Below are 115,343 nucleotides of genomic sequence, written 5' to 3'. Positions count from 1 at the left end.
CCTGGCCGCGTCGAAGGGTGATGTCGGCCATGCAACAGCCGACATCAGCGACGGGGCCGCGATCCATGCTGCCGTCCAGCAGGCAATCGCCGAGATCGGGCCGATCAACGCGCTGATCAACAATGCCGGGATGAACGTGTTCTCGACGCCGCTCAAGGCGACCGAGGAGGAGTGGAACCGCAATTTCGACGTCAACGTCAAGGGTGCGTGGAACTGCAGCAAGGCGGTGTTGCCGGGCATGATCGCCAGCAGCGGCGGTGCCATCCTCAACATCGCCTCGACGCACAGCTTCACCATCATCCCGCACACCTTTCCCTATCCGGTTGCCAAGCACGCGCTGCTCGGCCTGACCAAATCGCTGGCGCTCGAATATGCGGCGCAAGGCGTGCGGGTGAACGCGCTGGCGCCCGGCTATGTCGAGACGCAGAAGGCGATCGACTACTGGGACAGTTTTCCTGATCCGGCGGCGGCGCGCGCCAACACTATGGCGCTGCATCCAGGCGGCCGCATCGCCTCAGTGCGCGAGATCGCGCTTGCCGCTGTCTTCATGATTTCCGACGAGTGCCCGTTCATGAACGCGGCCACTCTCGTCGTCGATGGCGGCCTCAGCCAGCTGCAGCATCCCGCCTGAACGCCGGAAAAAACCATGACCAAGAGACGATCGCAGCACTGGTTCGGCGGGCTGGGCAAGGATGCCTTCATCCACCGCAGCTGGATGAAGAACAACGGCCTGCCCGACGATGCCTTCGATGGCCGACCGGTGATCGGCATCTGCAACACCTTCTCCGAATTCACGCCGTGCCATGTCCATTTCCGCGGCCTGATCGAGCACATCAAGGCCGGCGTGCTGGAGGCCGGCGGCCTGCCACTGGAATTCCCGGTGTTCTCCTGCGGTGAATCCAATCTTCGGCCGACAGCGATGCTGTTCCGCAACCTGGCCTCCATGGATGTCGAAGAGGCGATCCGCGGCAACCCTATGGACGGTGTCGTGCTGATGGCCGGCTGCGACAAGACCACGCCGTCGCTGGTCATGGGCGCGGCCTCCTGCGACCTGCCGTCGATCGTCATCTCCGGCGGGCCGATGCTCAACGGCCGTTTCCAGGGTCGCGAGATCGGCTCCGGCACCGATGTCTGGAAATTCTCGGAGGATGTGCGCGCAGGCGTGATGAGCGAGCAGGATTTTGCCAATGCCGAAAGCGCCATGTCGCGCTCGCCGGGCCACTGCATGACGATGGGGACGGCCTCGACCATGGCCTCGATGGTCGAGGCGCTCGGCCTGGCACTGCCTGGCAATGCGGCCTATCCGGCGGTCGACGCACGCCGCAGCCGAATCGCCCGCATGACGGGGCGGCGCATCGTCGAGATGGTCAATGAGAATCTCTGCCCATCGGCTATCCTCACGAGACAGGCCTTTGCCAACGCCATCCGCGTCAATGGCGCGATTGGAGGCTCGACCAATGCGGTCGTGCATCTGCTGGCAATCGCCGGCCGTGTCGGCACAGAGCTGACACTGGATGACTGGGATCAGTTTGGCCGCGACGTGCCGACCATCCTCGACCTGATGCCGTCGGGTCGCTTCCTGATGGAGGACTTTTGCTATGCCGGCGGCATCCCGGCTGTGATGAAAGAGGTCGCCGACATGCTCGATCTCGACGCGCTGACGGTGACCGGCAAGAGCGTGCGCGACAACATCGCCGAAGCCCAAAACTACAATCCGGAAGTGATCCGCCCGCGCGACAAGGCGCTGACACCGCATGGCGGCATCGCCGTGCTGCGCGGCAATCTGGCGCCTGATGGCGCCATCATCAAGCCGTCGGCCGCTTCGCCAAGCTTGATGAAACATCGTGGCCGTGCCGTCGTCTTCGAGGACATCGATGACTACAAGGCACGCGTCGACGATCCCGCGCTCGACATCGACGAGCGCTCGATCATGGTGCTGAAAAATTGCGGGCCGAAGGGTTATCCGGGGATGGCCGAGGTCGGCAACATGGCGCTGCCGCAGAAGCTGCTGAAGCAGGGCGTCCGCGACATGATCCGCATTTCCGACGCCCGCATGTCCGGCACCGCCTTCGGCACGGTCGTGCTGCATGCCGCGCCCGAAGCAGCTGTCGGTGGTCCGCTGGCGCTGGTCAAAAGCGGCGACATCATCGAACTCGACGTCGAGGCGCGGAGGCTGCATCTCGACGTATCTGAGCAGGAGCTCGCGGAACGGCGGACGTCCTGGGTTGCGCCGGAGCCGGCGATGCACGGTGGCTATCAAGGTCTCTACACCGACCATGTCCTGCAGGCAGACCGTGGCGCTGACCTTGATTTCCTCGTCGGCAGCCGCGGCCACGCCATTCCGCGCGAAAGCCATTGAGGGCGAACGGGATGCCAAAGTTCCGGCCCGATGATTTCCACGGCATCCACGCCATCCTCTACGCCCTGTTCGACGGCGAGGAAAAACTCGACCGCGCGGCAATGCGCAGGCAGGTCGAGATATGCCTTGCGAACGGCGTGCATGGCATGGCGGCACTCGGCCTCGCGACGGAAGTTGCCAAACTGACCGAGGCCGAGCGCCGAACAATCATGGACTGGACGGCTGAAGACACCGCCGGGAGAGTGCCGCTCGCCTTCACCATCTTCGGCGCGTCCGTCGCCGAGCAGGTCGCACAGGTGCGCCACGCCGAAAGCGTCGGCGCCGATTGGGTGATCCTGCAGCCGCCGCCTGGGGGATCTTACGGGGCGCCGGAATACATCCGCTTCTTCGGCCGTGTGGCGGAGGCGACCGACCTGCCGGTAGCGATCCAGAATGCGCCGGCCTTTTTCGGCCGTGGGCTGACATCGGATGAAATCCGCGACCTCGTTACGCTTCACCCCAACATCAGGCTGATCAAGGGTGAAGGTCCGGTCACCGACATTGCCGGCCTGATCGAGCGCACCGAGGGCCGAATCCCGGTCCTCAACGGGCGTGGCGGTCTCGAACTGATCGACAATTTCCGCATCGGCTGCCGTGGCATGATCCTGGCGCCCGATTGCATCGACCTCGCCGTGCGCGCCTATGAGGCGTTCCGCGCCGGCGATGAAGCCGCAGCCGAGGCCGCGTATGCCAGAATGCTGCCGGCAGCGGTCTTCGTCATGCAAGGCATCGAGAACCTGATCTGCTACGGCAAGCGGCTGTTCGGCGCCCGCGCCGGCATTGCCATACAGGATCGGGCGCCGGCGATGCGGCCCAATGAGATTGGGCTCGCAATGGCCCGGCGCTTCGCCGACAATCTCGGGCGATTGCAGGGATAGAGCCAGGCTCGACGTAGGCGTCACCGCCTCACTGCCGCGCCGACCTCATCGAACAGGTTCTTGCCCATTCCGGTGAACTGTGATCCCTGTCCCGGAAACATGAAGACGCGCATCGCACTCCTCCGCTCCTGGATCGTCATCGGGCCGCGATCGGCGCGGCGGATTTGCCTGGAACAATCGTGATGTCGTCACCCGTGCCAGGCCGGCTCCGGCCATGAAAGAAGGCGATCCACGACGCGGCCAGGTCGATCTGTGGTACGTGCCCCTCGACGACTTCGGCGCCGACGATCAAGCCGCTTGCCTGCGGCTTCTGAACGCGCCCGAACGCGATCGGCATGACGCCTTCAAGTCCGAACCGGCCCGTCTTCAGCATCTCGCGGTTCGCGGCCTGGTCAGGACGACGCTGTCGCGTTACCGCGACATTGCCCCGGAACACTGGCGCTTTGACACCAACCGGTATGGCCGCCCGTTCATCGACGATAGCCTGGGCGTCAGCGGCCTCCATTTCAGCCTGTCTCACACCCATGGCCTGGTGGCCTGCGCGGTTGCCGCTTTCGCGGAAATCGGCATTGACGTCGAGCCGTGCGACCGCGACGTCGGTCTCGACGAACTGGCGCCGGCGGTCTTTTCGCCCCGGGAACGCGCACGCTTCGAGGCGATGAGCGGGCAGGCGAGACAGGATTTCTTTTTCACTCTGTGGACGCTCAAGGAAGCCTATGTGAAAGCGCGCGGCATTGGCCTCTCCTTGCCGGTGAAGAAGGTTGAGCTGGACCTGCAGGTCTCTCCGCCCATTGCCCATTTCGGCGACGAGATCGATGACGATGCCTCGCGTTGGGCATTCCGCAGCCTGCATCTGACGGGCCGGCACATTGTCGGCGTCGCAGCCGTCGTGCCCGATGGCGAACTCGAGATCGTGCCGAGGCGGACACGCGCCATCAATCCGCCTTTGCATGTATGATCAATCCAGTGCGGCCGGCTTCAGCCGAGAAGTTCGGCGGCGACTTCGAGCGTGTTGCGGAACGACGTTTCGAGATGGTGCTCCATCGCCTGCGCAGCGCCCTCGGCATCATTGCGCCTCAGCGCATCGAGGATGGCCCCGTGCTGCTCGATCGTCTGTTCACCATAGCCGGGCTTCGGGATGACGAGGGTGCGGCCCCGATCCATCTGCGCCTTGGAGATGTCGACGGCGCGCCAGATTCCCGGCAGGCCGCAGATCTCGGCGATGGTGCGGTGGAAGACATCGTCGAGCTGGATCGCGGTGGCATATCGGCCGCGCGCTATGGCGAGCCGGTGCGCCGCCATATTGTCCTCCAGAAGTTCGCCGGCTGATGGCGTGAATTTGACTGCCGCGCGCCTGGTGCTCTCCATCTCCAAGGCGCGGCGGATGACATAGGCTTCTTCCAGGTCGACGCGGTTGATCGGAGCGACATAGGTGCCGGTCTGCGCCAGGATCGTGACGAGGCCCTCGTCACTGATGCGCTTGACCGCTTCGCGCACCGGTGTGCGTGAGACGCCGAGCGCTTCGGCGATGGCCACCTCGTTGATGACTTCCCCCGGCTTCATCTGTCCGGTGACAATCAGATTGCGGATCTGGTGATAGATCTGATCTCGCAGCGGCAGCGCCCGATTGAGCGTTGAAGGATCCAGGTCCATGGCAAATCCACGTCGTCGTTCAGCAGAAGTGGTCAGATTATATTGGAATGCCGCGTGTTCGATAGGCAGGCGCGAAGGCGGCCGAACTGCGCTTGATCTGGCCGCATTGGGGCCGCTGACAGCGATTGCCGGGGAAACGTTCAGGAGAAATCGAGCTGGACCTTCAACGTCCGCTGCGGCTCCCTTTCGATCAGGTCGAAGGCCGCCTTGGCGTCCACTGCGGCAAAGACCTGGGTGATCATCGCCTCCGGCTCGAGGCGCTTGTTCGCCAGCCATTCCACAACCTTGGGCAGCAATTGTCGGTTAAGACGCGAGCCGACAACAGTCAGTTCCTTGCGTACCACCTCTTGCTGGCTGAGGCTGGACGGTGTCGCCGAGAACCCAAGCAGACCGATGCGGCCGGCCGGGCTGGCGATGCGGCATGCCTCGTCGAGAAGCGCCGGCACGCCGGCGCCGTCGATGATCACCGTCGGACCAAGGCCGTCATTTTCGTCCCGCACGGCGTCAGCGACCGGCTGGCGCAGCGAATGGATCACCGCATCCGCGCCAAAGCCCGATGCGCGCTCAAGCCGGGCCTCGTCGATGTCGGCAACGATGCAGCGCGCGCCAAGCAGCTTGGCCACCTGCAGCACGGTGACGCCGACGGTGCCGGCGCCGTAGACCAGCACCGTGTCCTGCGGCCCGCAGCCGGTTCTGTCCAGCACATTGGCCGCGATCGAGAACGGCTCGGCAAGCGCCGCCAGACCGAACGGCATATCGGCGGGAACGGCAACGACATTGCGGGCCGGCACGGCGACGAGATCGCGGAAGCCGCCGTCACGATGAACGCCCATGACCTCGAGATTGGCGCAGACATTCGGCCGCCCGACACGGCAGGGATAGCAATGACCGCATGAGACCACCGGATCGACCACGACATGGTCGCCCGCGCGCACCGAGACAACACCCGCGCCGAGCGCGGTGACGACACCGGCAAACTCATGGCCGATGATGCGCGGATAGACGGCAAACGGGTTCGATCCGTGCAGGATATGCATGTCTGACCCGCAGATGCCGGCGCGCTGCACACGCACGACGACTTCTCCGGCATCAGGCTGTGGCTCGGTGCCAGCCTGAACGGCGAGTGCCCCCGGTTTGCGGACGACGATATCAACCACGGCAGCACACCTTTCAGGACTTCGAGACGAGGGCGACGGCGCGCAGGGGCGATCCTGATCCGCCTTCGATCGCCAACGGCAAGCTGACCAGGGTGCAGACGGGCGGCAGCAGGCCGAGATTGGCGAAATTCTCGCCGACCAGGATATCGGCGCCGAGCAGAATGTTGTGGGCGGGGAAATCGCTCGAGCCGAAGCGGTCGATCGACAGGCAATCGGTGCCGACGATCCGGACACCACGTTCGACCAGCAGCAGGCTGGTCTCGCGCGACAGCCCCGGCCAGTCCTCCAGCACCCGGTGGCTTTGCTGCGGATCGCTCCAGAACTGGTCCCAGCCGAAGTGGAAAAACACGGCGTCACCGGGCGCGATCGCGCCGTGCCGGTCTTCGAAATCCCGGATTTTCTCTGGCCCGACCATCGTTGCCGGCGCCATGTCGCGGGCGTCGATCGTCACCATGCGGCCGAAGAAGCGATCGACCGGGACGTCGGCGATCGAGCGTGCGCCGGGGACGAAATGCAGCGGCGCGTCGAAATGCGTGCCGGTATGCTCGCTCATGCAAAGCGCATGATTGCAGGCGACGTCGCCGCGATCGAACGATTCCACCACTTCCTGGCAATAGTGCGGATGTGTTGGCCAGACCGGCATGCCGGCGCGCATGCGGTGGGTGAGGTCTACATAATCGAGGTCATCGTCAAACAGCATTGTGGATCCATCCATCCTCAGGCGGCGCTTCGCCGCGGCACGATCGCCACGATGAGGATGATCAGCACGCCCGTCAAAAGAAAGCGCACGCCGGCCTCGATGCGAAACGTGTTCAGCATCGTGGCCATCAGGTTGAAGAACAGTGCCGCGCCCCAGATGCCGATCGCATTGGCCTGCCCGCCGGCGACGCTGGTGCCGCCGAGCACCACGACGGCGATCGATTCCATCAGATAGGCGTCGCCCATGTTGAGCGCAGCGCCGCCGGTGAAGCCCGACAAGAGGAACCCGGCCAGCGCCGCTGCCGTGCCGCACAGCACATAGGCCGCCAGCCGCACCCTCCCGACCTCGATGCCCGCCAGCTTCGCGGCCGGCTCGCTCTGTCCACTAGCCAGGAGATGGCGGCCCCAGACGCTGCGCTGCAGGACCAGCGCGGTCAGCAGCGTCAGCGCCATCACGGCAATCGGCATGAACTGGATGCCGGCGATCCGCCACGAGGTGAACCAGGACAGCATCGCCGGTGGCTTCAGGGTCGCCTCGCCGCCGAGATTGAAGGCGAGCGACTGGAAGACGAAGCTCCAGGCCAGCGTGGCGATGATCGGCGGCAGCCGCAACGCTTTGATGGCTAGGAAATTGAGCCCGCCGGCGGTCGCGCCGACGGCGAGCGCCACCAGCAATCCGGGCAGGATCATCGTATCATTGCCGTTCATCACCGCCATCGACACATAGGCCGCGAGCGTCAGCACCGACGGCACGGAGAGATCAATGTTGCCTGGCCCCGAAGCGACCACCAGCATCTGTCCGGTGCCCACGACGACGCTGAAGGCGCCAAAGGCTAGTGCTGCGGAAATCGTCGCGCCGGCACTGCCCCAGCCGGAATAGGCAGTGGTTGCCAGCCACATCGCCAGCGCGACAATGAAGCCGTAAGTCCAGGGCGCGAGGAACAGCCGGCGGCGGATCATGAAACCCGCTCCGCCAAGAGGACGCGTCCGGCCAGCACCAGGAACAGGATCACGCCTTGCGCACCGATCTGCCAGGTCGGCGGTACCGCGAGAAAGGAGAGCAGCGATCCCGCCAGCGATAGCGTAAGCGCGCCGATGACCGTTCCCACCGGTGACACGATACCGCCGGTGAAGGTACCGCCGCCGAGGATGACCGCGCCGACCCCCAGCAGCGTGTAGGCAGGCGCGACATTGGGATCGCCGGAGGTGGTAAGGCCGGTCAGCGTAATTCCGGCCACGCAAGCGAGAAGCCCGGCGCCGGCATAGGTGGCGATGCGAAGGCCGACGATCGACCATCCGGCGCGCTCGACCGCGCGCGGATTGGCGCCGGCGCCACGCAGCACCGCGCCATAGGACGAGCGCGTGATGACAAGATGTCCGATGGCCGCGGCGAAGGCGGCCAGCCACACCGGCAACGGCAGCAGAGGCGGCTGCCAGCTCATGAAGCCAATGAGCCAGTCCGGCGCTGTGCCGCCGGGTGCCGGAAGCAGCAGGATCGCGGTGCCAAGCCAGATGAAGGACATACCGAGTGTCACAATGATCGAAGGCAGTTGCCTGACATGGATCAGCAGGCCGAAGCCGGCATAGGCGGCGATCGTCACCAGGTAGATCAGCACCGCGAGCACCGGAAAATCCGCGAGATAGAGCGCGGTGACGCAGGTGATCAGGCCGACAAAGGCGCCGTTGGACAGGTCGATGTCGCCCAGCATGATGACCATCATCTGCGCCAGGGCGGCGAACACCAGCGGCACGGCGAGCTTGAACAGCAGCGTGAAGCCGAAGTAGCTCATCGCCGCAGGGCGGATCCAGAAGATGACGGCCAGCATCACCAGCAGCGCTATCGCCGGCAGGCCGATCTGCACGGCGCCGACAAGCCATGCCGGCCGGGCAGAGCGGCGGGAGGAGAGGACCGCGTTAGCCATGCGCGCCCCCGAAGGAGGCCTGCAGGATGCGAGCCGGTTCGATGTCGTTACCGTCGAGCTGCACCTCCGCCCGGCCTTCGCGGAAGACGTAGAGCCGGTCGCAATTGCTCAGCTCCTCTAGTTCGGTCGTGTACCAGACAAAGCAGCGTCCGTTCTCGGCCTCGCTTCGGATCAGCTGGTAGACCTCATGCTTGGTGCCGACATCGACGCCGCGCATCGGATCGTCGAGGAAGATCACACGCGCATCGGACGCCAGCGCGCGGGCGAACAGCACTTTCTGCTGGTTGCCGCCGCTCAGGCTGAGGATCGGCGTGTCGATGGAAGGGGCCTTGACCTTCAGGCGCGTCGACCATGTCTGCGCCAGGTCGCGGGCAGCCCTGGTCGAGATCAGCCCGTTGCGCCGCAGCGCCTTCAAGCTCCGGATGGTCAGGTTTTCCGCGATCGACCACAGCGTGAAGACGCCCTCGCCCTGCCGGTCGCCGGCCACATAGGCGACGGGCGTGGTCGGACCGCTTCGGCGGTTCTGCTTGCGGGCCGCGGAAAACAGCGCGCGCAGCCGCTCGCGCTGGCCGTGGCCGTCAAGGCCGGCAAAGCCGATGATCTCTCCCGCCGCTGCCTGGATCGACAGGTCGTCGCCTCCGTTCCCGGGATGGTCGACCACCAGCGGCTTTCCCAACGCGGCAATCTTGCGGTTGGAGCGGTCGCGCGGCGCCTCGATGCTGCCCATCAGTTCGACCAGCGCCGAGCGCGTCAGCCCTGCCGTCGGCCGTGCGGCCACCACTTTGCCGTCGACCATGACCACGGCCCGGTCGCAGACCGCGAGAATCTCGTTGAGGCGATGGGTGATCAGGATGCAGGCGATGCCGCGCGCCGCCGCGCGGCGGATATGGTCGAGCAACTGCTGGGTGGCTTCATGTCCGAGCGCCGATGTCGGTTCGTCGAGGATGACGCAGCGCACCGGCGTGTCGGTTTCACTGAAAGCGCGCGCGATCTCCACCATTTGCCTTGGACCGATCGCCAGGTCGGCCACCCGGGTTTCGGGGTCGATGCCGTGGCCCGGGAAAATCTCGCCCAATGTTTTCCCGATGACAGCGCGGGCGCGCTTGCGCCAGCCGAGGCCGCGCAGGGTGCGATGAACGATGCGCGTGTTCTCGGCCAGCGATAGATTGGCGCACAGCGACAATTCCTGGAAGACGCAGCGCAGTCCACCGGTCTGCGCTGCGAACGCGCTCCATTTGCCGACCGGCACGCCGTCGAGATCGAAGGCGCCGCTGCTTCGCTCGACGGTGCCGGCAAGCACGTTCATCAGCGTCGATTTGCCGGCTCCATTATGGCCGACGAGGCCGACGACCTCGCCGGGCAGGATGCTGAAGTCGACACCGCCCAGCGCATGAACCGCGCCGTAGCTCTTGCGGACGTCGCGCACCGCCAGATAGGGGCGCGCGGCGTCCGCCGAGGCGACAGGCTGGTCGGACGTCGCGGCGCTGTTCAAGGCTCAGGCTCTCATTTGGGGGCGGGAACGCCCGGCAGCGGCTTCTTGTTCACATTGGCGTCGATGATATCCGCCACCAGGGCCTGCGGATACTCGGCATTCACCACGCCGCCTTTCGGCACGGTAGCGAGCCACGCGCCGAGGTCGGGCTGGTTGATCTGCAGAAGCGGCACCTCGACGAATTTCGGCACCTCCTTGCCAGCCAGGATCTGCTGCGCCACCCAGAAGGCCACTTGCGATACGCTGGGCGTGGCGCCGAGCGAGAAGGTTTCGTAGCCATTGGCGTCGTGCTCCTGCTTCCAGAGCCCGAGTTCGTCCTCGCGATTGCCCATGATGATGATCGGCAGCTTGCGGCCGGCATCCTTGAAGGCCATGGCGGCGCCATAGCCGTCGCCACCCTGGGTCAGCACCGCGTCGATCTGCGGCAGCGACGGCAGCACGCCCGACACTTCCTTCTGCGCAACCGTGGCCGTCCACTGGCCATAGACCTCGCCGACGGCCTTGTAGCTCGGATGCGCCTTCATCGCCTTTTCGACGCCTTCATGAAGCCGCTTGTCGAAGCCGTCGCCGGCCATGCCGCGGATCTCGAAGATGTTTGCCGGCTTGTCGCCCAGCTTGCTCTGGATGTAGTCGAGTTCCGCCTTGGCGTAGGAATCGAGATCATAGTCGACCCGGTAGGCGCAAGGCTCGGTGACGCCGCTGGCGAAGGCGACCACGACGATGCCGGCGTTGCAGGCATCCTTGACCGCGCCGTTGAGCGCCGTGTCGGAGCCGGCCAGCACGATGATGGCGTTGTAGCCCTGCAGGATCAGGTTCTGGATCTGGGCCGCCTGTTCGGTGACCGAATTGTTGGAGCTGACAGCCGTGACCCCGCTGACCAGTCCGTCCTTGACCGCTTGCGCGCCCATGGTCTCGAAGCTCTTGATCATCACCTGGCGGAAGGAATTTCCTGCGTAGGAATTGCTGAACGCGATCTTCTTGCCGCTTGTGTCCCCCTTGGCGATGCCGTCCTGCGCAAAGGCGCCGGTGCAAGCCAGCATCGCCGATGTGGCGAGCATGGCGCCCAGCATTGTTTTTCCAGCTTGATTCTTCAGTCTCATTTCCGTCTCCTCCGGTTGACTGTCCCGCGGTGGTTCCACCGCACGGTTCATGCACGCATAAGGCTCATTTCCCGCCGGTCTCCGGCACGATGCTGACGGAGTGGTCGGCGAAATCCGAATTGGGCAGCAGCGGATACCAGCCCGGCCGGCCAGGATCCCGGTCATAGGGGTAGCCGCCGAGCGAGCGGTAGAGTTCGGCATAGGTCTGCAGCTTGTCGCGGTCGAGCGTAACTCCGAGCCCCGGACCGTCGGGCACGGCAATGCAGCCCTTGGCGTAGCGCATCTTGCCGCCGACGATGACGTCGTCGGCAAGATGGTGATAGTGCGCGTCTGCGGTGAAGGTCAGGTTGGGCAGCACCGCGCCCAGATGCAGCATGGTGGCGAGCTGGATGCCGAGCTCGCCGGAAGAGTGCACCGCGACGCCCAGCCCGAACGTGTCGCAGATCTGCGCCGCCTTCACGCAGGCCCGGATGCCGCCCCAGAATGTGGTGTCGAGCAGGATGACGTCGACGGCCGGGTCGCGCACATTTGTCGCCAACTGCTCGAAGTCGACGACGATGGTGTTGGTGGCGAGCGGAATGGCGAGCTTTTCCCGCAGCCGGCGCATCCCAGCAAACCCCCAGGTCGGGTCCTCGAAATAATCGTTGCGCAGGTCCGAGATGGCCTGTCCGAAGCGCAGCGCCTGTTCGACCGACAGCGCAGCATTGGGGTCGTAGCGCAGCGTGTCGTCGGGAAAGGCGGCAGCCAGCGCGCGATAGCATTCGAGCTCGTAGTCGGGGTGGAACACGCCGGCTTTCAGCTTGTGGGCGGTGAAGCCGTGCTCGGCTTTCAGCGCCCTGGCATGCGCGACCAGCTGGTCGATGGTGCGGACTTCACCTTCGCGCGTCCAGGCATCGGCATAGCGGAAGAACAGATAGCTGGCGAAGCCGACTTCGTTGCGGACCCGGCCGCCGAGCAGTTGATAGACCGGCACATTGAGTTTCTTGCCGATAATGTCGAGGCAGGCGAATTCCAGCGCGGCATGCAGCTGTGTGCGGTTGTTGTAGAGCGACGCCGTCGGGTTGCAGATCGCATACCGCATGCGGTTGAGATCGAAGGGATCGTGGCCGACCAGATAGGCTTTCAGCCCGGCGAAGGCGAGCTCGGCACTTTCGCCGCCGCCACCCATCTCGCCAAGGCCGACGATCCCCTCGTCGGTTTCCACTTCGACGACCGTCCTGACGAACCGGCCCCAATGAGCGCCGTTGCTGTGCCTGAGCGGCGCCTGCAGCGGAACCGTCACCGTGGTCGCACGGATATCCGTTATTTTCACCGCGCAGCCTCCCGAAGCACGAAACCGGCGCAAGATCAGCGGCGCCGACAGTCGATTTACAACTGGTATGGTACCATGTCAATTGCATTTGCGTGTGTGCATGCTAGGCGTTACAACGAAACGAATCCGTTGGAGAGGCCGAGGCTCTTGAACACCGAAGCGAAGTCCCGCGGTGCTGAGCTGCGCGAACCGGCGAAGCTTCTCGGCTCCGTCAACAACCGGCTGCCGATCTCGCCGCAGATCTACGAACTGCTGCGGCGCGCCATCACCACGCTTGCGATACTGCCGTCGGAGGGCCTGAGCGAAAAGGACCTCGCCCAACAGCTTGGCGTCAGTCGCACGCCGGTTCGGGAAGCGCTGATCCGTCTGGCCGACGAGGGCTTGATCGATATCCTGCCGCAGCGCGGAAGCTTCGTCGCCCCGATCCGGCTCGAGGATGTAGAAGAAGCGCAGTTCATCCGTGAAGCCCTCGAGGTCTCGGTCGTATCGCGCCTGGCGAAAAAGCCTTCCCCCGGTTTCCTTGAGGCCGGACGGGCAAACCTGGCTCGCCAGAAGCTGGCGGTGGCCGGCAAGGACAGGGAGCTGTTCCTGGAGCTTGACGAGGCGTTTCATCGCAATTTCTGCGAGGCGGCCGGGTTGCCGAAGAGCTGGCGCGTCATCCAGGTGGTCAAGCTGCAGATGGATCGCGTGCGCTATCTCAGCCTGCCGGAGCAGGGCCACCTTGAAACACTTCTCACACAGCACACCGCCATTCTCGATGCCATCGAACAGGGTCTGTCCGACGAGGCCGGCGCGCATATGGCCACCCATCTGCAGGAAGTGCTGCGCACCGTCCGGCGGCTGAGCGTCGAGAGGCCCGATCTTTTCAGGAATTGACCGCAACCCGCATCGGTTCGAGCTGGCGGAGAGAATTTCCAATTTCAGCGATGGATTTGGAATAAACTAACTCTACAGAGTTTATAGAATAAGCAAAGTGCGCTGGCGATCTGGTTTTCCCGGACAGGACCACGCTATGCCCGCCTCTCTGCGCCCGCTTCCAACCCCATCAGGCACAGGCCGCCGCCGAATTGCGGGAGGCCAGCCATGACCAAGGATGTTCCCGAGCGCATCAAGGTTCTCTGGTTCCTGCCGACGCATGGCGACAGCCGCTATCTCGGCACCACCGAAGGCGGCAGGGCCGTCGACCTGCCCTATCTGACACAGGTGGCCAAGGCCGCCGACACGCTGGGCTATTATGGCGTGCTGCTGCCGACCGGCCGGGCCTGCGAAGATTCCTGGGTGATCGCCTCGGCGCTGGCGCCGCTGACCGAGCGGCTGCGCTTCCTCGTCGCCGTGCGGCCCGGCCTGCAGTCGCCGACGCTCGCCGCGCGCATGACAGCGACGCTCGACCGCATCTCCAATGGCCGCCTGCTGATCAATGTCGTCACCGGCGGCGATCCCTTGGAGAACAAGGGCGACGGCATCTTCCTCTCGCATGCCGAGCGCTACGAGGTGACGCAGGAATTCCTGCAGATCTACAAGCGCGTGCTGAGCGGCGAGACGGTCGAGCACCAGGGCAAGCATTTCCACATCGAGGACGGCAGGCTGCTGTTCCCGCCGGTGCAGACGCCCTATCCGCCGCTCTATTTCGGCGGCTCGTCGGATGTCGGATCGGTGGTGGCGGCGCAGGAGATCGACAAATACCTGACCTGGGGCGAACCGCCCGCCGATGTCGAGCGCAAGCTGGATACCGTGCGTGAACTGGCCGAGAAGGCCGGCCGCAAACTCTCCTTCGGCATCCGCCTGCATGTCATCGCGCGCGAAACCACCGAACAGGCCTGGGCCGCGGCGGAGAGCCTGATCAGCCGGCTCGACGACGCGACGGTCGCTTCGGCGCAAAAAGTCTTTGCCCGCATGGACTCGGTCGGCCAGGCTCGGATGAGCGCGCTGCATGGCGGTAGCCGTGACAAGCTCGAGATCGCGCCCAATCTCTGGGCCGGTGTCGGCCTGGTGCGCGGCGGTGCTGGCACGGCCCTCGTCGGCGATCCCGACACCGTCGCCGAGCGGATCGACGAGTACCGCCGCCTCGGCATCGATACCTTCATCCTGTCCGGCTACCCGCATCTGGAAGAAGCCTATCGCTTTGGCGAACTGGTGTTGCCGAAACTGCCGACCGATCATCCGGTCAAGGCGGCCGGCACGTCGGTCAACACCGGGCCGTTCGGCGAAACCATCGCCGGCGACCATCGGCCGAAGTCGCTCGCCAGCGCCTCGTGAACGCGCTGCCTCCGGCCCGCCGATTGCGCGTCGCCATCATCGGCGGCGGCTTTTCTGGCGCTGCCCTAGCCTGGCATCTGGCGCAAGCGCATCGGCCGGAGCGCCTGTCGGTCTGCGTGATCGAGCCGCGCCCGGCGCTCGGCGGCGGCCTGGCCTATTCCAGCGAGGAACCATCGCATCGGGTCAATGTCCCGGCTGTCAGAATGAGCATGGCTCCCGACGATCCGCAACATTTTGCCCGCTGGTTGGCCGGGAGCGGTGAACTCGAACACGACCCGGATGCGCTCTGGAAGAATGGCGACGCCTATCCGCGCAGGCGTGTGTTCGGCCGCTATGTCGCCGAGCACCTTGCGCCTCATCTCGAGACCGGCGCTATCCGCCACGTCGAAGGTGAGGCCACGCGGGTGATACGAGAAGCCAACGGCGCCGGCTGGACTGTGCAGACATCCGCCGGGCCCGTCGCCGCCGACATCGTCATCCTGGCGGCGACGCATCCTCAGCCTGGAATTCCCAATGCGCTGGAATCACTTGCCGAAGCGCCGGGCTTCATCGCCGATCCCTACGCCGCGTCGGCACTTGCCGGGATCGGTCCGGACGCCTCGATATTGATCGTCGGCTCCGGGCTGACCTCGTCCGACATGGTGGCCGAGCTTGATCGCCGCGGCCATAGCGGCCGGATCCTGGCGCTGTCGCGCAGAGGACTGCGCTCGCGCGGTCATCCAGATGTCAGAGGTGAGCCCTTCGGCGATTTTGCATCGGCGCCGGCCACATCGGCGCTTGGCCTGCTGAAGACCATCCGCGCCACGCTCGCCGCAGCGCGCGCGACCAACGTCAACTGGCAGTCGGTCTTCGACCAACTGCGCCTGCAGGGGCCGGTGCTGTGGGCCGCCCTTGCTCCGTCCGAACGGGCAAGGCTGGTCCGCAAGCTGCGCGTGTTCTGGGATGTCCATCGCTTCAGGATCGCACCGCAGGTCGCTGCCGTGCTCGACCGCCGCCAGAGCGCCGGAACGTTCGAGACCATTGCCGCCAGGCTTGTCGCGTCGAACGATGAGGGCGACAGCCTCGCGGTCAGCTTTCAACGGCGCGGTGAGACACGGATCGAGACGGCACGCTTCGATGCCGTCATCAACACGACCGGGCCGGCTCATGGGCAGGCCCTCCAGCTCAATCCGGCACTGCGCTCCCTGGCCGACGCTGGGCTGATCAAGGTCGACGCCTACGGGCTCGGCATCGCGACCAGTCTGGATAGCCGTGCCATAGGCCGGGATGACAGAGCGGTCGCCGGGCTTTTCGTCGCCGGTCCGCTGGCGCGCGGCACCTTTGGCGAACTCATGGGCCTGCCGGAGGTTGCTCGTCATGCCCAAACTGTCGCGGTCGAAATTGCAAGGCTGGTCGACAGGCTCCCGTCCGCCGAGGCGGTTGGCGCCAATGCCGGGGACGTTGCGGTCGCGCGCTGACAAGCCAAAGCCGGCCTGGCTGGGAAAAATTGGTATTTCCGTCCCAAGAAGGCGCCAAAAACGGAAAATCCTACTTTGTATATATAATCAGTAGACATAATAAATGTTGGCGAAAACCGGCCAAGCCGGACCGATCAACGACACGGCCTGAATGGGAGACATTTCATGGCACACGCAGAGACCGACGCGGTCAAGTTCGCCTACTGGGTGCCGAATGTTTCGGGCGGCCTGGTGATTTCCAACATCGAGCAGCGCACCAGCCATTCGGCCGAGTATAATCGCAAGCTGGCACAGATCGCCGAGAACGCCGGCTTCGACTATGCGCTGAGCCAGATTCGTTTCACCGCCGGCTACGGCGCCGACGAGCAGCATGAATCGGTGGCGTTCAGCCATGACCTGCTGGCGGCGACCACGACGCTCAAGGTGATCGCGGCGATCCTGCCCGGCCCGTGGAATCCGGCGCTGGCGGCCAAGCAGCTCGCCACCATCAGCTACCTGACCAACGGCCGCGTCGCCATCAACCTCGTCTCCGGCTGGTTCCGTGGCGAGTTCCACGCCATCGGCGAACATTGGCTCGACCATGACGAGCGCTACCGCCGCTCGGAGGAATTCATCCGTGCGCTGCGCGGAATCTGGACGGAAGACAGCTTCACCTTCCGTGGCGATTTCTACCGCTTCAACGAATACTCTTTGAAGCCGAAGCCGCCACAACTGCCCGAAATCTTCCAGGGCGGTTCCTCGCGCGCCGCACGTGACATGGCATCGCGCGTTTCAGACTGGTACTTCACCAACGGCAACACGCCGGCCGAGATCGCCAAGCAGGTCGACGACCTCAAGTCCAAGGCCAAGGCCAATCACCATTCCGTCAAGGTCGGCGTCAACGCCTTCGCCATCGTCCGCGAGACCGAGGAAGAGGCCAAGGCGGTGCTTGCCGAGATCATCGGCAAGGCCAATCCCGATGCCGTCAACGCTTTCGGCCACGAGGTCAAGAATGCCGGCAAGGCTTCGCCGGAAGGTGAGGGCAATTGGGCGAAATCCTCCTTCGAGGATCTGGTTCAGTACAATGACGGCTTCCGCTCCAACCTGATCGGCACGCCAAGGCAGGTCGCCGAGCGCATCGTCGACCTGAAGCGCGCCGGCGCCGACCTCATCCTGCTCGGCTTCCTGCATTTCCAGGAAGAGGTCGAGTATTTCGGCAAGCACGTCATCCCGCTCGTTCGCGAGCTGGAGGGCGCCGAGCAGGCAGCGTCACTGGCAGCGGAATAGCCATTTTCAAAAAAGGCAGGCCGGGCAGTCCGGCCTGCGACAGATGAAGGTTCCCGGGCGCTCGATCCATCGAGCGTCAACGAGGTTTTGTGCGCCTGCTGAAGCAAGCGAGGACGATTGGAATGCCGTTGGCCAGTTATGCCCTTGGAATGATGGAGGCCTCGGTCTATGCGCCGGAAGTCTTCGCGCGTGGCTTGCCGTCGGCAGCCCGTCCCGCGCAGTCATCGGAAGGCCAGGCAGAGCCCACGGAGGCGGTCACGGCCGCCGCCGCTCCGATGCTCTCGCTGCACGGCATCGGCCTGTCGTTCGGCGGCGTCGTCGCACTGGCCGATATCGACCTGTCGGTTCTATCAGGCGAAATCCGCGCCATTATCGGCCCGAACGGCGCCGGCAAGAGTTCGCTGATCAACGTCATCAGCGGCGTCTACCGGCCGGATCGCGGCCATGTCCAGCTCGATGGCGTCAGTTATGCCCAGGTCCCGACGCAGCGGCTGGCGCATCTCGGCGTCGCCAGGACCTTTCAGAACCTTGCTCTGTTCAAGGGCCTCAGCGTCCTCGACAATGTAGCGTCAGGCCTCGCCTACAAGGTTCGTTCCAATTTCGCTGGCCAGGTGCTCGGCATCGGCCGCTCGCGTGGCGAGCAGCGCGACTTTCTCAGCCGCGCCGACCAGATCCTCGAATTCCTCGACCTTACCGCTGTTCGTGATCGCCTCGTCGGCACGCTGCCTTACGGGCTGCAGAAGCGTGTGGAGCTGGCCCGTGCATTGGTCGCAGAGCCGCGCCTGCTTTTGCTCGACGAACCGATGGCCGGCATGACGGCAAGCGAGAAGAACGAGATGGCAAGTTTCGTGCGCGCCGCGCGCGACCGTTTCGCCACCACCGTCGTTTTGATCGAGCATGATGTCGGCGTCGTCATGGGCCTGTCCGACCGCATCGCCGTTCTCGACTATGGCCGCAAGATTGCCGACGCCACGCCCGACGAAGTTCGCAACGATCAGCGCGTCATCGACGCCTATCTCGGCGTTGCCCCCGACAATGAGGACGGGGCAGGCATATGATCGCCGATTTCGACTACCAGTTCTTCATCGAAGTGCTCGTCGGCGGCCTGCTCTCCGGCGTCATGTATTCGCTGGTCGCGATCGGCTTCGTGCTGATCTACAAGACCTCGGGCGTGCTCAATTTCGCGCAGGGCGCGATGCTGCTGTTCGCCGCCCTCACCTTCGTCAGCCTTGTCGAGCGCGGCATCCCGTTCGCGCTGGCGCTGGTGATCACCTTCGCCATCATGGTGGCGATGGGGCTTGCGATCGAGCGCACGGTGCTCAGGCCCCTGACCAACAAGCCGCCGATCACTTTGTTCATGGCGACACTCGGCCTGTCCTACATCATCGAGGGCGCCGCCCAGCTGATCTGGGGCACGCAGGTCCACGGCCTCGACCTCGGCATCGAGGACGTGCCGCTGGAAGTCGGCGGCGTGCTGATCAGCCAGTTCGACATTTTCGCCGCGGTGGTTGCCGCCGGCATGGTTCTGCTGCTGTCGCTGTTCTTCCGCTACACCCGCATCGGCCTCTCCTTCCGCGCTGTCGCCGACGACCAGTTCGCCGCACTCGCTGTCGGGCTGCGGCTGCCGTTGATCTGGGGCACCGTCTGGGCCGCGGCCGGTCTCGTCGCCCTGGTCGCCGGGCTGCTCTGGGGCGCTCGCCTTGGCGTGCAGTTCTCGCTGTCGCTAGTGGTGCTCAAGGCGCTGCCGGTGCTGGTGCTTGGCGGCTTCGATTCCATCCTTGGCGCCATTGTCGGCGGGCTCTTGATCGGCGCCAGTGAGAAGCTCGCCGAGGTCTATATCGGCGACTATTTCGGCGGCGGCATCGAGAGCTGGTTCGCCTACGTCGTCGCGCTCGTCTTCCTGCTGATCCGTCCCTCCGGCCTGTTCGGCCAGAAGCTCGTGGAAAGGGTCTGAGCCATGGCCGCGATCACAAGCGATTTCTCCTCCGCGCCGGCCCTGCCGAAATGGATCGCGCCCGTTCTGCTGCTCGCCATCGCCTATGGCGTTATCCCGCTCATCGGCTCAAGCTATCTGTTCGAGGCCATCCTGCTGCCGTTCCTGGCGCTCAGCCTTGCCGGCGTGGGCTTGAACATCCTCACCGGCTATGCCGGCCAGGTTTCGCTTGGCAGTGCTGCCTTCATGGCGGCGGGTGCCTTTGCCGCCTACAATTTCAACCTGCGCGTCGAAGGCCTGCCGCTGGTCGGCAGCATCTTTCTGGCCGGCATTGTCGCCGCCGCGATCGGCATCGTCTTCGGCCTGCCCAGCCTGCGGTTGAAGGGTTTTTATCTCGCGGTGTCCACGCTCGCCGCGCAGTTCTTCGTGCAATGGGCACTGACCAAGTTCAGCTGGTTCTCCAACGACTCGGCGTCCGGCGTCATCGACGCGCCGAAGCTGTCGATTTCAGGCTTCGCTTTCGACGGCGCCGTCGGCCGCTATCTCTTTGCGCTGACCATCGTCAGCATCCTCACCTTCCTCGCCTATCGGCTGATGTCGTCGCAGACCGGGCGCAACTTCATCGCCATCCGCGACAATGAAACCGCAGCCCGCATCATCGGCATACCGGTGCTGAAGACCAAGCTTCTGGCCTTCGCCATCTCGTCCTTCATTATCGGCGTCGCCGGCGTCATCTGGGCCTTCGCCTATCTGAGAACCGTCGAGCCGGACGGCTTCGATCTCGACCGTTCGTTCCAGATCCTGTTCATCATCATCATCGGCGGCCTGGCCTCGATCCGTGGCGCCTTCTTCGGCGCGGCCTTGATCGTTGTGTTTCCGCTTGGCTTGTCTCGCCTCGGCGGTTTCCTGCTCGGCGATGTCTTCGACTCGGGCGTGCTCGACATGAGCCAGCGTATCGTGCTTGGCGCCCTCATCATCCTGTTTCTGATCCTTGAACCCGACGGGCTGGTGGCCCTGTGGGACAGGGTCCGAAGACGGCTCCTGTTCGCCTGGCAGTCGACCTGAGCCCCGCATTCGCATTTGGAAATGAACCAGAGGCCGAACCAAGACGGCCCATACCGGGAGTACCCTAGCAATGACTTTCCTCAGCACCATCAAGGCGGCGGCGCTGTCCGCGGCGATGATCGTGTCGGTGGCCTTGCCCGCCGCCCACGCCGACGAACAATATTTTCCGCTGCAAAGCTATCGCGTCGGACCCTATGCGGCCGGCGGCACCGGCTTCTTCGGCGGCTTCATCGACTATCTCAACCTCATCAACATCCGCGACGGCGGCGTCAACGGCGTCAAGCTGACCTGGGATGAATGCGAGACCCAGTACGAGGTCGAACGCGGCGTCGAATGCTACGAGCGCCAGAAGAGCCATGCCGCCGCTGCCGCCTGGAACCCGCTCTCGGTCGGCATTGCCTATGCCATGATCGACCGCATCACCGCCGACAAGGTGCCGCTGATCACGGTCAACCACGGCCGCACCGATTCCACCGACGGACGCGTTTTCCCTTACGTCTTCCCGCTGCTGCTCAACCCCTACAGCGAGACCTCGGGCATCGTGAACTACATCGCCGCCAAGGAAGGCGGCATCGACAAGCTCAAGGGCAAGAAGATCGTCGTGCTCTATCACGGCTCGCCCTACGGCAAGGAGACCATCCCGATCTATGAATTGCTGGCGCAGAAATACGGCTTCACCGTGCAGCAGATCGAGGTGCCGCATCCCGGCAACGAGCAGCAGTCGCAGTGGCTGACCATCCGCCGCGCCAAGCCGGACTTCGTCGTCCTGCGCGGCTGGGGCGTGATGAACCCGGTGGCGCTGAAGACGGCGGTCAAGGTCGGCTATCCCGTCGACCATATCGTCGGCAATGTCTGGTCGAATTCGGAAGAGGATGTCATCCCCGCCGGCGACGCAGCCAAGGGCTACACCGCCATCACCACCCAGGCCTCGGGCAACTCCTATCCGGTGGTGCAGGAGATCGTGAAGACGGTCTACGGCGCCGGCAAGGGTAACCTTGAAGACAAGTCGCGCATCGGCTCGGTCTACCACAATCTCGGCATCGTCAACGGCATCCTCAATGTCGAGGCGATCCGTGTCGCGCAGGAGAAGTTCGGCCATCGCACGCTGACCGGCGACGAGGTCCGCTGGGGCTTCGAACACCTCAAGCTCGATCCGGCCAAGGTCGAGGCGCTCGGCGCCAAGGACCTGTTCCACTCGATCAATGTCAGCTGGGACAACCACGAGGGCGAAGGCTACGTGACCTTCCAGCAGTGGGACGGCAAGAAGTGGAACGTCGTCTCCGACTGGATCGCCCCGGACTGGGCGCTGTTGCGGCCGATCATCGAGAAGTCCGCCGAGGCCTATGCCAAGGAGAAGGGCATCAAGCTGCGCACCGCCGACGATGCCAACGCCGTGACCACCAACTGATCAGCCAGCGCCGGGCGTCGCGGACCAGTTTCCGCAGCGCCCGGCCTTTCGGTTCCTCGAACCACGGAAGGATAGCCCATGCCGGACGATGACGTCATTCTTGCCGTGGACGCGGTCCATGCCACCTACAACCACGCCATCACGGCGCTGCACGGCGTCAGCTTCAAGCTTCGGCGCGGCGAGATCCTGGCGCTGCTTGGCGCCAACGGCGCCGGCAAGACCACGACGCTGAAGGCTGTCTCCAACCTGCTGCCGGCCGAGCGCGGCCAGGTCAACGCCGGCACCATCCGCTATGATGGCGCGGATGTCTCGCGCCGCAAGCCGGGCGACCTCGTGCGCGCCGGCCTGGTGCCGGTGCTCGAGGGTCGCCACTGCTTCAAGAGCCTCACCGTCGAGGAGAACCTGGTCGCCGGCGGCATCGGCCGCAGCGGCCGCCGTGCCGAGATCAATGACGATCTCGAACGGATCTATGGCTATTTCCCACGTCTCCAGGAAAAGCGTCGGACGTTGTCCGGCCTGACCTCCGGCGGCGAACAGCAGATGACGGCGATTGGCCGGGCGCTGATGTCGCGACCGCGCCTGCTGGTCCTCGACGAACCGTCGATGGGGCTAGCCCCGCTCATCGTTCAGGACATTTTCCAGACGCTGAGGAAACTGAACCGCGAGACCGGCCTGTCGATCCTGGTCGCCGAACAGAATTCGGCGGTCGCGCTTCGTTATGCCGACCACGCCACGGTGCTCGAAAACGGCGTCTCCGTTCTCTCCGGCGCGGCTGCCGATCTTCGCCAGCGCGAGGACGTGCGCGCCTTCTATCTTGGTCAATCGACCACCGGGCAACAGCCATCGCCGGCGGCCAAGCCAAATTATCTCCATGCCGTCGCCTGAAACCAGATATCAAGGAGCAGTGAAATGACCGTCTCGACCGTCAAGACAGACCACGCCTCCGCCGCCGTGCCGCCGGTCGCAAGGCCGTCGGCACCTGCCCACATCATCAAGGACGATGCCGAAGCGATTGCAGTCGCTCATGCGCTCGCCGCCGAATTCGTCAAGGAGTCCTCAAAGCGCGACCGCGAACGCATCTGGCCGGTTGCCGAGCTCGACGCCTTTTCGCAAAGCGGCCTGTGGTCGATCAATGTGCCCAAGGCCTTCGGTGGGCCGGAAGTGTCCTACGTCACGCTGGCCAAGGTGATCGAGATCATCTCGGCGGCGGATTCCTCGATCGGCCAGATCGCGCAGAACCATCTCGGTGTCGTCGCGGCCATCCGCACCGTGTCGGATGCGGATCAGCAGAAATTGCTGTTTGCCGAAGCGCTGAAGGGCACGCGGTTCGGCAACGCCTTTTCCGAGTTCGGTTCCAAGCGCGCCGCCGATTTCGAGACCCGCTTCACCGATGCCGGCGACCATGTCGTCGTCAACGGCCGCAAATTCTATTCCTCCGGCGCGCTGCTTGCCCATCTGGTGCCGATTGTGGCGCTCGATGACGAGGGCCGTGCCTGGTATGCGATCGCCGACCGTGGCGCGCCCGGCCTGACCGTCATCGACGACTGGTCGAGCTTCGGCCAGCGCACGACTTTGTCGGGCACCGTCATCATCGACAACGTCAAGGTGCCGAAGACGCATCTGGTGCCCGGCTACAAGGGCTATGACAAACCGACCGCCGACGGCGCCATCTTCCAGATCATCCAGGTCGCGGTCGACACCGGCATCGCCCAGGCGGCGATCGACGAGACGGTTCACTTCGTCAGGACCAGGAGCCGCGCCTGGATCGACAGCGGCGTCGACAATGCCTGGGACGATCCCTACACCATCCAGGCGGTCGGCGACCTGACGCTGCGCCTGCACGCCGCGCAGGCGCTGCTGGAAAAGGCCGGCCAGGCAATCGACCGGGCGGTAGCCGAGCCGACCGCCGAGACAGTGGCGCATGCGCAGATCGTCACCGCCGAGGCGAAGATCCTGTCGACGGAGGTTGCCATCGCCGCGACCAACAAACTGTTCGAACTGGCCGGCACGCGCTCGACACTGGCCGAGCACAATCTCGACAGGCATTGGCGCAATGCCCGCACCCACACGCTGCACGATCCGGTACGCTGGAAGTACTCGATCCTCGGAAAATATTTCCTCAACGGCGAAAACCCGCCGCTGCACGCCTGGAGCTGATTCCCCACCGGCGGGCGGGCGGCCCGCCCTTCAAGATTTCGACCATCATGACCAAAGAGAGCCCAGTCACCATGTCAAATCCAACAGTCGTCGGCTTTTCCGGCAACATCACCCGACCGTCAAAGACGCGCGCCTTCGTCGATCTCGTCACCAGGGACATCGCCGCGCGCCATGGCCTGTCGGCAAGCACCTACGATATCGAGGATGTCGGCCCGTCGCTGGGTACGGCAAGATGGGCGCGCGACCTCGACAGCCAGGCGCAACCGATCCTGGCCCAGATCCTCGCGGCTGACGTGCTGGTGGTCGGCTCGCCGACCTACAAGGGCAGCTATACCGGCCTGTTCAAGCACTTCTTCGACCTGATCGATCCGGCAGCACTGCGGGGCAAGCCCATCCTGTTGACCGCGACCGGCGGCGGTGAGCGCCACGCCCTGATCGTCGAGCATCAACTGCGGCCGCTGTTCGGCTTCTTCGAGGCCTTCACGCTGCCGACCGCCGTCTACGCCACCGACAAGGATTTCACCGACGGCGTGCTGCGCTCCGATGCGATCCTGAAGCGCGCGGCGCAGGCTGTGGACGAAGTCGGCTTCGTGCTGGCCAATCGCTCGTCGGGCAGGGTCGCCGCCGAGTAGCAGCCGACCGAAATCCGCACGGGCGGCACCTTCGCTTACGTGCAATTTACGACCGCCCGATACAAAGTTCCTGTCTGATTCGTCCGGGACAGGAACACCATGAGCAAAGCCCTCACGACCTTCGCACTCGTCGCGGTGCTGACCGCCTTGCTTATGGCGCTGAGCCTTGCTGTGGCCCGGCACGGCTATCCCTATGGCGCGATCGGCGCCAGGCGGCTCGACGGCATCGCCGATGCCGGAACCTTCATTCCGCTTGCGGCGGTCTTTTTCTTCAGCGCGCTGTTGATGATGATCCTGCCGATCCGCGCGGCCAGCATCGTCCTGACCCATGCCGCCGACGCGATCTTCTGGGCGGTGATCGTGCTGTTTGCCACCATTGTCGGTGGTCTTCTTGCCCGGTGGGCTTTTGGCCAAGGCAGCGCTATGGGGGCATTGCTGAACTGGCGCTTCCTGTTTGCCGTGGCGGTCGTCGGCTGTCACTTCGTCATGAACGAACTGCGCCGCAACGTGCTCTTGCGCAGCCTGTTCTTCGTGATCTTCGCCGCTGCGACGCTGGCTTGCCTGTTCTGGTCGTTCACGCTCTGAGCGTGCTGGCCAGACTCTTTGTTTAACGCAATTCCGGACGGAAAACCGTTCACACTTTTCCTGGAATTGCTCTAGTTTCCGGCCGCGATGTGGCCGGCAGCCTGCTCCATCCACGTCCAGAGATGGGCTGCAAGGCCGCGATCGACATGGATGCGCAGCTTGCTTTCATGGCGATAGGCAATGGCGCTGATGCCGGCGAAGGCAAGTGCGGCGCTGGGGCTTGGTTGTCTGGGATCAAGCGTTGTTCCACGTGCGATAAAGGCATCGAGCGCGGGGCCTTCGACCTCGAACACCTGCAGCCCCGCGCTGATCTCCGTCACCGCAAAACCCTCCGCGTGCCAACCCGTCGCGATGACGAGGGGAGTGTTCGACACGATGAGCAGCCGGTCACGCGCTAGCCGCGCCGCATAGCGGTCGCCCTGCGCCGCGCCAAAAGCGCCTACGCCGTCGCCGTGCATGCCCGATGTCTTCGCCCACGCGTCGAGGCTGCCACTGACCAACATCTGGCTGAGGCCAGGAATCGCGCGCACCGAAAGGCCTGACGTGGTGATGACCGCCGACTGCCAGTCCGGTGCGACGGACCATTTTTCCGCGAGATCACGCATGCAGCCGGTCTCCTGCCGGGTCGAAGGCGCAAGGCGGGGCGATCGTCGCCTTGCTGGCCTTGCCGAGGTGCTGGATGTCGATCGTCTCGCCATGGCGCGCCGCGCCCCGCTCGATCAGGCCAAGTGCAACCGGTCGGCCAAGCGTCGGGCTCTGGTAGCTCGAGGTGACAAAGCCCTGGCTGTGTAGTTTGCCGTCGCTCCGCTTGATGCCATGCGCGCCCGTTGGCAGCGGCGCTTCGCCTTGCGGCACCGTGAGGCCGACAAGCTGCAGGCGGTTGTTTCGCGCAGCCTCCTCGGTGAACAGCGAACGGCGGCCGACATATTCGGTTTGGCGCTTGGCGCGCGGCCCTTCGCTGCCGAGGTCGTGCGGCAGCGTGGTGCCGTCCGTGTCCTTGCCGATGACGATAAAGCCCTTTTCGGCACGCAGGATCATCAGCGCTTCGAGGCCGATGACGACGGCATCGAACGCCTGGCCCGCTTGACGCAGGTGCGCCCACAAGGGTTCGGCGCGATCGGCGCGGATCGAGATTTCGTAACTCCTGTCGCCGGTGAAGCTGACACGGGCGATGCGAACCTCGTCACCGCTATAGCTGCCATGGCCGATCGCCATATGCGGCAGGTCGGCATCGTCGAGCGAGAGGCCCAGACCAAGAGTTTCGAGTAGCTTCCGGGCATTCGGCCCCGAAACGGTCAGCGTCGCCATGTCCGCTGTGGCGTTGTGGATATAGACCGCGTCGCGGCCAAAGCGGTCCTGGCGCCATTCCTCCAGCCGCGCATGCACCGCTGCGACATGCGAGGATGAACACGAGACGACGAAGCGATGCTCGTCCAGCCGCACCAGCACGCCGTCGTCGAAGACCACGCCGTTCTCCGACAGCATGAAGCCATAGCGGCAGCGGCCCGGCTTCAGCGTCGACATGGTGTTGTAGTAGAGGAAATCGACGAACGCGGCCGCCTTCGGGCCGATCACCTCGATCTTGCCGAGCGTCGAACCGTCTAACAGCGCCACCGACTGGCGGGCGCGCCGCGCCTCGTCCTGGATCGCGCGGTCCGCATCGGCGTCGCGGCCGCCATAGTGAGCCGGGCGCAGCCAGCCGCCATATTCCTGGAAGACGGCGCCGCTGGCGCGGTGGATAGTCTCCAGCGGCAGGCGGCGCACCGGCGCCATCAATTCGCCGACGCGCGCGCCGGCAAAGCTTGCCAGCGGCACCGGCGTGAACGGTGGACGGTAGGTTGTGGTGCCGACCTCCGGCACAGTGCGGCCGGTAATGCCGGCCATCAGCGCCAGGCCGGGCAGGTTGGAGGTCTTGCCCTGGTCGGTCGCCATGCCGAGCGTGGTGTAGCGCTTCAGGTGTTCGACCGAGACGAAGTTTTCGCGTGCCGCCAGTTCGACGTCCTTCACCGTCACGTCGTTCTGGTAGTCGATCCAGATGCGCCCCTTCGAACCGGGCACCGGCCACGCCGCTGTTATGCCGCTCGTTGCCTCCGGTCCGGTGCTGCGCGGCGCTGCTGCCTTTGTCTCGCCGAGCGACGCGACCGCTTGCTGCGCGTCGGAAAACACCTCCGGCAAGGAGACCGCGCCTGCTGCCGCACCGGCAACAGCAATGCCATCCACCGGATCGCCCGGCAGGAAGGCTGCACGTGCCTCGCTCCAGGCAAGCTTGCCCCTGGCCTGGCCGAAAAGGTGAATGGTCGGCGTCCAGCCGCCGGAGACCAGCACGCAATCGGCATCGAGCCTGGTGCCGTCATCGAGCGTCACGCCTTTGACGCGAAGCTTGCCGCTCGCGGAGGCGATGGCGCGTCCTTTGATGGCCCGCACCTTGGCCGGCGTTGCGGGCATGCCGTCACGCCTGATATCGACAAGCGTGACATCAGCCCCAGCTTCGGCCAATGCTGCGGCAACCTCGTAGGCGCTGTCATTGTTGGTGGCGACGATGATGCGATGGCCGACCAGCACCGCATGGCGCCTGAGATAGGTGAGCGCCGCATCCGCCGACAGGATGCCCGGCAGGTCATTGTTGGCGAAGGGCAAGGGCCGCTCGATGGCGCCGGTCGCCAGCACGATCTGGCGCGGCCGGACCCGCCACAGCGTGTCGCGCCGGCCATCGAAATGACGCTGGTTCAGCCCCACCAGATTGTGGTCGTAGATGCCGAAGGCGGTGGTCGAAGGCAGGATCAGGTGACCGCCGGCGGCCAACTCGGCAACCGTCTCCTCGACCCAGACGACCGCCGGTTTGCCGTCGATCTCGCCGACGCGGTGGCCAAGCGAACCACCGGGCTTCTGCTGGTCGTCGACCAGCGTGACGGACAGACCCGCGCCGGCCGCCAGCCTTGCCGCCGCCAACCCGGCCGGGCCAGCGCCCACCACCAGCACGTCGCAGTGGTGATTGATCTGGTCCGCAGTGCCCGGCGAGGTCCAGTCTGCATCGACCTTGCCCAGCCCGGCCATGGCGCGGATACGCGGCTCGAACATGTGCCAGTCCGGCCACATGAAGGTCTTGTAGTAGAACGCCGCAGGAATGAAGCGCGAGAAGCGGTCGAGGAAAGCGTTGCGGTCGGCCAGTGCACTGGGTATCGCGTTGACGCTTTTCGCCACCAGCCCGTCGCGTGCCGGCTCGGTCGTGGCGCGCGTGTTCGGCGTCGCCTGCGGGCCGCCGACATCGACCAGCGCGTTCGGCTCCTCGACGCCGGCGCCCCAAATGCCACGCGGCCGGTGGTATTTGAAGCTGCGGCCGACGACCGCGACGTCATTGGCCAGCAACGCCGAAGCGATGGTGTCGCCGGCAAAGCCGTCGACGGTCGTGCCGTCGAAGCTGAAGCGGATCGGCCTCGATCGGTCGATGGCGTTGCCGCCTGTGGCAAGACGCGAGGCGGTCACGCCGCGTGCTCCCCGCCAAGCGCGGTCGAGGACAGCACCTTATGCGAGACCGTGTCGCGTTCCATGACGAAGAATTCGCCGCAGTTCATGTGCACCCAGATCTCGCGCGCCGTACCCTTCGGATTGCCGCGCATGTAGAGATATCCGGCCCAGCGCTCGATCGGCACATCGGCGCCATCCGGTCGGACATTGCCGGCATCGCCGCCATAGTGGAACTCGGTCTCGTCGCGCGGGCCGCAGAACGGGCAAGGGAAAAGCTGCATAAGTACCTCTAATGCGCGATGCCGGAGCCGGCCGCTTCGTCGATCAACCGGCCGCTGGCAAAGCGGTCGAGATCGAAGGGACGGCTAATGTCATTGTGCTTGCCCGTCGCCAGCAAGTTCGCCAGCAGTGTGCCGCCGGCGGGAATGGCCTTGAAGCCGCCTGTGCCCCAGCCGCAGTTGAGGAACAGATTGGGCAATGGCGAGGGACCGATGATTGGTGAGGAGTCCGGCACGACATCGACAATACCGGCCCATTGCCGCATCAGCTTCAGCTGGCCGAAGACCGGGAACATTTCCAACAGGCCGGCGATCACCGCCTCCAGCGTCGGCAGATTGCCGCGCTGCGCGTATGAAGGAATCCGGTCGAGCCCGCCACCGATGACGATCTCGCCCTTGTCGGATTGGCTGACATAGACACCGCAACCGGGCGACAGCACCACTGTGTCGAGGATCGGCTTTACCGGTTCGGAAACGCAGGCCTGCAGCGCATAGGAGTTGATCGGCAGCCGGAAGCCGGCCTTGGCCGCCAGCACCGAGGAATGCCCGGCCACCGCCATGCCGATGCGTTCGGAGCGGATGGCGCCACGGCTCGTCTGGACGCCGCGGCAGCGGCCGCCCTCGATGATGAAATCAGTGATCTCGCAGTTCTGGATGATGTCGACGCCGAGCCGGCTCGCCGCCCGCGCATAGCCCCAGGCAACCGCGTCGTGGCGGGCGGTGCCGGCGCGGCCTTGCCAGATGCCGCCGAAGACGGGGAAACGCGCGTCAGGCGAAAAATTGTAGATCGGCGCCACGCGGCGCACATCCTCGGGCGAAAACAGCTCGGCATCGATGCCGTTGATCTGCATGGCATTGACGGTGCGCGCGCCGATTTCCATTTCGGCGGTCGAGTGGCAGAGATTGACCATGCCGCGCTGCGACAGCATGACGTTGTAGTTCAAATCCTTCGACAAGCCTTCATAGAGCCTGTGCGCCAGCCCGTAGAGCTCGACGCTCTCCGGATAATAATAGTTGGAGCGCACCACGGTGGTGTTGCGGCCAGTGTTGCCGCCGCCGATCCAGCCTTTTTCCAATACTGCGACCCGGGTGATGCCGTGGTTCTTGGCCAGATAATACGCCGTCGCCAGCCCGTGGCCGCCGCCGCCGATGACGATCGCGTCGTAAGACGGCTTCGGCTCGGGCGAGCGCCATGCCTGCTTCCAGCCGGTCTGGCCAGCCAGGCCCTCCTTGAACAGCGACAGAGCGGAATAGCGTCTGGTCATGGTGTGCCGGACAGGCCTGTTTTCGAGGAAAGGGCGTTGATCATGGCATGGTCTTCCGCAGGGATGGCAGCGGTACGATCGGTCATGCTCGCATCGCCTTGCCCAGCGGATCGTAGGGCGACGAAGCGATGACGCGCGCACCTCTTTCGACGCCGACGATGTGGGTTGTCAACTCGGTATCGATACCGACCGCATCTCGATCGACAAGCGCCATGGCGAGGCTCTTGCCGACCGTATGGCCATAGCCGCCCGAGGTGACGAAGCCGGCAAGCTTGCCCTTGCTCCAGACCGGTTCGTAGCCGCTGGCGTCGGCATCCACCGCGTCGATTTCGAGCGTCACCAGTGTTCGCCTGGCACCGGCCTTCTGCTCTTTCAGCACCGCCTCGCGGCCGATGAAGTCGCCCTTGTCGAAAGCAATCCAGCGGTCCATGCCGGTCTCGGCAGGCGTATAATTCTGCGTGAATTCGCGCGACCAGATGCCGAAACTCTTTTCGAGCCGCAGCGAATTGACGGCGCCGAAGCCATATTCGGTGACGCCGAGGTCGCTGCCTGCCGCCAGCAGCGCGCGGCGCAGCCCGGCATGCTCATTGGCCTGGCAATGGATCTCGTAGCCGAGCTCGCCGATGACCGACAGCCGCCCGACTTTGGCCCGCACCAGGCCGACATCCAGCGTCTTGCAGGCGAGGAAGCCAAAGCCCTCATGCGAAACATCCTGGTGCGTCAGCCGCTCAAGCAGGCGGCGCGCTTTGGGGCCGGCCAGCGAAAAGCCAACCACCGCGTCCGAAATGTCGCGCACGCTAACGCCGTCGGCGAGGTGCTGTTCGAACCAGCGCATGTGCCATTGCCGAAGATAGTAGGACCCCATGATCCACCAGCAGCCGTCGCCCCAGTTGAAGACGGTGAGGTCGCCCTTGAGCTTGCCGTTCTCGCCCAGCATCGGCGCGAGTTTCGCCCGGCCGGGCTTGGGCAAGGCGCAGGCAAGCAGCCGGTCGAGCCAGGCTTCCGCTTGCGGCCCGCTGACCTCGTAGCGCGAGAAGGCGGTGATATCGAGCAGGCCGACGCCCTCGCGCACCTCACGACATTCCCGTGCGACGATGTCGAAGGCGTTGGAGCGCTTCAGCGTCGGTGTCTCGACGAAGCCTTGCGGGGCGAAATACAGCGGCACTTCCATGCCCCACGAATTGCCCCAGCGCGCGCCGGCTGCATCCATGGCGTCATGCGCGCCGGCCGTCTTCAAGGGTCGTCCTGCCGGCAATTGCTCGTTGGGATAGCTCATGACGAAGCGGCGCGAATAGAACTGCCCGGTCGTCTGCTTGATGTATTCGCGGTTGGAGGCGAAATCGCCGTAGCGGGCGATGTCCATGCCGTAGACGTCCGCTTCCGGCTCGCCATGGATCATCCATTCGGCGAGCGACTTGCCGACGCCGCCGCCTTGCAGGAAGCCGGCCATGACGCCGCAGGCCACCCAGTAATTGGCGACGCCGCGCACTGGGCCGACCAGCGGATTGCCGTCGGGCGAGAAGGTGAAGGCGCCGTTCACCCAGCGCTTGATGCCGGCCGTCTCCAGGCAGGGGTAGCGGCTGAAGCCGAGCGCCAGTTCGTTGGCGATGCGGTCGGTGTCCTCCTGGATCAGTTCGATGCCGTAGTCCCACGGCGCACCGTCCATGTTCCAGTGCTTGTGGTTGATCTCGTAGATGCCGAGCAGCAGGCCCTTCTGCTCCTGACGCATATAGGTGAAGCCTTCGAGGTCAACGATCAGCGGCAGTTCCCGGTCAAGCGCCTGGATTTCGGGCAGCGCCTCGGTGACGAGGTAGTGATGCTCCATTGGGGACACCGGCAGGTCGATGCCGGCCATCCGGCCGACCTGCTTGGCCCACAGGCCGCCGGCATTAACGACGTGCTCGGCAACGACAGTGCCTTTCTCGGTGACCACGTCCCAACTGCCGTCGGCGCGGCGGTTGAGCTCCAGCATGCGGTTGTGCTCGATGATATCGGCGCCGCGCTTCCGTGCCGCCTTGGCATAGGCGTGCACGACGCCCGACGGGTCGATATGGCCTTCGCGCGCGGCATAAAGGCCGCCCAGCATGCCGTCGGTGTTGAGGATCGGGCAGCGCTGCTTGATCTCGTCGACGCCGACCAGATGGACATCGTCGATACCCATGGTCTGGAAGATACGATAGGAGGCCTTCAGCCATTCCCAGCGCTCCGGTGCCGAGGCGACCGAGATGCCACCGGTCATATGCATGCCGATGTTCTGGCCCGATTCCTTCTCGACCTCTGACAGCAGATCGATCGTATAGGCCTGCAGCGCGGCGATGTTGGGATCGGCGTTCAGCGCATGGAAGCCGCCGGCCGCGTGCCAGCTCGACCCAGCGGTCAGCACCTCGCGTTCGATCAGCGCGACATCGCTCCAGCCGAACTTCGCCAGGTGATAGAGCACCGAGGCTCCAACCACGCCGCCGCCGATAACGATCGCCCTGTATTGCGATTTCATGCTGCTGCACTCCGTCAGGTCATGACGGTGCATCCTATCGGCATTGTACACATGTGTCTAGTGCGTTGCCAGTGACGGGCAGGATGGTCGAACGACGAGGACGTTTCTACTGCTCGGATGTGTCTGCACTGAGGGGACGACGATTAGCAGGAACGTCCGTCCCTTCGTCATCCTGGGGCGGAGCAAGGAGCGCAGCGACGCAGCGCAGACCCCAGGATCCATGCCGGGACTCCGAAGCGCCGCTACGGTGCAGAATTCCGCTCCGCTGCACTCTATGACCAAGGTCACGGAATGGATCCCAGGGTCTCCGCGACGGAGCTTCGCTTCTGCTTCGCCCAGGGATGACGACGTTGGGGATGCTTCAGCCTATGGCTGTGTCTACCGTTTGCCGGAAAGCGTCTTCTCGACATAGCGCGCGAAGTCCTCGACATCTTCTGCCGGAGGCTCCTGGCCGGTGAAGCTGCGCAGATACGAGGCGACCTGGGCCAGGCGGGTGCTCATCGGCTCGTTGAGCTCGAGCGAGTAATAGCCGATCTGCATGAAATAGAGCACACGGGCGCGCACGAACGCGTCCTCTTCCTCATAGCCATGGCGCATGTACATGTCGCGTATGGCATTGACGCGCTCTTCGTCGGCCTCGTCGAGTGCGCGCCGGATTGCGGGCGAGCGGCGAGCCCAGGCCCTGATCGCGAAATCCAGCCGGGGATCGAACAGCCTCTCGTCGACCCAGCACTCGAAAATGCTCATCACGCCCCGAATGACCGTGGCGGAGGGCCGCGAAGCACGTTCGACGATGAACCTGGTGTTGGTTTGCCGCCAATAGTCCAGCAACTGGTCGAGCAGATCCTGGCGGCTCTTGAAATACCAGTAGAAGCTGGAGCGCGAGACGTCGAGCTGCTGGCCAAGCGTCAGCACGCGGACGCGTTCGACGCCATCCGAGATCAGTGTTTCAAGCGCCAGCTTCAGCCAGTCTTCGCGAGTGGCCTTGATGTTGCCGGTGGCGCCGGCGCGCTGGATCGTCGTTTCGAGAGCTGCCATCAGCACGACGCATGACACGCCGCACCGGGCAAATCAAGGCTATGGACATATCTGTCCAGGGCAATTCGTTTCGACCTGCAGGGCGTCTCGCGGACGTTAGCCGGTTTGGCTTTCGATGGGGCGTCGCAATTACCGCGAAGGCAAGCCCGGGAATTTTGTCGCGGCGGCCGGGTCAGTGCGTGCTTTCCCGAAAGGCATTTGTCTGGCAAATACCACTTCAGACAGATGCCGCCGCGCGGCCAACCAGCAGGAAAGACCAGGACATGGCGCAGTTTCGAAAGAACCTCATCGATGGCGAATGGGTCGGCGACGCCGGGTCCCGCAACATCAACCCCTCGGATACGGGTGACGTCGTCGGCGAATATGCCTCGGCGGGGGTCGAACAGGCCAAGCAGGCCATAGCGGCGGCCAAGGCCGCCTTTCCGGCATGGTCGCGCTCCGGTCCGCTGGCACGCCACGCGGTGCTGAAAAAGGCGTCGGACGAGATCATGGCGCGCAAGGATGAGATTGGCCGCAACCTGGCACGCGAGGAAGGCAAGACGCTGGCCGAAGGCATTGGCGAAACCATTCGCGCCGCCCAGATATTCGATTTCTTTGCCGGCGAAACATTGCGTCTGACCGGAGAGATGGTGCCAAGCGTGCGGCCGGGTGTCGGCGTCGAGATCACACGCGAAGCGGTCGGCGTGGTCGGCATCATCACGCCATGGAATTTCCCCATAGCCATCCCGGCCTGGAAGATCGCGCCGGCGCTGGCGCATGGCAACACCATCGTCTTCAAGCCAGCCGAACTTGTTCCCGAAAGCGCCTGGTCGATCGTCGACATTCTGCACCGTGCCGGCCTGCCCAAGGGCGTGCTCAATCTGGTCATGGGCAAGGGTTCGGTGGTCGGTCAGGCGATGCTCGACAGCCCTGATGTCAATGCCATCACCTTCACCGGCTCGGTCGGCACAGGCAAGCGGGTCGCGGCGGCAAGTGTGGAGCACATGCGCAAATTCCAGCTCGAAATGGGCGGCAAGAACCCGCTGGTCGTGCTCGACGATGCCGATCTTGCGGTCGCCGTCGATTGTGCACTCAACGGCGCTTTCTTCTCGACCGGCCAGCGCTGCACGGCTTCGTCCAGGCTGATCGTGACCGAAGGTATCCACGACCGTTTCGTCGACGCGCTCAAGGACCGCATGGGCAAGCTGGTCATCGGTGACGCGCTCGACGCGCAGACCCAGATCGGCCCGGTCGTCGATGCGACACAGCTTCAGCAGGACGAGGACTATATCGCCATCGGCGTCAGGGAAGGCGCGACGCTTGCCTTCGGCGGTAAAAGGCTCGACCGCAACACACCGGGCTTCTACCTCAGCCCGGCGCTGCTGACCGAGGCCACCAACGCCATGCGCAGCTCGCGCGAGGAGATTTTCGGGCCTGTCGCCAGCGTCATCCGTGTCAAGGACTATGACGAGGCGCTTTCCGTCGCCAATGACACGCCTTTCGGGCTGACCTCAGGCATCTGCACATCGAGCCTGAAGCACGCGACCCACTTCAAGCGCAATTCGGAGGCCGGCATGGTGATGGTCAATTTGCCGACGGCCGGCGTCGACTTCCACGTTCCCTTCGGCGGCCGCAAAGGCTCGAGCTTCGGCCCGCGCGAACAGGGCCGCTATGCCGCTGAGTTCTACACCACCGTCAAGACCGCCTACACATTTGCAGGCTGATCGGGCGCCGGCTCATCGGCCGGCGAGCTTTCACCGCGGAACAGGTATGAGCCAATGGCATTGCAGGAACTGACCTGGCTCAACCCGCCGCCGCATCACGCTATCGACGGCGATGCGGTGCGGGTGCGCACCGGCAAGGAGACCGATTTCTGGCGCGAGACCTTCTACGGCTTCTGGCGCGACAGCGGCCACTTCCTGCATCGGCCGGTGGAGGGCGATTTCACGGCCGAAGTCACCGTCAAGGGCAACTACGAGGTGCTCTATGACCAGGCCGGGCTGATGATCCGGCTGAGCGAAACGAACTGGATCAAGGCCGGCATCGAATACACTGACGGCCTTGCCTATTTCTCCGTCGTCGTCACCAATGACACATCGGATTGGTCGCTGGTTGCCATTCATGCCGATCCCAACGGCGTCAGCATTCGCCTGACCCGCCATGGCGAGGCGATCCGCGTCCAGTACCTCGATGCTTCGGACGGCCACTGGAAGCCGGTGCGGCTTGCCTATTTCCCGGTCTCGAAGGCGGTCGATGTCGGTATGATGTGCTGCTCGCCGCAACGCGAGGGTTTCGAGGTCACATTCTCCGGATTTTCGGTCGGCCCGCCGATTTCACGGGAGTTGCACGACTGACGCCTGGCGACATCTGCGGCCACAGGTCTATCTCGAACCCCTCTGGCAAGAACTTCAGCTGGCAGGCCGCCTTACCAGGGGACGTGTAGGATCTCCAGCTTAGGCAAGCCGACCGGCCGGATGCCGAGATCGTTGGCGAGCATGCCAAAGGCTTCGGTCTCGATCAGGTCGCGATAGGGGATTTCGGGGAAGCGAAGGCCGCCGCGATGCAGAGCGGCATCGACCAGCAGCATGGTCCCGCCGACCGCATCGAGGCCGATGATGTCGAGATGCCTGACATCGCTGAGATGATAGCGGTTTGGCGTTTGCGCCGGAGGCTGGTGGAGCCCGCCGCGTATGTCGCGGTAGTAGCGATAATCCTTGATCTGTCGTCTGATCACGAAGCTGTTGAGGTCGAAGCTGCCGCCGCCGGCGATCTTCACGCAGTTGGGCACCGCGATGCGATGTCCCGTGGCGATCAGCCGGTTCAGGGCATCGCCGGGAAAGCGCCAGACGTCGATATCGATCCACAGCGCCCAGTCGTCGTCTTCCTTCAACCCGTGATCGATCAGGTAATTGCGCACCTTGGCAATCGCGCCGCGCCTGACGCGCTGCATGCGAGGCTTTGCCCGTTTTGCCCTGTCGAGCTTGGTCCCGACCTGTCTTTGCAGCAGGACGATGTCGCGATATTTGCCGGCCAATTCTGCTGTGGCGGCCTTCAGCCGCTCCCAGCTTCCGTCCTGGCTGTCGCCTTCGCAGAAGACCAGCTTGATCCTGTCCTTGGGGTAGTCGAGCCCGTCCAGCGCATCGAGAAACGGTTGGATAAGGTCGGCGGCGTCGCGAAGCGGCACCAGAATGGCAATGTTTCGGCCTGAAGGCGGCGCGGCCGCCAGAACCGCCTTGTCGACGCCCGCTTTCGCCACGGCCTCATCCAGATACGCGCCGCGCGTCAGCTGGTACCGGAGCCGATAGGCTCGGTTGCGCAGCTTCGTCGTCCATTTCGGTGGCGGCTCCGGGGTCCACCATGTGCCGGCCCAGTGGTGGATCGAAAGTGCTGGCGTGTCGTCGCCGGCCTCATGCTCCGTGCTGCCGGCCGATGTCACAGGCGTGAACAGGCCGGAAGGATGGATGGCGAAGGCCGCCTGATCGCTGTAGCCGCGTTGCGCGGAGGTCAGCAGACAAGGGCCGGTCGCGTCGAGTATGTCCTTGGCGCCGGCAAGTCCAGGCATCATGGACAGGAGATGCAGCCAGAACGGATGCCGGGGCGGGCTCGCCATTGTCCCGTTGAACAGCAGATAGGGCAGACTGCGGAAATCCGCCTGAACGGCTGCGTGCGACGCCGGCTCCTTGCACAGCACGACACGGGTCTCGTCCATGATCGGATCAAAGGCGGCGACGCATTCGCAGTCGATGTCGGCGTAGACCCCGCCAAAATGATGCAGAAGCATATAGCGGGCCGCGTCCGACCGCTGCACGCCATTCGTGTAGCTGCAGAACATCGGCAGGAAATCAGGGTAGTGCTCGGCCACGAATTCGAGCAGCATCCTGTCGCTCCAGAACATCACCGTCCAGTGCGGATTATGCCGCTTCCAGGTGTCGGCATATGCCTGGAAGCGTGCGGGAAGGGTGTCGCTCTTCCATGTCTGGTGCAGGATTGCTGGAATCATCCGATGGTGCCGTTCAGTCCAAGCCCGTCACGAACGGCGTCGCGGATCGCTTGCGGGCCGAACCTTGCCCATACCGCGTGGTGCGCGCGAAGCCGTTGCCGCGCCCTGCGTTCGGGATCGAGACAGAGTCCGATGGCCATCTCGGCAAGCGTTTCGTCGGAGGGAGAGAGCAGCACCTCGTCGTTTTCGACCAGGTCCAGGCCTTCCGCCGCGATCGGCGTCGCGATCACCGGCACGCCCGCGGCCATTGCTTCCAGGATCTTGATGCGTGTGCCGCCGCCCGCCGTCAGCGGGACGATGGTCAGATGCGCGCTGGACAAGAGCGGCGCCACATCCACGGGGTCTTCGATGAGTTCCACACCGGGCAATCCAGCCAATGCCTGCACCTCCGGTGTCGGGGTGCGTCCCGCCAGGACGAGCCTGGCATCCGGCAGGGCTTTGCGGATACGAGGCAATATGACACTGGCCAATCGCTGCGCGGCATCGACGTTTGGCGGATAGGCGAGATGGCCGATGAACACGATCACCGGGAAGCCGTTGCCGGTCGACGGCTCGGCAGGCAGGGGCGCGGGACCATCCCCGGCTTGCGGAATTCCGTTCGGAACGACGTCGATCGGGATCTCGTGCCGGGAAAGCGTCATCAGCTTCTGGCGATCCAGGTTCGAGCAGACCCAAACCCTGTCGACAAGGTATAGGGCCTTCCTCTCGAGGAATCTGACGCCGAATGCCGCCGCGGTTCGCTTGGCACTGAGTCGCCTGATCTGTCCGGCCAGGTCGGACTCGACATTGTGCATGTCGAGAATGAGCTGCTCCGCCAGCGGCCGCAGGGGCCGCAGCAGCTTGAACAGGCTGACGCCCTCGACAATGATGGTGTCCGGGCGGAATTCACGGGCGAGCGCCTCGAGCCGCGTCAGGGCGGAACGCGGTATACGGCTCTCCGCTCTTGAGCGCCACCAGCCGATCGAGGCCGTGCGGGGCTCTCCCGCTATCGACAAGTCCTCGACGCGGATCAACGGACCGGGAGCATTCCTTGCTGTCTTCGGCTTCACCGAAACCAGGCAGACCGGTCCGAACCTGGCGGCCGCTTCGGCGTTGCGGTAGTTTCTCAGATCCGAACCCGAAGCCGGCGGAAAGGCCGGGTCTTGCGACACGACCAGCGTGCGCTTTTGGGCCGCGTGCGCGAGAGTGGCTGCAGCTGGATGCGCGCCTGTACCGCCCAATGCGGACGCCTGGGGCGTTGTGCCCGGCAGAGGGCCTAATTCAGATGGCATTTCAGAACGATTCCGTGATCACAAGCATCGGCGCCACCTTGTTTAGCTGAACAAGGCTTTCGTCAAGCACTGCATATTTTGAATACTGCCGCCCTGAGCCCTCCGCGGGCCGGCGGCGTTATCGCCTGGACCAGGCCAGCCAGCGCGCCGCCAAGCGCCTGCGCAACGAGGTGAACCGGGTTCGCCTGTAGGCGTCGCCCGCCATCTTGATGCCTTGCGCCTGCGTCGGGAAGGGATGGATGACATCGGCCAGGGCATGCAATCCCATGCCAGACCTGATGGCGAGCGTCACCGCATTGATCATCTCGCCGGCATGGCTGGCGACGACCGTCGCCCCGAGGATACGGTCGGATCCCTCCCGGACATGGATCTTGACGAACCCTTCCTCCTCGCCGTCCATGACGGCACGGGCGACATCGTGCATCAGCACCGTATAGGTCTTGACTGGAATGCCGTTCCGGCGCGCCTCGATCGGATAGAGCCCGACATGGGCGATTTCCGGATCGGTATAGGTGCACCAGGGAACGACGAGCTCGCTGAGCCTTTCGCGCCCGCGAAACAGGGCATTGCGCACGACGATGCGGGCGGTTGCTTCGGCGGTATGGGTGAACTTGTATTCCAGACACACATCGCCCGCCGCGTAGATGTGCGGATTTGTGGTTCTCAGGTGATCGTCCACCTTGATGCCATTGGCGTCATACGCCACCCCGGCGTCTTCCAGGCCGAGGCCATCGACATTGGGCGAACGGCCGACGCCGGTGATGATCTCATCGACGGAAATCGTCGTCGTGTCGCCGTCCCGCATCAGGTCGGCGAGTTTCTTGCCGCCCTCCATCCGCACCGCCACCACCTCGGTGTTAAGGCGCACCTCGACGCCCTCGCGCGCCAGCGCGTCCGAAAGGATCTGCGCCGCGTCGCGTTCCTCGCCGGGCAGGAACATTGGATCGTTTTGCGCCAGGATGACCTTCGCGCCGAGCAGGCAGAAGGCCTGCGCCGTCTCGCAGCCAAGCGGGCCGCCGCCGATGACGAGGAGCCGCTCAGGACATTGCGTGAGGTTGAACATGCTTTCGTTGTCGAGATAGCCAGCCTCGGCAAGTCCAGGGATCGCCGGTCCGCTCGGATGCGCGCCTGTTGCGACCAGGGCCTTCTTGAAATGCAGCGTCTTGCCGGCGACCTCAACCGTGTCAGGTCCACCAAAGCGGGCATCGCCGAAATAGAGGTGGATGCCTTCCGAAGCGATGGCCGCGGCCGAATCGGCGCGGCTGAGCCGCTGCCGGATCTGCCGCATCCGCATCATGGCCCGCTCGAAGTCGACGCGAAGACGCTCCGGCGTGTCGCCGCCGAAATTCTCGGCATCGCGCATGTCGGCATAGAGCCTGGCCGTGCGGATGATCGACTTCGACGGGACGCCGCCGACATTGACGCAGGCGCCACCGATCAGCCCGCGCTCGATCAGCGCAACCTTGGCGCCGAGGCTCGCGGCATCACGCGCCGCGGTCAGCCCGGCGGGCCCGGCGCCTATGACGACGAGATTGTAAGGGCCGTCGGGGGTCGGGTTCTTCCAGTGCGGCGGATGCGCGGCCCGGATCAGCTCGACGTCATTGTGGTCGACAGGGAAGGCGGCGGCCTTTGTCCGTTCACGCGCCATCGCGGCCCCCTGAAGCGGGGTTCGGCTGCGACAGCCAGCCGCCGGTGAAACCGGCTTTGCTCAGGCCGCGGCGGATGTGAGGATTGGATCGCATCAGCCTCCAGATCAGGCGCGAGCGGTGGTTCTCGATCATCATCACCACGATGCCCTGGTCCAGCCCGTAATGGCCTTCCGACACCCAGCCATTGCGGCCAAATTTTCGCCGGTTGGCCAAGGTCGGATTGAAGCCGCTCGGCAGCCGGAAATTGTCGATCACCTCCGGAAAACGGTCGCCGAGATGGCGCAAGGCGGCGAGGCAAATGTCAGGCGCGAAAGGCAGCGACGCCGGATAGGACCATGGCGCGATCGTCCCGTCATCCGGCCCGAACGGCGCGCCGCGCGCGGCATAGCCGGAAAACCGGTGCCGCCGTCGCTCGACACTGGCGCGGAAGCCGCCTGGCCCGTCGCCGGCGGAGAGCCCCCACAGGTTCTCGCCATAGCCGTCGAAGCCATAGGGGTTGTGGCGGGCATAGTCGCGCTGCAGATAGGTCGAGCGGCGGCTGTTTTCGAAATAGTCCGAATTCTTCTCGCGCATGAAGGCGTCGCGGATGCCGGCGAAATCGATCCAGGCATGCGAGAACTGATGCATGAACAACGGCCCGCCATAGAGCACGTCATGGCCGTAGATGTTTTCCCACTGATAGGTCGCCGTCCAGGCCTCGTAACTGTCGTCGGAGGTCGGGCGCTCGGGCGAGGCCATCGACAGCACATAGAGGATGGTCGCTTCGTTGTAGCCTTCCCAGCCATAGTGCAGAAAACCGCTCTTCGGCTTCCAGCCTTGCCGCAAGGTCGGAGTGCTGCCTTGCGCCCATCGCCAGTCGACGCGCCGATAGAGCGCTTCGGCCAGTTGCCGGATTTCGGCTTCCTTCTCGTCCACGCCGGAGAAATAGGCGCCGGCCACCAGTATGCCGGCCAGCAGCAAGGCGGTGTCCACCATAGACAGCTCGCAGCGCCAGACACGCAGGCCGGTGCGCATGTCCAGGAAGTGGTAGTAGAAACCCTTGTGACCGGTGACCTCTTCGCCGCTGCCTTGCGGGCTGGCCGAGAAGAAACGCAGCGCCGCAAGCGTAAGCTCCACCGCCGCCGCGCGTGTCATCCAGCCGCGCTCGACGCCGATCGGATAGCAGGAGAGCGCAAAACCGACGACGGCGATGCTGGCCGGCGAGTTCGGCCGTGACGTGTCGGCGACCAGCCCGTTGTCGGGGTTCACAGTCTCGAGGAAATAATCGAAGGCCGCGCGCTGGTAGCGGTCCAGAAGCTCGTCATCGGACAGCGCGGCAGGTTCTGTTCTAGGCAAACGATGCAAACTCCAACCTGATGGACGCGATCCCCAGCGGTGGCACGGTTAGGTCGAACTCAAGGGTCCGGTTGCGCCAGACGACCGGTTGTTCCTGCTCCGGCGTTGCCGAGGCCGCATGCAATCGCTCGACCATCGCCGGGCTCAGATATTCGGGGCTTCCCATCGTCACCCATAGCGCCTTGGCGTTGGCATTTTCTGCATCGATGCGCCGGATGGTAGTCACTGCGGGCCGCGGAGCGTTCTGGAGTTCGATATGGACGGTCTCGTTCGTAATCGGATGCCGCGGCAAGGCGAAATTGGAGATGAGCACGGTCAGCGAATTTCCATCACGGATGCACCAGCCATCGATGGTTGGATGATCGCCTCCCATGGACAGTATCTCTGTTCCAAGCCCGTGCAGCATTTCAAAGGCACGGTAAGCCGGTTTGGCGATGCCGTGAAGGTTCATCAGGCCAAAGCCACCATGAAACGGCACCGAGGGAAAATAGTTCTCCTCGAAAATATCCGAAAAGGTCCAGTAGCTGTAGCCCTGAACCAGTCCTCTCGCTTCCATCACCGTCTTGACGATGAAGGCGGCGGCATACGGCTCGTCATGCATCGGATCGCGCGGGTTCGAAGACGTGCACCATTCGGTGTAATAGAGCGGACGATCACCAGCTTGCTGGCGCGCGGTGTGCGCCTCCTCGCGCAACGCACTTCTTGTGCTTTCCGAAAGTTGGGTTTCGGTGTCGTCGCCAGGTTGGCCGAAGGCATCGGTTGGATAGTGGTGCGTGCTGATGAAATCGGCTGGAAGGCTATTCTGCCCACAATAGGCAATGAACTCATCGATCCAGGCATTGTCGGCGGTCGCTGGTCCGCCGACCTTCAATTGCGTGTCGACGGATTTGATCGCCTTTGCCGTGCTGGCATACAGCTTGAAGTAATCCTCCTGCTTGCCGCTGCCGAACGCCTCGAGATTGGGCTCGTTCCAGACCTCGAAGAACCATTGGCGCATTTCCTCCAGGCCGTAGCGGTCGACCCAATGGCCGACAAGCTTGGTGATAAGGGTCGCCCACTGGCCGTAATCCTTCGGCGCACTGACATTGGCGCGGTAGTGGAAGATGATCTGCCCACTGGACGAAAGCATGGTCGGCATGAAGCTCAATTCGACAAAGGGCCGCATGCCGATCGACAGCAGAAAATCGAAGATCTGGTCGGCATTGAAGAACGAATAGAGCGGCTGGTCGTCCTGGTCGATGAGCGTGCCCATGTCGTCATCGAGCAAGCCGTGAAAGCGGACATGGCGAAAGCCGAGCTCGTCATGCGCGCGGCGCATCTGTGCCTGCCAGTCCGCACGCAGCGCCAGCGTTGCATGGCCACTGCCGACCGTATGCTCCCAAAAATGCGGAAAGTCCTCGCCCTGGACGCCGAGATCGCAGCGAAAAGTCACGTCCATGGCGCCGTCTAGGGGAATGTTTGCCTGTCGTATGTTCTGCATTGCCGACTATACGCCGAGCGGCCGGCATTCGTTGCCTTGTCACGCGGATTTGTAGTTGCCGTCAATACGTGGCGCGCCCGCCGGAAACGTCGAAGACGGCGGCCGTCGTGAACGAGCATTCTTCCGAGGCGATCCAGCAGATCAGCGCCGCCACCTCTTCGACCTCGCCGAAGCGCGCCATCGGTATCTTGGACAGCATGAAGTCGATATGCTCCTGACTCATCTGCTTGAAGATCGCGGTGCGCACGGCCGCCGGGGTCACGCAATTCACCGTCACCTTGGTCTTGGCCAGTTCCTTGCCGAGCGACTTGGTCAGGCCGATCACCGCCGCCTTTGAAGTGCTGTAGGCGGAGGCATTGGGATTGCCTTCCTTGCCGGCGATCGAGGCGATGTTGACGATGCGGCCATAATTGCGCTCGAGCATGTGCGGCACCAGCGCTTTGTTGCAGTAGAAGACGCCGTTGATGTTGATGTCGATGACCTTCTGCCAATCCTCGACCGAATAATTCCAGGTCGTCATGTTCGGTCCGGTGATGGCGGCACTGGTGACCAGGATGTCGACGCCGCCAAGGGCTTCGATCGTCCGTGCCGCGGCGCCTGCAACGCCGGCGGCATCGGCGACGTCGATGGCAATGCCGTGCAGGCCGGGGATGACAGCCTTTGCCTGTTCGATCTGGGCCGGATCGCGATCCCAGACGCTGACACGCCCGCCCTCGTCGACGATCCTCTGCGCGACCGCCAGGCCGATGCCCGAGGCGCCGCCGGTGATGACCGCCGACCGGCCGGCAAAGCGTCCCACGAAGTTCATCGGCATCTGATTCTCCCCCTGTCTATGCTGGCTGAAGCCGCCATTGGCGGAGACTGTGAGGTCATGGCCGGGCAAGTTCAAGCCGGCATGCAGGCCGATCGTCTGGGCCAATGCCTGGCTCGGATCAGTCGGGATTTCCCTCGAGCTGCTGGCGTAGAGCTTCCACCATCGCCACCAGTGCCGGTCCGATTTCGGCATGCGCGCGTTGCTCGGTGATAATCTCGCCGATGCCGCCGCAGGTGATGGCGACCAGCGGCGAGCCGTCGCGCGGGCGGAACGGCACGCCGACTGCGTGGATGTAGCTGTGCCAGGCCCCGAACGAGGTGACATAGCCGAGCTGCTTGTACTGGGCGATCGCGTCCTCGATGGCGGCAGCGATCATTGCTGCCTTGTCGGGCTCCGCCTCCTGCAGTGCACGCACAAGGCTGGCACGTTCTTCCGGCAGAAGCCCCGCCGCATAGGCAAGCCCCATCGAAGTCTTCCAGATCGGCAAATAAGAGCCCGGATTGAGCCGCAGCGTGACCAGGCTCTCCGACCGGCAATTGGCGAGATAAACCATGTTGAGGCTGTCGCGCGTACCGATCGCCACCGCCGCGCCCGTCAAATCGGCCAGAGGCTGCATCAGCGGCCTTGCGATATGGACGACCGCGCTGGAACTGAGCGCCGAATAGCCGAGCGCCACGGTTGCCGGCCCCAGGCTGTAGCGGCCGAGGTCCTTGTCGTAGAGGAGGTAGCCGAGCGCGCTCAGCGTGTAGGTGATGCGCGAAACCGTGGCCTTGGGCAGGCCGGTGCGCGCGATGATGTCCTGGTTGCCGAGCGAGGCGTCGCCCGGCCGGAAGGCGCGCAGTATGCCGAGCCCGCGCACCAGCGACGACGAAAGCTGCGCGCCGTCGCCGTCAACTTCCGTCTCGTCCCTTGTCGCTCGCTTGCGCACGCTGGCGATCTTTCTGGCGGAGTGTCCACCGGTCGGGCCGGTCTAGCCGGCGCGGTACAGTCAAAAATGAAATTAAATTCCATTTATATTGACAGTGGCTTTTGCAGCCTGTCAATATGTCCCCTCGATGGCATCTTCCAGCGCCTTGTGCCATCTTACGAAGCCCGTCCTTGTGAAGGTAGCCACGTGTCCCGCTATATTTTGCGCCGGCTTATCGCGATGCCGTTCCTGGTACTCGGCATCGTCACCATTGCTTTTCTGATCACCACCGTGACCAAGGGCGATCCGCTGACGGCGATCGTCGCCGAGCAGCAGATGAGCAACCCCGAAGTGGTCGCCGCCGCCAAGGCCCGCTGGGGTTTGGATCGTCCTCTGCCGGAACGCTATATGATATATCTCGGCAATCTGTTGAGCGGCGACCTCGGCACGTCCTTCATCACCAAGCGCAATGTCGGCACCGACATTCTCTATCGCTTGCCGGCAACGCTGGAACTGGTCTTTGCCGCGATGATCTTCGGCACCACGCTCGGCATCGTGCTTGGGGTTCTGGCCGCCTATTTCCGCAACAGCCTGATCGACCATGGCGCGCGGCTGTTTGCCCTGTTCGGCTCGTCGCTGCCGGTGTTCTGGTCTGGCCTTGGTCTGCTCTTCATCTTCTCGGTCATGCTGAATTGGCTGCCGGGGCCGGGCCGGCTGGATGCCCGGCTGCCGCTGCCGCCCGGCATCACCGGATTCCTGACCATCGATTCGCTGCTCGCCGGCAACCTCACCGTCTTCAAGGATGCGCTGTGGCATCTGCTGTTGCCGGCTTTCGTGCTCGGCTGGACGGTATCGGGAACCATATCGCGGCTGGTTCGCGCCAACATGCTTGATGTGATGAGCCGCGAATTCGTGCTCACCGCGCGTGCCAAGGGCGCGAGCGAGTTCCGTGTCGTCATCGTGCATGCGCTGCGCAACACCATGGTGCCGACGCTGACCGTCATCGGCTATTCCTTCGCCTATCTGATCACCGGCGCGGTGCTGACCGAGACCATCTTTTCCTGGCCGGGCATGGGCTCCTATGCGGTCGAAGCGGCGCGCGCCCTCGACTTCCCGGCGATCATCGGCGTCACCATTGTCGGCGGCCTCGCCTTCCTGGTCACCAACCTCATCACCGACATCCTCTATGTCGTCGCCAATCCGCGGGTGAGGTTGAGCTGATGTCGGCTGTCGTCACCAAGTCCCGTTCCGCCGCCATCCCCGAATGGCTGACCGCCCCCTTGGTCATCGGCACGGTCGTCATCCTCTTCTGGCTGTTCATGACCGTGTTCGCCAATCTGGTGGTGCAGTTCGATCCGCTGGAAATGGTTGCCCGCCGCCTGCAACCGCCGAGCTGGGCGCATTGGCTCGGCACTGACGCACTCGGCCGCGACGTGCTGGCCCGCACCTTGCACGGCGCGGCGCATTCGCTGCCGATCGCGGTTCTGGTCGTCGTCTCGGCCGTCGTCATCGGCTCGCTGCTCGGCGCCATCTCCGGCTTCGTCGGCGGCCTGACGGGTGCCGCGATCATGCGGCTGGTCGACATCACTCTGTCCTTCCCGCCGATGCTGCTCGCCATGGCTGTCGCAGCCTCGCTCGGTCCCGGCCTCGGCAATGCCGCCATCGCCATGGTGCTGGTCTGGTGGCCGGTCTACGCCCGGCTGATGCGGGCGCAGGTGCTGGAAGTGAAGGAGCGCGAGCATGTCGAGGCGGCGATCGCCGCCGGCGCCAGGCCACGCCGGGTGTTGTTCACGCACATATTGCCGCTCTGCTGGACCCCGGTGCTGATCAGCGCCACCATGGATCTCGGCCAGGTCGTGCTGCTTGCCGCGTCGCTGAGCTTCATCGGCCTCGGCGCCACCCCGCCGACACCCGAATGGGGATCGATGATCTCCGACGGCGCCGTGCATTTCTATCAATGGTGGATCGCCTTCGGCCCCGGCGTCGCCATCCTCACCATCGTGCTCGGCTTCAACTTCATCGGCGATGGCCTGCGCGACATTCTCGATCCAAGGTCGGATTAGGCGATGAGCGCACAGCTATCTTCAGCGCGCTCCGGCGCGGTTGACAAGCCAGGCGAGCGCGAGCCGCTGCTGTCCATTCGCGGCTTGCGGGTCGGGTTCCGCAAGGCCGGCAACCAGTTCGAGGCGGTGCGCGGCATCGACCTCGACGTTGCCAAGGGCGAGGTTGTCGGCATTGTCGGCGAATCCGGCTCGGGCAAGTCGGTCGGCATGCTTGCTGCTCTGGGCCTGACCTCGAAGAACGCTGTCGTAACCGGTTCGGTCCGCTTCAAGGGCGAGGAACTGGTCGGCAAGCCGGCGCGCGAAATGCGCAAGATCAGGGGCGCGCGCATCGCCATGATCTTTCAGGATCCGCTGTCCTCGCTGAACCCGGTGATGACCGTCGGCGCCCAGATCGCCGAGGCGGTCAGGCTGCATCAGCGCGTCACCCGCAAGCAGGCGATGGCGCGCGCGGTCGAACTGCTCAACCTGGTGTCGATCCCGCAGCCGGAACGGCGTGCCAGCCAGTACCCGCATGAATTCTCCGGCGGCATGCGCCAGCGCGCGGTCATCGCCATGGCCGTTGCCAATGACCCCGATTTGTTGATCGCAGACGAGCCGACCACCGCGCTCGACGTCACGGTGCAGGCGCAGATCCTGGCCGTGCTGCGCTCGCTGCAAGAGCGGCTCGGTCTGGGCCTGGTGCTGATCACCCACGACCTCGGCGTCGTCGCCGGCCATGCCGACCGTGTCGCCGTCGTCTATTCCGGCCGCGTCGTCGAGCAGGCCACCGTGTCGGAGCTGTTCGCCGACCCGCGCCACCCCTACACGCGCGGCCTCATCGCCTCGATCCCCAACCTCGAGGAAAGCCGCGAGCGGCTTTTTTCGATCGATGGTTCGCCGCCCGCACTCGGCCGTCTACCGGGTGGCTGCGCCTTCCATCCGCGCTGCATCCATGCCGAGGCGCGTTGCCGGGTCGAGGATCCGCCGCTGCATGACATTGGCGGCCGCTTCTCGGCCTGTCATTTCGCGACGACCTTGCCGCCTTTCCACAGCGCCGTGCTGGCGGCGGCAAGCCTGGAGACTGGACGCGTGGCCCCATGAACGCAGCAGCGGAGCAAGTTCAAGCTGAAACCAGGCCAGCGCCGGAAGCAGCGCTATCGGTTCGTCATCTGGTCAAGGATTTTCCGGTTCGCGGTGGCCTCGTCTTCGACCGCGCGGTTGCCCATGTCCGTGCGGTCGCCGATGTTTCCTTCGACGTGGCACCAGGCGAGACGCTGGGCCTGGTCGGTGAATCCGGCTGCGGCAAGTCGACCCTCGGACGCTGCCTGATGCGGCTGATCGAACCGACCAGTGGCGAAAGCTGGTTCCGTGGCCAGAACCTTTTGGCGCTGAACCATGAGGAGATGCGCCTGATGCGGCGCTACATCCAGCTCGTCTTCCAGGATCCCTACGGGTCGCTGCATCCGCGCATGCGCATAGCCGACAACATCGCCGAGCCGCTGCGCATGAGCGACATGTCGAAGGCCGACCGCCGAGCCCGCGTTGCCGAACTGCTCGAACTGGTGCGGCTCAATCCGGAGCATGGCAAGCGCTATCCGCACGAACTCTCCGGCGGCCAGCGCCAGCGCGTCGTCATCGCCCGCGCGCTCGCACTCAACCCGCAAGTGGTGATCCTCGACGAGCCTGTCTCGGCGCTCGATGTCTCGGTGCAGGCAGGTGTGCTCAATTTGCTCAAGGATATCCAGCAGTCCTTCGGCACATCCTATCTGTTCATCGCCCACGATCTCTCGGTCGTGCGCCACATCTCGCACCATGTCGCGGTCATGTATCTCGGCAAGATCGTCGAGATCGCACCGGCTGCCGAGCTCTATTCCAGGGCACTGCATCCCTACACCCAGGCGCTTCTGTCGGCCGTGCCGCTCGCCAACCCCGAGAAGGAACGCAAGCGCGAGCGGATCGTGCTGACCGGCGACGTGCCGAGCCCGCTCAACCCGCCGTCGGGCTGCCGCTTCCGCACGCGCTGCTTCAAGGCGCAAGCGATCTGCGCCTCAGCCGAGCCGCCGCTCGGCCCGTCCGGGGAAAAGCATCGCGTCGCCTGTCATTTCCCGGAACCGGTCAACACCTTCAGGACCGTCTGACAGGTTGGCCAGGCAGCTGCCGAATTACCCGCGAAGGATTGCGATGTGACTGAAGCCCACACCAACGATGCCGGCATAATGGGCCGGGCGCGCCTGCCGCTCGAAGGCATCAAGGTTCTCGACCTCTCGCGCGTGCTCGCCGGTCCATGGGCGACGATGAGCCTGGCCGATCTCGGCGCCGAGGTCTGGAAGATCGAGAACATCGATGGCGGCGACGACACCCGCGCCTGGTCGGTGCCGAGCTACAAGGGCGTCTCTACCTACTATCTCTGCGCCAATCGCGGCAAGCAGAGCGTCGCGCTCGATATGAAGAGCCCGCAGGGCCTGGCGATCGTGCGCGAGCTGGCGGCCAAGGCCGACATCGTCGTCGAGAATTTCCGCTCCGGCACCGCCGACCGTCTTGGCGTCGGCTACAAGGAGCTCAGCGCCTCCAACCCGCGGCTGATCTACTGCTCGATCTCCGGCTACGGCCAGACCGGGCCCGATGCCGGCCGGCCCGGCTATGATTTCGTCATGCAGGCCGAGAGTGGTCTGATGGCCATCACCGGCGAGAGCGACGGCGAGCCGATGCGTGTCGGCGTCGCCATCACCGATATCGTCTGCGGGATGGTCGCGACGCAGTCGATCCTGGCCGCACTCTATGAGCGAACAACCACCGGGAAGGGGCAGTTCCTCGACCTGTCATTGATCGACTGTGCGCTCAGCCTCTTGATCAATGTCGGCAGTGGCTACCTCAACACCGGTCGCGAGGTGGCTCGTTACGGCAACGCCCATCCGACCGTCGTCCCCTACCAGATATTCGAAGCCGCTGACGGCGGCTTTGCCTTGGCGGTTGGCAATGACCGCCAGTTCGCCGCGCTGTGCGAGCAGGTGGTTGATCTTCCGCACTTGGCAAAGGACCAGCGCTTCATCAAGGCAGGCGCGCGCGCTACCAACCGCGAGGCGTTGATCCCGCAACTCGGCGCCGTTTTCCGGACGCAAACGCGCGGTCACTGGATGGCGGCCTGTGCCGCGGCCAGCGTTCCGGCCGGCATGGTGAAGTCGATACCGGAAGTCTTCGACAGCCCGAATGTGCGCGAGCGCGGCCTCGTCCACACCTTGCCGCATCCGCATCTCGGTTCCGTCGCCATGGTGCGCCCGGCGCAAGGGCTCGCCGCGCAGCTGACCGCCGACTTCACGGCGCCGCCCATGCTCGGCCAAGACACGGCCGCCGTACTCACGGATATTCTCGGCTACAGCCCCGAGACCATCGACCAACTGATCGGCACTGGCGCCATCGGCATTTACACGCCTGCCGCCGAGCCTGTTCACGCCTGACCTTTCACGGAGCCTGCAATGTATCCCGATGTTCATCTGCATATTGATGGCTCGTGGCGCCCCGCGCGGGGTGGACGCACCATGCCCATCGTCAATCCGGCGACGGAAGCCGAGCTTGGATCGCTCGCCCATGCCGGCATCGATGATCTTGATGAAGCGCTCGCCGCCGCCGCCAAGGGCTTCGAGACCTGGCGGCGCGTCTCTCCCTTTGACCGCTCCAAGCTGATGCGCAAGGCCGCCACCATCCTGCGTGAGCGCAACAAGCATATCGCGACGCTGATGACGCTGGAGCAGGGCAAGCCGATCGCCGAATCGCGCATGGAGGCGTTCGCAGCCGCCGACATCATCGACTGGTTCGCCGAGGAAGCGCGGCGCAGCTACGGCCGCATCGTGCCGGCGCGGCTTGAGGGCGTCAGCCAGTCGGTGGTCAAGGAACCCGTCGGCCCGGTGGCCGCCTTCACACCTTGGAATTTCCCGCTTAACCAGGCGGTGCGCAAACTGTCGGCGGCGCTCGCCGCCGGCTGCTCGATCATCATCAAGGGACCGGAAGAGACGCCGGCTTCACCCGCCGAACTGGTGCGCGTCTTTGTCGATGCCGGTCTGCCCGACGGCGTCTTGAACCTGGTCTATGGCACCCCGTCGGAAATCTCGGCCTATCTCATTCCGCATCCGGTGATCCGCAAGATCTCGTTCACGGGCTCGACGCCGGTCGGCAAGCAGCTGGCGTCGCTTGCCGGACTGCACATGAAACGCGCGACGATGGAATTGGGCGGCCATGCGCCGGTCATCGTTCTGCCCGACGCCGATCTCGACCGCGCCGCGCGTTCGATGGTGGCGTCCAAATTCCGCAATGCCGGCCAGATCTGCGTGGCGCCGACACGCTTCCTTGTCGACAACGCGGTCTATGATGATTTCGTCGGCCGCTTCGCCGAAGCCACAAGCCGGATCAAGGTCGGCGATGGTCTCGCTGAAGGCACGACCATGGGTCCGCTCGCCAATCCGCGCCGCGTGCAGGCGATGGAGGAACTGGTTCACGATGCCGTGCAGAAAGGCGCCGAGCTCGTCACCGGCGGCAAGCGCATCGGTAATTCCGGCTATTTCTTCGAGCCGACCATCCTGTCTGGCATCGGCGCCGATGCCCGGGCCATGAATGAGGAGCCGTTTGGCCCGCTGGCGCTGATGACTCCGGTGAATGGACTCGACGAGGCGCTCGCGGAAGCCAACCGGCTGAACTACGGCCTCGCCGCCTATGGCTTCACCCGCTCGGCGGCAAGTGCCTCAAAAATGTCGTCGGGCATCGCCAGCGGCATGGTGTCGATCAACCATTATGGCCTGGCCCTGCCGGAGGTGCCGTTCGGCGGCATCAACGATTCCGGCAATGGCACCGAGGGCGGCGCCGACGCACTGGAAAGCTATCTCAACTCGAAGTTCTTCTCGCATCTGCAAGTCTACTGAAACCGACGCCTGTCTGAGTCAAACTTCGTCCAGTTATTTCTGTTGGCCGTAACTCTTGTAGCGTCCGCGAATGGCGGCGAGTTCGGTCTCGCCGATCAGCACCGGCGTGCCGGCGCTGCGTGCGAGCAGATATTGCCGCGCCAGGGTTTCGAGCTTGACGGTGCGGATGAGCGCTGTGTCGAGATCGCCGCCGAAGGCGATCATGCCGTGATTGGCGAGCAGGCAGGCATTGCGGTCCTTGAGCGCCACAACAGCCACCTTGGCCAGTTCGCTCGATGCAAACAGCGCATAATCCGAGCAACGCACATCGTCGCCGCCGAAGCCAGCGACCATGTAGTGAAACAGGGGCAATCCTTCGCGCAGGCAGGACAGCGCCACGCAATGGTCGGGATGGGCATGCACCACGGCGCCGGCCCCCGGGAAAGCCTTGTAGATTTCGGCATGCATTTCCCATTCGCTCGATGGCTTGAATGCACCGTCCCAGGATCCATCGAGCTGCATCGCCACCATCTGCTCCGGCCGAAGCGCTTTTGTGGCTATCCCTGTCGGTGTGACCAGCATGCCGCTTGGCGTGCGCACGCTGATATTGCCTGTCGTGCCGACATTCATTCCGCTGGCGTCCAGGGTCTCCGTCGCGGCGATCAGAGTGGCGCGTGCGATGTCGGTATCCATTACGATGCTTTCCCCGGGGTTGGCCCTGTGGTCGATTTTGCCGGTGGCCATGTTTCGATTGCCGGTGCAATGGTTCTTGCCCGCGTCATGTCTTGCAGCACGTCGGCGAAGATGTCGGGGCCGCCGAGCTTTCCCGATTTCAGCATCAGCGCCAGCGGGTCGTCGGGCAGGCCGGGCAGATGGGCGATGGCGCGCGACAGGCCGGGCCCCTGATAGGCGCCCATGGCAATCCCCGTGATGCCGAGCGCCTTGATGACCGAGCCGGCGGTCTCGCCGCCGGCGACGACCAATCGCCGCACACCGAAATCGCGCACGAGGATGTGCGCAATCTCGGCGAGGATTTCTTCCGCCTTTGCCGCGGCCGCGTCACGGCCATGTGCCTGCTGTAGTGCCTCAACCGTGGCCTGCGATGCAGTCGTCGCTATAGCGATCATTGCGTTGGGCAGATGCTGCTCGGCAAAGGCTCGCGCTTGCGCCACGACATCGGCGCCGGCGAAGGCGCCGGCAAGGTCGATCGTCAGCAACGGATTGTCCTGCGCGAAGCGCTCAAGCTGTTCGATGGTGCGGTCGGCGACGCTGCCGGCCAGCACCGCCGCCGCGCCGTCCACGGCCGGCAGGCTGGCGGCCACCAGATCGCTTGGGTTTAGCAGCCCATGCGCCAGCCAGGCCGGCGGCAGATGCGCGGCGACCGAGGAGTTGCCGGTCATCAGCGGCAGGTCGAAGGCGGCTTCCGCGATCGCCGCCAGGTCGCGCTCGCGGAGCGTGTCGGTGACCAGCAGTGTCTCGCCCCGCGCGCTCTTCTCCCGCACGGCAGCGCGGATGGCTTCGGGGCCGGCATCAATGGTGAGGTACGGCACCAGTCCAGCCTTCCCCTTGCTTTGCGCCTGCAGCACGCGGACCAGATTGGAATCGGTCATCGGCGTCAGCGGATCGAAACGTTTGGGCGATTCGGCCAGCAACTGCGAACCGCCGAACATATGCCCCTGATAGACGGTGCGACCGGTCTCGCACAGCGCCGGCGCGAACAGTGTCACGCCGCCGCCAAGCCGTTCGAGCAGCGCTTCCGCGCAGGGGCCGATATTGCCGGCAGGTGTGGAATCGAAGGTCGCGCAATATTTGAAGAAAATCTGCCGCGCGCCAGCCTCGATCAACCGGTCGGCGGCATCAAGTACCTGGCGCACCGCGTCGTCGGCGGCGATAACGCGGGTTTTCAGCAGGATCACATGGGCAAGATTGCCCGATAGGATTGGCGCCTCCAACCCGACGGTGCAGCCTGTCGGGACGCCGCGCGCGACCAGCATCGACGCCAGTTCGGTGCCACCGGTCAGATCATCGGCAATGGCACCGAACAGAAGGGAAGGCCTCGACGCGGTCATGCGGCTCGTTCCCCTGATTTTTTGGTTTCGATGGCGTGTCCGATGCCGATGGCCAGGCCCATCGTGATATCATATACACAGCCCGCTCGACTCAGGCGACGCCTGCGCCACCGCAAGGACGGAGACTGGATGTGACTGCTTCCATCGCGCCGATCGCGCGCGACAATCTGACGACCCGCGTCTACGAAGAGCTGCGCCGCGCCATGATGGAAGGCCGCTTCTGGCCGGGGCATCGCTTCAAGATCCGTGACCTTGCCGCCAGCCTGCAGGTGTCCGAGACGCCGGTGCGCGAGGCGCTGATGCAGCTGGTGCGCGAAAAGGGCCTGGAGATGGAAGCGGGCCGGTCGATCACCGTCGCCCAGTTGTCGCTCGCCCAGTATCTGGAGCTGCGCAGCATTCGCCTGCATCTCGAAGGCATGGCTGGTGCCGCGGCGACGACGCGCATCGAACCGCGCGAGATCGATCGCCTGGCGGCGGTGCATGAGAGACTGATCGCCGACGAGGACAATGGCCGCTGGTTCGAAGCCGTCCGCGACAACTGGGAATTCCACCACTCGATCTACCAGGCGGCGGGCATGCCGGAACTGCTCGCCATCATCGAGGGCATCTGGCTGCGCAATGGCCCGCTGGTGAACTATCAGTATCCGAATGCCAGGCCGACCTATGATGGCCGTCACCGCCATCTCGACATCCTCGACGCGCTGCGCGCCCGCGACGAGAACGGCGTGCGCAAGGGCATCCAGCAGGACATGATCGAAGGCGGCCGCTTGCTGGTCAAGGTGCTCGAGCGGCTGAATGACGGCGCGGTCACCCCGGAGGAACTGCGCCGCGCGGCGCAGAACGGCCGCCTGGTGTCGGCGGCCAGCTGAGTTTTTTATACTCTCGCGCAGCATAGTGCCTGCTCACGCCACCTGCGCCGCCGCGGCCATGCCGGCATCGGCGGCCTGCAGCGCCAAGTCCACGTCCTTCGCGGTGTGCGCGGCGCTCAGGAACATGTTGTGCCGGGGGTGGAAATAGGCGCCCTCGCGCAAGGCGGCCGAGCAAAAGGCAGCGGCCTTCTTGAACTCGGCATCGCCGTCGAACAGCACCATCGGCATCGACACCGGCCCGGTCTGGCGAAGCGAAAGGCCATGCTTCTTCGCCGCTGCATCGAGCCCCGAGCGCAATCTCTCACCGGCCGCATTCATGCTCGCGATCGCGTTGGTGTCGCGCAGCGTCTTGATGGTGGCGATCGCCGCGGCCATGGCGACGGCGCCATACCAGAACGAGCCCGTCACATAGACCTTGGTCGCGGCTTCGCGGAACCGGTCGGTGCCGGTGATGGCGGCGAGCGGATAGCCATTGGCGATCGCCTTCGAGAAAGCGGAAAGGTCGGGCCGCACACCCAGCGGCTCCCAGCTGCCGGCGAGATCGATGCGGAACCCGGCCCTGACATCATCGACGATCAGTGCCGCATCGGCGGCGGTGGTGAGGTCGCGCGCGCGCTTGGCAAAAGCCGCCGTCGGCAGTTCCTGGTCGCGGGCAATGTCGTGGCGGAAGGCGGTGACGACGACAGCGGCAAGGTCATTGCCGGCTTGCTCGACGGCCGCTTCCAGGCTGGCGACGTCATTGTAGTCGAAATGGATCAGATGAGCGCGATCCTCGGCGGTGACGCCGGCAAGCGAGGGCGTGCACCACGGCACCGCGCCATGATAGGAGCCGCGCGCCACCAGCACCTTGCGCCGGCCGGTGCCGGCGCGCGCGATGGTCACGCAGGCCGTGGTGGCGTCGGTGCCGTTCTTCTGCAGCATCGCCCAGTCGGCGTGAGCGACAGTCTTGACCAGCAGCTCGGCCAGTTCGACCAGCACTTCGCCGGGGCCATTCATCGCGTCGCCGAGACTGCGCTGCCGCGCCGCCGCTTCCTCGACCGCCTGGTGGTGATGGCCTAGGATGTTCGGACCCCAGCTGCACATCAAATCGATGTATTCGCGGCCGTCGACATCCCAGACCCGGCAGCCATCGGCGCGCTCGAAGAACTGCGGATAGGCCGAGCCGAGATAGCGAGTGGCCATATGCCCCCACATGCCGCCCGGAATGACCGAGGCCGCGCGCTCGCGCAGCAGCTGGTCCTTGGAGTTGATCAGGGAAGGCATGATGAGGTCTCCGTATTGATATATCATATATTGAATTTGACTGCTGGAAGAACAGGATTTGTCGATCTTCCGAAGTGGGAGAAACGGGAGGCGGTTGGCCGCCTCCCGCGATCTGTTGGCTCAGTGGCTGAGTTCGGCCAGCGGCAGGTTGCAGCAGGCGCTGTAGCGCACGCCCTTGACGTCGGACTTGTAGGCCAGGATCAGGTTCGGGCTGACCAGCGGCAGGATGATCCTGTCCTTGATCATTTCTTCGCCGATCTGGTGCCACAGCTTGGCGGCCTCATCACCGCTTGCCGCCAAAGCTGCCTTGTAGAGGTCTGCTTCTTTCGGGTTGATAACCGATGGGTCGCGCTCCGCGCCGGCACGGCGCGACCATGGGCTGCCCTTGGTCATGGCGAAATAATCGACATACTGCGAGGTGCCGTAATAGTCCGGCGCGTAGAACACGGCGGTCATCGGGATGCCATCGCCGTTGACGCGCTCGCGCCAGTTGGCGAAGGGAATCGGCTGCAGGTCAAGCTTGATGTTGGCCTTGGCCAGATCCTGCTGGACCTTCTGCATCAGCAGCGAGAGATCAACGCCATAGACGTTCATGCCCGGAAAGGCCGCTTCCATCTCGAAACCGTCGGCATGGCCGGCCTTGGCCAGCAGCTCCTTCGCCTTGGCGAGATCATAGGGCTGCGCCTCGAAACCCGAACCGCCGGGGAAACCGAGCGGGATCGGCGCGCTGATCAGCTGGCCCTCGGAGCCGATGGTGAAGTCGAGGATGCTGGGGCGGTCAAGCGCAAGCGAGATCGCCTCGCGCACGTCCGGAGTGAGCGGCACCTTGTTGGCCTTGGCGCCGGGCGAGAGCGCGACGTAGATAAAATTGTAGGACGGCACGGTCTCGATCTTGACGTCGCTGCCGGTCATCGTCTTGGCGGTGTCCGGGTCGATCTGCATGGCGATGTCGGCGGTGCCGCTCTGCAGCATCTGCGCTTGCGCCACCGCGTCCTTGGTCTGACGGATGACGACTTCGCTCAACGCCGGCGCGGTGCGCCAGTACTTGTCGTTGCGCACCAGGCGCAGCTCCGAATTCGGCTCATAGGATTTCAGCACGAACGGTGCGCTGCCGGCCGAATGCGCCAGGAACCAGGCCTCGGCATTGTCGGTGGTCGAGGCGTCCGCACCGGCCTTGGCGCCGGCTTCGGAAGCGACCTTGCTGTTGACGACAGCCGTGTAGGGCGCCGCCGCGATGTTGAGGAATTCCGAGCTCGGCGCCACCATCTTGACGACGACCGTGTGCGCGTCCGGGGTTTCGATCGAGGCGACATTGTCCATCAGGAAGGATGCGCTGCCCTTGAGGTTCTTCAGCCGCTCCCAAGACCATTTCACGTCCTTGGCTTCGACCGGCGAGCCGTCGGAGAATTTGGCGGCCGGGTCGAGCGTGAAGGTGAAGCTGGTCTGGTCGGCATTGCCTTCCCACTTGGAAGCCAAGAGCGGGATCAGCTTGTTGTCCTTGTCCAGCGTCAAGAGCGATTCATAGACGCTGGAATTGTAGATCTGGCAGGTGTCGCAGAAGGCGCGGTGCGGATCGAGCGAGTTGAGGTCGATGTTACGCGCGATGACCAGCGGCTTCTCGTCCTGTGCGAAGCTGGCTGGTGCCCAGAAGGCGCTGGTGGCCATGAGCACGGCCGCCAACATCGTCGCTCTGGTCTTGGTTCTCGGTAAGATGTTCATTTCAGTTCTCCCATTTTCTTGTCGGATCGTTGTGGCAATGCGTTCGCTTTATCCGCCCACGCCGGTGAGGGATCGAAGCGCGGCCTTGAGCTTGTCAGCGCCGCCCAGTGCGGCCCGGTTGAGCGGGGCCGATACGACGGGAGCCGAGAGGCTGCCCGTCACATGCAGGATCTCGTGATCGAGATAGTCGAACACGCGGTCCTGAATCTCCTGTGTCAGCCGTCCGCCGAGTGACAGGCCGCGCTGCACCTGCTCGACGACGGCGACCCGGTTGGTCTTGCGGATCGAGGCTTCCACCAACGGCCAGTCGAGCCCGGTCGGGTCGAGGCTGCGCAAATCGATGATCTCGGCATCGACGCCGGTTTCCTCGACCACTTGCCTCGCAACAGACACCATGCTGGCGCTGGTGAGCAGCGTGCAGGCACTGCCTGGCCTGACGATCCTGGCCTGGCCGAGCCGCACGCAATAGTCGCGGTCATCGCTCGGAACAGGACCTTCGCTCGCAAACAGTTCGACATGCTCGATGATGACGACCGGATCATCGCATTTCAGCGCCGAATTCATCAGGCCGACATAGTCGAAGGGCGTCGTCGGCGCGACGATGCGCCAGCCGGGATAGAGCGCGAACAGGCCGGACGGATCTCCCGAATGCTGCGAGCCATAGCCGGTGTGCGGCGAGACGCGCACCCGCACCACCATCGGCACCGGAAAGCCGCCGCCGAACATGTGGCGCACCTTGCTCACCGCGTTGAACAGTTGGTCGGCGGCGACCAGGCAGAAGTCGCCGAACATGATCTCGACGATCGGTCGCAAGCCGCAAAGCGCTGCGCCCAATGCCACGCCGACAAAACCGTTCTCGGCGATCGGCATGGCCAGCACGCGCTCGGGCCAGCGTTCCAGCGCGCCCTTGGTGGCGCCGGAGACGCCGCCGCGCAGCCGGTGCACATCCTCGCCCATGATGATGATGCGCGGGTCCTGTTCCATGGCGCGCGCGATCACCTCGGATGCGGCAACCATGAACTTGACCGGTCTGGTCTCGGCCGGCGGCACATCCTCGATCTCGAGGAAGCGCTCATCCCTGAGTTCCGACAGGTCGCCGCGGATCTGGTTGTCGACTTCGCCGGCGTCCGGCCACAGATAGTCGGGAATGCGCAGCGCGTTGCCGCTCATCTCGGTCAGCGAGTCGGCAGCGGTGTTGACCACGTCCATGACCCGCTGCTCGAGCGTGGCGAGGTCGGAGGCATTGAGGATGCCCATCGTCTTCAGCCGTGCCGCCATCGTGGTGAGCGGATCGCGTGCCTTCCAGGCGTCCTCCTCGGCCCGCGTACGGTAGCCGAATTCGCTGCCGGGCCGCGCGCCGCTCTGATGCAGGAAGCGGTAGCAGAGCGCCTCGACCAGCACCGGGCCGCCTTCCTCCTCGATCACCCGGCGCGCCTCGCGCGTGGCGTGATGGACCGCCACCACATCCATGCCGTCGCATTCGATGCCGCGAAAGCCCAACATCGGGCCGCGCGAGGCGAGCCGCGTCTCGCGGGTCTGTTCGTTGACATGGGTGGAGACGGCATAAAAATTGTTTTCGGCGAAGAAGATCACTGGCAGCCGGTAGAGCGCCGCGATGTTCATCGCCTCATAGGCCGGTCCCGCCATCATCGTGCCGTCGCCGAAGAAGGCGACCGAAATGTTGCCGCTGCCAAGCAGCTTGTCGGCCAGCGCGTAGCCCGCCGCATGCGGCAGGTTGCCACCGATGATGGCGCTGGTGCCCGGAATGCCGGAAGCGTCGTCACGCATATGCATCGAGCCGCCACGGCCGCCGCAATAGCCTGCGTTGAGACCCATGATCTCGGCCATCAAGCTGCGCACCGAGCCCTGCATGTCCGGATTGAATGCGTCGTGCAGCGGATCGAAACCGGCTGGCGTCTGTGCGTTGACCAGCTTGGCCAGCACCTGGTGATGGGCGCGGTGGGTGCCGTTGATGCGGTCGCCGGTGCGCAGCATCGACATCGCGCCGACCGCCGTCGCCTCCTGGCCGATACTGGCGTGTGCTGGCCCGTGCACCAGGCCGGCATTGGCAAGGTCGAGCACCTTTTCTTCGAACCGGCGGATCAGCAGCATCTGGTGATACCAGCGCACGAGGCTCGACACCTCGGCCGCGTTCCAGTCCGAAGCGTCGACATCGAGCCGCAACCAGGGCGCAGATGGCTGGATGGATGTCTGCTGGACCATTTAGCCTAGTTCCGTTTCGGTAGATGATATATCAAATATTCTCTCAGTCGATTGTGTCAGGCGATTTTCTGGACATGACACTGGCTTGCGGAGTCCGGCAGGTAAATGGAATTAAATTTCATTTTCTGCACGAAGCCGAGACTAAGCTGGGACGGCGCCGTTCCGCAAGAGGAATTTTGAGGCACGTGATCGGATCGTTCCGGCGGAACCGGAGGCCAATCTGCACAGGCATTGGAGACCGGCTATTGGTCCGCCCGATGCTGGAAAAACTGCAGGAACAGCTCCCGCTCGGTGGTGATGTCGAGCTTTTCATAGATACGTCGTCGGTGGTTCTTGACCGTGCCGACGGTGATGCCGAGACGCTCGGCGATGTTGGCGGTCGGATGGCCGGCGAGGATCAGCTGGACCAGTTCGCGCTCGCGCAGCGACAGTTCCGGCCACAGGCTCATCGGGATGGTCGGCTCCTGCCGCGGCGAGGCGCCGGGGCTGGTCGGCGCCGTCGTGCGGAAGAACTCGCGTCCGCGCGCGGTAATGTCGAGTGCGTGCAAGGCTGCAAATACCGGCAACCGTTCTTCCAATTGAGCAATCTCGCTGTCCTTGAACGCACTAGTCGAGCGATCGAGGAAGATGCCCAGGCACCAGTCGCCACCATCGGCCAGCATGATGCCGACCTCGTCGCAGATTTCTGACTGCGCCAGGAAGCCGGCAATGTACTGGCCGCGCTTGGCCTCATCGTCGGCGAGCCGCTTCAGCGGCATGATGCCCAATCTGCGCTCGCGCCGCCACGAGGCATAGAACGGGTCGAAGACATAGTAATTGTCGAGATAGAGCCGGACCATCTCATCCGAGAAGCGCCGGTGCTTGACGAATTCCGGTGTCTGCGTCGCCGAATAGCGCGTCACCGTGACGAGGTCGTGCGCGATGTCGGCGCCGATCAGGTCGATCAGGCAGTCGACATGCCTGTCCGTGCCGGTGGCGGCGATCGCCCTGGCGAGCGGCGCCCAGATGGTCCCCATGCGCATGCCCTCTTCTCGGCGATCCCGGCCCAACCGTCATTGTGTCTTTAGGCATATGGCGCGAGGCCGCCTCTCGAATCTAGCCTAGCTTCATCCTAGACCAGATACCGAGGCGACCGTGACCCAACCCAATCCCTCTGCCCCGATAATTGGCAATCCGATCGTCATCGGTATCGACGCCGGCGGCACCATGACCGACACCATCCTTGTCGATCAGGACGGCCACTTCAAAATTGGCAAGTCGGCGACCACGCCGAAGAACGAGGCCGAGGGCTTCCTGGCGTCTGCCGAAGACGCGGCCGATGCCTGGGGCATTTCGCTGGAGTCGCTGTTTTCCGGCGTCAACGTCGTGCTCTATTCCGGCACCGGCATGCTCAACACGTTGCTGTCGCGCACCGGCCGCCGCCTCGGCCTGATCACCACCAAGGGCCTGGAAGACATGATCCTGATGGGCCGGGGCCTGCAGGCCTGGGCCGACTATTCCTATGCCGACCGGCTGCATGCGGTGACCCATCACCATCCCGATCCGCTGGTGCCGCGCCGCCGCACCCATGGTGTCACCGAGCGCATCGACCAGTTCGGCGACATCGTGCTGCCCCTCTATGAACATGAAGTCGCGACTGCCGCGAAAAAACTGATCGCCGACAAGGTCGAGGCGATCTGCATCATGACGATCTTCTCGCACGTCAATCCGGTGCACGAGAAGCGCATTGCCGAGATCTGCCGCGAGGAGATCGCAAAGGCCGGGGCCGACATCCTCGTCTACACCAGCCACGAGGTCCGCCCGGTCATCCGCGAACAGTCGCGGCTGAACTCGGTGCTGATCGAGGCCTATGCCACCTCGCGCGGCCGCAAGCAGCTTAGGGGCATCGAGGACGTCTCGAAGAAATACGGCTTCAAATATGGCGTGCAGACGCTGCTCTCCTTCGGCGGCCTGACCTCGATCAACCATCCGCGCCTGCACGAAACCATGATCTCCGGCCCGATCGGCGGCATCCTCGGAGCTGCCTATGTTGGCAAGCTGATCGGCAACGACTCGCTGATCTGCTCGGATATGGGCGGAACCTCCTTCGACATGGGCGTCATCTCGCGTGGCCAGACGCGGATCGAGAACGAGCCGCTGATGGATCGCTTCAAGCTCAACGTACCGACGCTGCATCTCGACACGATCGGCGCCGGCGCCGGTATGATCCTCAAGGTCGACCCGCTGACCAAGAAGGTCTCGCTCGGACCGGAAAGCGCCGGCTCCGATCCCGGCCCGATCTGCTTCGCCAAGGGCGGCACCGAGCCCACCATCGCCGATTGCGACGCCATCCTCGGCCGCCTCAATCCATATTATTTCCTCGGCGGCAAAGTCATCCTGCAGGTCGAAAAGGCGCGCAAGGCGTTCGAGGAAAAGTGCTCCAGCATCCTTGGCGTTGGGGTTGAGGAGGCCGCCGAAGGCATGATCGACATGCTGGAGGCCGACGCCAACAACGCATTGCGCCGCGTCATCTCCGGCCAGGGCATCCACCCCTCGGAATTCACGCTGCTATCCTATGGCGGCTCCGGCCCCCTGCATCTGGCCGGCTGTTCCAGGGGCATCGGCTTCAAGGACATCATCACCTTCCAGTTCGCCGCCGCCTTCTCGGCCTTCGGTTGCACCACGGCCGATTTCATGCGCCGCCATTCGGTGTCGACGCAGCACGACATCGGCGCTCGTGCCAGCGATGATGAACTGCTCGCCTTCGGCAAAAAGGTCACCACAGTCTGGAACGACCTGACCAAGGCCGCAGTCGACGAGATGATCACCGACGGCCACGCCCGCGACAAGATCAAGACGGTGCCGTTCCTGATGATGCGCTACACCGGCCAGCTCGAGGATGTCGAAGTCATGGCGCCGATCGCCGAGGTCAATTCGGCCGACGACATGCGCAGGGTTATCGACGAGTTCGAGGCGGTCTACGCCAAGGTCAACCACCGGGTGTCGCGCTATGGCGAGGCCGGCTTCACTATCACCGAACTCGGGTTGATCGCCACCGCCGACAAGGTCAAGCCGGTGCTGCTCAAGCGATCGCTCGGGAAGTCCGATCCGGCAGCCGCCCACAAGGGCGTGCGCGAGGCCTATATTGGCGGGCGCTGGCACAAGGCCAACCTCTACGAGATGGATCTCCTGCAGCCCGGCCATGAAGTGATCGGGCCAGCCATCATCGAACATCCCGCCACCACGCTCGTCGTTCATCCACAGGACCGTGTCCATGTCGATGAATGGACGCTGCTGCACTACACCCACGCTTGAGAGGGCACCGCCATGTTGGACAAACCTGCTTCGGCCCTGCGCCTTCGCGAAAGACTGCTCGATTCCGAGCGGCTGATGGAAGAGACCGGCTGCTATGACGGCATCACCGAGCTCACGCTGCGCAACCAGGATCCGCTGAAATTCGAGACGCTGCACACCAAGCTGCGCGCCTATTGCGTCTCGGCCCGTGAAATGGCCCGCCGCATCTCGGCCTCGCCGGGCGTGCGCGAGGTCGGCGAGATGGTGGTCGCCATCTACACGCCCGAGGGTGACGCCATCGCGCTGTCCAACGGCATCATGGTGCATGTCCACACGATGAGCCGCTTCATTAAATGGATGATCAAGAACAATTACGAGGAAAACCCGAAGATCCGCGAAGGCGATATCTTCGCCAACAACGATGCCTTTATCGGCACCGTTCAGGTGCCCGACGTCATGGACGTGGTGCCGATCTTCCACGAGGGCACTCTGGTCGGCTGGGCCGGTGCCGTCTGCCACGAACTGGAGGCTGGCGGCATCACGCCGGGCGGCGACGTCTGTCTGGCCCAGGAGCGCTTCACCGAAGGCCTGTTCGTCTGCGCCGAGAAGATCGGCGAGAACGACGAGATCCGCCGCGACTATGTCATCCGCTGCGAGCGCAATCTGCGCATGCCGATCTACTGGGTGCTCGACGAGAAGGCCAAGGTCGCCTCCTGCATCGACATGCGCGAAAGCGTCAAGCAGCTGATCTCCGAGATCGGCCTCGACTACTGGATGAAGGTGTCGAAGGAGTTCATCGAGGAGGGCCGCCGCGCCCAACTCGCCCGCACCCGCCAGCTTACCGTGCCCGGCATCTACCGCGGCCACACTTTCTACGGCCACGTCACCGCGGGAAAACCCGGCTTCCAGCTGCTTGGCGATCCCGACTGGCTCTACAACATCCCGATCGAGATGGAGATCACCACCGACGGCAAGATCACCATGGACTTCGAGGGCACGCAGCCCTGGGGCTACCATTCGATGAACTGCACGCCGGCCGGTATGGATGGCGGCATGTTCGTCACCTTAACCCAGCACATGAATTTCGAAGGGCTGGTCAATGACGGCGCCTGGATGGCGACCGAGCTGAAACTGCCGCATGGCACCTGGACCAACCCTGACAACGAGATGGTCGCCACCGCCACCTCATGGGCGCTGCTGCTGCCGGCCTATGGCGTGTTCCAGCGGTTGCTGTCACGCGGTTTCGTCGCCCGAGGTTTCGTCGAGGAAGCTTTTGTCGGCCAGGTCAACAGCCCGATGATCGAGATGGGTGGCGAAAGCCAGTACGGCACGCCGTTCGGCATGGCGCATTTCGAATGCGCTGCTGCCGGCTCCGGCGCGCTGGCCATCGCCGACGGTCTCGACACCGCCTATGTCGGCTGGAATCCGGAATCCGACATGGGCAACATCGAGGTCTGGGAACAGTCGATGCCGATGGTCTATATCGGCCGCTCGATCGTTCCCAATTCGGGCGGCGCCGGCAAATATCGCGGCGGCTGTTCCTTCGTCTCGACCTGGCTGATCAACAAGACCTCGCATCTGCGGCTCCACACCTCGGAGCATTCTTCCAGAGTGTTCGACAATGGCGGCATGTGCGGCGGCTATCCCGCGCCGACCTGCCAGAAGCATCGCGCCGTGCGCAACTCCAACATCCACGAACTGGCGGCAAAAGGCGAACCACTGGCGCATGCGCCCGGCATCGACCCGCATGTCTCGGATTACGAGAAGAACATCGGCGGCGATCATGTCGTGGTCGAGGGTCCCTACATCACTTCGCCGCACAAATCCGGCGACATCTTCAGCCATTCCTACAATGGTGGCGGTGGTTATGGCGACGTGCTGGAGCGCGATCCGATCAAGACGGCCTGGGATGTCGAGAACGGGTTCCTCACCCGCCAGGCGGCCGACCAGATATTCGGCATCATTCTGAAGGACGACGCTGACGGCTATCCGGTTGCCGATATCGACGCGACGGTCGAACGCCGCGCCGCCATGCGCAAGCAGCGGCTGGCCAAAGCGATCCCCGTTTCGGACTGGATCGCCGCCGAGCGTGGCCGCGTCGAGAAGGCCGACTTCGCCCCCGAGGTGAAGAAAATGTACGCCAGCGCGATCAAGCTTTCCTCGCGCTTCACCAGGGATTTCAGCGATTTCTGGAACGTCGATGCCAAATCGATCTTCATGCCGGGAGCAAAGCCATGACCTCGTACAGCAAGGAAATCCTTGCCGATCTGGCCGCCGGCCAGCTGCCCTGGCCGCAGACGCGGCGCATCATGAGCGCCTACAAGGACGATGACCGCTTCTTCAAGATGGTCGCCGTCTACCAGGATCGCGTCTCCTGGAAGGACCCGATCCTGTTGCCGGTCTCGGACCACCTGTTCATCTGCCAGAGCGGCGATGAGCGGATCACCCGCTGCGAATGCGGCCATTCCTTCGGCGACTACCGCAAGAACTGGAAGCTCAAGGCCGCGATCAACGTGCGCAACACCGAGGAAGCGTTGCGCGAGATCTACCCGAACAGCGACATTCCCGATCCGCAGTGGATGGAGATCCGCGAATTCATCTGCCCGCAATGCGGCACCATGCACGAGGTCGAAGCGGCAGCCCCCGGCTATCCCCTGGTGCATGATTTCGAACCCGACCTCGAAGGCTTCTATCGCGAATGGCTAGGCAAACCGCTGTAAGGACATTGATCTTGTGAACCGCGTCGCAGGCAAGGTAGCGCTCGTCACCGGGGCCGGCATGGGCCTCGGGCGGGCGGCTGCGTTGCTGCTGGCGGCCGAGGGGGCAAAGGTCGTCGTCAGCGACATCGATGAGACGGCTGCCCGCGAGACGGCCGAGTTGATTACTCAAGACGGCGGCGAAAGCCTCTCACTTCGTCACGACGTTTCGAATCCCGACGACTGGTCGCCGGTAATGGCGGCGGTCGAGCAAAAATTCGGACGACTCGACGTGCTGGTCAACAATGCCGGCATCGCCATTGCCAAAAACATCGAGGACACCTCTCTCGAGGAATGGCGGCGCACCATGGCCGTCAATCTCGACGGCGTGTTCTTCGGCTGCCAGCAGGGCATCGCCTTGATGAAGCAATCGGGCGGCGGCTCGATCATCAATTTGTCGTCGATCGACGGCATCATCGGCGAAGCCGACCTTGCCGCCTACTGTGCCTCCAAGGGCGGTGTGCGCACGCTGACCAAGGCGGTCGCGGTGCACTGCGCTGAAAAGCGCTACGGCATCCGCTGCAACTCCATCCATCCCGGTTATATCTGGACGCCGCAGACCGAGAACTATCTGCGCGACCTCGGTAAGCTCGAGCAGGAAAAGGCCAAGGCACTTTCCCGCCACCCCATAGGGTTCCTCGGCGAGCCCAACGACATCGCCTACATGGTCCTCTACCTCGCCTCGGATGAATCCAAATTCGTCACCGGCTCCGAAATGGTCGTCGATGGAGGCTACCTTGCCGTCTGAATTTCAAACCTGCGGAGAATACGCCTGATGACAAACCTTTCCGGCCGCAGCGCGATCGTCACCGGCGGGTTTTCCGGCATGGGCTTCGCTATCGCCACCGCCCTGGCGCAGGCCGGCGCCAATGTCGCCGTCGGCTCCTACATCGCGCCTGCCGGCGCCGATAAATCCGATGCCGCCTACTACCCCGGCGCCGACGAGATCGAGCGCGTACGCTCGGCCTTGTCGGTCCATGGCACCAGGGTTCATGCCGCTCATCTCGATGTCCGCGACAGCGAGGTCACCAACCGTTTTGCGGCGGAAGCTGGAGCGGCCATCGGGCCGGCCGACATCCTGGTCAACGCCGCCGGCACCACCGCCGAGCAACCGGTCTGCGGTCACTCCGACGCGCTGTGGGACAAGATCGTCGACACCAATCTCACCGGCGCCTTCCGCGCAACGCGTGCGGTGCTGCCGGGCATGATCGAGCGTGGCTGGGGCCGCATCGTCAACATCGGCTCGACAGCCGCCTCCGTCGGCTGGAAAGACAACCCGGCCTATTGCGCCTCCAAGGCCGGTCTGCTCGGTCTCACCCGCTGCGTGGCGCTGGAGGGTGCCGCACATGGCGTTACCTGCGTCATGATCAGCCCGACCTGGGTCGAGACCGAACTGATGCGCCGCAACGTGGCGCAGGTCGTCGAGCGCGAAGGCAAGGGGCGCAGCGCCGAGGCGGTGATGGACGAATTCAGGAAGGGCAATCCCCAGGGGCGCATGCTGCAGCCCGAAGAGATCGCAGCCCTTGCGGTCTTCCTCTGCTCGGATCTGGCCAAGGGCATCACGATGGAAAATATTCAGATCACCGGCGGAGCCTTATGGTGAAACCCGCGCCGGCTAGGAGCGCTTACAACCGCTCGCCGCCGGCGACGCATTCGAGAACGTTACGCCGCCTGCAGCTGAAGCCTTTTCAGTTTCGACACCATGCCCGCGCCAAGCATCTTTTCCGAATATTCAATGAGCAGCGCTCTCGCCTCCAGATGCGAGATGTTTTCGTCGGAATGGCCGCGCCGCAGCCAGAAGCCGTCGAGCATGGCGGCAAAGCCGCGCACGAAGTGGTCGATCTCGCTCTTCGGACAAAGCGGCGACAGCGCCGAACCGATGTTCGACCGCAGGCGCTTGTAGAAAAGATCCTGCAGCTGGGCATAGCGCGGGTTGTGGGCGGCTTCCGCGTAGAAGGAAACCCAGGCGTTGGCGGTGTTGCGCTCGAACTTCTCCTCCGGAAAATTGCCATCGACGATCGCCGTCAGGCGATCCCACCGTGTTTCCGCCTGACGCAGATTGATGACGACGGCATCCATGAGAACCCGGTTGGCGTATCGCACCATCTCGAACAGCACCTGGTCCTTGTCCTTGAAATAATAGGTCAGGATGCCTTGCGACATGCCGGCTTCGTGGCAGATGCGGGTGGTCGTCAAGCCTTTCAGGCCATCGCGCAGGAAGATGCGATGCGCCGCCTCGATCAGCTCGACGCGCCTGATGTCCTCGATACGGGTCCTTTGTTTCTTAGTCCTGGTCGCCATGGGTTTCGTATATCCGACGAAATTTTTGTACGCTCTAACAAATTTTTCTATTGTCATATAATTTTTGCAGGCTTAGGCTGCAAAGGCAAGCATTGGCCGGGCGGATTATCGATGACGTCGCACACTCAAACGATGCGGGCCGCGGTCCTCGGCGGTTATGGTGAGCCGCTCGATATCACCAGCGTGCCTCGCCCTGTCGCCGGTCCAGGCCAGATCCTGGTGCGGCTGCAGGCCTGCGGCGTCTGCCACACCGATGTGCATATCTGGCGCGGCGAGAGCATCCCGCCGCATGCGCCGTCTCCCTTCGTCATGGGCCATGAGGGCGTCGGCCGCGTCGAGGCGATCGGCGAAGGCGTGAGCGGCTGGGCGTTGAGTGATCGGGCAGGCGTGCCCTGGATCCACGACACCTGCCGCCATTGCGACGAATGTCTGGATGGCGACGAATCCTTCTGCCAGCACCATCGCGCGCATGGTCTGAATGTTCCCGGCGCCTTTGCCGAGTATGTCGTCTGCGACGCCAGTTTCGCGGTGGCACTGCCAGAGACCATCGACCCGGTGACCACTGCCCCGGTGATGTGCGCCGGCATCACCGCCTATGGCGCGGTGAAGCGGGCCGGGTTGAAGCCGGGCGAGAGCGCCATCGTCTTCGGCTGCGGCGGGCTTGGCCTCTATGCGGTGCAAATCGCCAGCCGGCTCGGCGTCAAGGTGCTCGCGGTCGATCGCGATCCGGCGAAGCTGGAAATCGCGCGCCGCTATGGCGCGGCTGAAGCCGAGATCGCCGACAGCGGCCTGCCGTCGATGCTAGCGGCGAGGGCCAAAAAATATCACGCCTGCATCAACTTCGCGCCGACCACCGCGACTTGGGACGCCATGGTCGCGGGCGTCCGCCCGCGCGGCAGGATCATTGCCGCCGCCATGGTGTTCCAGCCAGTGCCGCTCATTCAGGAATGGCTGACAGCCACCGGCGTCGTCATCACCGGCACCAGCGTCGGCACAAGACAGGAAATGCGTGAACTGGTCGCCATGCACGCCAGACAGCCGCTCGAAACCACCGTCGAGACCATCAGACTGGACCAGGTCTCGGACGCGCTCGCCACGCTTGAAAGAGGCCAGTCGAAAGGCAGGTTCGTCATAGACTTCACGAGGTAGTCGACCGGAAATGCCTGCAGCCAGCGGAGTGGCTGTGGGAAGAGGCTAGCGGCAGTCTCGCCATCAAGGATGAAATTCAGCTCGAACCATAACATCCAAAAACAGGGGAATGATCATGCCGAATTCAAGGAACAGATTGAGGAATGCCGGAATTGGCCTGGCGCTGGTGCTGGCCGCCACGACGCCGGGCCTGAGCGCCGATCTCGGCGCCAAGGACGAGCCGATCAAGCTCGCCATGTTGGAATGGACCGGCGCGCATGTCTCCACCCATATCGCCGGCCAATTGCTGGAAAAGCTCGGCTACAAGGTCGAATACGTCACCGCCGGCAACTTCCCGCAATTCTCCGGCCTTGCCGACGGCACGCTGAGTGCCTCGGTTGAAGTCTGGATGAACAATGTCGGCGACATCTATCCCAAGACGCTTGCCGCCAAGCAGATCGAGGACGTCGGCAAACTTGACCTCAAGACCCGCGAAGGCTGGATTTATCCGAAGTTCATGGAGAAGGTCTGCCCTGGCCTGCCGGATTGGAATGCGCTCAACAAGCCCGAATGCATCCAGGCGCTGTCGACGCCGGAGACCGCGCCCAACGGCCGCTTCCTCGACTATCCCGCTGACTGGGGTTCGCGCGCGGCGACCATTCTCGCCGACAACACCATGCAATACACCGCCGTGCCGGCCGGATCGGAAGGCGCGCTGGTCGCTGAACTCGAGGCATCCGAGGCCGCCAAGTCGCCATTGGTCATGATGTTCTGGGGTCCGCACTACGCGCTCGCCGAAAACGATGTCGGCTGGATCACCATGCCGCCCTGCAAGGTCCAGAGCAACGACCACTGCATCACGCCGCCCGATGTCGACAAGATCGTCTGGTCCGGCTTCGGTGCCAAATGGCCGGCGGCCTATGCCTTGCTCAAGACGTTCAAGATGGACGCCACCGAACAGCAGAAGCTGATGCTGGCCGTCGACAAGCAAGGCAAGGATCTCGATGCCGTCGTCAAGGAATGGGTCGACAAGAACGAGGCCGTCTGGAAGCCCTGGGTCGACGCGGCCAAGTGACAAGCGGCCAAGTGACAAACGTCATGTCTCCTCGCCCGTGCGGTGGCCGATCTGCCGACCTGGCTCCGCGTTTTGCGGAGCCGGGTTCGGCTCGTGTGAGGGCCTGAAGCGATGAATGCCGCCGCGCCCTCGATCAAGCTCGCCTGCCGCAATGTGTGGAAGGTCTATGGGCGGCGTCCCGCCTGTTATTTCGATTCCCGTGGCTACGTCATCGAGCCGGACGTGCTGGCCGAACGGCTGCGCGCGGAGGCGCATCTGCCGGCCGTGGTCGATGCCACCTTCGAAGTCGCGACAGGCGAGATCTTCGTCATCATGGGGCTCTCCGGTTCCGGCAAGTCGACGCTGGTGCGCTGCCTGTCACGGCTGGTCGAGCCGAGCGCCGGCGAAATCCTGCTCGACGGCCAGGATCTGCTGAAGGCCAGCGGCAAGGAACTCATCGAGCTGCGCCGCCATGCCATGGGCATGGTGTTCCAGAATTTCGGCCTGCTGCCGCATCTCACCATCCTGGGCAATGTGGCCTTCCCGCTGAAAATCCAGGGCAAGCCGGTGAAGGAGCGCGAAGCCCGTGCCCGCGAGATGATCGCGTTGGTCGGGCTGGAAGGCCGCGAAACCTCCTTTCCGCATCAGCTTTCCGGCGGTCAGCAGCAGCGCGTCGGCATTGCCCGCTCGCTCGCCGTCGGGCCGGAACTGTGGTTCCTCGACGAGCCATTCTCGGCGCTCGATCCACTGATCCGCCGGCAGATGCAGGACGAATTCCTGCGGCTGCAAAGGAAGCTGAAGAAGACCATCGTCTTCATTACCCATGACATGGCCGAGGCCTTCCGCCTGGCCGACCGGCTCGCCATCATGCGCGCCGGCAAGATCGTCCAGATCGGCCGCCCGGCCGACATCGTGCTCAACCCTGCCGACGACTATGTCGCGCAGTTCACCGAGGACATGCCGCTGCTGCGCGTCATCACGGCCGGTGATCTGGCGACGCCGCTGGAGGCAACGGCCGCGCCCGAGGAGACCATCGCCGCCGACACCAGCCTGGAGGAACTCATCCCGCGCCTGGCGGCTGGTGTTCGCGCGTTCCGCGTTGCGGGTGAGGGCGCCGCACCGCCGACCCTGTTGACCGCCGGTTCCGTGCTGGCCGTGCTGGAGCGCGAACAGAAAAGGCGCACGCGCTCGTGACCGCGCCGGCGGCATCGTTCCGGTCCTCGCCGAGGGTGGTGATCGAGCCGGCGCTTCTGCCTTGGTGCGCGTTCATCGTTCTGACCGCATTGTGTCTTGTCCTGAAGATCGATTTCCCCTGGCTGGTGACGTTCCCGAAGGAGTGGACCTTGCCGCTCGCGCCGGCCATCAACGCGGCCACCGACGCCGTCGTGACCGTCGTCCAGCCGGCATTTCGCGCTTTGTCCGCTGTCCTCGACGCGCCGATGCGCGGCGCCCGCCTGGTTCTGGTCTGGCTGCCATGGCCGGCGGTGATGCTGGCGATGGCGGCGCTGGCGCTGAAATCGAGCGGCATTCGGCTGGCGGCCTTCGCGCTGCTTGCGCTCGGCTACATCCTGCTTGCCGGCTATTGGCCGCAAAGCATGAGCACGCTGTCGCTGGTGCTGCTCGCCGTGCCGATCTCCACCGGGCTCGGCTTCGCGCTTGGCGTGCTCGGTCACGGCAGTCCGCGCCTGCGCCCGGCGCTGCTCGGCGCGCTGGACCTGATGCAGACCGTGCCGGCCTTCGCCTATCTCATTCCGTTGCTTCTGCTGTTCGGCTTCGGCCCAGTGGTCGGGCTGATCGCCAGCGCCATCTATGCGACGCCGCCAATGGTGCGCAACACCATGCTCGGCCTCGACCGCGTGCCCTCCGACATCGGCGAGGCCGGCTTGATGAGCGGATGCACGCGACGCCAGCAGTTCTGGCACGTCGAAGTGCCGACCGCGCTGCCGCAAATCCTTGTCGGCTTCAACCAGACAACGATGGCGGCGCTGTCGATGGTGATCGTCGCCGCCATCATCGGCGGCTTCGAGGATATCGGCTGGGAGGTGCTGTCGTCGATGCGCAAGGCCGAGTTCGGTCAGAGCATCCTGTCGGGCCTCGTGATCGCGCTGCTTGCCATCCTCATCGACCGGCTGACCATCGGCTTCGCCAAGGAGCGTCCGGCCGGACCGACGGCGGCCATGGCCTGGATGACCGGCCGCCGGCTCGTCATGGCCTTGCTGCTCGCAGCCATGCTGGCGATAGCCATCCGCTTGATATGGCCGGATGAGACATGGCTGCCGGCGAGCGGGCTGCGCATGCAGGTCGGCGGCATCAATCAATGGCTGCTTGGCCTCGTGCGCGACTACGCCTGGTTCTTCGACGGCCTGCGCAACGGCGTGCTGTATTGCCTGCTGCTGCCGCTCAGGATTGGCATATCGGGCGCCGCCGTTCCCGCCATCTGGGGTTTTTCGCTGTCGCCGACCGCGAATGCGGCCTATGCCGTCGCGGTCCTGCTTGGCTGCACTTTGCTGCTGCATCGCTTTGGCTGGCGACCGGCACTCGCGCTGCTGGTCGCCGGTACCTTGCTTTACACCGGCTTTCTCGGTTTCCCCTGGCCGGTGTTCATCCTTGGCATTGCCTTGCTCGCCTTCCAGGTCGCCGGCCTGCGGCTCGCGCTGTTTGCCGCGGCGGGTTTCCTGCTGATCCTCTTTAACGGTCTGTGGGGTGCGCTGATCCAGTCGCTCTACCTCTGCACGCTGGCGGTGCTGCTTTGTCTGGTGATCGGCGGCGCGCTCGGCGTCTGGGCGGCTTACAGTGAACGCGCCTCGCGCGTCCTCAGGTCGGTCTGCGATGCGCTGCAAACTATGCCGCAATTCGTCTTCCTGATCCCGGCGCTGATGTTCTTCAAGGTCGGCGAGTTCACCGCGCTGATCGCCATCATGCTCTACGCGATCGTGCCGCCGATCCGCTATGTCGAGCACGGCTTACGGCATGTGCGCGCCGATATCGTCGAGGCGGTCGAACAGATGGGCGCGACACCGGCGCAGACGCTGTTTCAGGCCAAGCTGCCGCTGGCGCTGCCGGTGGTGATGCTGGGCCTCAACCAGACCATCATGGCGGCACTGTCCATGCTTGCCATCGCCGCTTTGGTAGGCACACGCGATCTCGGACAGGCGGTCTATGTCGCACTGGGCAAGGCCGATGCCGGCATGGGCCTGATCGCGGGCCTGTCGATCGCCTTTCTGGCGATCCTCGCCGACCGCCTGATCCAGGCGGCCGTGGCGGCGCGGGCTACCGGCTGATCTCTCGCCCTTCGCGCCGGTGTAAGACAAGGTGACCGGATTTGCCATTGAGCATGCGGTGCGATAGGTTATATTGCACTGCACAATGGAGATGCCGTTTATTGCACGCCCCTGTTTGCGGATATGCCAGCCGGCTTGCGGCCTGCCTGGCTTGCGCGTCTTGGGTCGCGTCGACGGGACCCTGAGATGAAAATTCCAAAGTCCCTGCTGGTCGATCCGGAGAAGAACTCGGTCTATGGCGCCTTTGCCGTGGCCGTCTCGATCTGGGCGTTCTCCTATTCCGTCATTTTCGGCCAGGTGCTGATCCTGGCCTACTATGCCGTCTGGCTTCCGCTCATCCTGGTCGACTACCGGCGCTTCCTGCGGCAGATGTCCAGCGCCTGGCTGCCACTACTGTTCGCGGCCTATATCTTCTTCTCGGTCTTCTGGTCGCAGGCCCCAGGCGTCACCGCCAGAACGGCGGTCCAGTACCTTTCCCACATTGCCTGCGCCTATGTCGCGGCGCGCGCCGTCAGCGTGCGGACCCTGACGCTGGGCGCGCTGATCGGGATATTCTTCGTCCTCGTCTATTCGCTCAAGGTCGGGGCCTATTCCGAGGACGTCCTCGACGGCACCTACAATTTCGTCGGCGCCTTTGCCTCCAAGAACCAGATCGGCTTCGTCGGCTCGCTCGGCATCTATTTCTCCGTGGTGTTCCTCGCTTTCCTGCGGCGTGGCCGGCTGAGCTTCATCCTGACCGTGCCTGTCGTGCTGTTGTCGGCCTATGTGCTGGTCGTCTCGCACTCCGCCACCTCGATGGCCTCGATACCGGCGGTGCTGGCGCTGATTGCACTTCTTGCCATGACCAAGCTTTTGTCGCGGCGCTATCGCCGGGTGATCTTCGTCGTCGGCGCCGGCCTGATTGTCGTGGTGGCCTTTGTCGCCCTCAATCTCGGGCTCATGGACTTCGTGCTTGGCCTCTTCGGCAAGGATTCGACGCTCACCGGGCGGACCTATCTGTGGGAGCAGGGCTGGAACGCCGCGCAGCGCTCGCCGATCCTTGGCGTCGGCTATGCCGCCTATTGGGTGCAGGGTTTCGCCGAGGCCGAGCGGCTGTGGAACGAATTCTACATCTCCACCCGCACCGGCTTCCATTTCCACAACACCTATGTCGAGGCGCTTGTCGAACTCGGCTTCACCGGCACGGCGATGATATCGCTGATCATGCTGCGCACGCTCTACGGCCACGTCTCGACGGTGATCTTCAGGGCATGGCAGGCCGAATCGGTGGTTCTGTTCGGCGTGATGGTGCTGCTGCTCATCCGCTCCTTCGTCGAAGTCGAGATCCTGAACCCCTACATCATGGGCTCCTTCCTGATGTATTTCAGCTACTTCAAGCTGGCGCGGCTGCCCGTCACCCGCACGCGCTGGTCGCCGGCCTTCGACCCGGCGGATGCCGCAAGGGGCGAGCCGGCCTGGCCCCGGCATGCCGGCCGTCCGGCCATCGCCGATCCGTCGTGAACCCATGCATGTCGCCCAAAGGCGCATAGCGGCTTTGGGGCAACGATATTCGCGTGAATTCCTTCGAAGCGGCGTGCTTTATCGTTTCACGGCCTCAAATCGCACATAGCAAAACCTCCGCCAGGCAAGGCCTGACGGAGGTTGGAATTCTCTGCGTTATGGATCGAAGCGCTGGATCGCGCCGAAGTCCGAGGCCTACTGGCTGGCGAGCGGCGCCAGCTTGACCTTGATCACGTCGCCAGGCAGCACCGGCGTGTCTTCCTTGGCGGCGATTTCGCTGGTCTTGCCGTCGACATTGCGCACCAGCGCATAGAGCAGGGTGGGCTGCTGGTCGTTGGTGATGGCGGCTGTTGTCGAGGGATCGCTGGCCTGGGCGATCAGGCCCTTCTGCATGTTCACCTTCAGCGCGGCCTCGTTCAGGTCGGCTTCGGTCTGCTGACGGGCGGCGGCGAGGGTCGAGCTCAAGGTGTTCTGGGCATCGATGGCGTCCTGCGTCGCCTTGCTGATCGACTGCTTGGCAGTGAGGATGGCAGTCTCATAGTCCAGGATCTTGCCTTGCAGGTCGGTGACGGACTGTTGCGAATCCAGGAGCCGCGAATTGGCGATCAGGCCTTTCTGCGCCAGCGGACCGATGCTGGCGAGCTGTTGCTGCGCCAGGTCGACCTGCTTCTGCTGGTTGACGATCTTCTTCTGCAGCGATTCGATTTCGGCCTGCAGGACACCTTTGAGGTCGTCGAGCGCCTCGAGCTTCAGCTTCAGCGCCTTCTGGTCCGCCGTCAGGATCGTCATCTCGTCGGCGACGATGGTCGGCAGCCTCGGGTCGCCCTCGACCTCCTGCGGCGCCTCGAAGCTCGTCTTGCCGGCCAGATCGGCATCGATGCGGGAGCGCCTGACGATCAACCGGACGCGCTGGTCGTCGGAGATATCGAAATTGCCCTTGGCGGTGACCAGGTCCTTGCCGAACTGGGGGCCGTAATCAGTGTTGCGCCTGATCCCGCCGGCGACGCTGATCGCCTTCAGCACCGTCAGATCGGGCACATAGGGAAACTGGCCGGGGTTCTGTACTTCGCCCGAAATATAGAAGGGCCGGAACTGCGCCATCTCGACCGAGGCTTCGGGCTTGTCCGACAAAGCGAGCTTGTGCTGCAACCCTTCGCTGATCGCCGCCGCGACCTCCGCCGTGGTCTTGCCGGCCGCCGGCAGCTCGCCGACGAAAGGCACCGACAGCGTTCCGCTGGGGCCAACCGTGTATTCACCGTTCACCGCCGACCAGTCACGGAACGTGCCTTCGACGGTCTGCCATTCGGCGATGCGGACGGTGAGCTTGTCCTGCGAGCCGAGCTGGTATTCGCCTGATATGGCGAGCTGGGGAAGAAAAGCGAGCGACACCGCAAGGCATGAGGCCATGAGCCGAGAGCGGCCGGAAAAGCGGCCGCTGCCAAAGGCTTCGAACATGTCTGTTTTCAACTGAACATTCCGATCCGTTTTAGCCCCATCGCCCGATGAGCTTGCCGCCGGATGCCTGGTGCCGGCGGCCGGTCAGTAAGAGCCGCGTGACATCCAGACGGCTGGCACGGTCTTGATGATGATGCGAACGTCGCCGAACAGCGACCAGTTCTCGACATAGTGGCGATCGAAGGCGACGCGGCTGTCGTAGGAGACGTCGTTGCGGCCGCTGACCTGCCACAACCCGGTCAGGCCAGGCCGCGACTTCAGATAATACACGGCAGCGCTGCCGTAGATTTCCAGCTCATCGCGCACCACCGGGCGAGGCCCGACAAGGCTCATATCGCCCTGCAGGATGTTGATGATCTGTGGCAGCTCGTCAAGGCTGAGCTTGCGCAACACCGCGCCGACACGGGTGACGCGCGGATCGTTCTTCAGCTTACGTGTCGCTATCCATTCCGCGTTGGCGTCCGGATTGGTGGCGAGATAGGCGGCCAGCACCTTGTCGCCGTCCGGAACCATGGTGCGGAATTTCAGGCACGGAAAGATCCGTCCGCCGCGACCGATTCGCCGATGACCGTAGAAAATCGATCCACCGTCGGAAAATTTGACCAGCAGCGCTATCATGACGAACAGCGGGCTGAGAGCGAGCAGACCAGCCAGTGAACCGGCAATATCGAAGCTGCGCTTGATGAGGCCGCCGATCGGCGGCGGAAAGTCGGTGTCAGGCTGCGAAAAGTCCGCCGTGGCCGACTTGGCGATATCCCTCATGCGGAAACTCCATGCGTTGAACGAATGGTTCACCACAACGATACCAAAAAAATGCTGCAGCGCAACACACAATTTCCCAGGCCATTGAAATAGTCGCGTCATGAATTGACTAAATAATAAGCTAGCGATGCACATTTTTCGAGATGTTTAGCACATTTGTGACAATAAATGGGCAAGTGGAAAAAAATAAGGATCTTTTTGGGGCGATTTTTGGGCAGCCGTTCTCAGCGGTCCGGAATGGTACATATTAGTGCTTTAGAAAGGTGCGAGATTCGCGACTATTAACATAAAATACTACCTAATATTGTAAATTGTACTGAAAAAGCGCGACGGCTTCAGGTTGAGTGAATTGCGGTAGTGTGCGTCGCAGCATGGCAGAGTCGATCGCGTAAGCTCAATCAAAAATATGTGCGGTTGCCCTTGCCGCCCTCTGCTCGCCTTAATAGAATTGCAAATTATACCTGTCAGAGTGGCGACAGGTTGAAAGGCCGGAAGCAACCGGTCGATAGCGGGCATTCTTACAAGCCCGCGAAACAAGGGACGGCGCTCGGGTGGGGCTATCGTTGGATATAACCCGAGCCGGTTTATGGGCTGTTGGGTATGTCACTTCCAAAATTCATCGTCGGGATGGTTTTCGCTCTTGCGATCGTCGTCGCCTGGTCCTGGCTTGGCGGCGCTTCGCTAGGCACGACGCTGCTGCGCGTCATCATCTGCGCCGTGGTCATCCAGGCCGGCTACTTCGTCCTCGTCTATGCCATGATCGCCCGGAGCGCACCGACGCCGGCCGACAGGCAGCGCGAAGCTGAGAGAAAGCTGAGCTCGCCCGACGTGGCCGAAGGCGAGAAGCTGGGTAATGCCCGGCGCAGCCTGCACTAGGTCTTCGTCCCAAAGGATCTGACCTCAGGCCACATTGGCGGGTTCGGTTTCCGATTGCTCTCCCGACAGCATCCTGGACAGCCGGCTCGCCGGCTTCGCCTTCAACCGCTGATACTGTCCGACCTCCACGACACGGCCGTCTTCCATCGCCACCACCCAGTCGGCGAAGGCGATCATCGATGGCCGGTGCGCGATGGTCAGGATGGTCATCGCGCCGCGCAATCCGTCGATCGACCTGGCGATCAGCGACTGGTTCTGCCAGTCGAGCGCGCTGGTCGCCTCGTCGAGGATGAGCAGTGACGGCTTGCGCAACAGCGCGCGTGCCAGCGCGATGCGCTGACGCTCGCCGCCTGAGAGGCGCACGCCGCGATCGCCGACGATCGTGTCGAGCCGCTGATCGAGCCGTTCGACGAATTCGCCGGCATGCGCGGCGCGCAATGCGGTCCACAACTCGTCGTCGCTGGCCCGTGGCGCGGCCAGACGCAGGTTCGCCGAGATCGTGTCATGCAGCAGGAACACGTCCTGGGGCACATAGGCCACCTGATCACGCCAGCGCCGGCGATTGCCGGCATCGATCTCGACGCCGTCGACGAGGATCTTGCCGGCAGTCGGCTCGAGCAGGCCGAGCAGCATGTCGGCGATGGTGCTCTTGCCCGATCCGGAGGGGCCGATAAGGGCGGTGACCTTGCCGGCCGGAAGCCCGAAGGTGATATCGCTCACCACTGCCTTGCCGGTGCCGTCGTCGTAGCCAAAGGAGACACCGCGAATGTTCAGCCCGGTATCGAGCGACAGTTTTTCGGCATCCCCAGCGTCGGCATGGCCCGGTTCGCGCTCGGCATCGAAACGGGCCTGCAGGCTGCGCATGGCCGTATAGGCGGGCAGGTTGATCAGCACTTGCTGGGCCTGCGTCTGCATGTCCATGAAGCGCGGCGCGATGCGCATGAAAACCAGCAGCAGCACGACAATCTCGGCCAGCGACAGGTTGAAGCGGACCAGCGCTACATAGATGAACAGGCTCAAGCCGACGACGCTCGCCACCTGGAATACCGCGGTGCCGATGGAGCTGTTGCTGACATAATCGATGTTGTCGGCCTTCATCTTTTCCAGCGTCGTCTGCAATTGCGCGAAATAGCTGGCCTCGACATTCAGGCTCTTGGCCACCTTGATGCCGCCGAGGAATTCCGAGACCGTCCGGTACTGATCCTGGCGATTACTGGTCAGGACACGCCCAAAGGCGGTGGCGCGCGCCCGAAACGGCTGCAGCGCTATGAACATCACGATGCCGATGACAATCGCAAACGCCGTCATGACCGGCGAGATGAACATCGAGATCGTGAGATAGCCCACCAAAAGCACTGATATCTGCACCAGCATCAGCAGCGAGAAGGCGGCGCCCTGAACGCGATCGATGTCGCCGGTCAGGGCATGGTCGAGATCCGAGCTGCGCATGCGCGAGAATACGCCCCAGCGCGCCTTGCCGATGCTCTCGAACAGGTTCATGCGCAAGCGGTTGATGAAATCGAACAGAAGCCTGGCCATGTAGACCGACTTGAAGCGGTTGAACGCGGCCTGCACGGCAACGAGCCCGACCAGCGCGCACAGCACCGTCGTCAGTTGCAGCGTTCCGTCAGGCACCAGCCAGCGCACGAGATCATTGTTCGGCAACCGCACCGCGAAATCCTGGTCGGCGCGTCCGACCAGATGCAGCAGCGGCACAAGCAGCAGGATCGAGATGCCTTCCGTCAGGCTGCCGAGGATCAGGAACAGCAGCGCCGTCCAGGTCCGCCGCCCGCCGATTTGAGCGATGACGGCGCCCAACGCGGCGACATCGCGAAACAGCGACAGGCGGAGGATTGAGGACTTCGACATGTTTGCCCTCACCGCGGCCGACGGCCAGCCGCCAGGCCCCTGGCGGCCGAATCCTGGGCCGCCAGATCGGTTTCGATCAGTTCCACGGCCTCGCCAATCCTGTCGAGGCCGGTTGGAACTTCCAGCCGGAACACGCCGACATGGTTAGCGATTGCTGAACATTGGCGAAAATGCAGCGCCGCGAAGTCGCCAGTCAGCGCCGCGCGGCCGAAACGCGTCACGTAGGAGAATTTGATGATGGCCGGCAAAGCGGCGATGCCGGGCAAGGCCGTGATCGCGGCCCTTTGGCCGCGCTCGAGGACATAGACCCTGGTCGCCGGCACTGTGCCGCCGGAGAAGGCGCCGTGCAGGCGATGCTGCATCTTCTCGATCGCCGGATGCACTTGCGGCCGCACCTCCGCTTGGCCCAGAGAGATCGCGGCCGCTGCGTCGGCGGCAAGCTTGATCTGGGGAAACCCCGGAACGATCATCGGCGCATCCGGTTTGGTGAAGTCGAGCGCCACGACATCGTCGGTGAGCAATTCATGACCGGCGCGGATCAGCGCGCTTGCCGTCGTCGATTTGCCGGCGCCCTTGTCGCCCATGAAGATGGCGCCATTGCCGGCCACCGCCATGGCGCTGGCGTGCAGGACGAGCAGGCCACGCCGGTGCAGCAGCAGCGCCAACACCGGTCCCAGCAGCGGGAAGGCAAGCAGCGCGTCGTCGACGCCGGGCGCCGGCTCGATGTCGATGCGTCTGACATCGCTGATCAGGAAGGCGCCGACGGCATGCCATGCCAGATATTGCCGGTCCGGCTCGAAGCGGAAGATCGTCGCGGCCTCGGGCGAAGGCTTCGGCATGTCGATCGTGCCGATGGCGATCAGGATATCCGCCGCCCCCGGCTCCGCCGGTTCCAGCTCCGGCAACGCCACGTCGGATGCGATGGTCAGGCCATAGGTCCGGTAGTAACGTCGCTCCCGCACCGTCACGCCATGGTAAGGAGGATCACCAAGATATGGGGCGAGCGGCTGGTTGCGCGACATCATGCGGGGCTCCCGCTGTGCTGGACCTGCCGCAGCCACAGCGACAGCGAGGCCGAGCGCCAGACGTACTGGACATCGAGGGGTGCTGCCTGATCGGGCTGGCGCAGCAGCCGTGCATAGGCGGCACTCACTTGTGGCAGGTTGACATAGGGCGCGATGCGGCCGGCGTCTGAAACAAGCAATTGCTCCAGGAGGTCGCGGTGGTTGCGCACCATGCCGTTGACGAGATTGGCGGTGAAATCGATCTTGGTGCGTCGCCACTGGACCGCCGCCGGCAGAATTCCCTCCATGGCGCGGCGCAACACGTAGCGGCCAAAGCCGTGGCTGAGTTTCTCCTCGCCCGGCAGCGCCAGGCAGAATTCGACCAGCGGCTTGTCCCAGAAGGGATAACGCGGCTCGACGCCGAAATTGGCAGCCGCCTTGTCGAGCACCTCGAAAGAATGCGGCACGTAGCCGTTGGACAGGATCCAGCGATGGCTGAGCGCGTCGCTGGCCTGGACGCCGGGCGGCATGTAGCCGGCCCGGTGGAAGCGGTCGATGAGTTCGGTCCGCCTAGCCAGGTCCGGATTGATCAGGTCGCGCCAGCTGCGGCCACGCTGTGTTTGCGCGGGCTTGCGTATCCGGTTGAGAACCCTATTCGCCATCTGTCTCGCCTTGGCTATCCGCCAGGCCGGCCCGTAAAGGGTCAGGAATTGGAAATAGAGGCCAAACGTGCTGTCGCCATAGGTGTTGGAGGCGCTGCGGACCTCGCGCCAAAGGTCCAGCCACCTGCCGCCATTGGCAAGCTCGTGCAAATGGCCATGGCCCGGTGAAACGACCTCGTCGCCGCCATGGCCGTCGAGCAGCACCTTGATGCCCTTGGCGCCCGCCGTCCGGTAGATGCCGCGGGTCAGCGTCAGGCCTGGCGCCAGGAAGGTACCTTCCTGTTCCTCCAGCACCCGTTCGAATTCAGCAAAGGGCGCATAATTGCCGACGGGGATCAGCGTCGGATCGGTCTTGTGCTGATCGAGCACGGCATCGATGAAGGGCCGCTCGTCCATCGACGAGCCCTTCTCGAAAATCAGCGAGAAGGTCGGCAGCTTCGGCTTCCGCTCGGCGGCGTTCTGCAAGGCGGCGACACAGGCGATCGAGGAGGAATCGAGGCCGCCGCTCAGCATCGCGCCGATCGACTGACTTCCGCGCATGCGGTTGCGCACCGATTGCGAAAACAGATGGGCGAATTCCTCCGCCGCATCCGACCGCAGCGGTCGCGCCGACGGCTCGATCTGCCAGTATCGGCGCAGCACCACCTGTTGCGCGGTGACGGTGAGGCTGTGACGCGCCGGCAGGCTGAAGATATCGCTGTAAGGCGTGGATTGCGGGTCGTCGGGAAGCCCGGCCAGGAAGCCCGAAATGCGGTGCTCGCTGATGCGTGCACCGACGCCGTCCAGGCCAAGCATCGGCCCGATCTCGGAGGCAAAGGCAAAACGCCGGTCCGCGGCGTGGTAGTAGAATGGCTTGACCCCGAAATGGTCGCGCGCACAGAACAACAGCTGCCGCTCGGCATCCCAGATGGCAAAGGCGAAATCACCCTGCAGATGCACGGGGCTGGCTTCGCCCCAGCGCAGATAGGCCCGCATCAGCAATGTCGCGTCCGCAACCGATCTGTCACGTATGCCGAGCCGCGCCATCAGCTCGTCGCGATTGTCCAGCCGGCAGTCGGCGGTGATGGCGAGTTTGCCGCCGGCCATGGTCAGCGGGCCGGGGCCGGCTTCGTCCGTGGTGTTGAGCCAGGCGTGGCCAAGCGCAATCCCGCTATCCAGCCACCACGAATTTCCGTCCGGGCCGCGATGGCGCATGCGGGCCAGCATCTGCTGGATGTCGGTCGCCGCGTCCGTCGCAGCGGGTCCCTGTCGCAGCAGGATTCCGGCCACGCCGCTCATTGGCTGCCGTGGTCGACCAGATGCGCGAAGCCATCGACGGAGCCGCCAAGCACGACATGGTTGTCGCTGACCAGCCACGCATGCGCCTTCAACTGCTCACCCGTGCCGCGTTCGATGCCGATGCGGATGTTGGAGGCATTGCCCTGACGCGCGAGAATGTATTGGCCCGAAAGCGCCTGGGTAAGGCAAGAGGCGCGCGGCACGAACCGCGCAGCCGCGGCGACTCCCCAGGCGACGAGCCGCAGCTCGCCCATGCTGGCGCACTGGTGGGCGTTGAGCCGGGTCACCATGCCGCGAACGCGATTGTAGGAGAAAAATGTCAACCCCAGCCGGATGGAAGCGACCACCAGCAGGCAATGGCAGAGGAAAAGCGCTTCCCAGCCGCTCAGCGACAGAACCCTGGCCAGGCTCCGGCCAGGCCGGCGTTTCGCTGGCCGCGGTCTTTGGTCCGTCGCAGGTCTTTGCCGTGAGATCATGGCCTTCTGCGAAACCTGCCTAGACAAGTGCCTCATGCTGCAGCCTCACAAGTCCGTTTTCGGCGAGGCCTTTCAGCAAGGCGTCGACGTCGGCCTTGCAACGCTCGGCGTCGACATTGTAGCGCTCGATCACGGCGCCGCGGATATCGGCGATCGACTTCGGCTCCTGGATCAGATCCCAGATGAACGCGCCGACGCCGTTGAGGCTGTAATAAATATTGGATTTCAGGTTGAGAAGCGCGAGGCCGTCACCGAATTCGCAAGCCACGGCGTCCCCGGTGGCACTTACCCAATCGTGCTCCGATGGGTTCCAGTTCATCCCAAAACCTCGTTTGCAACACACGTTCTACGCGTCGTCAGTTCAAAAAGGGAAAGTCGGGGATTTTCATCCCCGGCTCCATTCACGGTATTCAATCCTGGAGGCCCAACGTCACTCCTCCAGAACCAGGCTAGTCTCAGGAGAACGTCAGATCGCCAATCGGGGTGTGCGCCGGAAACGACGCGTCGATTGCCGTGCTGCCGCCACCGCCCTGGGTGATGGTTTCGATCGAACCATGTACCGTCAGGCTGGGCGTTTCGTACTCGTGCTTTTCAACATTCTGTTCCATTTTACTCTCCAATGAGGACTGGAAACGGCCTGTCGAGTGCCGTCAGCACTTTCATGCTGCGATGCAATAGCTGCATGGCAACATTTATGAGTCAAGCCTGATTTACTTCTGGTTAATCAATTACGGGTTGCGGACGTCACCATGTGTGTGCGGAATGCTCAAAATTCCGCCCCTATTGGGCTTAAACCGGATGCAGTCAGGTCTAACGTCTGGCGATTCTTTAAGCAATTGATTTTGCTTGCATAAAAAGTTCATAGCGCTGACGCTTTTTTAGGCATGGCTAAAAAGATGGATTCTTGGTAGGCGACCGGTGTTGATGGATGGCTGAAGTGCCTCGATCGGGCCGGAATTTCAGCCGTAATGTTGCGCCATCTTCAGAACGCTCGGCAAACGCTCTGGTTGCAAAATTTCGCACTGCGAAAGGAAAGACTTTACGGCGCCGAGGTTTTTGAGGATGCTTTGCTTCGCACTTGCAGCATAAGCGTCGCGCAAACCGCATTTTGGAGACTATGCGCTCAATGGCCTTGCCGGAAAGTTCCTATAAGCGACTGCGCGCCGCCGACTGCGCCGACGAGATCGCCTATGTGCAGGCCTGCCTGCGGTTGTATTTCGCTGGACCGGTGGCCTCGGCCGGGGCTGTGTCGCCGCCGAACCTTTCTGACGCCGCCGTCGCCGACATCACCAGGCTGAACAAGGTCGCCAACTTCGTTCTGAAGGCGCTGTCGCGCGCTCCGGCGGGTGAGAGGCCGGCTGAGCTTTTCCAATGGCTCGGCACCTATCGCCGGCAGACGGTTTCGATGAACGCCGCCTGCCTCATGGATTCGATGGCGATCCATCAGGCGCTGCGCGACAGGCAGATCGATCTTGTCTTTCTGAAAGGTCCGTTCCAGCAGCATCTGCTCTACGACGACCATTTCATGAAACCTTCGGGCGATGTCGACATCCTGGTTTCCCCGGCCGGGTTCTCAAAAGCGCGCGATGCGCTGCGCTCGATCGGCTACGAGGTTGCTGGCAAGTCGCGCTCGGTCTGGTGGGTTCGTTTCCTTGGCGAACAGCACATGATCCGTGGCAACGGGCCGAAATCGTCGACGGTCGACCTTCATTATCGCCTGCAGCAGCCCGGCTCGCCCAGTCCGCGCGACGCCGACGGCTTCCTGCGGCGCAAGCGGCTGGTCGAGATCACCGGCACCGAAGTGCCGTTCACGTCGGTTGCCGACACGCTGATGCTGTCCTGCATCAGCGTCGCCAAGGCGCTGTTCAACCGCGAACCCTGCGCCGGCTATGTCTGTGACATCAGGGCCAGCGCCAACCGTCTCGACGAGGCCGATCAGCAGCGTGTGCTCGATGCGGCGGTGAGCCAGGGGCTCGACGATACGCTGCTGCTTGGCCTGCGCGCCGCCGATGTGCTGCTGGGCGGCACCGGCACGCTTTTGTCGGAGCGTGCCAAGCCGATCCTGTCGCGCATCGGCAATGAGGATTTGCTCAACATGGTGATCGCGCCCTGGCTGTCGTCCTTGCGATGGCCGCAGCGGCGAACGGTGTTGTGGGAATTGTGTGGCCGGGCTCCCGTCCGCTACCTGGCCGAGGCCGGTTGGGCAGCGTCGGCGGACATCAGCCGCCGCATCTTCGAGCGGCCGGCCAGTCCGTGATGGCGGTGGCGTCGCAATACGTACAGGGCGAGGGCATATCGGAACCTGTGCAAGAGGCAAAACCATGTCGATGACGAAATCCGAGGTCTGCGTGATCATCGCGGCCAAAAATGCGGGGCGCACGATCGCGGTCGCCATCGCATCCGCGTTACGCGAACCGGAAGTGGCGGAGGTCGTCGTCGTCGACGACGGCTCCACCGACGATACGGCCGAGATCGCCCGCTCCGCCGACGACGGCAGCGGCCGGCTCAAGGTCATGCGCCTCGACGTCAATCGCGGCCCATCCTTCGCCCGCAATGCCGCCATCGCCGGCTCAAAAGCGCCGTTCATCAGTATTCTGGATGCCGACGACTTCTTCCTCGAGGGCCGGTTCCGCACCCTGTTTGCCGCCGCCGACTGGGATTTCGCGGCCGACAACATCATGCTCATCAGGGATGATGCAACGAGCGACGCAACAAAAATCGTCGCCCCGGATTTTGCCGCCGATCCGGAATTCCTCGACTTCGAACGCTTCGTCGAAGGCAACATCTCCAGGCGTCGCGTGCAAAGAGGCGAGCTTGGCTTCCTGAAGCCGGTGATCAGCCGCGCCTTCCTCGAACGGCACCGATTGCGCTACGACGAGAGCTTGCGCCTGGGCGAGGACTACGAACTCTACGCCCGCGCGGTCGCCCACGGGGCACGGTTCAAGGTCATCCGCTCCTGCGGTTATGGCGCCATCGTGCGTGCCGAGTCGCTCAGCGGCCGCCACAAGACGCAGGACCTGAAGCGGCTCGCCGACGCCGATCTGGCGCTGCTGGCGATCGACAGCCTGCCGGAAGGCTCCAAGGCGGTGCTGCGGCGGCACGAGCGGCATGTGCGCGACAAATACCGGCTGCGCAATTTCCTCGATGTGAAGGCCGAGCGTGGCCTGGCTTCGGCCGCCGCCTATGCTTTTGCCAGTCAGTCCAACCTGGTCCCCATCGTCCAGGGCGTGGCGTCCGACAAGCTCGAGGCACTGTTTCGGCGCGTTGGCCTTGTCTCCGGGCAAAAGCATGTGCCGCCGCTGCGTTTTCTGATGGCCGGGACCAGCGCGGGCAAGGAGCGGTAAGGCGCGGGAAATGCCCCCACGCAAAGCATTTCCACCGGATTTATGAGTTTACGAATTGGGTGGTTGCCTCCCGGCTCCGGGAATGGCAGTCTATGTTGCGTTGCAGCAAATTGAACGACCAACCGAACTGGCCCCGATCGGATTGGTCCGAAGTCTCTCCCATCGGTGGAGTTGGACGATGCGGTACGCGTTTTTCAGCCCCGCTTGCGGGGACCGGCCAGGTTCCCGGCATGCAAGCCGGCGATGACAGGAATTTAAGCCCATGGCCTCGATATTCGGCTTCAGATCAAGGGATCCGGCCCGCGACCGGCAGGCCGACATCTCGCGCCTTGACCGGTTGGCGAAACTGTTCGAGCAGATCGCCGCCGAGATCGCGGCCGAGAAAACCGGCCTGGAAAGCCGCTACCGCAAGACGGCGACCAACGCGGCCTTTCTTGTCGAAGCCATGGAAAACGGCTCCGCCACCGACCGCCGCTCTTCCGAAGTCAGCGCGCTGACGGAATCGATCCTGAATTGCGAACGCCGCATCGCCGCGCTGGCGCGCCAGAACGGCATGATGAGGGAGCTCCGCCATTCGCTGGATACGGTCTTCGACGAGAATGGCGCGTCCGATTCGGCCGCTGCGGTTGATTTCGCCAGGCCCACGGGCGCCGGCCGGGCGTGACCCGTGAAGGCGCGCTGCGAGAATGCAAGACAGGAGAGGGATTTCGGGAGGGCAAGGAGGAGGTCAAGGTTGGCCCGTTTGGAAGCGGTTCAAACGTCGACTTTGGGTTGGGGACGCACAGCACAAAGGTGAGTTTGGTATGAATTCGAATCCGAAAACCACGTCCACGACAGCAATTGACGCATCGCCCTTCGCGCATGGGACCCGGCAAACCGGCCAACAGCGGTTGGGCTTGATCGGTGCCCTGCTGCTGGCCGCTCTTGGCAGCCTCTCGGCAGTCCCCGCGCACGCACAGGATATCCAGTCCGCTCCCTCGTTCGTCGATGATTTCAAGAGCTTCGATCGGTCGCGCTGGTATGTGTCCGACGGCTGGAACAATGGCAGTCATCAAAATTGCACCTGGTCGAAGGGACTGGTCGCCCTTTCCGACGGGGTGCTGTCGCTTGGCTTCGAAAAGCAGAAGCTGAAGGATCGCGAGTTCGCCTGTGGCGAGATCCAGACCAAGCAGCGCTTCGGCTACGGTACCTATGAGGCGCGGCTGAAGACCGACGCCGGCTCCGGCCTCAACGCGGCGTTCTTTTCCTATATCGGCCCATCCGACAAGCAGCCCTGGGACGAGATCGACTTCGAGGTACTGACCAAGGACACCTCCAAGGTGCAGGTCAACGCCTATATCGACGGCAAGGGCAAGAACGAGAAGCTGGTCGAGGTGCCGGGCGGCACCGACAAGGCCTTCAACGATTACGCCTTCGTCTGGGAGAAGGACAGTTTGCGCTGGTACGTCAACGGCCAGCTGGTGAACACCATCACCGACCCGGCAAAGCTGCCCAGCCATGCGCAGAAGATCTTCTTCAGCCTTTGGGGCAGCGACACCATGAAGGGCTGGCTGGGCGCGTTCGCCGATCCGGGCCGCAAGCTTTCGCTGCAGATCGAGCGCGTTGCCTTCACCGCGCTCGGTGATCCCTGTCAGTTTCCCGAATCGCTCGTATGCAGCGTAAAAGAGTTGGGAAAGACCAATTGAACCGGCCGGACCGAAAACGGTTGGCGGCCATGGATGGGAATGAAACCGAATGAACTTGACGGTGTTTGGAATTGGCTATGTCGGCCTTGTGCAGGCGGCGGTGCTTGCCGAGGTTGGCCACCAGGTTGTTTGCGTCGACATCGACGCAGACAAGGTGGAGCGGCTCAACCAGGGCCTCGTCCCGATCTTCGAACCGGGCCTCGAAAGCATCGTCAGGGAGAATCACGCCGCCGGCCGCATCAAATTCACCACCGATGCCGCCGCCGCCGTCCGGCATGGTGAAATCCAGATGATCGCGGTCGGCACGCCGCCCGGCGAGGACGGTTCGGCCGACCTCAAATATGTGCTGGCGGTCGCCGAGACCATCGGCCGGGAGATGGACAGTGCCAAGATCGTCGTCGGCAAATCGACCGTACCGGTCGGCACCTGTGAAAAGGTGAAAGCCAGGATCGCCGAAACGCTGAAGAAGAGAGGGCGCGAGGATCTGAGCTTCGACGTTGCCTCCAACCCCGAATTTCTCAAGGAAGGCTCGGCCGTCGCCGACTGCATGAAGCCGGACCGCATCATTGTCGGCACCTCGAGCGAAGAGACCGAGGCGGTGATGCGCGAGCTCTACGCGCCCTTCAACCGCAACCACGAGAAGATGATCGTGATGGACGTGCGCAGCGCCGAATTCACGAAATACGCCGCCAACTGCATGCTGGCCACCAAGATCAGCTTCATGAACGAGATGGCCAATCTGGCCGAGCAGCTCGGCGCCGACATCGAGGAGGTGCGCAAGGGCATCGGCAGCGATCCGCGCATCGGCTACCACTTCATCTATCCAGGTCTCGGCTATGGCGGCTCGTGCTTTCCCAAGGACGTCCGCGCCCTGATCAAGACCGCCGAAGGCGTCAAGTTCGACGCCAAGCTGCTGCGTGCCGTCGAGGAGCGCAACAACGACCAAAAATCGGTGCTGTTCGACAAGGTCAACCGCTATTTCAAGGGCAGTCTCAAGGGCAAGACCTTTGCGCTGTGGGGCCTGGCCTTCAAGCCCAACACCGACGACATGCGCGAGGCGCCGGCGCGTGTCCTGATGGAAGCGCTCTGGAATGCTGGTGCCAATGTGCAGGCCTATGACCCCGAGGCGATGCAGGAATGCCAGGCCATCTATGGCCTGCGCGACGACCTGCTTCTGTGCGGCACCAAGGAGGCCGCCCTGCGCGGCGCCGATGCGCTGCTCATCGCCACCGAATGGAAGAGTTTTCGCGCGCCGTCCTTCGATGCACTGAAGGACGCGCTGACCACGCCAGTCATCTTCGATGGCCGCAACCTCTATGACCCCAAGGTCGTGGCGCGCCACGGCATCGAATACCACTCGATCGGCAGAATGGCGGCGTGAGACCAGGCTTGAAGAGCCGGGAGCAGAATTTGACGGGTGCGCCCGGTATGGAAAGGAGTTGTGGCTGATGGTGCTGGACGTAAAGCCCGAGCAAATCACCAGCGATCATTTTGATCTCATCGCGATCGGTTCCGGCTTCGGCTCGGCCTTCTTCCTGCACGAGTTCGCCAAGCGGCGTAAGGCGCGCATCCTGGTGCTGGAGTGGGGCCGCCACAACACCCATGAATGGCAGCTCGACCAGAACGCCAACACCGACATCGACGACGAGACGACCTACAAGACCAATTCCGACAAGCTGTGGAATTATACGATCGGGCTGGGTGGCGGGACCAACTGCTGGTTCGCGCAGACGCCAAGGTTCCATCCCAACGACTTCAGGCTGAAAAGCACCTACGGCATCGGCAATGACTGGCCGATCAGCTATGACGATGTCGAGCCGTTCTACTGCGATGCCGAAGAGATCATGTCGATCTCGGGTGATCCCGACATGGCGGCGATGCTGCCGCGCTCGAAACCGTTTCCACAACCGCCGCATCGCATGTCGACGCCCGACAAGATGATGAAGGCGGCCCAGCCCGACCAGCACTTCGTCATGCCGACCGCGCGGGCGCGGATCCCGACCGCGCAGCGCAGCTCGTGCTGTGCCAATCTGCGCTGCTGGCTGTGTCCGGCCGACGCCAAATTCACCGTCAACAATGGCCTGATGCATGTCTTCGAGCATCCCGATGTTTCGGTCTGTCTCGGCGCGGAAGTGCGCAGGCTCGACCATGTCGGCGGCACGGTCCGTTCTGTCACCTTCGTCCATGACGGCAAGGAATATCAGGTCAGCGGCGATCTCTTCATCCTCGGCGCCAATGCCATCCAGAGCGCGGCGATCATGCTGCGATCCGGCCTCGGAGATGAATTCGTCGGGCGCGGCCTGCACGAATCCTATGGCTGGAATTTCGAGGTCTATCTCAACGGCGTCGACAATTTCGACGGCAGCACCATCACCACCGGCCTGAATTTCGGCCTCTATGACGGTCCGCACCGGTCCGAGCACGCGGCGGCACTGGTCTATTTCGAAAACCGCTGGCAGCATGGAATGCGTGCCGAGACAGGGCGGTTGCGCCAGACGCTGCCGCTTGTCGTGGTCACGGAAAACCTGCTCGACCACGAGAATTTCGTCACCCTCGACGAGGACGACAATGCCTTTGTCTCCTTCAAGGCTCCGTCGGACTATGCGGTCAAGGGCATGGCCCGGGCTCTGGATAAATTGCCAGGGTTGCTTGCCCCGCTGCCGGTCGAACGGCTCTTCGACCGCGGCATCCGACCAACGGAATCGCATGTCCAGGGCACGCTGAGGATGGGCACCGGCCCGGCCGATTCGGTTGTTGACAGCAACATGATCCATCACCGGTTGAGAAACCTGGTTGTCGTCGGCACCAGCACCTATCCGAGCTGCTCCTGCGCCAACCCAAGCCTGACCGCGGCAGCTTTGTCCCTGCGGGCGGCGAGCCGGATCGCATGAGAGGAGCGGGCCGATGATCGAAGTCACACGGCGCTCGGTACTGGCCATCATGGCAGGCGGTGTTGCCTCGACGGGCGTTGCCGTTGCGGCCGTCTCCTCGTTTTCGGATGAGGATCTGGTTCGCGTCACGCTGGAAAAATATCTCGGCAGGCTGAACATGCGCATCGAGCATCTGCAGCAGTTCGTGCTCGAGTTCCGTAATCGCAACCCGTGGATATTTCCCAGTGACAAGCTGGGCGATGCCATCACCTTGCTCGAAACGACGAAGCTCGGGGAGGCACGCGGGTTGTTGCCGAGGCAGAAGCGGCGCGATCTCAGGCATTTCGATCGCTGGGCCGTGGCCGAGTTCCACATGCTGACCGACTACGCCTGGCGCAGTTCACCCGATGACCCGATCCGGTTCACCGGATGGCACTCGTGCACCAACCCGTTCGCGACGCTTGACCCACCACAGAGCGCCTGAGGCGCTTTCGACGCGGCTCTTCATCGGCCGCATGACTGAAATGCGAAAAGACCAGGAGCCGGTTCCATGAAAGTCCTCTTTGCCAGTGGCAACGGCTATCCGCCCGAGTTCGGTGGCGGCGTCCAGTCCAGCACGCATCATCTGGCTCAGCAGTTGATCGAACACGGGCATGAAGCATCGGTGCTCGCCGCTCTGTTTGGCGACGGCATGTTCGGCCTCAAGGCGCGCGCCAAGATGAAACTGCTTCGGCAACCCGCGGTCATCGACAGTCATCCTGGCTATCCGGTGATCCGCTCATGGTTTCCCTGGGAGGCGGCAAGCTTTGCCGTCGGCAGACAGAAACCTGACGTGGCGGTGGTCCAGTGTCACAAGTCGGTTCCGCTAGGCAAGGCGCTACAGGCCGAAGGCGTGCCGCTGGTCATCTATCTCAGAAATGTCGAGTTCCATGAGCTGGGCGGCGATCTGCGCGAATTGGGCTCCGCACTCTACATCGCCAATTCGGAGTTCACCGCACGCACCTACGCCACAGAGTTCGGCATCGAGGCGACAGTGATCCCGCCGACCATCAACCCGACGCAGTACGCCACGCCAACCACGGGCCAGTTCGTCACCCTGATCAACCCCTATGAGGAAAAGGGCTTCGAGCTGGCGGTGCGCCTTGCCGGCGCCTGCCCCGAAATCCCGTTCCTGTTCGTCGAAAGCTGGAAGCTGGAGGACGACCATCGCGCGCGCATCGAGGAGACGATCGCACCGCTCGGCAATGTTACGCTGGAAAGTCGCACCAACGACATGAAGACGGTCTATGGCCGCACCAGGATCCTGCTGGCGCCCTCGAAATGGGAAGAGGCCTGGGGACGTGTGGCGTCAGAGGCCCATTGCAGCGGCATTCCGGTTGTCGGCTCGCGGCGCGGCGGCCTGCCCGAAGCGATCGGCCCCGGCGGCACGGTGCTCGACTACGACGCTCCGCTCATCGATTGGGTCGCGGCCATCAGGCAGCTGTGGAACGACAACAAGGAGTACGACCGCGTCTCGAGTCTGGCCCGCGGCTTCGCGGCACGCCCGGAGCTCGATCCCGACCGCCAGTTCGTCACCTTCTTCTCGATACTGGACCGGGCGGTGCAGCAGCGCGCGCGCCAAGCCGCGTAGCGCTGCCGAATGATGTTGATCAGGCTGGGCGCTTGACCCGGCTTTTCAGCGTCTCGTAGCCACGGGCGCCGAGCAGGGCGCGGGCAAGCGCCTTGGCGGCGCCCTTGCGGCCTTCTTGTGAATTGATCTGCCGCAGCCTGGCCGGCAGGTTGCGCGCCGCCTGGCCGAGCGCCGGCAGCGACAGCGTGTCGGGGAAGCTGACCATATGCGTTTCGACGCACAGCACCGGCTTGCCCGACAGTTCGGTGATCTTCAGCGCCTGCGGATGCTCGCTTTCGATGAACAGGATGGCGTCGGACTTGCGGTAGAAATCGGCCTTGAAACTGCCATGCGCTCCAAGCCGCCGGCGCTCGGCCATGCTCGGCAGGTCGAGCATGATCAGCTGGTCGTACTGGATCCCATGCTTGGCCAGCCATGCCTCGGTCAGCGCACGGTATTTCTCCAGCCGGCTGGTGACCAGCCAGCCGATCCTGTGCGTCGGGGCATGAAGCGGCCGCGCTTCGCTGAGGAATTTCTCATAGGCCGGTCCATCGTCGTTTTCCGCCTCGGTTGGATCGAGGCACAGCACGCCGTCTATGTCGACGCAGCATTGCGCCAGGAATTTGTGATGCATGAAATTCCATTGGAACATGCGCGGATGCGGCACGACCTCGAAGACGACATCGATCTCCTGATGCTGCGGCTGCAGACCGAACACGGCGGCAAAGGTGAAGTCGGCCTCGATGCCGGCAGCCTGAATACGGGCGCGGGCGTCGCGCATGGCATTGCCGCCGGCGACGCTGTCGTCGATCACCAGCACCTTGCGCATGTCCGAGACCTTGCGGTCGAGTGCGGCGCGGCGTTTGGTGATGCCTGACGTGTAGACCCGGCCGTCCAGGAAGCTATCCAGGTCGGTCATCGGAATGTTGGCCGCAAGGCTGACCAGCGTCGCCGCCAGCACGCCGCTTCTGGGAACGCCGACCACCAGGTCGATATCGCGCGGCAGCCGGTGAAGGTTGCCGACGACCGCGTCGTTCATGTCGGAGATCGATCGGTAGTGCATGAATCAGACCTGATGCTCGTGTGGATGTGGTAGCCGGCAAAGGCGCCGAAATTATTGCGCCTGGCGCGGCGTTGCCGCCGGCTGTCTTGCCGGCAGCATCTTCAGGGCTTCGCGCAAGGCCTCGCGGCCGGATGCGAAGGCCAGCGCGATGACTGTCGTGATGAGGTAGGCAAGAATGGCGCCGCTGGCCAAGGCGATGACCTGCTGCTGCGGCAGCAGCGGCTTGATCAGCCAGACCGCGGCGAGGGCCAGATGCGCGCCGAGTACGAACGGCGTTGCGGCGCGCAGCACATGGCTGGCCTGCAGCGGCCCGCTCTTGCCGACATAGAGCCACAGGAACGGCGTGCGCAGATATTCGCTGACCGCATAGGCGATCGCCACGCCGAGCGCGCCATAGGGCAGGCCGATCGCGAAGGCGAGCACCGACGTCACCGCCGTAATGATGCCCCAGCGCATGAAGTCGCCGGAGCGGCCCTGGCTGACAAAAAGCCAGCCTGCCGGGTTGTTCAGCGGCTGCAGCAGCCCGGCAAAGCCGAGCGCCAGGAAGATCGAGGCGCTTGCGCGCCACTGTTCGCCGAGCACGAAGGGGATCAGCACATCCGACATGGCGGTGGCGAATGCGACGCCGGGCAGTGCCACCAACAGGATCAGCGGCATCACGCGCAGATAGGCGCTGCGATAGCGGTCCGGTTCGTCCTTCAGCCGGGACAGCGCCGGCACCATGACCTTCGACAGCGGATTGGTGATCTGGCTGAGCGGGAACAGCAGCAGCTTGTAGGCGCGGTCGTAAAGGCCGAGTTGCTGCTCGCCCCAGTATTTGCCGATCAGCACATTGTCGAGGTTGCGGGCGAAGAAATTGGCGAAGTTGAAGCCGGTGATGCCGGCGCCGAAATTGATCAGTTCGCCGATGCCGGCGACCTTGCGGGGCATGCCCGGCCGCCAGCGCGAGCTTGCCCAGTAGCATAGCGTCGGCAGAACGGCGCCGGTCAGCGTGCCGGCAAACAGCGCCCAGTAGGAGCGGTCGATGAAGGTCCAGGCAATCGATACAGTCAGCCCGGCAACCGCACTGGCGACATCGATGATCGCCAGGCGCCCGAACTGCATGCGCCGTGTCAACAGCGCCAGATGCTGGGCGCCAAGCCCATAGGCCATGATCTGCAGCCCGAACGCGGCCACCAGGCCGGTCACACGTGGTTCGCCATAGAAGGCGGCGACCAGCGGTGCGGCACCCGCGAGCACACAAGCCAGGATGGCGCTGACCGCGACATTGATCCAGAAGAGGTAGTTCACCTCCTCATGCCGGATGCCTGTTTTCTGGATCGTCGCCTGGGTCAGGCCGAAATCCTGGAACAGCGCGATGAAGGCCAGCACCGGCGCGCACATCGCCACGACACCGAAATCCTGCGGCGATAGGAGCCGCGACAGCACGATGACGGATATGATCTGTGTCGCGACCCGCACCGATTGCGACATGGCCGTCACCACCGCGCCACGGCCGACTGATTTGCGCAGCGAGCCTTCTGGCGGATCGAATGGATTGGCTTCCAAATTCAGGATTCCTGATTTTTGCGCGGATTTCCGAACCTTGAAAATCCACGACCGCCGCCAACGCCAAACTACGGCAATAATTTTGCAGTGCAACAGAAAATGTCCATCGGCGCGCCAAAAATGTTGCGATGCAGCAAGAGCTGTACTAGCATCCCTGTGGGTGGGGTCAAACAGCGGTCGAGTTTTCATGCTGCATGTCTTGTACCTGGTGCACGATGTTTCCGATCCGGCGGTTCGCCGACGGATTACAATGCTCAGGACGGGCGGCGCCCGGGTTACCCTGGCGGGCTTCCGCCGTACCGAAACCCCGATTGCCGACATAGAAGGATTGCGCCCGATCGACCTTGGCGCGACGCGCGACGGCCGATTCGCCCAGCGCCTGGCGGCCGTGGCGAAAGCTGCGATTTCAATCGGTTCAAAGCTTGGCGGCACGCCGCGGCCCGATCTCATCATCGCGCGCAACCTGGAAATGCTGGCACTGGCCCGTCGCGCCAAATCGGCTTTCGGCGCCTCGGTGCCGATCGTCTATGAATGCCTCGACATCCACCGCCTGGTGCTACGCGACGATGTCCTCGGCAAGGCGCTGCGCGCTACCGAGCGCCATCTGGCGCGCGACGTGAGGCTGCTGGTGACCAGTTCGCCCGCCTTCATCGCCAATTATTTCAAGCCTTTCCGCCAGGTCGCCGCACCCGTCGAGCTGGTCGAGAACAAATATTTCGAGGCAGCGGCGATCTTGCCCGCCGAACGCGAGGCCGTGGAAACACCTGCCGCCCCGCCATGGCGAATCGGCTGGTTCGGGGCGCTGCGCTGCCGCCGCTCGCTCAAGCTGCTGGCCGATTTCACGCACCGCATGGATGGACGTTTCGAAGTGGTGCTGCGCGGCCGTCCGGCGCTCTCCGAATTCCCGGATTTCCACGCCTTCGTCGATGCCGAGCCTTATCTGTCGTTTCGCGGACCCTACCGCAATCCGGAGGACATGGCGGCGATCTATCAGGACGTCCATTTCTCCTGGGCGATTGATTTCTTCGAAGAAGGGCAGAATTCGGAATGGCTGCTGCCCAACCGCCTCTATGAGGGCTGCCGCTTCGGAGCGGTGCCGATCTCGATGGGCCATACCGAAACCGGCCGGTTCCTCAGCCAGCAGGACATCGGCATCCTGTTGCCGCAGGCTTCATCAGACGCGCTCGAAACCGCACTCGGCAAGATGGAGGAGCATCGCTTCGGCAGGCTGAAGGCGCGCGTGCTTGCCCGCAATCCGAGGACGTGGAGTTACGACCGCAGCGACTGCAGGGCGCTGGTCGAAAAACTGCGCCGCCTGACCACCGTGCGCGAACCCCTCGCGGCTGAAGCTCTAGCATAGGATGAACATCGCCTGATGACGCAAGCGCTTCCCGCCAGCCTGATCGTGATCCCCTGCCTGAACGAGGCAGCCCATATCGGTGCGCTGCTCGATCAATTGCGGCCCGCTGCTGAAAGGCTTGGCGCCCGGATCATCGTCGCCGATGGCGGCAGCACCGACGGCACGCTGGCTATTGTCGAGCAGGCCGCCGCGAAGGATGCGCGTGTCATCCTGCTGCACAACAAGCGGCGCATCCAGAGCGCGGCGATCAATCTCGCCGTCGGCACGTTCGGTGAAGGCGCGGACTATCTCATCCGCATCGACGCGCATGGCGGCTATCCCGACGATTATTGCGACCGGCTGGTTGAGGAGGCAATGGCCACGGGTGCTGATTCGGTCGTGGTTTCGATGCTGACCAGCGGCAGCGGCACTGTCCAGAAATCGGTCGCGGCGGCGCAGAATTCCAAACTCGGCACCGGCGGCTCCAAGCATCGTCACCTCTCCGCCGGAGAATGGGTCGACCACGGCCATCACGCGCTGATGCGGATATCGGCCTTCGGCGCTGTCGGCGGCTATGACGAGACGTTCAGCCACAATGAGGATGCCGAGCTCGACTACCGGCTGCGGCAGGCCGGCTACAAGATCTGGATGAGCGGCAAGACGCAGATGGTCTACTATCCGCGCGCCTCGCTCAAAGGCCTCTATTTCCAGTATCTCGGCTATGGCCGCGGCCGTGCCAAGAATGTGCTGAAGCACCGCGTCATCCCGAAGGTCCGGCAGATGGTGCCGCTGGCGGTCTTCCCGGTGGTTCTTCTCGCGGCCTTCTCCTTCGTGCAATGGATCGCGGCGGTGCCGCTGCTGATCTGGGCTGCGGTGTGCCTGGGCTACGGCCTGGTCACGGCCATTCGCCAGCGCAATGCCGGCATAGCACTTGCCGGCGTCTCGGCGATGGTCATGCATTTCGGCTGGTCCGTCGGCTTCTGGCTGCAGCTTCTCGGCCTCGGCGCACGACGCGGGGTGGCGTGATGGCGGTTCTTAGCAGGAACCGCAGCATCGACATCGGCGTGTGCACGTTCCGGCGGCCGGAATTGGCCGATACGTTGCGCTCGCTCGCCGCCATGGAGATGCCGGCAGGCTTTGATATCAGCGTCATTGTCGCCGACAATGACGACACGCCAAGCGCGCAGGCTCTGGTGACGGCGCTGTCGCAGGATCTGAAATTGCCGATCCGCTATCGGCATGCCCCCGCGCGCAACATCTCGGTCGCCCGCAACGCTTGCCTCGATGCCAGCGAGGCGGATTTCCTCGCCTTCATCGACGATGATGAAACGGCCTCTTCCCGTTGGCTGGCCGAGCTGGTGGCGACTGCCGAGGACAGTGGTGCAACAGCCGTGCTCGGCCCGGTGCGGGCGCTTTACCGCCCGGATGCCCCCGAATGGATGCGGCGCGGCGATTTCCACTCGACCTTGCCGGTCTGGGTGGGTGGCGAGATCCGCACCGGCTACACCTGCAACGTCCTGCTGCGCATGGGATCGGACAGCCTGCGCGGCCGCCGCTTCAGCCTGGCGCGCGGCCAGACCGGTGGCGAAGACACCGAGTTCTTCGATCAGATGGTCAAGGCCGACGGCCGCATCGCGTTTTCTCAAGACGCCTGGGTGGACGAGGTCGTGCCGCGCGCAAGGGCGGCGTTCGACTGGCTCGGCCGTCGCCGTTTTCGCGTCGGTCAGACACATGGCCATCTTCTGGGCAGCAATGCGCGTGGCATCGGGCTGATCAAGCATGTCGGCCTGGCCTCCGCAAAGGCAGCCTTTTGTTTCGCCGCGGCACTTCCGGTCGTCGCCAGCCCGGTGCGCAGGAACCGCAGCGTGCTGCGCGGCATCATGCATGTCGGCGTCGTCAGCGGCCTTGTCGGCATCCGCGAGATCCGCCTCTACGGCCAATCCTCGCCTGGGAAAGGAGGCAAGCGTGCAGCCTGACGTTTCCCCAATCCCTGATGTTTCCTTTGTCATCGCCGCCTACAATGCCGAGGCAACGCTCGACCGGGCGATTGCCAGCGCCATTGCGCAGAAGGGTGTCAGCGTCGAGATCATCGTCGTCGACGACCAGTCGCGCGATACCACGCTCGATGTGGCGCGGGCCTATCCCGGGGACATTGTGCGCATCGTCGCCTTGGCCAAGAATCGTGGTCCCGGCGGTGCCCGAAATGCCGGACTCGACGTCGCCCGCGGCAGTTGGATCGCGGTTCTCGATTCCGACGACGCCGTCTTTCCCGGCCGCATCGCCGCCATGATCGACCGCGCCGAAAGGGCGGATGCCCAGATCGCCGTCGACAATCTCCAGGTCATCCGCGAGGACGGCGTGGTCGAGGATGCGATGTTCCCGAGGCAGTATCTCGAAGGCTTGCGCGAGATAACGCTCGCCACCTACATCGCCGGCAACATCGTCTTCGAATCGAAGTTCAACCTCGGCTACCTCAAGCCGATCTTCCAGCGCCGGTTCCTGGACGAGAACCGGCTTCGCTATGACGAGAAACTGAGGATCGGCGAGGATTACATCCTGTTTGCCGAGGCTCTCGCCAAGGGCGGCCGATGCGTGGTCGAGCCTGAGATCGGCTATGCCTATCATATTCGCAGCGGCTCCATTTCGCGTGTGCTCGAGCTTCACCATGTCGAAGCCATGCGCAAGGCGGACGCCGTATTCGCTCAAACCCATCGGATGGATGGGGCAGCCCAGGCGGCCTTTGCCCGGCGCGGCCGCAGCCTGCGCAAGGCGGCCTCCTTCCTGGCGATGGTCCAGCATATCAAGGCGCGGTCCCCGCTCAAGGCGATCCGGACGGCGCTCAGCGACCCGGCGGCGGTCAGGCATATGGGCATGCCGATCGCCGTGCGGTTGCGACGAGTAGCGGCACAATTTGCCGTGGGGGTGGGGAGGTGAAGATGCAGGCACATGGAGGGATTTTTCGTGGCCTGTGAAGGAACTGCAGTCGATCTCCTCAGAAGGAATTTGCGATGAAGAAAATCAGGAAGGCCGTGATACCGGTGGCGGGGCTTGGAACACGGTTCCTGCCGGCGACCAAGTCGATGCCGAAGGAAATGCTTCCCGTCGTCGACAGGCCTGTCGTGCAATACGCGGTGGACGAGGCCTTCGAAGCCGGCATCGAGCACATCGTGTTCGTGACCGGGCGTAACAAGGCGGTAATCGAGGACTATTTCGACCTGCATCCGGAATTGATCGGAACCCTGGAGCAGACCGGCAAGAAGACCCAGTTGGAGGCGCTCGAAAGCATGCTGCCGGTGGCCGGCGCCACCTCCTTCATCCGCCAGCAGTCGCCGCAGGGCCTCGGCCATGCCGTCTGGTGCGCGCGTGAGGTCATCGGCAACGAGCCCTTCGCCCTGCTTTTGCCCGACATGGTGTCGTTCGGCGGGCGCGGATGTCTCGCCGAAACCGTCGACCTTTATGAGCGCACCGGCGGCAACGTCATCGCCGTGGAGCGTTGCGATCCGAGCGAGACCAACAAATACGGCATTGTCGGCCGCGGCGCCGATATCGGCGGCGGTTTCCAGGTCTCGGCCATGGTCGAAAAGCCGGCCCCGGCCAACGCGCCGTCGAACTTCTACATCAACGGCCGCTACATCCTGCAGCCCGAGATCTTCGCGCTGCTGGGCAATCAGCAGCGTGGCGCCGGCAACGAGATCCAGCTGACCGACGCCATGGTCCGCCTGTCGAAGGATCAGCCGTTCTTTGCCCAGCCTTTCCAGGGCCGCATGTTCGATTGCGGGTCCAAGGAAGGCTTTATCCAGGCCAACATCGCCTTTGCGCTGGCGCGCAACGACATGAAGGGCCCGGTTTTCGAGATGCTTCAGGAGTTCGTCCGGTCGCATGAACGTCAGGAAGAAGCCGCATAATGCCCATCTTTCGGGAGTATCGCCGGATGGCTGGCGGCGAGGGGCCGACAGGCCCCCGCCGTCTGGCATGAAGCTTGCGTTGCCTTTGGCGATGCTCCCGATCTTTAAGGCGCCTGTAAGCTAGAATTGGACCGACGATGAATTATGCCAATTTTCCTCTCGACAAGAGGATGCCATTGCCGAATTCGGACGCAGGAAACGGCGAAGACTTCATCGATATCGAGCGGCTGCTTGGCATGGCTGCACGGCAGGCGAAGGTCGTTGCAGTGTGCGCCGCCATCGGTCTTTTCCTGGGCATGCTCTATCTGCAGACCACGCCGCCCAAATTTGTCTCGGTCTCAAGCGTGCTGATCGACGAGGGCCTGAACAAGATCGTCGACGACATCTCGGCGGCGTCGACGACGATGCAAACCGATTCCGCCATTCTGAGCCAGATCGAGATCCTGACCTCGACGCGGCTTGCCGCCGTGGTCGTGGACAAGCTGAAGCTCAGCCAGAACGATGCCTTCATGAACCCGCCCCAGTCGGCGCTGGCCAAGGGCGTCGGTTTCATCCGTGGGTTGATCCAGCTTGTCCGCCCCAGCCCCACCATTCCCGGGGTTGGCGACATCAGCAAGCTCGACCCTGCAACCCGTGATGCACTTATCGCGACGTCGAGTCGCGACTACGCAATCCTCAAGCTGCAGAACGAGGTGAGGGCGGAGCGTGTTGGGCGAAGCTACGTCATCGCGCTCGGCTATCAGTCGACCGATCCGGCATTGTCGGCGGCGATCACCAAGGCCTATGCCGAGGCCTACCTGGCCGACCAGCTCGATGCCAGCTTCGACGCCACCGAGCGCGCGGCGGTCTGGCTGCAGGGCCGGTTGACGGAACTGCGCGAAAGCTCGCAGCAGGCATCGCTCGCGGTCGAGAAATTCAGGGCCGAACACGGCCTGTCCGCCAACAGCGATGGCCAGCTGATGAGCGACAAGCAGCTTGCTGATCTCAACGCCCAGCTCATCGTGGCGCAGGCCGACACGGCACGCGCCAGCGCCCGCTACCAGCAGTACAAGGCGATTATCGATAGCGGCTCCGACAACGCTTTCAATGACGCCGCCATATCGGCCGACCAGCCAAGCAGCTCGGTCATCGCAGCGCTGAAAACCCGTTATCTCACGGTCGCCAAGCGGCTGCAGGACGTCGAGGCGAATTTCGGCCCACAGCATCCGCAGGCGATGGCGCTGGCCAAGGAGAAGGCCGACATATCAACGCAGATTTTCGGTGAACTGAAGCAACTGACCGAAAGCTATCGCAACGAGTATGAGGTGGCGCAGGCGCGCGAAACCGCACTCAGGGCCAATGTCGCCTCGGCGCAAGGCAAGAGCTCTATCGACAACCAGTCGCAGGTCCAGTTGCGTGACCTCGACCAGAAGGCGACGGCGCTCACCACGCTCTATCAGACGTTCCTCGGTCGCTACGAGGAAGCCGCGCAGCAGCAATCCTTCCCGGTCGGCAAGATCCGCATCATCTCGGATGCTTCGATGCCGCAGGCGGCTTCGAGTCCGCGCACGGTGGTGGTGCTTGGCCTGTCGCTGGTGCTTGGTATGCTGATGGGCGCCGGCTTCGGCGGCCTCAACGAATTCAACGAGCGGTTCTTCCGAACCGGCGAAGAGGTACGCGACCGCGTTGGCCTCAAATTCCTCGGCTACCTGCCGAGCATCGGCAGCAGACCCGCCAAGGAGGACAAGCAGGCCGAGGCTCAGCCGGATGCCAAGGCAGCCAGATCGCCTGCCGCCATCGAAAGGCGCGCCCGAATGCGGGTGAGCATTGACGCTCCAGCATCGATGTTCTCCGAAACGCTGCGCAGCGCCAAGATCGCCTTCGATGTCGTCATGGAAGGGCAAGGCAGCCGCGTCGTCGGCGTCATCTCGGTGCTTCCCGGCGAAGGCAAGTCGACGGTCGCGGCCAACCTTGCCGGGCTGCTTGCCGCCAACGGCGCCAAGACGCTGCTCATCGACGGCGACTTGCGCAATCCGGGCCTCAGCCGCAGCCTCGGCATGGAGGCCGAGCAGGGCCTGATGGAAGCCGTGGTCAACGGCCAGACCTGGCAATCCGTCGGCAAGATCGACCGGCAGACCAAGCTCGCCATCATCCCCGCCGTGCTGCGCGGCAACTTCTCGCACACCAGCGAGCTCTTGTCCTCGGCCGGAATGCGGCGTTTCATCGAGAACGCCAAGGAGACGTTCGAATACATCGTCGTCGATCTGCCGCCGCTTGGGCCGGTGGTCGACGCGAAGGCCTTCGCGCCATTGGTCGACGGCTTCGTGCTGGTCACCGAATGGGGCCGCACGCCGCGCGCCATGGTGCGGTCGATGCTGGAATCCGAACCCTATGTCGCCAACAAGATCGTCGGCGCGGTGCTCAACAAGGTCGACCTGAAGAAGCTCGCCAAATACGGATCGTTCGGCGCGTCGGAGAAATTCTTCGACAAATATTCGAGCTACTATCTCGACAAGTCGGAAGTGCGCACCAAGGCACCGGTTTAGAGCAATTCCAGGAAAGCCGTTTCACGCTTGTCGTGGAACGGCTCTTAAATGGATACCTCAGCGGCGGCTACCTGGATTTCCGTCTTGACGGAATTGGCGATGAAGCACTGTTCATGCGCCAGGTGGTGCAGTTCCGCTTGCGTTGCGGCGGTTGGCTGCTCGCCGGCGTAGACGATGGTCGGATTGAGTTCGACGCGGCTGACGATCAATTTTCCGTCGACCTTCTCCATCATGCCGGTCGCCTTGTCGGTATAGCTCTCGACGACGATCCGCTTGGGCGCCGCCAGCGAGAGAAAAGTCAACATGTGGCAGCTGGAGATCGCCGCTATGTAGGCCTCCTCCGGATCGACATTGGCTTCCACGGAATAAGGAAGGGGAACGATATGCGGCGAAGCCGACGCCGGCACGACTTGGCCGCCGTCAAAGCGCCAAATGTGCGCACGGCTGTACCGCTTGTCGGTGAAGACCGCTCCTTCGCGCTCCCAATGTATCTCGACGGTCATTTTCATGATGGATCCTTTGTCGGCATGGAAAGAAGTCTTGCAGTCGTTTGAGTGAGGTGGCGGCGAAGATGCTGCGTCGCAGCGTCGAAATCGCGCTTTGCACAAGCGGCAACGATCGCCGCGTGTTCCTCGAAAAAATCAATGCGCTCCTGGGCGCCACGCTCCTGGTGAAGGGTCGACCGCCGGGATTCTCGTCGGAGGTCTCCGATGGACTTGAGCAATCGAGTGTTCGTGCAGCCGCTGTACAGCGTGAGGTGAAACTGTTGGTCGAGGTCAAGAATCCGCGACGGATCATACTCCGCGAACAACTCGTCGTTGAGCCTTTCAGCCTTGCGCAAGGCGGAAGGCTGAAGCTCCGGCAAAGACTGCTCCAAGGCCGCGACCTCCAGAATAGCCCGAAGTTCGCACAGTTCAGCCGCCTCCCGTTCCGAGAGGATCGCTACCGCCAGGCTTCGATCGCGACGCCGCACGACCAGGCCACTTCCAAGTAACTGGTCGAGGGCCTGCCGGACCGGCTGGCGGCTGACCCCGAAACGCTCGGCGATCAATTCCTGCTTGAGAACGGAACCTGGTGCCAATTCCCCAGATTCGATCGCGTCCTGCAACTCGCTGAAAATCGACTTTGGATCCATGGATCCAAAGTAATGGGCTTCCTCGGAATTGGTCAAGCCCTAATCGGCTTGGTGCGCATCAGTCGCGCAATACAGACAGCCCCGCGAGAAGCGGAGCGTACGCGGCGAGCCTGCGGGATACGAACTCGGTGAAAAGCCGCACGCGCTTCGTCTTGCGTGTCTCGCCGTGTGTGAGAAGCCAAACCGTTCCGTACATGTGCAGGTCGGTGCCCGGCACCCTCACCAGCAGGGGGTCGGCATCGCCGATGAAGCACGGCAGCGTCGTCATCCCGAGCCCCTGCCGTACAGCAACGATCTGCGCCTCGCCGTCAGTGGTTCTGAATGGAACCCCCGTGGTGCGAACCTCACCCTCGCCGGCCCAGTCCGGAACTCCATGACTGCTTATGACGATCCACCTGATGGGATCAAGCGCGCCCGCACGCCATGCTGTTAGTCGATCCCGGGACATGTAGACGCCGCCGAACAGCTCCGATCCCTTCAGACCGTGAAGATTGAGCGGCAGGGTTTTGCGGTCGTAGACGACACGGATCGCGACGTCGGCCTCTCGGTTGGTCAGATTTGCCAGCTCGCCGGACGACAAGATTTCCATCTCGATGTCCGGATGCAGACGCGCGAAATCGGCGAAGTCCGGCATGAGCAGGTGTGTCGCGAGGGGTGGCGCCAGCGTCACCCGCAGAAGTCCGCGCACGCTCTGGTCTCGCCCCAAGACGCGCGTCTCCAACTGGTGCGACGACGCTTCCATCTGGTTCGCGAGTTCGAGAACCTCCTCGCCCGCAGCCGTCAAGCGGTAGCCCGAAGGCAGCTTTTCGAACATCTGCGCCCCGAGGCGTTCCTCGAGCTGGGCGATGCGTCGCAGCACGGTTGAATGATTCACCCCGAGCTGCGCGGCGGCAGCCCGCACCGAGCCTCCGCGTGCGACGGCAAGAAAGTAGCGAACGTCATCCCAGTCGATCATGGTGCAATCTCGCACCGCGCGGTGCGCTTTCCAAGGCCCGTGTCTAACGCATCGAACATCAGTACCGGCGGTCATCATAGCCTATGCCGACGAGCGCTGCCCAACTCCGAACGGCGGACACCGATCGTCGCGACTGGCGTCAGTCGTTCAACCGGATCGATTTCGCACCACCGATATGCGCGCTTGCGCACTCAACACTTGCCGCCGGCGAACCCATTTCGAGGTCTCGGAGGCAGATGCTGTCCGACACGACGAAAGGAAAAGTCATGGGAAAGCTTGAGGGTAAGGTTGCAGTCATCACGGGAGGCGCTACCGGCATTGGCCGCGCCGCGGCAAAGCGCTTCATCGAGGACGGTGCCTTCGTCTTCATCTTCGGCCGCCGGCAGGAAGCGCTCGACGCCGCTGTGGCCGACCTCGGGCCTAATGCCCGCGCAGTGAAGGGCTCGGTCTCCGATCTGGCTGACCTCGACCGACTCTACGCGGCGGTGAAGGCCGAGCGCGGAACCCTCGACATCGTCTTCGCCAATGCGGGGGCGGGAAGCCAGCTTGCGCTCGGCGAGATCACCGCCGAGCACATTGACGAAACCTTCGACACCAATGTGAAGGGGACAATCTTCACGGTCCAGAAGGCTCTGCCGCTGATGGGCCACGGTGGTTCGATCATCCTGACCGGATCGAGCGCCGGCACCACCGGCGCCCCGGGGATGACCGCCTACAGCGCGAGCAAGGCGGCAGTGCGCAATCTCGCGCGGACCTGGGCGGAGGACCTGAAGGGCACCGGTATCCGGGTTAACGTGCTGTCGCCCGGGGCGACGGCGACCGAACTCGCGAAGGAAGCGCTAGGCGAGGAGGGCCAGAAGGTCTTCGCCGCGGTGACTCCGCTCCAGCGCATGGCCGATCCGGCGGAGATCGCAGCGGTGGCTGCCTTTCTCGCGTCTTCGGACAGCAGCTTCATGACCGCCAGCGAGGTCGCCGTTGACGGCGGCCTTGCGCAACTCTGACGCACTAACCCCGCGCCGTTGAAGGCCGGGGAAACAATATCAACACGGATAGGAGAAGCACTATGAGCTACGCAATTGTAGGATTCGGTAAGATAGGCCAGGCCCTCGCCCACGCCTTCGCCCGTAAAAACATCGACGTGACCGTCGCGAGCCGGCGGCCGGCCGAGGCGTTGGCGCCGCAGGCTAGGGCGATCGGACCCACGGTCGTCGCCAAGTCGCTGCGGGAAGCACTCGAGGCCGACACGATCATCCTGGCGGTCCCTTTCGGGGAGCATCGCGAGGTTGCGAAAGCCCTGCCGAGCTGGAAAGGCAAGACGGTCATCGACGCGATGAACGCGTTTCCTGTCCCTGAAGAGCTGGACGGTCTCCCGTCCTCCGCCTTCGTTGCGAAGTCGTTCACCGGCGCCAAGTTCGTGAAAGGGTTCAATCACCTGATTGCAGCCACCCTGGCTGCCGATCCGGTCGTCGAGGGCGGCCACCGGGTGGTCTTTCTGTCGAGCGACGACGAGGACGCGATCGCTCCCGTGGCGGCCTTGGCCAAACAACTCGGGTTCGCGCCCGTCAAGCTGGGAAAGCTCAACGAGGGTGGCGCGCTGGTGCACGCACGCGGCCGCATTTGGGGCCAGCTGATCTTCCAGGACCTGTTCAAGAAGGAGCAGTGACGGATTTACTGTCCACTGGTCGGAGGTGCTGCTTGCCCGAGCCCGTCCACGATGGCGTCTAAGCGGCCTTGAGCCGATAGCGGAACACCGTGTGGTCGAGCAGCAGCCGGATGCGCGGTTCGGCCTCCGTCGCCACCAGCCAGCTTGCCGCGATCATGGTCGCGCCGACGAACGCCATCGACAGGAGATAAGGCAACCCGGCGCGGACCAGCGCCCCGAGCATTGCCGCGCCGACGACGTCGTGGAGCAGGTAGAGCGGATAGGTCATCAGGCCTATCCGCCGCCAGCCGCTCCAACTGAGGTCGAGCCGCAGCGACCATGCCATCAAGGCGATGGCGACGAGGAAGATCAGGATTGGCGGCGCATAGGGCATCTCCGCATTGACCTTGATGCTGTGGACATCGACCGAACTGGCGATCTGCAGCACGCCGCCGCCAAGAAACAGCAGGCAGAAGCCAAGGCGAGGGACCGTCAGCGCCTTGAACCGCATCAGCCACAGCAGCACGCCGACCGCGAAGAAGCAGCCATGATGCACTAGGGTGAGCTGCAGCCAGCGCGTCTCGGCAAAGTCGGCCCAGCCGAGCGGATAATAGAGGCACCAGAACAGCGTGCTGACCAGGCCGATGGCGATGGCAACCGTCTCCATCAGATCGAAGCGGCCAAGCCGCAGCAGGACCCAGACGATGGCGTAGAAGGCGATCTCGATGCCGAGTGTCCAGTAGACGCTGTCCACCCAGGGACCATAGGGCGCGAACAGGCCGGTGCGCACGAGCCTGACCACCGCATCGGTCGGCCAGCTCAGGCCGATGAGCAGCAGCAGCGCCGCGGTGATCGGCGCGCAGATCCAGACGGCCGGCGCCAGCCGCTTGACCCTGGCCTCGAAAAACCGCAGCGGCGTCGATTTTTCGGCGCTGAAGGCGATGACGAAACCGCTGATGACGAAGAAGATCTCGACGCCGACCCAGCCTGACCCGACCCAGGCGCCTATGCCAGGCTGTGCCGGCACGCCGCCCGTGGCCTGCGCCGAGATGCCATCGGGATAGGCCCACACCCAGAAGCCATAGTGGTAGACCATGACCAGCACGGCGGCGAGAAACCGCAGGATGTCGACGCCGCCAAACGTAATTTTCTGCTGAGCCATACCGTACCGCCGGATGGCCCCCCACCCGTCACTGTAGGGTGGCTTGCTGCATTGCACAATAAAAGTATTGCTTGCCGCTCAGGATAGGCCGGCCGGCAAGGAAAGGCTGCGCGGGATCGCTCCCGCGCAGCCTCAAATCCCGATCCCGCGCGCCTTCATCGCAGCGGTGATCTCATCGAGGATGGCCGGGTCGTCGATGGTTGCCGGCATCGTCCACTCTTCCTTGTCGGCGATCTTCTGCATGGTGCCGCGCAGGATCTTGCCCGACCGTGTCTTCGGCAGGCGCTTGATCGTCACCACGGTCTTGAAGGCGGCGACAGGGCCGATGCGCTCGCGTACCAGCGCGACGACTTCGTTCTCGATGGCGCCGCCGTCACGCGTGACACCGGCATTCAGCACCACGAAGCCGAGCGGAATTTGGCCCTTCATCGCATCGGCGATGCCGACGACGGCGCATTCGGCGACATCGGGATGGGCGGCCAGCACCTCTTCCATGGCGCCGGTCGACAGCCGGTGGCCGGCGACATTGATAATGTCGTCGGTGCGGGCCATCACGTAGAGATAACCGTCCTCGTCGATCATGCCGGCATCGGCTGTCTTGTAGAAGCCGGGGAACTCGTCGAGATAGGCTTGGCGGAAGCGCTGGTCGGCATTCCATAACGTCGGCAGGCAGCCGGCCGGCAACGGCAGCTTGACCACCACATTGCCGAGCGTCCCGCGCGACACTTCGTGGCCGGCATCGTCGAGCACACGGATGTCGTAGCCGGGCATAGGCACGCCGGGCGAACCGTATTTCACCGGCAACAGGCCGAGCCCGGCCGGATTGATGGTCATCGGCGAGCCGGTCTCGGTCTGCCACCAATGGTCGACCACCGGCACGCTGAGCTTCTGCTCCGCCCATTTGATGGTTTCGGGGTCGGCGCGCTCGCCGGCGAGGAACAGCGTGCGGAATTTCGACAGATCATATTTGGGAACGAACTCGCCCTTGGGGTCTTGCCCCTTGATCGCCCGGAACGCCGTCGGTGCGGTGAACAGCGCGACGACGCCATGGTCCGAGATGACCCGCCAGTAGGTGCCGGCGTCCGGCGTGCCGATCGGCTTGCCTTCGAACAGGATGCTGGTGCAGCCATGCAGCAGCGGGCCGTAGACGATGTAGGAATGGCCGACCACCCAGCCGACATCGGACGCCGCCCAGAAGACTTCGCCCGGCTTGACGCCGAACTCGTTTTCCATCGTCCATTTCAGCGCGACCATATGGCCGCCATTGTCGCGCACGATGCCCTTGGGCTGGCCGGTCGTGCCTGACGTGTAGATGATGTAGAGCGGGTCGGTGGCGAGCACCGGTACGCAGTCGACATTGGCGCCCGCTGCCCGCTCGCGCGCGACGGCATCGGCATAGTCGATGTCGAAATGGTCCTTCAGCTCGCAGCGCAGCTGGTCGCGCTGCAGGATCAGGCAGGCGTCCGGCTTGTGGCGGGACATCTCGATCGCTCTGTCGAGCAGCGGCTTGTAGGCGACGATCCGGCCCGGCTCCAGGCCGCAGGAGGCCGAGATGATCAGCTTGGGCTTGGCGTCGTCGATGCGGGTGGCCAATTCATGCGAGGCAAAGCCGCCGAAGACGACGGAATGCACGGCGCCGATGCGGGCGCAGGCGAGCATGGCGATGGCCGCCTCCGCCACCATCGGCATGTAGATGATGACGCGGTCGCCTTTGCCGACGCCACGGTTCTTCAGCACCGAGGTCAGCGCCACCACCTCGCGCTTCAGCTCGGCATAGGTGAATTTTTTCACTGTTCCGGTGATGGCGCTGTCGTAGATCAGCGCGATCTGGTCGGCGCGTCCGCCGGCAACATGCCGGTCGAGGGCGTTGTAGCAGGTGTTGCAGGTCGCGCCGGGAAACCAGCGGCCGTAGACGCCGGCGCTGGCATCGAACACCTTGTCCCAGGGCGAATACCAGTCGATGGCGCCGGCGGCATTCGCCCAGAATTGTTCCGGGTCGCGTTGCCAGCCGTCATAGACCTCGTGATAGCGTGAAGCCATCCGTAACCTCCCCAGGAACCATTTGGCGTCTTTGCAAACAGCCTATGCTGTTTTTTCCGGCGCTGTCTTCCCTGATTTTCATCTGAACCGGTCCCGGCTTGACCCCTGGCGCACTGTGTCGTGAAGTGAAGTCTTCTCGGGGGAGGATCTGAACAATGCGCTATTCCATGTCGATCATGGCAAAACCGGTGTTTGCGCTGACGGTCGGCGCGGTGCTCGCGATCTCCACAGCAACCGCTCTGGCCGGAGACGCCGCGGCAAGGCGTATCATCGGTTTTTCTCCGGATGGCACCTATTTCGCCTTCGAGCAATATGGTGAGCTCGATGCCGGCGCCTCGGCTTCCGGTTATTCCGAGATCGATATCATCGACACCCGCACCGATGAGTTCGTTGGCGGCAAGCCGATCCTGATCGTCGACCAGTCCGAGGAGTCGACGCTGACGCTTGAACAGGCGAGGGCGCAGGCGGCCGCGAAGGCAAAACCGATCCTTGCCAAATATGCCATCGCATCGCGCGGCAAGCAGACGGCCTCCGACAAGTTCACCTTTCCGGGCGAGATGGTTGCCTATGCCGACATTTCCCGCCTCGAACAGGTGTCGCAGAAATGGCTTTCGCCGCTCTACGACGAGACCGAGGTTTCGACGATCCAACTGGACGAGATACTGGCCAGCAGCACGACCGATTGTTCAGCGAGTTTCGAAGAAGCGCAGCAAGGCGACCAGGCACCGCAAGGTGACAAGGCACTTCAGGGTGACAGGACAGGCAAGGCGCTCGGCTTCCGGCTCACGCTGCAGGGACAGGATGGCAAGCCGTTCAAGACCCTGCACGAAGACAAGGCCGTGCCGGGCTCGAGGAATTGCCCGACCTCCTACAGCCTGTCGGAATCCTACGAATACACACCTTCCGGCAAACCGGCGGTGATTGTCGTACTCGTGCAGCGCTTCAGCCAGGGCTTTGAAGGGCGCGACCGCCGCTTCATTGCCGTGACCGGGCAGCCTCGCTGAGAGGCCGGTCGATAGCCGTCAAGAGAGGTTCACCGTTTCACGGAAACGGCGACCCTCTCTAACTCTTTGTTTTCACGCAATTCCCAAGGGAAAGCGCTACGCGCTTTTCCCGGGAAAACCGGTTTCCACTTTTCCTGGAATTGCTCTAACAAACAGTATTCATTGGACAAAATGTCGATCGCACTAGATCGGCAGTGCCACCAGCATGAGGCCTACGCCGCCGAAGATCAAAATGGCTGCCGCCAGGGCTTTTCGATGACGTTCGAAAGTCGTCGGAGCCCGCTCCCAATTGTAACGCATACGCTATCTCCCCAAAACCCCGGGAGTCCTTACCTTACTTAGGGGAAGAAATGCAACGGTCCTGCCGGCCAGTTCACTTGCTTGTCATCTAGCGCTGACGACTATTTCTGGGACGATTTCGGACGCGAGCGGGCATTTGAATGCAATTTTCCGACAGGGCAAATCCTGGAAGATGCAAGACCGCACGAGCCGAGACGCCATCTCCCCCGGCCGGCCGATAGACAGCGCCGCACCACCGCGCTATCTCATTTCGGGGTTCTTGCAGGCTTGTTGGGGTTGGTGATGGAAATTGTATCTGGAACAGTTTTGCGGCTGGCGGACGACGCCTCGGTCCAGCATGTCGGCGATGGTGCCGTCGTGCTTCTGGCGCGCAGCGGCCAGCTTTATACCTGCAACGGCACAACCGAAGCCTTTCTCGACAAGGTCGATGGTGCGCGCAGCCTCGATCAGATCGTCGGCCTGCTTTGCGCGGAGTTCGAGGTCGACAAGGATACGCTCGACGAGGACATGGCGGCATTGGCCGCCGATCTGGTCTCGGAAGGCATCCTCGCCGGCCCAGGTGCTTGATGGCTGAGGGTCGCGCTTGATGGCTGACGGTCCGCTCCTGCGTGCCTTGTTTCGCTGCCATCTCTGGGCAAGCGCGCGGCTGATGCCGGCCCTCATTGCCAACCGCAGCTTCGAGGATGTGCTGAAATGGGCCCCGCTCGCCTCCGCCACGCCCTATCGCGGCCTGCCGGCCACCTACATCGTCGCTCGCGTCAACCGCATCGTGCGCCATCCCTGGCTGATGCGCGACCGCAGATGCCTAAGGGAAGGCCTGCTCGGTCATCGTTTCCTGCGCCTCGCCGGCTTCGATCCGGAGCTGCGTTTCGGCGTCGATCCGAAGTCGCTGCAGACGCCACGCGTCTCGGCGCATTGCTGGGTCTGCCTCGACGGCAGGCCGGTGGTCAGTGACAGCCTTCCCGGCATGGTCGAGATCTATCGCCACCATGCCGATGCCTCGAAGGTGCGCTCCGCTTGACCAGGCCTTCCGTATGCTATGGCCTCAACGGCCAAATCTTCGGCATATCGGCCGAACGCCCCGAACTGTGGCAGGATTTCGACAGGATGCTGGGCATCCTGCGCATCGAAGATGCCGTCGAACCTAATTTCCACCTCGATATCACCGAGGCGGATGTCCTGGACGAGGCACCCGGCGGATCGCTTGTCTTCGACGGTGAGATACCGGAGGATGGCTACTGCCGTATGGTCGTGGACGGCGGCACCGTCCATCTCGTCTTTCCCGAACGCCAGACCGTTGCGATCAATGACGAGGAAGGTTGGGCAAAACTGCGGGTTCGCCCCGGCGCGAAAGCGCCCTGGACGCCGTCGATGCTGGTGCTGGACGCCGCACTCGACACCGGCGGCCAGCATATGCTGCACACCGCCGGGCTGACGCTGCCAGGCCACGATGCCGTCGTGCTGATCCATGCGCCGAGCGGCACCGGCAAGACCACGACATCGCTGGCGCTGGCAACGCAAGGTTTTGGTCTCTGCTCCGACGATGCCATGATCCTGGATCTGGCCGCCGACAAGCCGCTGGCCTGGGGGCTGCCGCGCCACGTCAAGATCCACCAGAAGACCGCTGAAATGATCCCGCAAGTGTCGCCATGCCTCGGCCCGTCATGGGACCGCAACGGCGAACAGGCCGTCTCGCTGCAGCGGTTGAGCGAGATCGTCCGCATCGAAAGCCCGACTGCCAGGCCGGTGGCGGCCCTGCTGCACCTCGCGCGGTCCGCAGACAGCGAAACCCGGCTCGTGCCCATGGCCCGGACCGACGCAATGGTGGCGCTGGCGATAGACAATGTCCGCACCGGCATGACCGGCCTGTTGCCGTCGCAGAAGCGCCGGCTGGCGACGATCGGCAGGCTGGTGTCGTCGGTGCCGACTTTCACGCTGGAGGTGGGCGCACGTCCTGCCGACGCGGCTGCGCTGATCATCGCCACATTGACCAAGCAGGACTGAACCGGAGCTTCAGGCTGCGTACGGCCTGGCCTTGGCGAGCCGCTGGATCCAGCGGAAGGCATCGCGGCGCAGGCGCGAGCCGATTTTTTCCCGGGAATTGACCCTGAGCAGCGTATTCGTTGTGATCAGTCGCTTGGCCAGCATTATCGAGAGGTCGGGTTTGATTCGCCCGGCAAGCTCAAGGGCATGCTGTTCGCCGAACAACTGGCCGGTCACATTGAGGACGATCGCCAGTTCGAGCTCGATGCCGGTCATACGGGCGGCATCGAGCAGGCGGGTTTCCGATTCGGCCGATTGCAACGCCCGCACGCCTTGCAGCACGTCGACGCAAAGCTGCAGCCGATGGAACTTGTGGCCGCCGGCGGCATGCACGATGGCAATCGTCAAGAGCGCTGCCGGCGTGTCCGTCGCCTCTCCGTCGATAATGCCCAATTCGCGAAAACCCAGTGACAGGCGCCGCCGCATGCCGGTGTCGTGCACCAGGTCGCCATGCAGTTCGACCAGCAGGCTCGAATTCTCCTTTTCCAGCCATTTGAATTCCTGCAGCTGGTAGGATTCGGCCTCGTTGCTGCCGAGTTCGAAGCCGCATGCCGCAATCACCTGGTTCGCCCGCGCCAGGTTGGCGGGTTCGACGAGGATGTCGATGTCGGTGAACGGCCTGTCGGATACGTTGCGATAAAGCTTTCGCGCGAAGACCGGTCCCTTGACGATTCGCGCCGGAATGCCTTGCGCCGCCATCCCCTTCATGATGCGGTCGCCGTGATATTGCAGAAGCATCGACTGGCCGGTGGCGATCGTTGCCTTGTCGCGCAAATCGTCCAGCTTCTCCCGCAAGCCGGCGTCCGGCGGCAGACGCGCGTCGCCGCGTTCCCCAAGTTTGCGCAGCATGATCGGCAGGATGCCGTGGAATTCGGCATTGTCGAGCAGCGCCGACAGAGCCTTTGCCGACAATTCCTCGCCGATGGCCGCTGCCTCCGGATCGGCGAAGCGCAGCAGCAGTCTTTCTTCGGCGGAGGTGAGGGATGGCAGCATCAACCGGACAAATGTTGCGTGGATTGGCCGGAATGGTTGCAGAAAAGCGTGAACGAAGCCAGCGTCACATGCCCCAGCGCAACGCCG

The 115,343-nt window shown here is 63.7% G+C and carries 101 protein-coding genes (2 of these 101 cut by a window edge); 56 read left to right on the top strand and 45 right to left on the bottom strand.

Going from position 1 to position 115,343, the window contains the following annotated elements; all coding sequences use genetic code 11:
- The 4 genes from AC1DX4_RS00765 to AC1DX4_RS00750 all read left to right on the top strand — a co-directional run.
- Positions 1-631, top strand: the 3' portion of a protein-coding gene (locus AC1DX4_RS00765) for an SDR family oxidoreductase (RefSeq protein ID WP_477218506.1). It extends 149 nt beyond the left edge of the window; 631 of the gene's 780 nt are visible here — the last part of the coding sequence; the start codon falls outside the window, past its left edge; it ends in the stop codon at positions 629-631.
- A 15-nt stretch (positions 632-646) separates the two neighbouring features.
- Entirely contained in the window at positions 647-2,359 is a 1,713-nt protein-coding gene (gene araD, locus AC1DX4_RS00760; protein ID WP_477218505.1) for an L-arabinonate dehydratase, read from the top strand.
- Positions 2,360-2,370: 11 nt separating this feature from the next.
- Positions 2,371-3,276: a dihydrodipicolinate synthase family protein gene (locus AC1DX4_RS00755; RefSeq protein WP_477218504.1), complete on the top strand. Its 906-nt coding sequence runs from the start codon at positions 2,371-2,373 to the stop codon at positions 3,274-3,276.
- 214 nt (positions 3,277-3,490) lie between these two features.
- Positions 3,491-4,234 carry a 4'-phosphopantetheinyl transferase family protein gene (locus AC1DX4_RS00750; RefSeq protein WP_477218503.1) on the top strand — a complete coding sequence of 248 codons (744 nt, stop codon included), beginning with the start codon at positions 3,491-3,493 and terminating at the stop codon, positions 4,232-4,234.
- A gap of 20 nt (positions 4,235-4,254) precedes the next feature.
- On the opposite strand, the gene AC1DX4_RS00745 is transcribed toward AC1DX4_RS00750, so the two are convergent.
- The 8 genes from AC1DX4_RS00745 to AC1DX4_RS00710 form a co-directional block, all read right to left on the bottom strand.
- Positions 4,255-4,929 (bottom strand): GntR family transcriptional regulator, encoded by a 675-nt coding sequence (locus tag AC1DX4_RS00745; RefSeq protein WP_477218502.1) that lies wholly within the window; start codon positions 4,927-4,929, stop codon positions 4,255-4,257.
- Between the two features lie 140 nt (positions 4,930-5,069).
- Positions 5,070-6,086: a Zn-dependent oxidoreductase gene (locus AC1DX4_RS00740; RefSeq protein WP_477218501.1), complete on the bottom strand. Its 1,017-nt coding sequence runs from the start codon at positions 6,084-6,086 to the stop codon at positions 5,070-5,072.
- Between the two features lie 13 nt (positions 6,087-6,099).
- Positions 6,100-6,786: a cyclase family protein gene (locus AC1DX4_RS00735; RefSeq protein WP_477218500.1), complete on the bottom strand. Its 687-nt coding sequence runs from the start codon at positions 6,784-6,786 to the stop codon at positions 6,100-6,102.
- A 17-nt stretch (positions 6,787-6,803) separates the two neighbouring features.
- Complete coding sequence (locus AC1DX4_RS00730; protein ID WP_477218499.1) at positions 6,804-7,745, bottom strand: ABC transporter permease; 942 nt, start codon at positions 7,743-7,745, stop codon at positions 6,804-6,806.
- Positions 7,742-8,707 carry an ABC transporter permease gene (locus tag AC1DX4_RS00725; protein WP_477218498.1) on the bottom strand — a complete coding sequence of 322 codons (966 nt, stop codon included), beginning with the start codon at positions 8,705-8,707 and terminating at the stop codon, positions 7,742-7,744. The genes AC1DX4_RS00730 and AC1DX4_RS00725 overlap by 4 nt, the downstream gene beginning before the upstream one ends.
- Positions 8,700-10,199: a sugar ABC transporter ATP-binding protein gene (locus AC1DX4_RS00720; RefSeq protein ID WP_477218497.1), complete on the bottom strand. Its 1,500-nt coding sequence runs from the start codon at positions 10,197-10,199 to the stop codon at positions 8,700-8,702. The genes AC1DX4_RS00725 and AC1DX4_RS00720 overlap by 8 nt, the downstream gene beginning before the upstream one ends.
- Positions 10,200-10,210: 11 nt before the next feature.
- Positions 10,211-11,299: a substrate-binding domain-containing protein gene (locus AC1DX4_RS00715; RefSeq protein WP_477218496.1), complete on the bottom strand. Its 1,089-nt coding sequence runs from the start codon at positions 11,297-11,299 to the stop codon at positions 10,211-10,213.
- 64 nt (positions 11,300-11,363) lie between these two features.
- On the bottom strand, positions 11,364-12,611 hold the full coding sequence (locus AC1DX4_RS00710; RefSeq protein ID WP_477218495.1) for an enolase C-terminal domain-like protein: 1,248 nt from the start codon (positions 12,609-12,611) through the stop codon (positions 11,364-11,366).
- A 147-nt stretch (positions 12,612-12,758) separates the two neighbouring features.
- Between AC1DX4_RS00710 and AC1DX4_RS00705 the strand changes: the two genes are divergently transcribed.
- From AC1DX4_RS00705 to AC1DX4_RS00650, 12 genes are all read left to right on the top strand, one after another.
- Positions 12,759-13,487 carry a GntR family transcriptional regulator gene (locus AC1DX4_RS00705; protein ID WP_477218494.1) on the top strand — a complete coding sequence of 243 codons (729 nt, stop codon included), beginning with the start codon at positions 12,759-12,761 and terminating at the stop codon, positions 13,485-13,487.
- A 207-nt stretch (positions 13,488-13,694) separates the two neighbouring features.
- Positions 13,695-14,867 carry an FMNH2-dependent alkanesulfonate monooxygenase gene (ssuD, locus tag AC1DX4_RS00700; RefSeq protein WP_477218493.1) on the top strand — a complete coding sequence of 391 codons (1,173 nt, stop codon included), beginning with the start codon at positions 13,695-13,697 and terminating at the stop codon, positions 14,865-14,867.
- Positions 14,864-16,324, top strand: coding sequence for an FAD/NAD(P)-binding protein (locus AC1DX4_RS00695; protein ID WP_477218492.1), 1,461 nt, complete (start codon positions 14,864-14,866; stop codon positions 16,322-16,324). Before ssuD ends, AC1DX4_RS00695 begins: the two co-directional genes overlap by 4 nt.
- A 165-nt stretch (positions 16,325-16,489) precedes the next feature.
- A complete protein-coding gene (gene sfnG / locus AC1DX4_RS00690; RefSeq protein WP_477218491.1) occupies positions 16,490-17,590 on the top strand; it encodes a dimethylsulfone monooxygenase SfnG in 1,101 nt (366 codons plus the stop codon).
- A gap of 122 nt (positions 17,591-17,712) precedes the next feature.
- Positions 17,713-18,648, top strand: coding sequence for an ABC transporter ATP-binding protein (locus AC1DX4_RS00685; RefSeq protein ID WP_477218490.1), 936 nt, complete (start codon positions 17,713-17,715; stop codon positions 18,646-18,648).
- Positions 18,645-19,544 carry a branched-chain amino acid ABC transporter permease gene (locus AC1DX4_RS00680; RefSeq protein WP_258587785.1) on the top strand — a complete coding sequence of 300 codons (900 nt, stop codon included), beginning with the start codon at positions 18,645-18,647 and terminating at the stop codon, positions 19,542-19,544. The genes AC1DX4_RS00685 and AC1DX4_RS00680 overlap by 4 nt, the downstream gene beginning before the upstream one ends.
- A 3-nt stretch (positions 19,545-19,547) precedes the next feature.
- On the top strand, positions 19,548-20,588 hold the full coding sequence (locus AC1DX4_RS00675; RefSeq protein WP_477218489.1) for a branched-chain amino acid ABC transporter permease: 1,041 nt from the start codon (positions 19,548-19,550) through the stop codon (positions 20,586-20,588).
- A 70-nt stretch (positions 20,589-20,658) separates the two neighbouring features.
- On the top strand, positions 20,659-21,996 hold the full coding sequence (locus AC1DX4_RS00670; protein ID WP_477218488.1) for an ABC transporter substrate-binding protein: 1,338 nt from the start codon (positions 20,659-20,661) through the stop codon (positions 21,994-21,996).
- Positions 21,997-22,074: 78 nt separating this feature from the next.
- Positions 22,075-22,881: an ABC transporter ATP-binding protein gene (locus tag AC1DX4_RS00665; RefSeq protein ID WP_477218487.1), complete on the top strand. Its 807-nt coding sequence runs from the start codon at positions 22,075-22,077 to the stop codon at positions 22,879-22,881.
- A gap of 24 nt (positions 22,882-22,905) precedes the next feature.
- Positions 22,906-24,153 (top strand): SfnB family sulfur acquisition oxidoreductase, encoded by a 1,248-nt coding sequence (locus AC1DX4_RS00660; RefSeq protein WP_477218486.1) that lies wholly within the window; start codon positions 22,906-22,908, stop codon positions 24,151-24,153.
- 71 nt (positions 24,154-24,224) lie between these two features.
- Positions 24,225-24,785 (top strand): FMN reductase, encoded by a 561-nt coding sequence (msuE, locus tag AC1DX4_RS00655; RefSeq protein WP_477218485.1) that lies wholly within the window; start codon positions 24,225-24,227, stop codon positions 24,783-24,785.
- Positions 24,786-24,884: 99 nt separating this feature from the next.
- A complete protein-coding gene (locus AC1DX4_RS00650) occupies positions 24,885-25,370 on the top strand; it encodes a hypothetical protein (protein WP_477218484.1) in 486 nt (161 codons plus the stop codon).
- 71 nt (positions 25,371-25,441) lie between these two features.
- Here AC1DX4_RS00650 and AC1DX4_RS00645 read toward each other — a convergent pair whose 3' ends face one another.
- The 6 genes from AC1DX4_RS00645 to AC1DX4_RS00620 all read right to left on the bottom strand — a co-directional run bounded on the left by AC1DX4_RS00645 (position 25,442) and on the right by AC1DX4_RS00620 (position 33,910).
- The gene (locus AC1DX4_RS00645; RefSeq protein WP_477218483.1) at positions 25,442-25,975 is read right to left on the bottom strand and encodes a hypothetical protein; all 534 of its coding nucleotides are present in this window, start codon (positions 25,973-25,975) and stop codon (positions 25,442-25,444) included.
- Complete coding sequence (locus AC1DX4_RS00640) at positions 25,968-28,853, bottom strand: sarcosine oxidase subunit alpha family protein (protein WP_477218482.1); 2,886 nt, start codon at positions 28,851-28,853, stop codon at positions 25,968-25,970. The genes AC1DX4_RS00645 and AC1DX4_RS00640 overlap by 8 nt, the downstream gene beginning before the upstream one ends.
- The gene (locus AC1DX4_RS00635; RefSeq protein ID WP_477218481.1) at positions 28,850-29,116 is read right to left on the bottom strand and encodes a sarcosine oxidase subunit delta; all 267 of its coding nucleotides are present in this window, start codon (positions 29,114-29,116) and stop codon (positions 28,850-28,852) included. Before AC1DX4_RS00635 ends, AC1DX4_RS00640 begins: the two co-directional genes overlap by 4 nt.
- An 8-nt stretch (positions 29,117-29,124) precedes the next feature.
- Positions 29,125-30,378 (bottom strand): sarcosine oxidase subunit beta, encoded by a 1,254-nt coding sequence (locus tag AC1DX4_RS00630; protein ID WP_477218480.1) that lies wholly within the window; start codon positions 30,376-30,378, stop codon positions 29,125-29,127.
- Positions 30,379-30,460: 82 nt separating this feature from the next.
- Positions 30,461-32,872: a GcvT family protein gene (locus tag AC1DX4_RS00625; RefSeq protein ID WP_477218479.1), complete on the bottom strand. Its 2,412-nt coding sequence runs from the start codon at positions 32,870-32,872 to the stop codon at positions 30,461-30,463.
- A 378-nt stretch (positions 32,873-33,250) separates the two neighbouring features.
- Positions 33,251-33,910 (bottom strand): TetR/AcrR family transcriptional regulator, encoded by a 660-nt coding sequence (locus tag AC1DX4_RS00620; protein WP_475454175.1) that lies wholly within the window; start codon positions 33,908-33,910, stop codon positions 33,251-33,253.
- Between the two features lie 263 nt (positions 33,911-34,173).
- Here AC1DX4_RS00620 and AC1DX4_RS00615 point away from each other — a divergent pair, with 263 nt between their 5' ends.
- Both AC1DX4_RS00615 and AC1DX4_RS00610 read left to right on the top strand, forming a co-directional pair.
- On the top strand, positions 34,174-35,613 hold the full coding sequence (locus AC1DX4_RS00615; protein WP_477218478.1) for an aldehyde dehydrogenase family protein: 1,440 nt from the start codon (positions 34,174-34,176) through the stop codon (positions 35,611-35,613).
- Between the two features lie 54 nt (positions 35,614-35,667).
- On the top strand, positions 35,668-36,243 hold the full coding sequence (locus tag AC1DX4_RS00610; RefSeq protein WP_477218477.1) for a DUF1349 domain-containing protein: 576 nt from the start codon (positions 35,668-35,670) through the stop codon (positions 36,241-36,243).
- Between the two features lie 71 nt (positions 36,244-36,314).
- Here the strand turns inward: AC1DX4_RS00610 and AC1DX4_RS00605 are convergent, their stop codons facing one another.
- The 7 genes from AC1DX4_RS00605 to AC1DX4_RS00575 form a co-directional block, all read right to left on the bottom strand.
- The gene (locus tag AC1DX4_RS00605) at positions 36,315-37,889 is read right to left on the bottom strand and encodes a glycosyltransferase (RefSeq protein ID WP_477218476.1); all 1,575 of its coding nucleotides are present in this window, start codon (positions 37,887-37,889) and stop codon (positions 36,315-36,317) included.
- Positions 37,886-39,160, bottom strand: coding sequence for a glycosyltransferase family 4 protein (locus AC1DX4_RS00600; RefSeq protein ID WP_477218475.1), 1,275 nt, complete (start codon positions 39,158-39,160; stop codon positions 37,886-37,888). Before AC1DX4_RS00600 ends, AC1DX4_RS00605 begins: the two co-directional genes overlap by 4 nt.
- Before the next feature lie 118 nt (positions 39,161-39,278).
- On the bottom strand, positions 39,279-40,808 hold the full coding sequence (locus AC1DX4_RS00595; protein WP_477218474.1) for a mercuric reductase: 1,530 nt from the start codon (positions 40,806-40,808) through the stop codon (positions 39,279-39,281).
- Positions 40,798-42,144, bottom strand: coding sequence for a glucoamylase family protein (locus tag AC1DX4_RS00590; protein WP_477218473.1), 1,347 nt, complete (start codon positions 42,142-42,144; stop codon positions 40,798-40,800). Before AC1DX4_RS00590 ends, AC1DX4_RS00595 begins: the two co-directional genes overlap by 11 nt.
- The gene (locus AC1DX4_RS00585) at positions 42,137-43,582 is read right to left on the bottom strand and encodes a GH39 family glycosyl hydrolase (protein ID WP_477218472.1); all 1,446 of its coding nucleotides are present in this window, start codon (positions 43,580-43,582) and stop codon (positions 42,137-42,139) included. The genes AC1DX4_RS00590 and AC1DX4_RS00585 overlap by 8 nt, the downstream gene beginning before the upstream one ends.
- Positions 43,583-43,685: 103 nt before the next feature.
- Positions 43,686-44,438 carry an SDR family NAD(P)-dependent oxidoreductase gene (locus tag AC1DX4_RS00580; protein WP_477219088.1) on the bottom strand — a complete coding sequence of 251 codons (753 nt, stop codon included), beginning with the start codon at positions 44,436-44,438 and terminating at the stop codon, positions 43,686-43,688.
- Positions 44,439-44,556: 118 nt separating this feature from the next.
- The gene (locus tag AC1DX4_RS00575; RefSeq protein ID WP_477218471.1) at positions 44,557-45,366 is read right to left on the bottom strand and encodes an IclR family transcriptional regulator; all 810 of its coding nucleotides are present in this window, start codon (positions 45,364-45,366) and stop codon (positions 44,557-44,559) included.
- 186 nt (positions 45,367-45,552) lie between these two features.
- Here AC1DX4_RS00575 and AC1DX4_RS00570 point away from each other — a divergent pair, with 186 nt between their 5' ends.
- The 6 genes from AC1DX4_RS00570 (at position 45,553) to AC1DX4_RS00545 (ending at position 52,297) form a co-directional block, all read left to right on the top strand.
- The gene (locus AC1DX4_RS00570; RefSeq protein WP_477218470.1) at positions 45,553-46,566 is read left to right on the top strand and encodes an ABC transporter permease; all 1,014 of its coding nucleotides are present in this window, start codon (positions 45,553-45,555) and stop codon (positions 46,564-46,566) included.
- Positions 46,566-47,408, top strand: a complete 843-nt coding sequence (locus AC1DX4_RS00565; RefSeq protein WP_477218469.1) for an ABC transporter permease — start codon at positions 46,566-46,568, stop codon at positions 47,406-47,408. The genes AC1DX4_RS00570 and AC1DX4_RS00565 overlap by 1 nt, the downstream gene beginning before the upstream one ends.
- 3 nt (positions 47,409-47,411) lie before the next feature.
- Entirely contained in the window at positions 47,412-48,488 is a 1,077-nt protein-coding gene (locus tag AC1DX4_RS00560) for an ABC transporter ATP-binding protein (protein ID WP_477218468.1), read from the top strand.
- Positions 48,485-49,525: an ABC transporter ATP-binding protein gene (locus AC1DX4_RS00555; RefSeq protein WP_477218467.1), complete on the top strand. Its 1,041-nt coding sequence runs from the start codon at positions 48,485-48,487 to the stop codon at positions 49,523-49,525. Before AC1DX4_RS00560 ends, AC1DX4_RS00555 begins: the two co-directional genes overlap by 4 nt.
- A gap of 78 nt (positions 49,526-49,603) precedes the next feature.
- Complete coding sequence (locus AC1DX4_RS00550; protein ID WP_477219087.1) at positions 49,604-50,842, top strand: CaiB/BaiF CoA transferase family protein; 1,239 nt, start codon at positions 49,604-49,606, stop codon at positions 50,840-50,842.
- A gap of 18 nt (positions 50,843-50,860) precedes the next feature.
- On the top strand, positions 50,861-52,297 hold the full coding sequence (locus AC1DX4_RS00545; protein WP_477218466.1) for an NAD-dependent succinate-semialdehyde dehydrogenase: 1,437 nt from the start codon (positions 50,861-50,863) through the stop codon (positions 52,295-52,297).
- 33 nt (positions 52,298-52,330) lie between these two features.
- On the opposite strand, the gene AC1DX4_RS00540 is transcribed toward AC1DX4_RS00545, so the two are convergent.
- Positions 52,331-52,969 carry a class II aldolase/adducin family protein gene (locus AC1DX4_RS00540; protein WP_477218465.1) on the bottom strand — a complete coding sequence of 213 codons (639 nt, stop codon included), beginning with the start codon at positions 52,967-52,969 and terminating at the stop codon, positions 52,331-52,333.
- Positions 52,969-54,345 (bottom strand): 3-oxo-tetronate kinase, encoded by a 1,377-nt coding sequence (gene otnK / locus AC1DX4_RS00535; RefSeq protein ID WP_477218464.1) that lies wholly within the window; start codon positions 54,343-54,345, stop codon positions 52,969-52,971. The genes AC1DX4_RS00540 and otnK overlap by 1 nt, the downstream gene beginning before the upstream one ends.
- A 131-nt stretch (positions 54,346-54,476) precedes the next feature.
- Between otnK and AC1DX4_RS00530 the strand changes: the two genes are divergently transcribed.
- Entirely contained in the window at positions 54,477-55,214 is a 738-nt protein-coding gene (locus AC1DX4_RS00530) for a GntR family transcriptional regulator (RefSeq protein WP_477218463.1), read from the top strand.
- A gap of 33 nt (positions 55,215-55,247) precedes the next feature.
- Here the strand turns inward: AC1DX4_RS00530 and AC1DX4_RS00525 are convergent, their stop codons facing one another.
- From AC1DX4_RS00525 to AC1DX4_RS00510, 4 genes are all read right to left on the bottom strand, one after another.
- Positions 55,248-56,477 carry an aminotransferase class III-fold pyridoxal phosphate-dependent enzyme gene (locus AC1DX4_RS00525; protein ID WP_477218462.1) on the bottom strand — a complete coding sequence of 410 codons (1,230 nt, stop codon included), beginning with the start codon at positions 56,475-56,477 and terminating at the stop codon, positions 55,248-55,250.
- 120 nt (positions 56,478-56,597) lie between these two features.
- Positions 56,598-58,160, bottom strand: a complete 1,563-nt coding sequence (locus tag AC1DX4_RS00520) for an ABC transporter substrate-binding protein (RefSeq protein WP_477219086.1) — start codon at positions 58,158-58,160, stop codon at positions 56,598-56,600.
- A gap of 84 nt (positions 58,161-58,244) precedes the next feature.
- Positions 58,245-60,419: an alpha-ketoacid dehydrogenase subunit alpha/beta gene (locus AC1DX4_RS00515; protein WP_477218461.1), complete on the bottom strand. Its 2,175-nt coding sequence runs from the start codon at positions 60,417-60,419 to the stop codon at positions 58,245-58,247.
- Positions 60,420-60,661: 242 nt separating this feature from the next.
- Entirely contained in the window at positions 60,662-61,441 is a 780-nt protein-coding gene (locus AC1DX4_RS00510) for a helix-turn-helix transcriptional regulator (RefSeq protein WP_477218460.1), read from the bottom strand.
- Between the two features lie 142 nt (positions 61,442-61,583).
- Here AC1DX4_RS00510 and AC1DX4_RS00505 point away from each other — a divergent pair, with 142 nt between their 5' ends.
- From AC1DX4_RS00505 to AC1DX4_RS00485, 5 genes are read left to right on the top strand one after another with little or no spacing between them, the layout of a single operon-like run.
- On the top strand, positions 61,584-63,713 hold the full coding sequence (locus AC1DX4_RS00505) for a hydantoinase/oxoprolinase family protein (protein WP_477219085.1): 2,130 nt from the start codon (positions 61,584-61,586) through the stop codon (positions 63,711-63,713).
- Between the two features lie 12 nt (positions 63,714-63,725).
- Complete coding sequence (locus tag AC1DX4_RS00500) at positions 63,726-65,930, top strand: hydantoinase B/oxoprolinase family protein (RefSeq protein ID WP_477218459.1); 2,205 nt, start codon at positions 63,726-63,728, stop codon at positions 65,928-65,930.
- Positions 65,927-66,412: an acetone carboxylase subunit gamma gene (locus AC1DX4_RS00495; RefSeq protein WP_477218458.1), complete on the top strand. Its 486-nt coding sequence runs from the start codon at positions 65,927-65,929 to the stop codon at positions 66,410-66,412. Before AC1DX4_RS00500 ends, AC1DX4_RS00495 begins: the two co-directional genes overlap by 4 nt.
- Before the next feature lie 13 nt (positions 66,413-66,425).
- Positions 66,426-67,196 carry a glucose 1-dehydrogenase gene (locus tag AC1DX4_RS00490; RefSeq protein WP_477218457.1) on the top strand — a complete coding sequence of 257 codons (771 nt, stop codon included), beginning with the start codon at positions 66,426-66,428 and terminating at the stop codon, positions 67,194-67,196.
- Between the two features lie 27 nt (positions 67,197-67,223).
- On the top strand, positions 67,224-68,051 hold the full coding sequence (locus AC1DX4_RS00485) for an SDR family NAD(P)-dependent oxidoreductase (RefSeq protein WP_477218456.1): 828 nt from the start codon (positions 67,224-67,226) through the stop codon (positions 68,049-68,051).
- A 59-nt stretch (positions 68,052-68,110) separates the two neighbouring features.
- On the opposite strand, the gene betI is transcribed toward AC1DX4_RS00485, so the two are convergent.
- A complete protein-coding gene (gene betI / locus AC1DX4_RS00480; RefSeq protein WP_477218455.1) occupies positions 68,111-68,749 on the bottom strand; it encodes a transcriptional regulator BetI in 639 nt (212 codons plus the stop codon).
- A 111-nt stretch (positions 68,750-68,860) separates the two neighbouring features.
- Between betI and AC1DX4_RS00475 the strand changes: the two genes are divergently transcribed.
- The 5 genes from AC1DX4_RS00475 to AC1DX4_RS00455 all read left to right on the top strand — a co-directional run bounded on the left by AC1DX4_RS00475 (position 68,861) and on the right by AC1DX4_RS00455 (position 75,712).
- Complete coding sequence (locus AC1DX4_RS00475; RefSeq protein ID WP_477218454.1) at positions 68,861-69,898, top strand: alcohol dehydrogenase catalytic domain-containing protein; 1,038 nt, start codon at positions 68,861-68,863, stop codon at positions 69,896-69,898.
- A 115-nt stretch (positions 69,899-70,013) separates the two neighbouring features.
- Positions 70,014-70,952 carry an ABC transporter substrate-binding protein gene (locus AC1DX4_RS00470; RefSeq protein WP_477218453.1) on the top strand — a complete coding sequence of 313 codons (939 nt, stop codon included), beginning with the start codon at positions 70,014-70,016 and terminating at the stop codon, positions 70,950-70,952.
- Between the two features lie 111 nt (positions 70,953-71,063).
- Entirely contained in the window at positions 71,064-72,125 is a 1,062-nt protein-coding gene (locus AC1DX4_RS00465) for a quaternary amine ABC transporter ATP-binding protein (RefSeq protein WP_477218452.1), read from the top strand.
- Positions 72,122-74,212, top strand: a complete 2,091-nt coding sequence (locus tag AC1DX4_RS00460; RefSeq protein WP_477218451.1) for an ABC transporter permease — start codon at positions 72,122-72,124, stop codon at positions 74,210-74,212. Before AC1DX4_RS00465 ends, AC1DX4_RS00460 begins: the two co-directional genes overlap by 4 nt.
- Before the next feature lie 186 nt (positions 74,213-74,398).
- On the top strand, positions 74,399-75,712 hold the full coding sequence (locus AC1DX4_RS00455) for an O-antigen ligase family protein (RefSeq protein WP_477218450.1): 1,314 nt from the start codon (positions 74,399-74,401) through the stop codon (positions 75,710-75,712).
- Positions 75,713-75,907: 195 nt separating this feature from the next.
- Here the strand turns inward: AC1DX4_RS00455 and AC1DX4_RS00450 are convergent, their stop codons facing one another.
- Together AC1DX4_RS00450 and AC1DX4_RS00445 are read right to left on the bottom strand one after the other, a co-directional pair.
- Complete coding sequence (locus AC1DX4_RS00450) at positions 75,908-77,167, bottom strand: polysaccharide biosynthesis/export family protein (RefSeq protein ID WP_477218449.1); 1,260 nt, start codon at positions 77,165-77,167, stop codon at positions 75,908-75,910.
- A gap of 84 nt (positions 77,168-77,251) precedes the next feature.
- Positions 77,252-77,929 (bottom strand): sugar transferase, encoded by a 678-nt coding sequence (locus AC1DX4_RS00445; RefSeq protein WP_477218448.1) that lies wholly within the window; start codon positions 77,927-77,929, stop codon positions 77,252-77,254.
- A gap of 600 nt (positions 77,930-78,529) precedes the next feature.
- Here AC1DX4_RS00445 and AC1DX4_RS00440 point away from each other — a divergent pair.
- Positions 78,530-78,805: an exopolysaccharide production repressor exox gene (locus tag AC1DX4_RS00440; protein ID WP_477218447.1), complete on the top strand. Its 276-nt coding sequence runs from the start codon at positions 78,530-78,532 to the stop codon at positions 78,803-78,805.
- A 24-nt stretch (positions 78,806-78,829) separates the two neighbouring features.
- Here AC1DX4_RS00440 and AC1DX4_RS00435 read toward each other — a convergent pair whose 3' ends face one another.
- The 6 genes from AC1DX4_RS00435 to AC1DX4_RS00410 form a co-directional block, all read right to left on the bottom strand.
- Positions 78,830-80,674: an ABC transporter ATP-binding protein gene (locus AC1DX4_RS00435; RefSeq protein WP_477218446.1), complete on the bottom strand. Its 1,845-nt coding sequence runs from the start codon at positions 80,672-80,674 to the stop codon at positions 78,830-78,832.
- A gap of 8 nt (positions 80,675-80,682) precedes the next feature.
- Positions 80,683-81,699 carry a phosphoenolpyruvate carboxykinase (ATP) gene (locus tag AC1DX4_RS00430; RefSeq protein WP_477218445.1) on the bottom strand — a complete coding sequence of 339 codons (1,017 nt, stop codon included), beginning with the start codon at positions 81,697-81,699 and terminating at the stop codon, positions 80,683-80,685.
- A complete protein-coding gene (locus AC1DX4_RS00425; protein ID WP_477218444.1) occupies positions 81,696-83,618 on the bottom strand; it encodes a lasso peptide isopeptide bond-forming cyclase in 1,923 nt (640 codons plus the stop codon). Before AC1DX4_RS00425 ends, AC1DX4_RS00430 begins: the two co-directional genes overlap by 4 nt.
- Entirely contained in the window at positions 83,615-84,094 is a 480-nt protein-coding gene (locus AC1DX4_RS00420) for a lasso peptide biosynthesis B2 protein (protein WP_477218443.1), read from the bottom strand. Before AC1DX4_RS00420 ends, AC1DX4_RS00425 begins: the two co-directional genes overlap by 4 nt.
- Positions 84,095-84,113: 19 nt before the next feature.
- On the bottom strand, positions 84,114-84,413 hold the full coding sequence (locus tag AC1DX4_RS00415) for a PqqD family protein (RefSeq protein WP_477218442.1): 300 nt from the start codon (positions 84,411-84,413) through the stop codon (positions 84,114-84,116).
- 136 nt (positions 84,414-84,549) lie between these two features.
- Positions 84,550-84,702 (bottom strand): lasso peptide, encoded by a 153-nt coding sequence (locus AC1DX4_RS00410; RefSeq protein WP_010913078.1) that lies wholly within the window; start codon positions 84,700-84,702, stop codon positions 84,550-84,552.
- 518 nt (positions 84,703-85,220) lie between these two features.
- Between AC1DX4_RS00410 and AC1DX4_RS00405 the strand changes: the two genes are divergently transcribed.
- The 8 genes from AC1DX4_RS00405 to AC1DX4_RS00370 all read left to right on the top strand — a co-directional run bounded on the left by AC1DX4_RS00405 (position 85,221) and on the right by AC1DX4_RS00370 (position 93,623).
- Complete coding sequence (locus tag AC1DX4_RS00405; protein WP_477218441.1) at positions 85,221-86,351, top strand: nucleotidyltransferase family protein; 1,131 nt, start codon at positions 85,221-85,223, stop codon at positions 86,349-86,351.
- A gap of 64 nt (positions 86,352-86,415) precedes the next feature.
- Positions 86,416-87,438 carry a glycosyltransferase family 2 protein gene (locus tag AC1DX4_RS00400; protein ID WP_477218440.1) on the top strand — a complete coding sequence of 341 codons (1,023 nt, stop codon included), beginning with the start codon at positions 86,416-86,418 and terminating at the stop codon, positions 87,436-87,438.
- A 262-nt stretch (positions 87,439-87,700) separates the two neighbouring features.
- Positions 87,701-88,102: a hypothetical protein gene (locus AC1DX4_RS00395; protein ID WP_477218439.1), complete on the top strand. Its 402-nt coding sequence runs from the start codon at positions 87,701-87,703 to the stop codon at positions 88,100-88,102.
- Positions 88,103-88,241: 139 nt separating this feature from the next.
- Positions 88,242-89,123 (top strand): endo-1,3-1,4-beta-glycanase ExoK, encoded by an 882-nt coding sequence (gene exoK, locus AC1DX4_RS00390; protein WP_477218438.1) that lies wholly within the window; start codon positions 88,242-88,244, stop codon positions 89,121-89,123.
- Positions 89,124-89,172: 49 nt separating this feature from the next.
- Positions 89,173-90,504: a UDP-glucose dehydrogenase family protein gene (locus AC1DX4_RS00385; protein ID WP_477218437.1), complete on the top strand. Its 1,332-nt coding sequence runs from the start codon at positions 89,173-89,175 to the stop codon at positions 90,502-90,504.
- A 67-nt stretch (positions 90,505-90,571) separates the two neighbouring features.
- Positions 90,572-92,014: a GMC oxidoreductase gene (locus AC1DX4_RS00380; RefSeq protein WP_477218436.1), complete on the top strand. Its 1,443-nt coding sequence runs from the start codon at positions 90,572-90,574 to the stop codon at positions 92,012-92,014.
- Between the two features lie 13 nt (positions 92,015-92,027).
- Positions 92,028-92,477, top strand: a complete 450-nt coding sequence (locus AC1DX4_RS00375) for a hypothetical protein (RefSeq protein WP_477218435.1) — start codon at positions 92,028-92,030, stop codon at positions 92,475-92,477.
- 66 nt (positions 92,478-92,543) lie between these two features.
- Positions 92,544-93,623 carry a glycosyltransferase gene (locus AC1DX4_RS00370; RefSeq protein WP_477218434.1) on the top strand — a complete coding sequence of 360 codons (1,080 nt, stop codon included), beginning with the start codon at positions 92,544-92,546 and terminating at the stop codon, positions 93,621-93,623.
- A 19-nt stretch (positions 93,624-93,642) separates the two neighbouring features.
- On the opposite strand, the gene AC1DX4_RS00365 is transcribed toward AC1DX4_RS00370, so the two are convergent.
- Both AC1DX4_RS00365 and AC1DX4_RS00360 read right to left on the bottom strand, forming a co-directional pair.
- Positions 93,643-94,665, bottom strand: a complete 1,023-nt coding sequence (locus AC1DX4_RS00365; RefSeq protein WP_477218433.1) for a phosphoribosyltransferase — start codon at positions 94,663-94,665, stop codon at positions 93,643-93,645.
- Between the two features lie 51 nt (positions 94,666-94,716).
- Positions 94,717-96,213, bottom strand: a complete 1,497-nt coding sequence (locus AC1DX4_RS00360) for a lipopolysaccharide biosynthesis protein (protein WP_477218432.1) — start codon at positions 96,211-96,213, stop codon at positions 94,717-94,719.
- A gap of 187 nt (positions 96,214-96,400) precedes the next feature.
- On the opposite strand from AC1DX4_RS00360, the gene AC1DX4_RS00355 reads away from it, so the two are divergent.
- The 6 genes from AC1DX4_RS00355 (at position 96,401) to AC1DX4_RS00330 (ending at position 103,982) form a co-directional block, all read left to right on the top strand.
- A complete protein-coding gene (locus tag AC1DX4_RS00355) occupies positions 96,401-97,573 on the top strand; it encodes a glycosyl transferase family 1 (protein ID WP_477218431.1) in 1,173 nt (390 codons plus the stop codon).
- 15 nt (positions 97,574-97,588) lie between these two features.
- Positions 97,589-98,578 (top strand): glycosyltransferase family 2 protein, encoded by a 990-nt coding sequence (locus AC1DX4_RS00350; protein ID WP_477218430.1) that lies wholly within the window; start codon positions 97,589-97,591, stop codon positions 98,576-98,578.
- Positions 98,578-99,528, top strand: coding sequence for a glycosyltransferase family 2 protein (locus tag AC1DX4_RS00345; RefSeq protein ID WP_477218429.1), 951 nt, complete (start codon positions 98,578-98,580; stop codon positions 99,526-99,528). The genes AC1DX4_RS00350 and AC1DX4_RS00345 overlap by 1 nt, the downstream gene beginning before the upstream one ends.
- Positions 99,518-100,486 carry a glycosyltransferase family 2 protein gene (locus AC1DX4_RS00340; RefSeq protein WP_477218428.1) on the top strand — a complete coding sequence of 323 codons (969 nt, stop codon included), beginning with the start codon at positions 99,518-99,520 and terminating at the stop codon, positions 100,484-100,486. The genes AC1DX4_RS00345 and AC1DX4_RS00340 overlap by 11 nt, the downstream gene beginning before the upstream one ends.
- Positions 100,487-100,560: 74 nt before the next feature.
- The gene (locus AC1DX4_RS00335) at positions 100,561-101,457 is read left to right on the top strand and encodes a UTP--glucose-1-phosphate uridylyltransferase (protein ID WP_477218427.1); all 897 of its coding nucleotides are present in this window, start codon (positions 100,561-100,563) and stop codon (positions 101,455-101,457) included.
- Positions 101,458-101,594: 137 nt separating this feature from the next.
- Positions 101,595-103,982, top strand: coding sequence for a polysaccharide biosynthesis tyrosine autokinase (locus AC1DX4_RS00330; protein ID WP_477218426.1), 2,388 nt, complete (start codon positions 101,595-101,597; stop codon positions 103,980-103,982).
- 44 nt (positions 103,983-104,026) lie between these two features.
- Here the strand turns inward: AC1DX4_RS00330 and AC1DX4_RS00325 are convergent, their stop codons facing one another.
- From AC1DX4_RS00325 to AC1DX4_RS00315, 3 genes are read right to left on the bottom strand one after another with little or no spacing between them, the layout of a single operon-like run.
- Positions 104,027-104,491 carry an OsmC family protein gene (locus tag AC1DX4_RS00325; RefSeq protein WP_477218425.1) on the bottom strand — a complete coding sequence of 155 codons (465 nt, stop codon included), beginning with the start codon at positions 104,489-104,491 and terminating at the stop codon, positions 104,027-104,029.
- The gene (locus tag AC1DX4_RS00320) at positions 104,488-105,153 is read right to left on the bottom strand and encodes a GntR family transcriptional regulator (RefSeq protein ID WP_477218424.1); all 666 of its coding nucleotides are present in this window, start codon (positions 105,151-105,153) and stop codon (positions 104,488-104,490) included. The genes AC1DX4_RS00325 and AC1DX4_RS00320 overlap by 4 nt, the downstream gene beginning before the upstream one ends.
- A gap of 22 nt (positions 105,154-105,175) precedes the next feature.
- A complete protein-coding gene (locus AC1DX4_RS00315) occupies positions 105,176-106,072 on the bottom strand; it encodes a LysR family transcriptional regulator (protein ID WP_477218423.1) in 897 nt (298 codons plus the stop codon).
- A gap of 266 nt (positions 106,073-106,338) precedes the next feature.
- Here AC1DX4_RS00315 and AC1DX4_RS00310 point away from each other — a divergent pair, with 266 nt between their 5' ends.
- Entirely contained in the window at positions 106,339-107,073 is a 735-nt protein-coding gene (locus tag AC1DX4_RS00310; RefSeq protein WP_477219084.1) for an SDR family NAD(P)-dependent oxidoreductase, read from the top strand.
- Positions 107,074-107,135: 62 nt separating this feature from the next.
- A complete protein-coding gene (locus AC1DX4_RS00305; protein ID WP_477218422.1) occupies positions 107,136-107,735 on the top strand; it encodes an NADPH-dependent F420 reductase in 600 nt (199 codons plus the stop codon).
- Between the two features lie 58 nt (positions 107,736-107,793).
- On the opposite strand, the gene AC1DX4_RS00300 is transcribed toward AC1DX4_RS00305, so the two are convergent.
- Both AC1DX4_RS00300 and AC1DX4_RS00295 read right to left on the bottom strand, forming a co-directional pair.
- Positions 107,794-108,876: an acyltransferase family protein gene (locus AC1DX4_RS00300; RefSeq protein WP_477218421.1), complete on the bottom strand. Its 1,083-nt coding sequence runs from the start codon at positions 108,874-108,876 to the stop codon at positions 107,794-107,796.
- A gap of 132 nt (positions 108,877-109,008) precedes the next feature.
- The gene (locus AC1DX4_RS00295) at positions 109,009-110,916 is read right to left on the bottom strand and encodes a propionyl-CoA synthetase (RefSeq protein WP_477218420.1); all 1,908 of its coding nucleotides are present in this window, start codon (positions 110,914-110,916) and stop codon (positions 109,009-109,011) included.
- A gap of 155 nt (positions 110,917-111,071) precedes the next feature.
- Here AC1DX4_RS00295 and AC1DX4_RS00290 point away from each other — a divergent pair, with 155 nt between their 5' ends.
- From AC1DX4_RS00290 to AC1DX4_RS00275, 4 genes are all read left to right on the top strand, one after another.
- Entirely contained in the window at positions 111,072-111,920 is an 849-nt protein-coding gene (locus AC1DX4_RS00290; protein WP_477218419.1) for a DUF2259 domain-containing protein, read from the top strand.
- Positions 111,921-112,502: 582 nt separating this feature from the next.
- Positions 112,503-112,787, top strand: coding sequence for a PqqD family protein (locus tag AC1DX4_RS00285; RefSeq protein ID WP_477218418.1), 285 nt, complete (start codon positions 112,503-112,505; stop codon positions 112,785-112,787).
- A 19-nt stretch (positions 112,788-112,806) separates the two neighbouring features.
- The gene (locus AC1DX4_RS00280; RefSeq protein WP_477218417.1) at positions 112,807-113,241 is read left to right on the top strand and encodes a lasso peptide biosynthesis B2 protein; all 435 of its coding nucleotides are present in this window, start codon (positions 112,807-112,809) and stop codon (positions 113,239-113,241) included.
- Positions 113,238-114,224, top strand: coding sequence for a serine kinase (locus AC1DX4_RS00275; RefSeq protein ID WP_477218416.1), 987 nt, complete (start codon positions 113,238-113,240; stop codon positions 114,222-114,224). The genes AC1DX4_RS00280 and AC1DX4_RS00275 overlap by 4 nt, the downstream gene beginning before the upstream one ends.
- 9 nt (positions 114,225-114,233) lie before the next feature.
- Here AC1DX4_RS00275 and AC1DX4_RS00270 read toward each other — a convergent pair whose 3' ends face one another.
- The gene (locus AC1DX4_RS00270) at positions 114,234-115,256 is read right to left on the bottom strand and encodes a nucleotidyltransferase family protein (RefSeq protein ID WP_477218415.1); all 1,023 of its coding nucleotides are present in this window, start codon (positions 115,254-115,256) and stop codon (positions 114,234-114,236) included.
- A gap of 64 nt (positions 115,257-115,320) precedes the next feature.
- On the bottom strand, positions 115,321-115,343 hold the 3' end of the coding sequence (dhaK, locus tag AC1DX4_RS00265) for a dihydroxyacetone kinase subunit DhaK (RefSeq protein WP_477218414.1). Its footprint extends 964 nt past the window's final position; 23 of the gene's 987 nt are visible here — the last part of the coding sequence; its start codon lies off the right edge, out of view — the gene reads right to left on this strand; its stop codon occupies positions 115,321-115,323.

This window comes from Mesorhizobium sp. P3_A8, from assembly GCF_056402995.1.
This window is presented reverse-complemented; position numbering and strand designations above follow the sequence as displayed.

Coding starts and splice junctions, on each gene's coding strand:
- araD (WP_477218505.1), top strand. CDS start 647: ATGACCAAGAGACGATCGCAGCACTGGTTCGGCGGGCTGGGCAAGGAT.
- AC1DX4_RS00755 (WP_477218504.1), top strand. CDS start 2,371: ATGCCAAAGTTCCGGCCCGATGATTTCCACGGCATCCACGCCATCCTC.
- AC1DX4_RS00750 (WP_477218503.1), top strand. CDS start 3,491: ATGAAAGAAGGCGATCCACGACGCGGCCAGGTCGATCTGTGGTACGTG.
- AC1DX4_RS00745 (WP_477218502.1), bottom strand. CDS start 4,929: ATGGACCTGGATCCTTCAACGCTCAATCGGGCGCTGCCGCTGCGAGAT.
- AC1DX4_RS00735 (WP_477218500.1), bottom strand. CDS start 6,786: ATGCTGTTTGACGATGACCTCGATTATGTAGACCTCACCCACCGCATG.
- AC1DX4_RS00730 (WP_477218499.1), bottom strand. CDS start 7,745: ATGATCCGCCGCCGGCTGTTCCTCGCGCCCTGGACTTACGGCTTCATT.
- AC1DX4_RS00725 (WP_477218498.1), bottom strand. CDS start 8,707: ATGGCTAACGCGGTCCTCTCCTCCCGCCGCTCTGCCCGGCCGGCATGG.
- AC1DX4_RS00715 (WP_477218496.1), bottom strand. CDS start 11,299: ATGAGACTGAAGAATCAAGCTGGAAAAACAATGCTGGGCGCCATGCTC.
- ssuD (WP_477218493.1), top strand. CDS start 13,695: ATGACCAAGGATGTTCCCGAGCGCATCAAGGTTCTCTGGTTCCTGCCG.
- sfnG (WP_477218491.1), top strand. CDS start 16,490: ATGGCACACGCAGAGACCGACGCGGTCAAGTTCGCCTACTGGGTGCCG.
- AC1DX4_RS00685 (WP_477218490.1), top strand. CDS start 17,713: ATGCCGTTGGCCAGTTATGCCCTTGGAATGATGGAGGCCTCGGTCTAT.
- AC1DX4_RS00680 (WP_258587785.1), top strand. CDS start 18,645: ATGATCGCCGATTTCGACTACCAGTTCTTCATCGAAGTGCTCGTCGGC.
- AC1DX4_RS00675 (WP_477218489.1), top strand. CDS start 19,548: ATGGCCGCGATCACAAGCGATTTCTCCTCCGCGCCGGCCCTGCCGAAA.
- AC1DX4_RS00670 (WP_477218488.1), top strand. CDS start 20,659: ATGACTTTCCTCAGCACCATCAAGGCGGCGGCGCTGTCCGCGGCGATG.
- AC1DX4_RS00665 (WP_477218487.1), top strand. CDS start 22,075: ATGCCGGACGATGACGTCATTCTTGCCGTGGACGCGGTCCATGCCACC.
- AC1DX4_RS00660 (WP_477218486.1), top strand. CDS start 22,906: ATGACCGTCTCGACCGTCAAGACAGACCACGCCTCCGCCGCCGTGCCG.
- msuE (WP_477218485.1), top strand. CDS start 24,225: ATGTCAAATCCAACAGTCGTCGGCTTTTCCGGCAACATCACCCGACCG.
- AC1DX4_RS00650 (WP_477218484.1), top strand. CDS start 24,885: ATGAGCAAAGCCCTCACGACCTTCGCACTCGTCGCGGTGCTGACCGCC.
- AC1DX4_RS00645 (WP_477218483.1), bottom strand. CDS start 25,975: ATGCGTGATCTCGCGGAAAAATGGTCCGTCGCACCGGACTGGCAGTCG.
- AC1DX4_RS00635 (WP_477218481.1), bottom strand. CDS start 29,116: ATGCAGCTTTTCCCTTGCCCGTTCTGCGGCCCGCGCGACGAGACCGAG.
- AC1DX4_RS00630 (WP_477218480.1), bottom strand. CDS start 30,378: ATGACCAGACGCTATTCCGCTCTGTCGCTGTTCAAGGAGGGCCTGGCT.
- AC1DX4_RS00625 (WP_477218479.1), bottom strand. CDS start 32,872: ATGAAATCGCAATACAGGGCGATCGTTATCGGCGGCGGCGTGGTTGGA.
- AC1DX4_RS00620 (WP_475454175.1), bottom strand. CDS start 33,910: ATGGCAGCTCTCGAAACGACGATCCAGCGCGCCGGCGCCACCGGCAAC.
- AC1DX4_RS00615 (WP_477218478.1), top strand. CDS start 34,174: ATGGCGCAGTTTCGAAAGAACCTCATCGATGGCGAATGGGTCGGCGAC.
- AC1DX4_RS00610 (WP_477218477.1), top strand. CDS start 35,668: ATGGCATTGCAGGAACTGACCTGGCTCAACCCGCCGCCGCATCACGCT.
- AC1DX4_RS00605 (WP_477218476.1), bottom strand. CDS start 37,889: ATGATTCCAGCAATCCTGCACCAGACATGGAAGAGCGACACCCTTCCC.
- AC1DX4_RS00600 (WP_477218475.1), bottom strand. CDS start 39,160: ATGCCATCTGAATTAGGCCCTCTGCCGGGCACAACGCCCCAGGCGTCC.
- AC1DX4_RS00595 (WP_477218474.1), bottom strand. CDS start 40,808: ATGGCGCGTGAACGGACAAAGGCCGCCGCCTTCCCTGTCGACCACAAT.
- AC1DX4_RS00585 (WP_477218472.1), bottom strand. CDS start 43,582: ATGGACGTGACTTTTCGCTGCGATCTCGGCGTCCAGGGCGAGGACTTT.
- AC1DX4_RS00580 (WP_477219088.1), bottom strand. CDS start 44,438: ATGCCGATGAACTTCGTGGGACGCTTTGCCGGCCGGTCGGCGGTCATC.
- AC1DX4_RS00565 (WP_477218469.1), top strand. CDS start 46,566: ATGTCGGCTGTCGTCACCAAGTCCCGTTCCGCCGCCATCCCCGAATGG.
- AC1DX4_RS00560 (WP_477218468.1), top strand. CDS start 47,412: ATGAGCGCACAGCTATCTTCAGCGCGCTCCGGCGCGGTTGACAAGCCA.
- AC1DX4_RS00555 (WP_477218467.1), top strand. CDS start 48,485: ATGAACGCAGCAGCGGAGCAAGTTCAAGCTGAAACCAGGCCAGCGCCG.
- AC1DX4_RS00550 (WP_477219087.1), top strand. CDS start 49,604: ATGGGCCGGGCGCGCCTGCCGCTCGAAGGCATCAAGGTTCTCGACCTC.
- AC1DX4_RS00545 (WP_477218466.1), top strand. CDS start 50,861: ATGTATCCCGATGTTCATCTGCATATTGATGGCTCGTGGCGCCCCGCG.
- AC1DX4_RS00540 (WP_477218465.1), bottom strand. CDS start 52,969: ATGGATACCGACATCGCACGCGCCACTCTGATCGCCGCGACGGAGACC.
- otnK (WP_477218464.1), bottom strand. CDS start 54,345: ATGACCGCGTCGAGGCCTTCCCTTCTGTTCGGTGCCATTGCCGATGAT.
- AC1DX4_RS00525 (WP_477218462.1), bottom strand. CDS start 56,477: ATGCCTTCCCTGATCAACTCCAAGGACCAGCTGCTGCGCGAGCGCGCG.
- AC1DX4_RS00520 (WP_477219086.1), bottom strand. CDS start 58,160: ATGTTGGCGGCCGTGCTCATGGCCACCAGCGCCTTCTGGGCACCAGCC.
- AC1DX4_RS00515 (WP_477218461.1), bottom strand. CDS start 60,419: ATGGTCCAGCAGACATCCATCCAGCCATCTGCGCCCTGGTTGCGGCTC.
- AC1DX4_RS00510 (WP_477218460.1), bottom strand. CDS start 61,441: ATGCGCATGGGGACCATCTGGGCGCCGCTCGCCAGGGCGATCGCCGCC.
- AC1DX4_RS00500 (WP_477218459.1), top strand. CDS start 63,726: ATGTTGGACAAACCTGCTTCGGCCCTGCGCCTTCGCGAAAGACTGCTC.
- AC1DX4_RS00495 (WP_477218458.1), top strand. CDS start 65,927: ATGACCTCGTACAGCAAGGAAATCCTTGCCGATCTGGCCGCCGGCCAG.
- AC1DX4_RS00485 (WP_477218456.1), top strand. CDS start 67,224: ATGACAAACCTTTCCGGCCGCAGCGCGATCGTCACCGGCGGGTTTTCC.
- betI (WP_477218455.1), bottom strand. CDS start 68,749: ATGGCGACCAGGACTAAGAAACAAAGGACCCGTATCGAGGACATCAGG.
- AC1DX4_RS00475 (WP_477218454.1), top strand. CDS start 68,861: ATGACGTCGCACACTCAAACGATGCGGGCCGCGGTCCTCGGCGGTTAT.
- AC1DX4_RS00470 (WP_477218453.1), top strand. CDS start 70,014: ATGCCGAATTCAAGGAACAGATTGAGGAATGCCGGAATTGGCCTGGCG.
- AC1DX4_RS00465 (WP_477218452.1), top strand. CDS start 71,064: ATGAATGCCGCCGCGCCCTCGATCAAGCTCGCCTGCCGCAATGTGTGG.
- AC1DX4_RS00455 (WP_477218450.1), top strand. CDS start 74,399: ATGAAAATTCCAAAGTCCCTGCTGGTCGATCCGGAGAAGAACTCGGTC.
- AC1DX4_RS00450 (WP_477218449.1), bottom strand. CDS start 77,167: ATGTTCGAAGCCTTTGGCAGCGGCCGCTTTTCCGGCCGCTCTCGGCTC.
- AC1DX4_RS00445 (WP_477218448.1), bottom strand. CDS start 77,929: ATGAGGGATATCGCCAAGTCGGCCACGGCGGACTTTTCGCAGCCTGAC.
- AC1DX4_RS00440 (WP_477218447.1), top strand. CDS start 78,530: ATGTCACTTCCAAAATTCATCGTCGGGATGGTTTTCGCTCTTGCGATC.
- AC1DX4_RS00435 (WP_477218446.1), bottom strand. CDS start 80,674: ATGTCGAAGTCCTCAATCCTCCGCCTGTCGCTGTTTCGCGATGTCGCC.
- AC1DX4_RS00430 (WP_477218445.1), bottom strand. CDS start 81,699: ATGATGTCGCGCAACCAGCCGCTCGCCCCATATCTTGGTGATCCTCCT.
- AC1DX4_RS00425 (WP_477218444.1), bottom strand. CDS start 83,618: ATGAGCGGCGTGGCCGGAATCCTGCTGCGACAGGGACCCGCTGCGACG.
- AC1DX4_RS00420 (WP_477218443.1), bottom strand. CDS start 84,094: ATGATCTCACGGCAAAGACCTGCGACGGACCAAAGACCGCGGCCAGCG.
- AC1DX4_RS00415 (WP_477218442.1), bottom strand. CDS start 84,413: ATGAACTGGAACCCATCGGAGCACGATTGGGTAAGTGCCACCGGGGAC.
- AC1DX4_RS00410 (WP_010913078.1), bottom strand. CDS start 84,702: ATGGAACAGAATGTTGAAAAGCACGAGTACGAAACGCCCAGCCTGACG.
- AC1DX4_RS00405 (WP_477218441.1), top strand. CDS start 85,221: ATGGCCTTGCCGGAAAGTTCCTATAAGCGACTGCGCGCCGCCGACTGC.
- AC1DX4_RS00400 (WP_477218440.1), top strand. CDS start 86,416: ATGTCGATGACGAAATCCGAGGTCTGCGTGATCATCGCGGCCAAAAAT.
- AC1DX4_RS00395 (WP_477218439.1), top strand. CDS start 87,701: ATGGCCTCGATATTCGGCTTCAGATCAAGGGATCCGGCCCGCGACCGG.
- exoK (WP_477218438.1), top strand. CDS start 88,242: ATGAATTCGAATCCGAAAACCACGTCCACGACAGCAATTGACGCATCG.
- AC1DX4_RS00385 (WP_477218437.1), top strand. CDS start 89,173: ATGAACTTGACGGTGTTTGGAATTGGCTATGTCGGCCTTGTGCAGGCG.
- AC1DX4_RS00380 (WP_477218436.1), top strand. CDS start 90,572: ATGGTGCTGGACGTAAAGCCCGAGCAAATCACCAGCGATCATTTTGAT.
- AC1DX4_RS00375 (WP_477218435.1), top strand. CDS start 92,028: ATGATCGAAGTCACACGGCGCTCGGTACTGGCCATCATGGCAGGCGGT.
- AC1DX4_RS00370 (WP_477218434.1), top strand. CDS start 92,544: ATGAAAGTCCTCTTTGCCAGTGGCAACGGCTATCCGCCCGAGTTCGGT.
- AC1DX4_RS00365 (WP_477218433.1), bottom strand. CDS start 94,665: ATGCACTACCGATCGATCTCCGACATGAACGACGCGGTCGTCGGCAAC.
- AC1DX4_RS00355 (WP_477218431.1), top strand. CDS start 96,401: ATGCTGCATGTCTTGTACCTGGTGCACGATGTTTCCGATCCGGCGGTT.
- AC1DX4_RS00350 (WP_477218430.1), top strand. CDS start 97,589: ATGACGCAAGCGCTTCCCGCCAGCCTGATCGTGATCCCCTGCCTGAAC.
- AC1DX4_RS00345 (WP_477218429.1), top strand. CDS start 98,578: ATGGCGGTTCTTAGCAGGAACCGCAGCATCGACATCGGCGTGTGCACG.
- AC1DX4_RS00335 (WP_477218427.1), top strand. CDS start 100,561: ATGAAGAAAATCAGGAAGGCCGTGATACCGGTGGCGGGGCTTGGAACA.
- AC1DX4_RS00330 (WP_477218426.1), top strand. CDS start 101,595: ATGAATTATGCCAATTTTCCTCTCGACAAGAGGATGCCATTGCCGAAT.
- AC1DX4_RS00325 (WP_477218425.1), bottom strand. CDS start 104,491: ATGAAAATGACCGTCGAGATACATTGGGAGCGCGAAGGAGCGGTCTTC.
- AC1DX4_RS00315 (WP_477218423.1), bottom strand. CDS start 106,072: ATGATCGACTGGGATGACGTTCGCTACTTTCTTGCCGTCGCACGCGGA.
- AC1DX4_RS00310 (WP_477219084.1), top strand. CDS start 106,339: ATGGGAAAGCTTGAGGGTAAGGTTGCAGTCATCACGGGAGGCGCTACC.
- AC1DX4_RS00305 (WP_477218422.1), top strand. CDS start 107,136: ATGAGCTACGCAATTGTAGGATTCGGTAAGATAGGCCAGGCCCTCGCC.
- AC1DX4_RS00300 (WP_477218421.1), bottom strand. CDS start 108,876: ATGGCTCAGCAGAAAATTACGTTTGGCGGCGTCGACATCCTGCGGTTT.
- AC1DX4_RS00295 (WP_477218420.1), bottom strand. CDS start 110,916: ATGGCTTCACGCTATCACGAGGTCTATGACGGCTGGCAACGCGACCCG.
- AC1DX4_RS00290 (WP_477218419.1), top strand. CDS start 111,072: ATGCGCTATTCCATGTCGATCATGGCAAAACCGGTGTTTGCGCTGACG.
- AC1DX4_RS00285 (WP_477218418.1), top strand. CDS start 112,503: ATGGAAATTGTATCTGGAACAGTTTTGCGGCTGGCGGACGACGCCTCG.
- AC1DX4_RS00280 (WP_477218417.1), top strand. CDS start 112,807: ATGGCTGACGGTCCGCTCCTGCGTGCCTTGTTTCGCTGCCATCTCTGG.
- AC1DX4_RS00270 (WP_477218415.1), bottom strand. CDS start 115,256: ATGCTGCCATCCCTCACCTCCGCCGAAGAAAGACTGCTGCTGCGCTTC.